The 114661-nt window shown below is 67.8% G+C and carries 95 protein-coding genes, 7 pseudogenes and 1 riboswitch (2 of these 103 only partly in view); of the genes and pseudogenes, 56 read left to right on the top strand and 46 right to left on the bottom strand.

Translation table 11 applies throughout. The features are described from left to right. On the bottom strand, positions 1 to 551 hold the 5' portion of the coding sequence (gene cobA, locus CFB89_RS23315; protein ID WP_089470581.1) for a uroporphyrinogen-III C-methyltransferase. 211 nt of this gene lie to the left of the window's left edge; only the first 551 of its 762 coding nucleotides appear in the window; it begins with the start codon at positions 549 to 551; its stop codon lies beyond the left edge, outside the window. A gap of 661 nt (positions 552 to 1212) precedes the next feature. On the opposite strand from cobA, the gene CFB89_RS23305 reads away from it, so the two are divergent. The 7 genes from CFB89_RS23305 to CFB89_RS23270 all read left to right on the top strand — a co-directional run bounded on the left by CFB89_RS23305 (position 1213) and on the right by CFB89_RS23270 (position 14683). Continuing rightward, positions 1213 to 2538: an MFS transporter gene (locus tag CFB89_RS23305; RefSeq protein WP_089469926.1), complete on the top strand. Its 1326-nt coding sequence runs from the start codon at positions 1213 to 1215 to the stop codon at positions 2536 to 2538. A 21-nt stretch (positions 2539 to 2559) separates the two neighbouring features. Then, positions 2560 to 5133 carry a nitrite reductase large subunit NirB gene (nirB, locus tag CFB89_RS23300; RefSeq protein ID WP_089469925.1) on the top strand — a complete coding sequence of 858 codons (2574 nt, stop codon included), beginning with the start codon at positions 2560 to 2562 and terminating at the stop codon, positions 5131 to 5133. Between the two features lie 37 nt (positions 5134 to 5170). Beyond that, complete coding sequence (gene nirD, locus CFB89_RS23295; protein ID WP_089469924.1) at positions 5171 to 5515, top strand: nitrite reductase small subunit NirD; 345 nt, start codon at positions 5171 to 5173, stop codon at positions 5513 to 5515. A 16-nt stretch (positions 5516 to 5531) separates the two neighbouring features. Then, positions 5532 to 9719 carry a bifunctional nitrate reductase/sulfite reductase flavoprotein subunit alpha gene (locus CFB89_RS23290; protein ID WP_089469923.1) on the top strand — a complete coding sequence of 1396 codons (4188 nt, stop codon included), beginning with the start codon at positions 5532 to 5534 and terminating at the stop codon, positions 9717 to 9719. A gap of 207 nt (positions 9720 to 9926) precedes the next feature. Beyond that, positions 9927 to 10361 (top strand): hypothetical protein, encoded by a 435-nt coding sequence (locus CFB89_RS23285; RefSeq protein ID WP_089469922.1) that lies wholly within the window; start codon positions 9927 to 9929, stop codon positions 10359 to 10361. Between the two features lie 450 nt (positions 10362 to 10811). Next, a complete protein-coding gene (mprF, locus tag CFB89_RS23275) occupies positions 10812 to 13406 on the top strand; it encodes a bifunctional lysylphosphatidylglycerol flippase/synthetase MprF (protein WP_089469921.1) in 2595 nt (864 codons plus the stop codon). Next, positions 13403 to 14683, top strand: a complete 1281-nt coding sequence (locus CFB89_RS23270) for a virulence factor family protein (protein WP_089469920.1) — start codon at positions 13403 to 13405, stop codon at positions 14681 to 14683. The genes mprF and CFB89_RS23270 overlap by 4 nt, the downstream gene beginning before the upstream one ends. Before the next feature lie 82 nt (positions 14684 to 14765). Here CFB89_RS23270 and CFB89_RS23265 read toward each other — a convergent pair whose 3' ends face one another. The 5 genes and pseudogenes from CFB89_RS23265 to CFB89_RS35685 form a co-directional block, all read right to left on the bottom strand. After that, positions 14766 to 15203 (bottom strand): DUF934 domain-containing protein, encoded by a 438-nt coding sequence (locus CFB89_RS23265; protein WP_089469919.1) that lies wholly within the window; start codon positions 15201 to 15203, stop codon positions 14766 to 14768. Then, on the bottom strand, positions 15200 to 16984 hold the full coding sequence (locus CFB89_RS23260; protein WP_089470580.1) for a nitrite/sulfite reductase: 1785 nt from the start codon (positions 16982 to 16984) through the stop codon (positions 15200 to 15202). Before CFB89_RS23260 ends, CFB89_RS23265 begins: the two co-directional genes overlap by 4 nt. A gap of 195 nt (positions 16985 to 17179) precedes the next feature. After that, positions 17180 to 17569: a hypothetical protein gene (locus CFB89_RS23255; protein WP_089469918.1), complete on the bottom strand. Its 390-nt coding sequence runs from the start codon at positions 17567 to 17569 to the stop codon at positions 17180 to 17182. A 95-nt stretch (positions 17570 to 17664) separates the two neighbouring features. Then, positions 17665 to 19098, bottom strand: coding sequence for a PLP-dependent aminotransferase family protein (locus CFB89_RS23250; RefSeq protein ID WP_089469917.1), 1434 nt, complete (start codon positions 19096 to 19098; stop codon positions 17665 to 17667). Between the two features lie 128 nt (positions 19099 to 19226). After that, positions 19227 to 19461 (bottom strand): annotated as a pseudogene (locus CFB89_RS35685) (MFS transporter); the annotation flags it as partial. Positions 19462 to 19609: 148 nt separating this feature from the next. Between CFB89_RS35685 and CFB89_RS23240 the strand changes: the two are divergent. Both CFB89_RS23240 and CFB89_RS23235 read left to right on the top strand, forming a co-directional pair. Beyond that, positions 19610 to 20740: a PotD/PotF family extracellular solute-binding protein gene (locus CFB89_RS23240; protein ID WP_089469916.1), complete on the top strand. Its 1131-nt coding sequence runs from the start codon at positions 19610 to 19612 to the stop codon at positions 20738 to 20740. Next, on the top strand, positions 20737 to 22509 hold the full coding sequence (locus tag CFB89_RS23235; protein WP_089469915.1) for a GGDEF domain-containing protein: 1773 nt from the start codon (positions 20737 to 20739) through the stop codon (positions 22507 to 22509). Before CFB89_RS23240 ends, CFB89_RS23235 begins: the two co-directional genes overlap by 4 nt. A gap of 84 nt (positions 22510 to 22593) precedes the next feature. On the opposite strand, the gene CFB89_RS23230 is transcribed toward CFB89_RS23235, so the two are convergent. Together CFB89_RS23230 and CFB89_RS23225 are read right to left on the bottom strand one after the other, a co-directional pair. Beyond that, the gene (locus CFB89_RS23230; protein WP_089469914.1) at positions 22594 to 22896 is read right to left on the bottom strand and encodes a DUF4148 domain-containing protein; all 303 of its coding nucleotides are present in this window, start codon (positions 22894 to 22896) and stop codon (positions 22594 to 22596) included. A gap of 292 nt (positions 22897 to 23188) precedes the next feature. Then, complete coding sequence (locus tag CFB89_RS23225) at positions 23189 to 23446, bottom strand: hypothetical protein (protein WP_006478949.1); 258 nt, start codon at positions 23444 to 23446, stop codon at positions 23189 to 23191. A 466-nt stretch (positions 23447 to 23912) separates the two neighbouring features. Here CFB89_RS23225 and CFB89_RS23220 point away from each other — a divergent pair, with 466 nt between their 5' ends. Continuing rightward, on the top strand, positions 23913 to 24809 hold the full coding sequence (locus CFB89_RS23220; RefSeq protein WP_089469913.1) for a LysR family transcriptional regulator: 897 nt from the start codon (positions 23913 to 23915) through the stop codon (positions 24807 to 24809). Positions 24810 to 24927: 118 nt separating this feature from the next. After that, positions 24928 to 25560: a LysE family translocator gene (locus tag CFB89_RS23215; protein WP_089469912.1), complete on the top strand. Its 633-nt coding sequence runs from the start codon at positions 24928 to 24930 to the stop codon at positions 25558 to 25560. Between the two features lie 70 nt (positions 25561 to 25630). Here the strand turns inward: CFB89_RS23215 and yddG are convergent, their stop codons facing one another. The 3 genes from yddG to CFB89_RS23200 form a co-directional block, all read right to left on the bottom strand. Then, on the bottom strand, positions 25631 to 26575 hold the full coding sequence (gene yddG, locus CFB89_RS23210) for an aromatic amino acid DMT transporter YddG (protein WP_144030152.1): 945 nt from the start codon (positions 26573 to 26575) through the stop codon (positions 25631 to 25633). A 184-nt stretch (positions 26576 to 26759) separates the two neighbouring features. After that, positions 26760 to 27041 (bottom strand): hypothetical protein, encoded by a 282-nt coding sequence (locus tag CFB89_RS23205; protein ID WP_256979747.1) that lies wholly within the window; start codon positions 27039 to 27041, stop codon positions 26760 to 26762. Between the two features lie 106 nt (positions 27042 to 27147). After that, a complete protein-coding gene (locus tag CFB89_RS23200; protein ID WP_089469909.1) occupies positions 27148 to 28833 on the bottom strand; it encodes a metallophosphoesterase family protein in 1686 nt (561 codons plus the stop codon). Between the two features lie 320 nt (positions 28834 to 29153). On the opposite strand from CFB89_RS23200, the gene CFB89_RS23190 reads away from it, so the two are divergent. The 7 genes from CFB89_RS23190 to CFB89_RS23160 all read left to right on the top strand — a co-directional run bounded on the left by CFB89_RS23190 (position 29154) and on the right by CFB89_RS23160 (position 34448). Then, positions 29154 to 29453: a YXWGXW repeat-containing protein gene (locus CFB89_RS23190; protein ID WP_089469907.1), complete on the top strand. Its 300-nt coding sequence runs from the start codon at positions 29154 to 29156 to the stop codon at positions 29451 to 29453. 226 nt (positions 29454 to 29679) lie between these two features. Further along, on the top strand, positions 29680 to 30474 hold the full coding sequence (locus CFB89_RS23185) for an RNA polymerase sigma factor (RefSeq protein WP_089469906.1): 795 nt from the start codon (positions 29680 to 29682) through the stop codon (positions 30472 to 30474). Next, the gene (locus CFB89_RS23180) at positions 30471 to 30887 is read left to right on the top strand and encodes a hypothetical protein (RefSeq protein ID WP_089469905.1); all 417 of its coding nucleotides are present in this window, start codon (positions 30471 to 30473) and stop codon (positions 30885 to 30887) included. Before CFB89_RS23185 ends, CFB89_RS23180 begins: the two co-directional genes overlap by 4 nt. Then, on the top strand, positions 30884 to 31387 hold the full coding sequence (locus CFB89_RS23175) for a periplasmic heavy metal sensor (protein ID WP_089469904.1): 504 nt from the start codon (positions 30884 to 30886) through the stop codon (positions 31385 to 31387). The genes CFB89_RS23180 and CFB89_RS23175 overlap by 4 nt, the downstream gene beginning before the upstream one ends. Positions 31388 to 31618: 231 nt before the next feature. Next, a complete protein-coding gene (locus CFB89_RS23170) occupies positions 31619 to 33013 on the top strand; it encodes a DUF1800 family protein (RefSeq protein ID WP_089469903.1) in 1395 nt (464 codons plus the stop codon). Positions 33014 to 33015: 2 nt separating this feature from the next. Continuing rightward, on the top strand, positions 33016 to 34173 hold the full coding sequence (locus CFB89_RS23165) for a DUF1501 domain-containing protein (protein WP_089469902.1): 1158 nt from the start codon (positions 33016 to 33018) through the stop codon (positions 34171 to 34173). A gap of 56 nt (positions 34174 to 34229) precedes the next feature. After that, a complete protein-coding gene (locus CFB89_RS23160; protein ID WP_089469901.1) occupies positions 34230 to 34448 on the top strand; it encodes a YXWGXW repeat-containing protein in 219 nt (72 codons plus the stop codon). Positions 34449 to 34629: 181 nt separating this feature from the next. On the opposite strand, the gene CFB89_RS23155 is transcribed toward CFB89_RS23160, so the two are convergent. Then, the gene (locus CFB89_RS23155; protein WP_089470579.1) at positions 34630 to 35823 is read right to left on the bottom strand and encodes a tyrosine-type recombinase/integrase; all 1194 of its coding nucleotides are present in this window, start codon (positions 35821 to 35823) and stop codon (positions 34630 to 34632) included. 295 nt (positions 35824 to 36118) lie between these two features. Between CFB89_RS23155 and CFB89_RS23150 the strand changes: the two genes are divergently transcribed. Then, positions 36119 to 36499 (top strand): DUF4377 domain-containing protein, encoded by a 381-nt coding sequence (locus CFB89_RS23150; protein ID WP_089469900.1) that lies wholly within the window; start codon positions 36119 to 36121, stop codon positions 36497 to 36499. 9 nt (positions 36500 to 36508) lie between these two features. On the opposite strand, the gene CFB89_RS23145 is transcribed toward CFB89_RS23150, so the two are convergent. Both CFB89_RS23145 and CFB89_RS23140 read right to left on the bottom strand, forming a co-directional pair. Next, entirely contained in the window at positions 36509 to 37897 is a 1389-nt protein-coding gene (locus tag CFB89_RS23145) for a DHA2 family efflux MFS transporter permease subunit (RefSeq protein WP_089469899.1), read from the bottom strand. 91 nt (positions 37898 to 37988) lie between these two features. Further along, the gene (locus CFB89_RS23140) at positions 37989 to 39266 is read right to left on the bottom strand and encodes an acyltransferase (RefSeq protein ID WP_256979746.1); all 1278 of its coding nucleotides are present in this window, start codon (positions 39264 to 39266) and stop codon (positions 37989 to 37991) included. A 509-nt stretch (positions 39267 to 39775) separates the two neighbouring features. Between CFB89_RS23140 and CFB89_RS23135 the strand changes: the two genes are divergently transcribed. Next, positions 39776 to 40012, top strand: a complete 237-nt coding sequence (locus tag CFB89_RS23135) for a DNA-binding protein (RefSeq protein ID WP_089470578.1) — start codon at positions 39776 to 39778, stop codon at positions 40010 to 40012. Then, a complete protein-coding gene (locus CFB89_RS23130) occupies positions 39999 to 40415 on the top strand; it encodes a type II toxin-antitoxin system VapC family toxin (protein WP_179233516.1) in 417 nt (138 codons plus the stop codon). Before CFB89_RS23135 ends, CFB89_RS23130 begins: the two co-directional genes overlap by 14 nt. Positions 40416 to 40699: 284 nt before the next feature. Here the strand turns inward: CFB89_RS23130 and CFB89_RS23125 are convergent, their stop codons facing one another. Beyond that, on the bottom strand, positions 40700 to 41740 hold the full coding sequence (locus CFB89_RS23125) for an acyltransferase (RefSeq protein WP_089469897.1): 1041 nt from the start codon (positions 41738 to 41740) through the stop codon (positions 40700 to 40702). A 186-nt stretch (positions 41741 to 41926) separates the two neighbouring features. Here CFB89_RS23125 and CFB89_RS35475 point away from each other — a divergent pair. From CFB89_RS35475 to infA, 3 genes and pseudogenes are all read left to right on the top strand, one after another. Then, positions 41927 to 42243, top strand: a pseudogene (locus CFB89_RS35475) (VapC toxin family PIN domain ribonuclease); the annotation flags it as partial. A gap of 296 nt (positions 42244 to 42539) precedes the next feature. Then, a complete protein-coding gene (locus tag CFB89_RS23115) occupies positions 42540 to 42743 on the top strand; it encodes a cold-shock protein (protein ID WP_006483056.1) in 204 nt (67 codons plus the stop codon). Positions 42744 to 43208: 465 nt separating this feature from the next. Further along, positions 43209 to 43472: a translation initiation factor IF-1 gene (gene infA, locus CFB89_RS23105; RefSeq protein WP_006483034.1), complete on the top strand. Its 264-nt coding sequence runs from the start codon at positions 43209 to 43211 to the stop codon at positions 43470 to 43472. Positions 43473 to 43641: 169 nt separating this feature from the next. Here infA and CFB89_RS23100 read toward each other — a convergent pair whose 3' ends face one another. Further along, on the bottom strand, positions 43642 to 44448 hold the full coding sequence (locus CFB89_RS23100; RefSeq protein ID WP_089469895.1) for an alpha/beta fold hydrolase: 807 nt from the start codon (positions 44446 to 44448) through the stop codon (positions 43642 to 43644). A 286-nt stretch (positions 44449 to 44734) separates the two neighbouring features. Between CFB89_RS23100 and CFB89_RS23095 the strand changes: the two genes are divergently transcribed. Together CFB89_RS23095 and CFB89_RS23090 are read left to right on the top strand one after the other, a co-directional pair. Next, entirely contained in the window at positions 44735 to 46000 is a 1266-nt protein-coding gene (locus CFB89_RS23095; RefSeq protein ID WP_089469894.1) for an alkaline phosphatase family protein, read from the top strand. After that, positions 45997 to 46245, top strand: coding sequence for a hypothetical protein (locus CFB89_RS23090; protein WP_089469893.1), 249 nt, complete (start codon positions 45997 to 45999; stop codon positions 46243 to 46245). Before CFB89_RS23095 ends, CFB89_RS23090 begins: the two co-directional genes overlap by 4 nt. A gap of 72 nt (positions 46246 to 46317) precedes the next feature. On the opposite strand, the pseudogene CFB89_RS23085 reads toward CFB89_RS23090, so the two are convergent. Further along, positions 46318 to 46683, bottom strand: a pseudogene (locus CFB89_RS23085) (MFS transporter); the annotation flags it as partial. A gap of 446 nt (positions 46684 to 47129) precedes the next feature. On the opposite strand from CFB89_RS23085, the gene CFB89_RS23075 reads away from it, so the two are divergent. The 6 genes from CFB89_RS23075 (at position 47130) to CFB89_RS23045 (ending at position 51181) form a co-directional block, all read left to right on the top strand. Next, positions 47130 to 47378, top strand: a complete 249-nt coding sequence (locus tag CFB89_RS23075) for a hypothetical protein (RefSeq protein ID WP_089469891.1) — start codon at positions 47130 to 47132, stop codon at positions 47376 to 47378. Between the two features lie 221 nt (positions 47379 to 47599). Then, complete coding sequence (locus tag CFB89_RS23070; protein WP_089469890.1) at positions 47600 to 47899, top strand: hypothetical protein; 300 nt, start codon at positions 47600 to 47602, stop codon at positions 47897 to 47899. A gap of 168 nt (positions 47900 to 48067) precedes the next feature. After that, entirely contained in the window at positions 48068 to 48712 is a 645-nt protein-coding gene (locus CFB89_RS23065) for a DUF1326 domain-containing protein (RefSeq protein ID WP_089469889.1), read from the top strand. Next, on the top strand, positions 48709 to 49500 hold the full coding sequence (locus CFB89_RS23060; RefSeq protein ID WP_089469888.1) for a DUF2182 domain-containing protein: 792 nt from the start codon (positions 48709 to 48711) through the stop codon (positions 49498 to 49500). The genes CFB89_RS23065 and CFB89_RS23060 overlap by 4 nt, the downstream gene beginning before the upstream one ends. A 53-nt stretch (positions 49501 to 49553) precedes the next feature. Continuing rightward, the gene (locus CFB89_RS23055; protein WP_089469887.1) at positions 49554 to 49901 is read left to right on the top strand and encodes a copper-binding protein; all 348 of its coding nucleotides are present in this window, start codon (positions 49554 to 49556) and stop codon (positions 49899 to 49901) included. A 233-nt stretch (positions 49902 to 50134) separates the two neighbouring features. Further along, positions 50135 to 51181 carry a collagen-like triple helix repeat-containing protein gene (locus CFB89_RS23045; protein ID WP_179233514.1) on the top strand — a complete coding sequence of 349 codons (1047 nt, stop codon included), beginning with the start codon at positions 50135 to 50137 and terminating at the stop codon, positions 51179 to 51181. A 110-nt stretch (positions 51182 to 51291) separates the two neighbouring features. Here the strand turns inward: CFB89_RS23045 and CFB89_RS23040 are convergent, their stop codons facing one another. Further along, positions 51292 to 51753, bottom strand: a complete 462-nt coding sequence (locus CFB89_RS23040; protein ID WP_089469884.1) for an Lrp/AsnC family transcriptional regulator — start codon at positions 51751 to 51753, stop codon at positions 51292 to 51294. A 116-nt stretch (positions 51754 to 51869) separates the two neighbouring features. On the opposite strand from CFB89_RS23040, the gene CFB89_RS23035 reads away from it, so the two are divergent. Further along, positions 51870 to 52502: a LysE family translocator gene (locus tag CFB89_RS23035; protein WP_089469883.1), complete on the top strand. Its 633-nt coding sequence runs from the start codon at positions 51870 to 51872 to the stop codon at positions 52500 to 52502. On the opposite strand, the gene CFB89_RS23030 is transcribed toward CFB89_RS23035, so the two are convergent. The 7 genes from CFB89_RS23030 to CFB89_RS23000 all read right to left on the bottom strand — a co-directional run bounded on the left by CFB89_RS23030 (position 52499) and on the right by CFB89_RS23000 (position 59382). Continuing rightward, complete coding sequence (locus CFB89_RS23030; protein ID WP_089469882.1) at positions 52499 to 52918, bottom strand: DUF6331 family protein; 420 nt, start codon at positions 52916 to 52918, stop codon at positions 52499 to 52501. The genes CFB89_RS23035 and CFB89_RS23030 overlap by 4 nt on opposite strands. Positions 52919 to 52925: 7 nt before the next feature. Next, on the bottom strand, positions 52926 to 53927 hold the full coding sequence (locus CFB89_RS23025; RefSeq protein WP_089469881.1) for an alpha/beta hydrolase: 1002 nt from the start codon (positions 53925 to 53927) through the stop codon (positions 52926 to 52928). Between the two features lie 22 nt (positions 53928 to 53949). Next, complete coding sequence (locus CFB89_RS23020; RefSeq protein ID WP_256979745.1) at positions 53950 to 54501, bottom strand: TetR/AcrR family transcriptional regulator; 552 nt, start codon at positions 54499 to 54501, stop codon at positions 53950 to 53952. Between the two features lie 127 nt (positions 54502 to 54628). After that, entirely contained in the window at positions 54629 to 56557 is a 1929-nt protein-coding gene (locus CFB89_RS23015; RefSeq protein WP_089469879.1) for a TonB-dependent receptor domain-containing protein, read from the bottom strand. A gap of 216 nt (positions 56558 to 56773) precedes the next feature. Then, positions 56774 to 56967: riboswitch (cobalamin riboswitch) on the bottom strand. Between the two features lie 231 nt (positions 56968 to 57198). Continuing rightward, positions 57199 to 58173, bottom strand: coding sequence for a threo-3-hydroxy-L-aspartate ammonia-lyase (locus CFB89_RS23010; RefSeq protein WP_089469878.1), 975 nt, complete (start codon positions 58171 to 58173; stop codon positions 57199 to 57201). A 52-nt stretch (positions 58174 to 58225) separates the two neighbouring features. Then, positions 58226 to 58864, bottom strand: coding sequence for a transcriptional regulator (locus CFB89_RS23005; protein WP_089469877.1), 639 nt, complete (start codon positions 58862 to 58864; stop codon positions 58226 to 58228). Then, positions 58861 to 59382, bottom strand: a complete 522-nt coding sequence (locus tag CFB89_RS23000; protein ID WP_089469876.1) for a YbaK/prolyl-tRNA synthetase associated domain-containing protein — start codon at positions 59380 to 59382, stop codon at positions 58861 to 58863. Before CFB89_RS23000 ends, CFB89_RS23005 begins: the two co-directional genes overlap by 4 nt. A 404-nt stretch (positions 59383 to 59786) precedes the next feature. Between CFB89_RS23000 and CFB89_RS22995 the strand changes: the two genes are divergently transcribed. Further along, positions 59787 to 61373, top strand: a complete 1587-nt coding sequence (locus tag CFB89_RS22995; protein ID WP_069617879.1) for an isocitrate lyase — start codon at positions 59787 to 59789, stop codon at positions 61371 to 61373. Here CFB89_RS22995 and CFB89_RS34445 read toward each other — a convergent pair. Next, positions 61298 to 61564 carry a hypothetical protein gene (locus CFB89_RS34445; protein WP_144030151.1) on the bottom strand — a complete coding sequence of 89 codons (267 nt, stop codon included), beginning with the start codon at positions 61562 to 61564 and terminating at the stop codon, positions 61298 to 61300. The two genes, CFB89_RS22995 and CFB89_RS34445, sit on opposite strands and share 76 nt — an antisense overlap. A 617-nt stretch (positions 61565 to 62181) precedes the next feature. Here CFB89_RS34445 and CFB89_RS22985 point away from each other — a divergent pair. After that, positions 62182 to 64047, top strand: coding sequence for a phosphoenolpyruvate carboxykinase (GTP) (locus CFB89_RS22985; RefSeq protein ID WP_089469875.1), 1866 nt, complete (start codon positions 62182 to 62184; stop codon positions 64045 to 64047). A 211-nt stretch (positions 64048 to 64258) separates the two neighbouring features. Here CFB89_RS22985 and CFB89_RS22980 read toward each other — a convergent pair whose 3' ends face one another. From CFB89_RS22980 to CFB89_RS22965, 4 genes are all read right to left on the bottom strand, one after another. Further along, positions 64259 to 65923, bottom strand: coding sequence for an acid phosphatase (locus CFB89_RS22980; protein ID WP_089469874.1), 1665 nt, complete (start codon positions 65921 to 65923; stop codon positions 64259 to 64261). A gap of 534 nt (positions 65924 to 66457) precedes the next feature. Further along, on the bottom strand, positions 66458 to 67864 hold the full coding sequence (gene otsA / locus CFB89_RS22975; protein ID WP_089469873.1) for an alpha,alpha-trehalose-phosphate synthase (UDP-forming): 1407 nt from the start codon (positions 67862 to 67864) through the stop codon (positions 66458 to 66460). 401 nt (positions 67865 to 68265) lie between these two features. Then, positions 68266 to 69885, bottom strand: a complete 1620-nt coding sequence (locus tag CFB89_RS22970; protein WP_089469872.1) for a methyl-accepting chemotaxis protein — start codon at positions 69883 to 69885, stop codon at positions 68266 to 68268. Between the two features lie 460 nt (positions 69886 to 70345). Next, positions 70346 to 72430: a TonB-dependent receptor gene (locus CFB89_RS22965; protein WP_089469871.1), complete on the bottom strand. Its 2085-nt coding sequence runs from the start codon at positions 72428 to 72430 to the stop codon at positions 70346 to 70348. 429 nt (positions 72431 to 72859) lie between these two features. On the opposite strand from CFB89_RS22965, the gene adhP reads away from it, so the two are divergent. Further along, entirely contained in the window at positions 72860 to 73888 is a 1029-nt protein-coding gene (adhP, locus tag CFB89_RS22960) for an alcohol dehydrogenase AdhP (protein WP_089469870.1), read from the top strand. Between the two features lie 70 nt (positions 73889 to 73958). Here adhP and CFB89_RS22955 read toward each other — a convergent pair whose 3' ends face one another. The 3 genes from CFB89_RS22955 to CFB89_RS22945 form a co-directional block, all read right to left on the bottom strand. After that, a complete protein-coding gene (locus CFB89_RS22955) occupies positions 73959 to 75404 on the bottom strand; it encodes a sialidase family protein (RefSeq protein WP_089469869.1) in 1446 nt (481 codons plus the stop codon). A 453-nt stretch (positions 75405 to 75857) separates the two neighbouring features. After that, positions 75858 to 76289 (bottom strand): MarR family winged helix-turn-helix transcriptional regulator, encoded by a 432-nt coding sequence (locus CFB89_RS22950; RefSeq protein WP_089469868.1) that lies wholly within the window; start codon positions 76287 to 76289, stop codon positions 75858 to 75860. Then, complete coding sequence (locus tag CFB89_RS22945) at positions 76286 to 77203, bottom strand: serine aminopeptidase domain-containing protein (RefSeq protein WP_089469867.1); 918 nt, start codon at positions 77201 to 77203, stop codon at positions 76286 to 76288. Before CFB89_RS22945 ends, CFB89_RS22950 begins: the two co-directional genes overlap by 4 nt. A 309-nt stretch (positions 77204 to 77512) precedes the next feature. Between CFB89_RS22945 and CFB89_RS35680 the strand changes: the two are divergent. Together CFB89_RS35680 and CFB89_RS22935 are read left to right on the top strand one after the other, a co-directional pair. Continuing rightward, positions 77513 to 78237: pseudogene (locus tag CFB89_RS35680) on the top strand (hypothetical protein); the annotation flags it as partial. 148 nt (positions 78238 to 78385) lie between these two features. After that, complete coding sequence (locus CFB89_RS22935) at positions 78386 to 78946, top strand: hypothetical protein (RefSeq protein ID WP_089469866.1); 561 nt, start codon at positions 78386 to 78388, stop codon at positions 78944 to 78946. Positions 78947 to 78994: 48 nt separating this feature from the next. On the opposite strand, the pseudogene CFB89_RS22930 reads toward CFB89_RS22935, so the two are convergent. From CFB89_RS22930 to CFB89_RS22925, 3 genes and pseudogenes are all read right to left on the bottom strand, one after another. Then, a pseudogene (locus CFB89_RS22930) lies at positions 78995 to 79170 on the bottom strand (ABC transporter substrate-binding protein); the annotation flags it as partial. Further along, positions 79171 to 79242: pseudogene (locus CFB89_RS35675) on the bottom strand (GNAT family N-acetyltransferase); the annotation flags it as partial. A gap of 186 nt (positions 79243 to 79428) precedes the next feature. Continuing rightward, positions 79429 to 80352, bottom strand: coding sequence for a recombination-associated protein RdgC (locus CFB89_RS22925; protein ID WP_089469865.1), 924 nt, complete (start codon positions 80350 to 80352; stop codon positions 79429 to 79431). 178 nt (positions 80353 to 80530) lie between these two features. On the opposite strand from CFB89_RS22925, the gene CFB89_RS22920 reads away from it, so the two are divergent. Then, positions 80531 to 81598, top strand: coding sequence for a hypothetical protein (locus tag CFB89_RS22920; RefSeq protein ID WP_373559875.1), 1068 nt, complete (start codon positions 80531 to 80533; stop codon positions 81596 to 81598). 59 nt (positions 81599 to 81657) lie between these two features. On the opposite strand, the gene CFB89_RS22915 is transcribed toward CFB89_RS22920, so the two are convergent. Beyond that, the gene (locus CFB89_RS22915) at positions 81658 to 82689 is read right to left on the bottom strand and encodes a succinylglutamate desuccinylase/aspartoacylase family protein (RefSeq protein ID WP_089469863.1); all 1032 of its coding nucleotides are present in this window, start codon (positions 82687 to 82689) and stop codon (positions 81658 to 81660) included. Between the two features lie 595 nt (positions 82690 to 83284). Between CFB89_RS22915 and CFB89_RS22910 the strand changes: the two genes are divergently transcribed. Continuing rightward, a complete protein-coding gene (locus CFB89_RS22910) occupies positions 83285 to 84688 on the top strand; it encodes an OFA family MFS transporter (protein WP_089469862.1) in 1404 nt (467 codons plus the stop codon). Positions 84689 to 84706: 18 nt separating this feature from the next. Beyond that, entirely contained in the window at positions 84707 to 84838 is a 132-nt protein-coding gene (locus CFB89_RS22905) for an oxalate:formate antiporter (protein ID WP_089469861.1), read from the top strand. A gap of 272 nt (positions 84839 to 85110) precedes the next feature. Here CFB89_RS22905 and CFB89_RS22900 read toward each other — a convergent pair whose 3' ends face one another. From CFB89_RS22900 to CFB89_RS22890, 3 genes and pseudogenes are all read right to left on the bottom strand, one after another. After that, on the bottom strand, positions 85111 to 85386 hold the full coding sequence (locus tag CFB89_RS22900) for a hypothetical protein (protein ID WP_089469860.1): 276 nt from the start codon (positions 85384 to 85386) through the stop codon (positions 85111 to 85113). A gap of 252 nt (positions 85387 to 85638) precedes the next feature. After that, positions 85639 to 87195, bottom strand: coding sequence for a sensor domain-containing diguanylate cyclase (locus CFB89_RS22895; protein WP_089469859.1), 1557 nt, complete (start codon positions 87193 to 87195; stop codon positions 85639 to 85641). Positions 87196 to 87230: 35 nt separating this feature from the next. Beyond that, positions 87231 to 87638, bottom strand: a pseudogene (locus CFB89_RS22890) (RNA-guided endonuclease TnpB family protein); the annotation flags it as partial. A gap of 430 nt (positions 87639 to 88068) precedes the next feature. Between CFB89_RS22890 and CFB89_RS22880 the strand changes: the two are divergent. Genes CFB89_RS22880 through CFB89_RS22870 form a run of 3 tightly spaced genes read left to right on the top strand, consistent with a single transcriptional unit; the run spans position 88069 to position 92893 of the window. Further along, positions 88069 to 90945, top strand: a complete 2877-nt coding sequence (locus CFB89_RS22880; RefSeq protein ID WP_089469858.1) for a xanthine dehydrogenase family protein molybdopterin-binding subunit — start codon at positions 88069 to 88071, stop codon at positions 90943 to 90945. Then, a complete protein-coding gene (locus tag CFB89_RS22875) occupies positions 90942 to 91637 on the top strand; it encodes a (2Fe-2S)-binding protein (protein ID WP_089469857.1) in 696 nt (231 codons plus the stop codon). The genes CFB89_RS22880 and CFB89_RS22875 overlap by 4 nt, the downstream gene beginning before the upstream one ends. Continuing rightward, a complete protein-coding gene (locus CFB89_RS22870) occupies positions 91634 to 92893 on the top strand; it encodes a cytochrome c (protein ID WP_089469856.1) in 1260 nt (419 codons plus the stop codon). Before CFB89_RS22875 ends, CFB89_RS22870 begins: the two co-directional genes overlap by 4 nt. Positions 92894 to 93279: 386 nt before the next feature. On the opposite strand, the gene pal is transcribed toward CFB89_RS22870, so the two are convergent. The 6 genes from pal to CFB89_RS22835 all read right to left on the bottom strand — a co-directional run bounded on the left by pal (position 93280) and on the right by CFB89_RS22835 (position 99912). Next, positions 93280 to 93771: a peptidoglycan-associated lipoprotein Pal gene (gene pal / locus CFB89_RS22865; protein WP_089469855.1), complete on the bottom strand. Its 492-nt coding sequence runs from the start codon at positions 93769 to 93771 to the stop codon at positions 93280 to 93282. Positions 93772 to 94181: 410 nt separating this feature from the next. Next, positions 94182 to 95393 (bottom strand): porin, encoded by a 1212-nt coding sequence (locus tag CFB89_RS22855; RefSeq protein ID WP_089469854.1) that lies wholly within the window; start codon positions 95391 to 95393, stop codon positions 94182 to 94184. A 181-nt stretch (positions 95394 to 95574) separates the two neighbouring features. After that, a complete protein-coding gene (locus CFB89_RS22850; RefSeq protein ID WP_179233513.1) occupies positions 95575 to 96180 on the bottom strand; it encodes a GNAT family N-acetyltransferase in 606 nt (201 codons plus the stop codon). Between the two features lie 26 nt (positions 96181 to 96206). Continuing rightward, positions 96207 to 97634, bottom strand: a complete 1428-nt coding sequence (locus tag CFB89_RS22845; protein WP_089469852.1) for a helix-turn-helix transcriptional regulator — start codon at positions 97632 to 97634, stop codon at positions 96207 to 96209. A gap of 120 nt (positions 97635 to 97754) precedes the next feature. After that, positions 97755 to 98939, bottom strand: a complete 1185-nt coding sequence (locus CFB89_RS22840) for a cytochrome P450 (RefSeq protein WP_089469851.1) — start codon at positions 98937 to 98939, stop codon at positions 97755 to 97757. A 16-nt stretch (positions 98940 to 98955) separates the two neighbouring features. Beyond that, complete coding sequence (locus CFB89_RS22835) at positions 98956 to 99912, bottom strand: hypothetical protein (protein ID WP_089469850.1); 957 nt, start codon at positions 99910 to 99912, stop codon at positions 98956 to 98958. A gap of 292 nt (positions 99913 to 100204) precedes the next feature. On the opposite strand from CFB89_RS22835, the gene CFB89_RS22825 reads away from it, so the two are divergent. The 12 genes from CFB89_RS22825 to CFB89_RS22770 form a co-directional block, all read left to right on the top strand. Beyond that, a complete protein-coding gene (locus CFB89_RS22825; protein ID WP_089469848.1) occupies positions 100205 to 100690 on the top strand; it encodes a lytic transglycosylase domain-containing protein in 486 nt (161 codons plus the stop codon). After that, positions 100687 to 101292 carry an adenylyl-sulfate kinase gene (gene cysC / locus CFB89_RS22820; RefSeq protein WP_089469847.1) on the top strand — a complete coding sequence of 202 codons (606 nt, stop codon included), beginning with the start codon at positions 100687 to 100689 and terminating at the stop codon, positions 101290 to 101292. Before CFB89_RS22825 ends, cysC begins: the two co-directional genes overlap by 4 nt. Positions 101293 to 101330: 38 nt before the next feature. Further along, positions 101331 to 102707: a DUF4915 domain-containing protein gene (locus CFB89_RS22815; RefSeq protein ID WP_089469846.1), complete on the top strand. Its 1377-nt coding sequence runs from the start codon at positions 101331 to 101333 to the stop codon at positions 102705 to 102707. Between the two features lie 310 nt (positions 102708 to 103017). Further along, positions 103018 to 104448, top strand: a complete 1431-nt coding sequence (locus tag CFB89_RS22810) for a hypothetical protein (protein ID WP_144030150.1) — start codon at positions 103018 to 103020, stop codon at positions 104446 to 104448. A gap of 164 nt (positions 104449 to 104612) precedes the next feature. Beyond that, the gene (locus tag CFB89_RS22805; RefSeq protein ID WP_089469844.1) at positions 104613 to 107030 is read left to right on the top strand and encodes an FAD-dependent oxidoreductase; all 2418 of its coding nucleotides are present in this window, start codon (positions 104613 to 104615) and stop codon (positions 107028 to 107030) included. A gap of 272 nt (positions 107031 to 107302) precedes the next feature. Next, the gene (locus CFB89_RS22800; protein ID WP_089469843.1) at positions 107303 to 108202 is read left to right on the top strand and encodes a nitrilase family protein; all 900 of its coding nucleotides are present in this window, start codon (positions 107303 to 107305) and stop codon (positions 108200 to 108202) included. 79 nt (positions 108203 to 108281) lie between these two features. Then, the gene (locus CFB89_RS22795; protein WP_089469842.1) at positions 108282 to 109436 is read left to right on the top strand and encodes a substrate-binding protein; all 1155 of its coding nucleotides are present in this window, start codon (positions 108282 to 108284) and stop codon (positions 109434 to 109436) included. Between the two features lie 72 nt (positions 109437 to 109508). Next, a complete protein-coding gene (locus CFB89_RS22790; RefSeq protein WP_089469841.1) occupies positions 109509 to 110342 on the top strand; it encodes a branched-chain amino acid ABC transporter permease in 834 nt (277 codons plus the stop codon). Further along, positions 110335 to 112185, top strand: coding sequence for an ATP-binding cassette domain-containing protein (locus CFB89_RS22785; protein WP_089469840.1), 1851 nt, complete (start codon positions 110335 to 110337; stop codon positions 112183 to 112185). The genes CFB89_RS22790 and CFB89_RS22785 overlap by 8 nt, the downstream gene beginning before the upstream one ends. Continuing rightward, entirely contained in the window at positions 112182 to 112889 is a 708-nt protein-coding gene (locus CFB89_RS22780) for an ABC transporter ATP-binding protein (protein ID WP_089469839.1), read from the top strand. The genes CFB89_RS22785 and CFB89_RS22780 overlap by 4 nt, the downstream gene beginning before the upstream one ends. A gap of 24 nt (positions 112890 to 112913) precedes the next feature. Then, positions 112914 to 114197 carry an amidase gene (locus CFB89_RS22775; protein WP_089469838.1) on the top strand — a complete coding sequence of 428 codons (1284 nt, stop codon included), beginning with the start codon at positions 112914 to 112916 and terminating at the stop codon, positions 114195 to 114197. A gap of 46 nt (positions 114198 to 114243) precedes the next feature. Further along, a protein-coding gene (locus CFB89_RS22770; RefSeq protein ID WP_089469837.1) for a transporter substrate-binding domain-containing protein crosses the window boundary here: on the top strand, positions 114244 to 114661 show its 5' portion. 758 nt of this gene lie beyond the right edge of the window; the window shows 418 of its 1176 coding nt (coding positions 1-418); the start codon lies at positions 114244 to 114246; the stop codon falls past the right edge of the window.

Here is a 114661-nt window from a genome sequence, read left to right as displayed (position 1 = left end):
GCGGCGAGCAGGCCCGCCGCGATGCGGTCGACGCGGCTCATCCCCATGTAGATCGCGAGCGTGGTGCCGGTCGCCGCGAGCCGTGCCCAGTCGGGTTCGCCATGGTCCTGGCGGTGCGCGGTGACGAACGTGACGCCCTGGCAGTGCTCGCGGTGCGTGAGCGAGATGCCGAGGCTCGCGGCGGCGGCGAATCCCGACGAGATGCCGTTGACGATCTCGACCGGAATCGCGGCCGCGCGCAGCGTCGCGAGTTCTTCGCCGGCGCGCCCGAACAGCAGCGCGTCGCCGCCTTTCACGCGCACCACGTGTGCGCCGCGCAGCGCGTAGCGGCGCATCAGCTTCTCGATGAACGCCTGCGGCGTGGAGCGGCAGCCGCCGCGCTTGCCGACGCGGATCACGCGCGCCTGCGGCGCGAGTTCGACGATGCCGGGCGCGACGAGATCGTCGAGCAGCAGCACGTCGGCGGCGGCCAGCGCCTTCACCGCCTTCAGCGTGAGGAGATCGGGGTCGCCGGGGCCGGCGCCCAGCAGCGTGACTTTGCCTGTCGTCATTGTCGTAATCCTGTGCCGCATCGCATCGCTGCGGCGGTCTGATGTCGCGTTGTTGCTCGGCGGCGGCGGGCGGTCGAAACGCACCGGCATCCGGCCGTGCCGTGCACGGGGGGGACGCCGTTGTCCTGTCGGGCCCGCCTTGAAGGGCGGGCAGGGTTTTGCGGGGACTGCCCACCGGCGCCGTTGCCGGTGATGCATGCCGTTCAGCAATATCCGGGCCAACCGGCGCGACGCGCGGCCCGTCGTGTGCCGCGACGCACCGCGCGATGGCCGCGAGCGTGCCTGTGCTCGCCATGCGCGAGCAGTCGCGATGCCGCATCGGCGTGCATCGTGCGCCGCCCGCGCGCACCGCGATGTCGCACGGCGACAGTGCTGCAGCGCACCACATCTGTGCCTCGGTGCATCGCGACGGAGAGCGCGCAGCGCACCGCGGCGACGTGCCCGATGCCCGGCGCGCCTTGTACGGTGGGGCTCGCGGCGCGATTGACGCCCACATGGCACGTCGCTTGCGTTAGCTCGTTCGGGCGGATCAATGGCGATCCGTCCGCAGTACCGAATACCGAAGCGCCCGGCAACGGGCTTCATGGGCAACGGCGTCCTACGCATCGGGTCTCGACGAGACCCGGTGCGCAGGACGCCGTTTTTCGTTTGGGCGGACGACATGACCGACAAAGCTACCCGTATCGATCTCTTCAGCCTCCGCACCGCGCCGATGCGCGCGTTCCATCTGACGTGGATGGCGTTCTTCGTATGCTTCTTCGCGTGGTTCGCGTGCGCGCCGCTGATGCCGCTGATCGCGCGCGAATTCCATCTGACGGCGGCGCAAGTCGCGAACATCAACATCGCCGCGGTGGCCGCGACGATCGCCGTGCGGCTGCTGGTCGGTCCGCTGTGCGACCGCTTCGGCCCGCGCCGCGTCTATGCCGGGCTGCTGCTGCTCGGCGCGATCCCCGTGTTCGCGGTGTCGTTTACGCACGACTACCTGTGGTTCCTGATCTGCCGCCTCGGCATCGGCGCGATCGGCGCGGGCTTCGTGATCACGCAGTACCACACGTCGGTGATGTTCGCGCCGAACGTGGTCGGCACCGCGAATGCGACGACGGCCGGCTGGGGCAATGCCGGCGCGGGCGCGACGCAGGCGCTGATGCCGCTGCTCGTCGCCGCCGGCCTGATGCTCGGCTTCGGCGAGGATTCCTCGTGGCGCATCGCGCTGGTCGTGCCGGGCGTGGCGATGCTCGTGATGGCGTGGGCGTACTGGCGCTTCACGCAGGACTGCCCGCAAGGCGATTTCGTCGCGCTGCGCCAGCAGGGCGTGACGGTCGACAGCGGCAAGAAGGGCGGCTGGGCGAGCTTCTTCGCGGCCTGCGGCAACTACCGCGTGTGGATGCTGTTCGTCACGTACGGCGCATGCTTCGGCGTCGAGGTGTTCATCCACAACATCGCCGCGCTGTACTACGTCGATCACTTCAAGCTGTCGCTGAAGGACGCCGGCTTCGCGGTCGGGATGTTCGGGCTGCTCGCGCTGTTCGCCCGCGCGCTCGGCGGCTGGCTGTCCGACAAGATCGCCGCGCGGCGCAGCCTCGACGTGCGCGCGGCGCTGCTGTGCGCGCTGATCATCGGCGAAGGGCTCGGGCTGATCTGGTTCTCGCATGCGCAAGGCATCGGCGTCGCGCTCGTCGCGATGCTGACCTTCGGCCTCTTCACGCACATGGCGTGCGGCGCGACGTATGCGCTCGTGCCGTTCATCGACCGCAAGGCGCTCGGCGGCGTCGCGGGGATCGTCGGCGCGGGCGGCAACGTCGGCGCGGTCGCCGCGGCTTTCCTGCTGAAGGGTGTCGGCGACGTGCAGCACACGCTGAGCCTGCTCGGCCTTGTCGTGACCGCAACCGCGTTGTGCGCGATGGCCGTGCGCTTCAGCGAAGAACACAAGGCGCGCGAAGCGGAGCTGCGCGATCGCGCACTGGCCGCCGCCGGCGCCGCGAACTGATCGACCGAAGGAACCGTCACCATGAAACTCATCGTCATCGGCCACGGCATGGTCGGCCACAAGCTCCTCGAATGCGTCGCGGCGCAAGCCGGCGCGGCCGGCGCGCCGCAGGTCACGGTGCTCGGCGAGGAGCCGCGCCCGGCCTACGATCGCGTGCATCTGTCGGAATTTTTCGCGGGCAAGTCGGCGGACGACCTGTCGCTCGTCGAACCCGGCTTCTTCGAGCGCCATCCGCAATTCGACCTGCGCCTGAACGCGCCGGTCGCATCGATCGACCGCGCCGCGCACACGGTCACGCTCGCGTCGGGCGAAACGCTCGCATACGACAAGCTGGTGCTCGCCACCGGCTCGCGTCCGTTCGTGCCGCCGGTGCCGGGCCGCGATCGCGCGGGCTGCTTCGTGTACCGGACGATCGAGGATCTCGAAGCGATGCAGGCGTGCGGCGCGCACGCGAAGCGCGGCGTCGTGATCGGCGGCGGGCTGCTCGGCCTCGAATGCGCGAAGGCGTTGCGCGACATGGGGCTCGACACGCACGTGGTCGAATTCGCGCCGCGCCTGATGGCCGTGCAGGTCGACGACGGCGGCGGCCGGATGCTGCGCGCGAAGATCGAGGCGCTCGGCGTGACCGTGCATACCGGCAAGAACACGCTCGAGATCGTCGACGGCGACGAAGGCGCGCACCGGATGGCGTTCGCCGACGGCTCGCATCTCGACACCGACATGATCGTGTTCTCGGCCGGCATCCGGCCGCGGGACGAACTGGCCCGCGCGTGCGGGCTCGAGATCGGCCCGCGCGGCGGCGTCGCGATCGACGACGCGTGCCGCACGAGCGACGCCGACATCTACGCGATCGGCGAATGCGCGGCCTGGAACGGCATGGTGTACGGCCTCGTCGCGCCCGGCTACGACATGGCGCGCGTGGTCGCGAAACAACTCGCGGGCGACGCCGACGAAGCGGCGGACGCCGCGTTCGCCGGCGCCGACATGAGCACCAAGCTGAAGCTGATGGGCGTCGACGTCGCGAGCATCGGCGACGCGCACGGCACGACGGCCGGCAGCCGCACCTACCAGTACGCGGACGAGCGCCGCCAGGTCTACAAGAAGCTCGTGGTGTCCGACTGCGGCAAGTTCCTGCACGGCGCGGTGATGGTCGGCGATGCGGCCGAATACGGCACGCTGCTGCAGATGATGCTGAACCGGATCGAGCTGCCCGAGTCGCCGGAATTCCTGATCCTGCCGTCGTCGGACGGCGCGGCGAAACCGGCGATCGGCGTCGATGCGCTGCCGGAAGACGCGCAGATCTGCTCGTGCAACAACGTGTCGAAGTCGCAGATCTGCGCGGCGGTGGCCGACGGCGCGACGAGCCTCGGCGCACTGAAGACCTGCACGGGCGCCGGCACGTCGTGCGGCGGCTGCGTGCCGCTCGTCACGCAGATCATGAAGGCCGAGATGAAGAAGCAGGGCCTCGCGGTCAACAATCATCTGTGCGAGCACTTCCCGTATTCGCGCCAGGAGCTGTTCCACCTGATCCGCGTCGAGCGCATCACGACGTTCGACGCACTGCTGCACAAGCACGGCCGCGGGCTCGGCTGCGACGTGTGCAAGCCGGCCGTCGCGGGCATCCTCGCGTCGTGCTTCAACGAGTTCGTGCTGAAGAAGGAGCACGCGGGCCTGCAGGATTCGAACGACTATTACCTTGCGAACATCCAGCGCGACGGCACGTATTCGGTGGTGCCGCGCATGCCGGGCGGCGAAGTCACGCCGGAAGGGCTGATCGCGGTCGGCCAGGTCGCGAAAAAATACGGCCTGTACACGAAGATCACCGGCGGCCAGCGCGTCGACCTGTTCGGCGCGCGCGTCGAGCAACTGCCGTCGATCTGGGAGGAGCTGATCGCCGCCGGTTTCGAATCGGGGCACGCGTACGGCAAGGCGCTGCGCACTGTGAAGTCGTGCGTCGGCTCGACGTGGTGCCGCTACGGCGTCGACGATTCGGTCGGCCTCGCGATCGCCCTGGAGAATCGCTACAAGGGGCTGCGCGCGCCGCACAAGATCAAGTTCGGCGTGTCCGGCTGCACACGCGAGTGCGCGGAAGCGCAGGGCAAGGACGTCGGCATCATCGCGACCGAGAAGGGCTGGAACCTGTACGTGTGCGGCAACGGCGGGATGAAGCCGCGCCACGCGGAACTGCTCGCGTCCGATCTCGATCGCGACACGCTGATCCGCTACATCGACCGCTTCCTGATGTTCTACGTGCGCACGGCCGACCGGCTGCAGCGCACCAGCGTGTGGCGCGACAACCTCGAAGGCGGCCTCGACTACCTGGTCGACGTCGTCGTGCACGACAAGCTCGCGATCGCGGCCGAGCTCGAGGCCGACATGCAGCACGTGGTCGACACCTACGAGTGCGAATGGAAGCGCGCCGTCACCGATCCCGACACGCGCAAGCGCTTCCGCCACTTCGTGAACAGCGACGCGCCGGACACGACCATCGAATTCGTCGAGACGCGCGGCCAGATCCGGCCCGCGACGCCCGGCGAGCGCACGGGCGGCAAGCCCGTGGCGATTCCGGTCGTCGCCGAACCCGCGACCGTTTGACCCCGACCGACACCCGCATCTTTTAAAGGAGCCCATCATGAACGATCGTCTTCCGCTGTTCTGGACCCGCGTGTGCCCGCTCGACGACATCGTGCCGAACACCGGCGTGTGTGCGCTCGTCAACGGCGAGCAGGTCGCGGTGTTTCACGTCGCGCACGCCGACGGCGGCGTGTTCGCGATCGACAACGTCGATCCCGTGTCGCAGGCCGCCGTGATGTCGCGCGGGCTGATCGGCAGCCTCGGCGAGCGCGTCGTCGTTGCATCGCCGTTGTACAAGCAGCACTTCGACCTGCGCACCGGCGAATGCCTGGAAGCGCCCGAGCAGTCGGTGAGCGCGTATCCGTCGCGGGTCGAGGACGGCTTCGTATGGATCGCAGCCTGAACGCCCCGGAGCACGCATGACCGCCACCCCCGTCAAGAGCGTGTGCCCGTACTGCGGCGTCGGCTGCGGGATGGTGTTGCACGTCGAGGACGGCGAAGTCGTCAAGGTGTCCGGCGACGCCGACCATCCGACCAACTTCGGGCGGCTGTGCACGAAGGGTTCGTCCGCGCACGTCGCGCTGCGCCGCTCGGGGCGGCTCGACCGTGCGTTCGTGCGGCGCGCCCGCGAGGACGACCTCGTGCCGCTGCCGGCGCGCGACGCGATCGCCGAGACCGCGCGGCGGCTGCGCGCGGTGCTCGATACGCACGGGCCCGATGCGCTGTCGTTCTACGTGTCGGGGCAGATGTCGATCGAGGCGCAATACCTCGTCAACAAGCTCGCGAAGGGCTTCGTCGGCACCAACAACATCGAGTCGAACTCGCGCCTGTGCATGGCGAGCGCGAGCACCGGCTACAAGCAGTCGCTCGGCGCGGACGGGCCGCCCGGGTCGTACCAGGATTTCGATCGCGCGAACCTGTTCTTCGTGATCGGCGCGAACATGGCCGACTGTCATCCGATCCTGTTCCTGCGGATGATGGATCGCGTGAAGGCCGGCGCGAAGCTGATCGTCGTCGATCCGCGCCGCACCGGCACCGCCGACAAGGCCGACCTGTTCCTGCAGATTCGGCCGGGCACCGATCTCGCGCTGACCAACGGGCTGCTGCACCTGCTGCACGCGAACGGGCGCACCGATGCCGCGTTCATCGATACGTACACCGAAGGCTGGGACGCGATGCCCGCGTTCCTTGCCGACTACACGCCCGAGCGCGTCGCGGAGATCACGGGGCTGGCCGAAGCCGACCTCCGCACGGCCGCGCAATGGATCGGCGACGCACAGGAATGGATGAGCTGCTGGACGATGGGGCTCAACCAGAGCACGCACGGCGTATGGAACACCAACGCGATCTGCAATCTGCATCTCGCGACCGGCGCGATCTGCCGCCCGGGCAGCGGGCCGTTCTCGCTGACCGGCCAGCCGAACGCGATGGGCGGACGCGAGATGGGCTACATGGGGCCGGGGTTGCCGGGCCAGCGCTCGGTGGCATCCGACGACGATCGCCGCTTCGTCGAGAACCTGTGGCGCGTGCCGGCCGGCACGCTGCGCAAGGACACCGGCAACGGCACGGTCGACCTGTTCGAGCGGATGGCGGCCGGGGACATCAAGGCGTGCTGGATCGTCTGCACGAACCCGGTCGCGACCGTGCCGAACCGGCGCAACGTGATCGCCGGGCTGCAAGCCGCGGAACTCGTGATCGCGCAGGACGCATTCCTCGACACCGAGACCAACCGCTACGCGGACATCCTGCTGCCCGGCGCGCTGTGGGCCGAGGGCGACGGCGTGATGATCAATTCCGAGCGCAACATGACGCTGATGCGCGCGGCGGTCGCGCCGCCCGGCGATGCGCTGCCCGACTGGCGCATCATCGCGGAAGTCGCGCGCGCGATGGGTTTCGGCGATGCATTCGACTATGCGTCGGCGGCCGACGTGTTCGACGAGATCGTGCGTTTCTCGAATCCGGCGACCGGCTACGACCTGCGCGGCGCGAGCCACGCGGCGCTGCGCGACGGGCCCGTGCAATGGCCGGTCGCGCCGGGCGCCGCGCGCGAGCGGCACCCGATCCGCTACCTGAACGACGGCGTGAGCCAGCCGCCGCGCACGGCAGCCGACGGCGGCGACGCGCCGCGCATCGCGTTCCCGACGCCGTCGGGCAAGGCGCGCTTTTTCGCGCGGCCGCACGTCGATCCGGCCGAGCTGCCCGACGACACGTTCCCGATCGTGCTGAACACCGGGCGGCTGCAGCATCAGTGGCACACGATGACGAAGACGGGCAAGGTCGCGATGCTGAACAAGCTCAACCCGCGCCCGTTCGTCGAGCTGCACCCGGACGATGCGAGCGCGCTCGGCATCGCCGCGAAGGACAGCGTCGAGATTCGTTCGGCGCGCGGCCGCGCGGTGTTGCCGGCCGTCGTGACGGACCGCGTGCGGCGCGGCAACTGCTTCGCGCCGATGCACTGGAACGACGTGTACGGCGACGACCTGTGCATCAACGCGGTGACGAACGACGCGATCGACGCGGAATCGCAGCAACCCGAACTGAAATACTGCGCGGTCGCGCTCACGCGCGTCGAAGCCGATGCATTCGCGCACGCCGACGACGACACCGCGCAACCCGATGCAGGCGCCGACGATGCGCGGCCCGCGCCGGCGACGGTGCAGGCCACTGCTTCACAGGAACCCGACATGGCAGACATCGACACTTTCGCGGCCGCGCTGGGCGTCGCCGATTTCGCGCCGCCGCCGCTGACCGACACCGAGCGGCTGTACGTGGCCGGCCTCGTCAGCGGGCTGAAGGCGAGCGCCGGCCGTCGCGACGGCGGCGTGCCCGTGCTGCCGGCCGGCGCGCCGTTGACGCCGCCCGTGCGGTTCTGGCTCGACGGCATGCTCGCGGGGCTGTTCAGCCGCTCGCTGCCCGCGCACGCCGCCGAGCGTGCCGCGCCGGCGCTGCCGGCCGACGCCGCCGCGGCCGGCGGCGTGCGCATCGTGCGCCCGCGCCCGAAGGTCACGTTGTTGTGGGCGTCGCAGACCGGCAACATCGAATCGTTGACCGAGGATTACGCGACGAAGCTGATGAACGCGGGCTTCGAGATCCGCACCGCGTGCATGTCCGACTATCCGGTTGCATCGCTGGCCGGTGCGCAATACGTGCTGCTGATGACGAGCACGTTCGGCGACGGCGATGCACCCGACAACGGCAGCGAGTTCTGGGACGCGTTGCAGGCCGGCAGCGCCGCACGCCTCGACGGCGTGCATTTCGCGGTGCTCGCGTTCGGCGACCGCAACTACGACCAGTTCTGCGGCCACGGCCGCCGGCTCGACGCGCGGCTCGCGGAGCTCGGCGCGGCGCGCCTCTGTGCGCGCGTCGATTGCGACGTCGAATTCCAGCACGATGCCGATCAGTGGCTCGAGCGCGTCGTCGCGCGGATCAAGGAGGCCGATGCCGCGCTGCACGCGGTGCCGTCCGGCGGGATGAGCCCGTCGGGGCTGCTGCCGACGAAAGCGCATCCGGCGCCGTCGAAGCTCGTCGCGAACCTGCGGCTGAACCGGCCGGGCGCCGCGAAGGACACGCGCTACGTATCGCTGTCGACCCAGGACGCGAACCTCGAATACGAAACCGGCGACGCGCTCGGCGTGTGGCCGACCAACTGTCCGGAGCTGGTCGACGAGCTGCTGTCCGTCACCGCGCTGAAGGCCGATGCGCCCGTGTCGGTGCCGGGCGTCGGCGATATCCGGCTCGGCGACGCGCTCGCGCGCCACTTCGACATCACGCGCCCGCATCCGGACACGCTGGCCTTCATCGCGTCGCGCAGCGCGAACGGCGCGCTGAAGTCGCTGCTCGGCGACGATCGCAAGGCCGACCTCAAGCAATGGTTGTGGGGGCAACAACTGGCGGACGTGCTGCACGAATACCCGGTCGAGCTGTCGGGCGCGGAGCTGGTCGGCATGCTCAAGCGCCTGCAGCCGCGCCTCTATTCGATCGCGTCGAGCCCGAGCGCGCACGCGGGCGAGATTCACCTGACCGTGTCGGCCGTGCGTTATCACAACGGGCGGCGCGCGCGCAAAGGCGTCGCGTCGACGTTCCTCGCCGATCGCGCGGACGACGGCCGCGTGCCCGTGTTCGTGCAGAAGTCCGCGCATTTCCGGCCGCCGGTGAACGGCGACGTGCCGATCGTGATGGTCGGCCCGGGCACCGGCGTCGCGCCGTTCCGCGGCTTCCTGCACGAGCGGCAGGCGCGCGGCGCGCGCGGGCGCAACTGGCTGTTCTTCGGCGAGCAGCACGCGCAGACCGACTTCTACTACGGCGACGAACTGAGCGCGATGCGCGACAGCGGGTTCCTCACGCGGCTCGATCTCGCGTTCTCGCGCGATCAGGCCGACAAGGTCTACGTGCAGGACCGGATGCGCGAGCAGGGCGCCGAGCTGTTCGCATGGCTGGAGGAAGGCGCGCACTTCTACGTGTGCGGCGACGCCGCGCGCATGGCGAAGGACGTCGATACGGCGCTGAAGGCGGTCGTCGCCGAGCACGGCGGCATGTCGGACGAAGCCGCGAACGACTACGTCGCGCGGCTTTCGAAGGCGCGGCGGTACATGCGCGACGTGTATTGAGCGTGCGAGCGGCGCACGGTTGTCCGCCAGTTTCGCTGGCAGGTCGACTGCAGGCGCTCCCGTGCGTGCGCCTGCTGGGCGCGCATGAACGCTTCGAGCGGAAACGCCAGCCGCTCGGGCGCGTCGGAACCGCATCGGCCGCTCGCTGCAGCAATGGGTCCGGCGGCGCATGATGTCGGCTCCCCAACGAAGCCATGGAGTCGCGTGATGACCGTCTTCCCGCATTTTCCGATTCGAACGTTCGCGATTGCCGCCGCGTTGGCGGTCGCCGCGGTTTCCAGCGCACCGGCGATCGGCCAGACGTCGACGGCGCCGGCAGGTTCGGCCGCTGCGACGCCCGACAACGCGGTGCTGCTGACCGTATTCCTGAAGCACGACCAGTCGCGCCCGCTTGCCGAGCTGAATGCGCAACTCGCGAAGCAGGGGTTCTACAAGGCGTTTCCGCCGCCGGGCGTCGAGGTGGTGAGCTGGACCGTGACGATGGGAATCGGGCAGATCGTCGTGCTGCGGCTGCCGGCGTCGCGGTTGCGCGAGGTCAACCGCGTGCTCGAGGATACGGCCTGGGGCGCGTACCGGACGGAGTTCTACCCGACCTATGACTACAAGGCGATCGGGTTGGGGGAGCATGAGCGCGCGAAGTGACGCGCGGCAGCGAATTTCCATACGCGTGGTGCGCCGGGAGAGGCGCACCGAATCGACCCGCCGCCATTCCGAAACGTGCCGGGCCGTCGCGTTTCCGTCCTCGCCGGCCGGGCTCGGCGCGGCAGATTCCTCCCAAATGCATCGCAAGTCATTCATCTGATGAAAAAACCACCGCGGTTCCCGGTATGATGCGCACCTTGCGCGTGTCCGCCGCACGCATTTTGATGCGAGGTGGGCACGCGACCGGCCACGGACGCGCGGCAAACGTGCCACAAAACCGCACAATGCCCGTGTGAAAGATTTTGTAATATAAGTTCCTTATACTCGTAAGTTCTGATCCCGGCGCCCCAGCCTTCCCGATGGCCGGCCGCCCGAGGAGAACAACGAGATTTTTGTCGCCGCCCGGCCAATCCGCGCCGCGACACGCTATGCACCACCACTGAACACGTTATGTCTTCCCGCCACCCTGGTTCGCCCGGCCGTGCCGAGGCGGTGATCGCCCGTGCCCGGGCGCTGATCCGCCATGAGCGCGTGCTGTCGCCGCTGCTCGCGCTCGGCATCGGCCTGCTGCTGATCGTGGTTTTCCAGCATCTGTCGGAATCCGTCGACTACCGGTCGGTGATCCGCCAATTGCGTTACATGTCCGCCGGCGAATGGGGCGCGTCGCTGGCCGCGACGGCCCTCAGCTATCTCGCGCTCGTCGCCCGCGATGCGGTCGGCCTGCGCTATGTCGCGGCCAAGGTGCCGCGCGTCGCGCTGTGGATCGGCGCGATTGCCGGTTCCGCGCTCGGCAACGCGACCGGCTTCGGCGCGTTGACGGGCGGGGCGGTGCGCGCTCGCGTGTACGGCGTGTCGGGCGTCACGCCCGCCCAGATCGGCCGGATGACGGTGTTCACGAGCGGCACGCTGGCGCTCGCGATGGTGTTGATGACCGCGGTCGGCATGGTCTGCGTGCCGGAGGCGCTCGCCGCGATGTTGCACGTCGCGCCCGGCGTGCTCACGTGGACGGGCGCGGCACTGCTCGTCGCGCTCGCGGCGCTGGTCGTGCTGTGCGGCAATACCGCGCGCCCGGTCGTCACGCGTTTCAAATGGCTGTCGTTCGACGTGCCGGCGCGGCGCGATCTCGTCGCGCAGGTCTTCTATGCGGTGCTCGACGTCGTCGCCGCGGGCCTGACGCTGTGGGTATTGCTGCCGGCGGCGCCGGTCGGCTTCCCGACCTTCATCACCGTCTACGCGGCCGCCTTGCTGCTCGGGATGATCGGCCATACGCCGGGCGGGATCGGCGTGTTCGAAGCGGCGATGGTTTTCACGCTCGGTCGCGAAGTGCCCGCGCACGCGATGGTCGCCGCGCTGATCGCGTATCGCGCGATCTACTTCGGCGTGCCGCTCGTGCTGTCGGCCGGCCTGCTGGCCGGCTTCGAGGGCCGCGCGCTGCGGCGCCGGCTCGTGACGCGGCAGGCCGTGCGCGTGTCGCAACTGGCGCCGGTGTTCCTGAGCCTCGTGACGTTCGCGGTCGGCGGGATGCTGGTGATCTCGAGCGCGACGCCCGCGTTCTGGCATCGCATCGCGATCCTGCGCCACATCGTGCCGCTGTGGGTGCTCGAAGGTTCGCAGGTGATCTGCAGCGTGCTCGGCGTCGCGCTGCTGTTCGTCGCGCGCGGGCTGCTGCGCCGGCTCGACGGCGCGTGGTGGATGACGTTCGCCTTGACGCTCGCGAGCCTCGCGCTGTCGCTGGCCAAGGGCCTCGCGTTCGTCGAGGCAGGCGTGCTCGGCACGCTGCTCGTGCTGCTGCTCGTCAGCCGCCGCCGGTTCAACCGTCATTCGTCGCTGCTCGCCGAGCGCTTCACCGTCAGCTGGTTCGTGTCGGTGGCGATGGTGCTGATGCTGGCCGTGTGGGTGCTGTTCTTCGCGTTCCGCGACGTGCCTTATACGCGCGATCTGTGGTCGCATTTCTCGTTCGATGCGCGCGCGCCGCGTGCGCTGCGCGCGACGCTCGCCGCCGGCGTGTTCGTCGCGCTGTTCGCGCTGTGGCAATTGCTGCGCCCGGCGCCCGGGCGTTTCGTGAAGCCCGCCGAGCAGGACCTGATCGACGCGGAGCAGATCATCCGCGCGCAGGAATGCAGCGACGCGGGCCTCGCGCTGATGGGCGACAAGTCGTTCCTGTTTTCCGAATCGCGCCGCGCGTTCCTGATGTACGCGAAGAACGGCCGCACGTGGGCCGCGCTGCACGACCCGGTCGGCCCGCGTGAAGAGTGGCCGGCGCTGATCAGCAAGTTCATCGCGCTCGCGCACGCGCACAGCGGCCGCGCCGCGTTCTACCAGGTGCGCGCGAATGCGTTGCCGCTGTATCTCGACGCGGGGCTCACGCTGATGAAGCTGGGCGAGGAAGCGCACATCGCGCTCGACCAGTTCGACCTGAAGGGATCGAACCGTTCGCACCTGCGCTACGCGCTGCGCCGCGGCGACAAGGATGCGTTGACGGTCGAGGTCATCGCGCCGGGCGACGTGCAGGCCGCGCTGCCGGCGTTGCGCGACATCTCCGACGGCTGGCTCGACAGCCGCGATGCGCGCGAGAAGAGTTTCTCGGTGGCTGCGTTCCACGACGGCTATCTGTCGACGCAGTCGGTGATGCTGGTGCGGCAGGCCGACAAGCCGATCGCGTTCGTCACGTTCATGACGACCGACCTCAACACCGAGGCGACGGTCGGCGTGATGCGCCATCTGCCGGACGCGTCGCCGTACGCGATGGAGTATCTGTTTACGCAGCTCGCGCTGCATCTGAAGAAAGCGGGGTTCCGCAAGCTGAGCCTGGGCATCGCGCCGTTCTCGGGGATGGGCGCGGCGAAGATGCCGTCGCCGTTCCACCGGCTCGGCCTGATGGTCTGGCGCTTCGGCGGCCGCTTCTACAACTTCCGCGGCTTGCGCGCTTTCAAGAGCAAGTTCGAACCGCACTGGGAGCCGCGTTATCTCGCGGCCTCGGGCTCGGTCGGCGTGTTCGTCACGCTCGCGGATCTGTCATTGCTGGCTGGAGGTCGGCGTTCATGATGTCGAAGAAGGGAATCGCGCGGGCGGTAGCCGCCTGCGCGGGAATGATGCTGGCCGGCGCCGCGTGCGCCGCGCAGCCGGCCACGGTGAAAGCCGAAACCGTATCGGGCGGCCGCTATGGGCCCGTGACCGTGACCAAGCCGAGCGGGCCGCTGCGCGGTTTCGTCGTGCTGTTCTCGCGCGAGGCCGGCTGGCATGCCGCCGATCAGCAGGCGGCCGACGCGCTCGCGAAAGCCGGTGCGATGACGGTCGGCGTCGATTCCGGGCGTTACGCGGCGAATCTCGCCGCGAAGCAGGAGGCCTGCCACCACCTCGACGGCGACGCCGAGGCGGTCAGCCATCAGCTCGAACGTCTTGCGCAGTCGTCGCGCTATTTCACGCCGATCGTCGCGGGTGTGGGCCAGGGCGGCGCGATCGCGAAGCAGATCCTGTCGATGGCGCCGGAGAACACGATCGCCGGCGTCGTCGCGGTCGGCCCGGCCACGAAGCTCGATCCGCGCTTCAAGCCGTGCCCGCCCGACCCGACGATCGTGCGCCGCGCGATGCCGGGTTTCGTCGAAACGGCTGCCGCGGGCGACACCGAGAAGCTCGTCTCGCTCGTCACGTCGCACTTGCGCGACACCAGCAGCAGCGACGAGCTCGACGTGTCGGACCTGCCGCTCGTCGAGCTGCCGGCCAAGGGCGGCAGCGACCGGCTCGCGATCGTGATCTCGGGCGACGGCGGCTGGCGCGATCTCGACAAGACGATCGCCGAAGCGCTGCAGCGCGACGGCGTATCGGTGGTCGGCATCGACGCGCTGCGTTACTTCTGGAGCGAGAAGCCGCCCGCGCAGGTGAGCCGCGATCTGGCCCGCGTGATGCGCACCTACATGGCGCGCTGGCATGCGAGCCGCGTGGCGCTGGTCGGCTACTCGTTCGGCGCCGACGTGATGCCGTTCGCGTACAACCGGCTGCCGGCCGACCTGCGCGACAAGGTCGCGGTGATGTCGCTGCTCGGCTTCGCGCCGTCGGCCGATTTCCAGATCCGCGTGACGGGCTGGCTCGGCATGCCCGCGAGCGACAGTGCGCTGAAGGTCGCGCCGGAAATCGCGAAGGTGCCGCCGTCGCTCGTGCAGTGCTTCTATGGCGCGGAAGAGAAGGAAACGATGTGCCCGGCGCTCGCGAACACGGGCGCCGACGTGATCAGGACGCAGGGAGATCACCACTTCGGCCGCGATTACATCGCGTTGGAGAAGAAGATCCTCGGCGGGTTCGGCAAGCCGGCGGCGGCGCGCTGAACGCCGGTGGCGCCCGCGTGACGGCGGGCGCCGGCCGGTTTGCTTCCGGTTCATCGTACGGGCGGCCAGCGAGCCGCCCGTTTCATTTTCCGGGCTGCGCTGCCGCGTCCTGCGGCGGCATGGTCGTTCTCGCATCGCGCTGATAGAAGCCCGGAAACCGGTCGAGCTGCCGCCGTGCGGCCGCGAGATCGGTGTCGTCGCCGAGCACCGCGCTCGAAAATCCCGTGCGTTCCATCAACAGCAACTGGTCGACCAGGACGTCGCCGGTCGCGCGCAAGTCGCCGGCGAAGCCGTAGCGCTTGCGCAGCAGGTAGGCCTGGCTGTAGGCGCGGCCGTCGGTGAACGACGGAAACTGCAGGTCGATGCGCTCGGCCTGCGCGATGCGCGCGGCGAGCGGCGGCAGTTCCTCGTCGTTGCCGATCGTCAGCGTCGTCGTGCCGTGCCGCTCGGTGTCGTCGGCATGTTCGGCCGGCGTCAGCAGCCGGATGCGTTCGTTTGCGTTCGCGGTCTCGTGGTTCATGCGGGTTCTTCCTGATGACGCGCGGCGTTCGCGGCGGCCTTGAACGGCTCCGCGCCGACGCGGCGCACCGTGTCGATGAATCGTTCGCAGCGGCCGTTCGCGTCGATGCGCACGTCGAGATACGCATGGACGAGCGCGTCGACGACATCGACGATTTCGTCCGCCGAAAACGACGGGCCGATCACCTTGCCCGGCCGCGCGGGGCCGCTCGCGATCGAGCCGTCCGACCCGCCGAGCGTGACCTGGTACCACTCCGCGCCGTCCTTGTCGACGCCGAGGATGCCGAGGTGGCCGCTGTGATGATGGCCGCACGAGTTGATGCAGCCGCTGATGTGCAGGTCGATGTCGCCGATGTCGTGCAGCAGGTCGAGATCGTCGAAGCGCTCGGCGATCGCGTCGGCGACCGGAATCGAGCGGGCGTTCGCGAGCGCGCAGAAATCGCCGCCCGGGCACGCGATCATGTCGGTCAGCAGCCCGACGTTCGCGCTCGCGAGGCCGATCGCGCGCGCGTTTTCCCACAGCAGGAACAGGTCGTCGACGTGTACCCACGGCAGCACGACGTTCTGCGTGTGCGTGACGCGCGCCTCGCCGGCCGAGAAGCGGTCGGCGAGATCGGCGAGCGCATCGAGCTGGTCCGGCGATGCGTCGCCGGGCGCCTGCAGGCGGCGCTTGAACGACAGCGTGACGATGCGCAGCGCCGGGTCGCGATGATCGGCGACATTGCGGGCGAGCCAGCGGGCGAACGCCGGATGACGGCTCGCCTGCGCGGACAAGCGTGCGTTCGCGTCCGCGAGGTCGAGCGTGCGCGGTTTCAACCGCGGCGGGACGAACGACGCGGCGACGCGATCGAATTCGGCCTGCGGGATCGTGTGCGGGCCGCCGTCGTGGACGACGATCTGGCGGAACTCCTCCTCGACGTCGTCGATGTAGCGCTGCCCTTCGGTCTTCACGAGGATCTTGATCCGCGCCTTGTACTTGTTGTCGCGCCGCCCGTAGCGGTTGTACACGCGGACGATCGCCTCGATGTAGTTCATCACGTGCTGCCACGGCAGGAATGCGCGCAGCAGCGTCGCGATCGTCGGCGTGCGGCCCATCCCGCCGCCCACGCTCACGCGAAAGCCGAGTGCGCCAGCTTCGTCGCGCACGAGCTTCAGCCCGACGTCGTGCCAGTCGGTCGCCGCGCGGTCTGCGGTCGCGCCCGTGAGCGCGATCTTGAACTTGCGCGGCAGGAACGCGAATTCGGGGTGCAGCGTCGTCCACTGGCGCATCACTTCGGCGAACGGGCGCGGATCGGCGATCTCGTCCGGCGCGACGCCCGCGCGTTCGTCGCACGAAATGTTGCGGATGCAGTTGCCGCTCGTCTGGATGCCGTGCATGTCCACGGTCGCGAGCAGGTCCATCACGTCGGCGGCCTTCGCAAGCGGAATCCAGTTGAATTGGACATTGGTGCGCGTCGTGAAGTGCGCGGTGCGGGTCGGCAGGCGCAACGTGCCGAGCAACGCCTGCGCGTCGCACGCGGCGCGATAGGTGGGGTCGTCGGGGACGTCGTAGTCGCGCGCGATCCGCGCGAGCATGCGAAGCTGCGCGCTCGACAGCTCGCCGTACGGCACCGCGACGCGCAGCATCGGCGCGTGGCGCTGCACGTACCAGCCGTTCTGCAGGCGCAGCGGCCGGAACGCGTCCTCGCCGAGGGTGCCTTGCTGCCAGCGTTCCAGCTGGTCGCGGAACTGGGCGGCGCGGCTGTGCACGAGCGCCCGGTCGAAATCGGTATATCGATACATGACGTGATACGCGAGAGGCGCCACGGCGAACGGCGCGCGGCGCGGAAGGACGTTGCGACGGATGTCAGGCAACGGGAGACAGCGTAGGGAACGCGATGCGGCGGGACAAGCAGCAGATCGGAACGAAAAAGGCGTAGCAGATGACCGGCGGGGTGCCGGTGCGGGCCGGGCATGCGCGCATGCCCGTGCGCGCGGTCACGCGTCGACGACGAGCGTCGGATCGAGCGCGCGGATGCGCTGGTCGATGAAGTAGCCGCCGCCTTCCTGGTAGCGCAGGAACAGGCGGCCGCACGCGCGACAGCGGCTGACGGTGCAGCGGTTGTACGGGAAATGGCGCGGCGCGATCGGCGCGTCGTCCGACGCGTAGCGCGTGCCGGCCGGATGATATTCCGAGTAGGTCGGCTCGGGTTCGCCCGGCGGGATGAGCGTGGCCACTTCGATCAGTTGGGTGTCCGGCAGCGACAGCGGCAGGGTCGTCCAGCCGGCGAGCGAGGTCTTCGTGCACGTGCACGACTGCGGGATGTGTGCCGCTTCGGCCGTCAGTTTCAGCAGCGCGTCGTGATCGAGGTAAGGCAATTGGCTCATGGGCAATCGGGAAAGGGCGGCGGGACCTGCAATGTAACCCGCGTACGGATCGGCTGCATGGCCGTGACGCGGCCGGCGCAGCGCGCCTTGCGCGATCAGCCTGCCTTGCGGACCGCCGGCTGCGCGATCAGTTCGCCGAGCACGCGGATCGCGCGCTCGATGTCGCGGCTCCACGGATGGCCGAAGTTCACGCGCACGCAGCGCTCGAAGCCGTGCGCGGCCGAAAACAGCGGGCCCGGCGCGAAGCTGATGCCGCGTGCGATCGCCTCGCGATGCAGCGCCATCGCGTCGATCGCATCGGGAAACGCGAGCCACAGGAAATAGCCGCCGTCGGGCCGCACCCATTCGACGCCGGCCGGCAGCCAGCGCCGCAGCGCGTCGTCCATTCGGTCGAGCTGCGTGTGCAGCGCGCCGCGCAGCTTGCGCAGGTGCCGGTCGTAGCCGCCGTGTTCGAGATAGTTCGCGATGCCGGCCTGCGCGGGAATGCTGGCCGACAGCGTCGTCATCAGCTTGAGCCGCTGCACCTTCTCCGCGAACCGGCCCGCGGCGGCCCAGCCGATCCGGTAGCCGGGCGCGAGCGTTTTCGAGAACGAACTGCAGTGCATCACGAGGCCGTGGCGGTCGAACGCGCGCGCGGGCAGCGGATAGTCGGGGCCGAAATGCAGTTCGCCGTACACGTCGTCCTCGATCAGCGGCACGTTGCGCGCCGCGAGCAATTCGACGAGCGCGCGCTTTTTTTCGGCGGTCAGCGTCACGCCGGTCGGATTCTGGAAATTGGTCATGAACCAGCACGCGCGAATGTCGTGCCGGTCGAGCGCATTCGCGAGCGCATCGAGATCGAGGCCCGTGCGCGGATCGACGGGAATCTCGACCGCGCGCAAATCGAGCCGCTCGATTGCCTGCAGCGCGGCATAGAAGCCCGGTGCTTCGACGGCGACGACGTCGCCGGGCCGCGTCACCGCCATCAGGCACAGGTTCAGTGCCTCGAGTGCGCCGTTCGTGACGACGATTTCGTCGATCGGCTGCGAGATGCCGGTCGCGAGATAGCGCCGCGCGATCTGCTGGCGCAGCGCCTCGTTGCCGGGCGGCAGGTCGACGACCGTGCTCCACGGGCTCACGAGCCGCGTGGCCTGCGCGAGCGACTTCGCCAGGCGCGGCAGCGGAAACAGCTGCGGCGCCGGGAACGCGGAGCCGAGCGGCACGATGCCGGGTTGCGTGGCCGCATCGAGCACGGAGAACACGAGGCTGCTGATGTCGACCTTGCGCGTGGCGCCGGCGCGGCTCGCGCGGCGTTGCGTCGCCGGGCTCGCGGCCGGCTGGGCGCCCGGTGCGACGTAGTAGCCCGAGCGTTCGCGCGCACGGATCAGCCCCCACTGTTCGAGCAGGTAGTACGCGCGAAACACCGTCGACTGGCTCACGCCATGTTGCGCGATGATCTGCCGCAGCGACGGCAGGCGCGTGCCGACGGCAAGGTTGCCGTTGCGGATGTCGTCGGCGATCGTATGGGCGAGGGTTTCGTAGCGTTTCATCGGCGTGGGCGGAGCGCGTCGTCGCCGGCGCGGGCGAAGCGGCGCCGCGCCGGCGGGCGGCGCTCATTGTCCGATGCGCGGCCCGAAAAGGAAAGGCGCGGGTGTTGCGGCCGCGCCGTCCCGCTGCGTCAGGCCGCGTTCGGCTCGACGATCGGCCCGCTGCCGCCGTGCGGCGACGGCTACGGCACGGCGCACCTTGCCGACCACGCGCACGCACGGCACGCCGCCCGCGGCGAACGGCGCCACGAACGAGCCTGTCGTGATCGACGGCATCACGCCGGTGAAGGTCGTGAAGAAGATGTCCGCGAGATGGCCCGCGAAGTTCTGGATCCCGCCGCGCGATGCGACGTGCGCGTGCGTCGGCGTGCCCCCGACGCGGGCCCGGTAATTGGGGTGCGTTCGGCCGCGAGGCCCGCGAATATGCGCGATGTGCGGCTTGTTCCGATTGCGTGCCCCTGCGTTTTATGGTCTCGTTGCGGGATATCGCATCGACTCAAAAAAGGACAGTCGGATGCAGGCGGGCGAGTCACGCGGGGTCCGGTTGATCAGGGGAATCGGCGCAAGTGCGCGCGCCCGCGGCGCCGTGCGCATGCTGCTCGTCATATCGATGCTGGGCGGGCTCGCCTCCGTTTTGCCGGCCTTCGCCGCCTCTCCCGAAACCGTCAACGACAACGTGCTGCGCGTGCTGGCCTGGCCCGGCTACGCGGATAGCGACATCGTCAGCGCATTCGAGACGCAGTTTCATGTGCGCGTCGAAGTGACGCTGGTCGATTCCGACGAAGCGCTGTGGACGCGGATGCACAGCGCGTCGCCGCCGCCGTACGACGTGCTGGCCGCGAACACGGCCGAGATCCAGCGCTATGCGCATGAACGCCTGCTCGCCCCGATCGACCTGTCGCGCATCCCGAACCGGCGGCGGCAATTGCCGAATTTCCAGCAACTCGCGACGATCGGCGGCCTCGTGCAGGACGGCGCGTTCTATGCGATTCCGTTCACGTATTCGTCGATGGGGCTGATCTACGACCGCAAGCAGGTGCCGGCCGCGCCGCGCTCGATGCGCGAATTGTGGAATCCGCGCTATCGCGGCAAGGTGCTCGACTTCAACAGCGCGCAGCACAATTTCTCGTTCACGGCGCTGGCGCTCGGCTATCCCGATCCGTTCCGCCTGTCGCCCGCGCAAACGCTTGCCGTGGCCCGCAAGCTGATCGACCTGCGCCGCAACCTGCTGACGTACTACACGCTGCCCGAGGAAGCGACCGCGCTGTTCGTCCAGCATCGGGCGGCGCTGATGTTCGGCAACTACGGCACGCAGCAGGTCGAGCAATTGCGTCGCGCCGGCGCCGACGTCGGCTACGTGATCCCGGACGAAGGCGCGCTCGCCTGGCTCGATTGCTGGGCCGTCACGCGCGGCGCGCGACGGCCCGAGCTTGCATTCGCGTGGATCAACTACATGCTCGAACCGGCGATCGGCACGCTGCTGACCGAGCGTCAGGGGCTGGCGAACACCCTTGAGCCGTCGCGCGGCCTGGATACCGGGCGCCGGCATCTCGTGTGGCTTCAGCCGGTGGAGGACATCGCGCGCCGCGAGTCGCTGTGGAGCCGCATCGTGTCGGGCGATCGGCCGGAGCGGTTCGCCAAATGATCCGGCTCGGGCTCACGTCGAAGCTGTCGGTGCTGTTCGCGTGCATCGGCGTGATCGCGTCCGGCACGACCGGCTACTACGCGTATCGGGCCAACCGCGCGATGCTGGCGCAGGAGGCGCAGCACAGTCTGCTGATGTCGACGCAACTGCTCGGGCAGCGCTTCACCAACGCGCTCGCCGACGTTGCCGACGACGCGCTCGTGCTCGCGCAGTTGCCGTCGTCCGCGGCCGTCGCGGGCGGCGACAATCCGGACAACACGCGACGCATGCGGCTCGAGCAGGTGTATTACAGCTTCATGAGAAATCATGCGGAATACTTGCAGATCCGCCTGATCGCGAGCGGGCACTTCGGGATCGAACGCATTCGCGTCGATCGCGATGCGCGCGGCATCGTCGTGCTGCCCGAAAGCGCGTTTCAGGAGAAAGGGCAGTTTTCCTACGTATTCGACACGCTCGCGACGGCGCCCGGTCATATCTACCTGTCACCGATCGTGATCAATCACGAGACGGGATCGCATGCGGCGGAAGGGCTGCCGATCCTGCGCGTCGGGACGCCGGTGGTCGACGCGTCGGGCCAGACGGTTGGCGCGCTCGTCGTCGACGTCGAACTCTCTCGGGTGTTCGCCCGGATCGAGCGCGATCTGCCGGACGACTATGCGGTCTATCTCGCGAACCAGTGGGGCGATTTTCTCGTCCATCCCGATCCGGAACAGACATTCGGTTTCGATCGCGGCCGGCGCGTGCTGATGCAGGACCGTTTTGCCGTCACGCGCGCGCTGTTCGACAGCAGGCGTACGAACGTGACGTTCAACGGGCTCGCGCAGCCCGATCAGGCGCCGGGCCAGATGTTCGCGTTCGTGCGTACGCCGTTCGGGCACGACGAGGGCAGCCGCTTCGTCGTGCTCGGGATGGCCCGCCCGCTGGCCGACGTACTCGCGCCGGACGGCATGCTGGGAGAACGGATCGTCAGGATGGTGCTCGTGTCGAGCGTGCTGGCGGTGATTCTCGCGATCCTGTTCGCGCGTGCGATCACGCGGCCGTTGCAGGCGCTCGCGCGCGCGGCGACGCACGTGTTCGACGATTCGGCCACCGAACGGCTGCCGGTCGCGCGGGCCGACGAGATCGGCGTGCTCGCGCGTTGTTTCGACAGCATGCGCGTCGAGATCCGCTCGCAGATGGCGATGCTGCGCGCGAAGCAGCAGGAGCTCACGCATCTCGCCGGTCATGACCCGCTGACCGGCCTGCCGAACCGCCTGCTGTTCATGGAGCATCTCGATGCGGCGATCCGCCATGCGGCCGCGGTGCGCGAGGGGCTGGCGGTGATGTTCGTCGATCTCGACCGCTTCAAGCAGATCAACGACCAGCACGGGCACTCGGCCGGCGACCGCACGCTCGTCGCGGTCGCGAAGCGGCTGAGCCAGGTGCTGCGCGGCGACGACATGGCTGCACGGCTCGGCGGCGACGAATTCGTCGTGCTGATTTCCGACGTGGGTTCGCCGGCCGTGATCGGCGATGTCGCGACGCGCATCCAGATCGTGATGGCCGAGGAGCTGGAGTTCGACGAAGGGCGCATGGCTGTCGGCGCGAGCATCGGCGTCAGCGAATTTCCCGCGGATGGCGCATCGGCCGAGGAGCTGCTCGTCAAGGCCGACGCGGCGATGTACGCGGCGAAGGCATCCGCGCAGTACGTGTGCGTACGCTATCAGGACCTGGTCCGCGGCGGCGCGCCGGACGAGACCGGCCGCCCCGCGTCTGGCGGCAACCGCTGACGGCGCGGCGAAACGCGACGAGCCCGTCGCGGGACGGGCTCGTCTTGCATGCGGGCTGCACGCGCGAGGCGCGCAGCGGCACGCTTAGTGGCCGAAGTAGACCGAGTCGCGCGGGCTGTGTGCTGCCCGGCCGACCGGTGCGCCGCCCTCGACGGTCGCGGCCGGTTGCGCACCGAAGCCGCTGTTGTCGATGCCGTGCACGCGGGCTTGCGCGGCCTCGATGTCGGCCGGGTAGTGCGGGCTCGCCTGGCTGGGCTTGTAGCCGGCCTGTTCGAGCTGGACCAGTTCGTTGCGCACTTGGGCGCGGGTCACGGTGCTTTGCGCGAATGCGCCGAACGACGCGGACAGGGCAACGGCTGCAACGACTGCGGAAACGAGCGATTTCATGATGACCTCCGATGTTTATTGGCTTTCCGCGTTCGACACCATGTCGTCAGCGGTTGAATACATCGTAGGCGTCGGCTCACCTAGGGTAAACGTGAGTTTGAGCGAAAGATCGTTGCGTTACGGGTAATAATGCGGAGGCAAATACGATCCGTCCCCATGCTGTATTGCCGGGATGGCGGGCAATGGCGGAAGAGTATGGGAGCATCGCGCGCGGGCGGCGGCAAGCCCCGCCGGCGAACGACGACGGGGCGAATACCCCGCGCAGGGATTACAGGGCTACAACGCTGGCGAATCAAACCCCGTCGTCGTCGATTTCCTTGCGCTCGCGGCGTTCCTCGTTGCCACGCCGCGCGCGCAGGCGCTGGCGCGACAGGACGGCGATCACCTGCTGGGTCGGCGCGCCGGACGGCAGTTCGTTGCGGATGCGGTCGGGCACCATCGGCAGGCCCGCGCGCTGCCGGCGCAGCGCCTTCGCGATTGCGCGGCGGCATTCGTCGCCGTGGCAATCCCATTCATCGCGGATTCTCTGACAGTAACGGCATTGTTCCATCCGAATAGTCTAACGCGTCTTCTGGAATGGAGCAGGGCATGGCGCCGGACGGGCGACGCGCCGGCCGACGGCGCCAGGTATGGGCGATGGCGGACTGAATCGGACTGCGAATCGAGCGAAGCGGAACCGTTCTCCGACACCACGGTTTCCCGTCCTTGTCCATACGGATTCCGTGCACGCGGACGGGGCCGCCGCGCGTCATCGGAGCGACCAGATACCCCAGATCGCGATCAACAGGCCGAGGCCCAATCCACAGCCCAGCAACACATAGGTTTCCATTTCGAGCCTCTAAAGACATTGTCCGCCGTAGCGCTACGCCGGTCTGCGAATACTACGCGTCGCAGCTTTCAGAACCCATGCGCAATCCCGCTCGCGCCCGATGCATGACCGCCGAACCGGTTCAATATAATTCAAGGGAATTGACCGCCTCATGCGCGGCGTACATATCCCCGAACGAGGAAATCCGATGACGCTTGCCCAGTTGCAGGCCCTGGCCGCCGTGGTCGAACTCGGCTCGCTGACCGCCGCGGCAGACCGGCTCAGCCGCAGCCAATCCGCGATCAGTCACGCGCTGACGGAGCTGGAGGACATCACGCAGGTCAAGCTGCTCTGGCGCGACCGGCAGCCGGTCGTCCTGACGGCGGCCGGCGAACGCCTGTGGCCGTATGTCCAGAGCGTGGTGCGCGAAGCGCAACTGCTGCGCCAGCAGTTCAGCCTGTCGCGCGGCAAGCTCGAGGGGAGGCTGGTGGTCGCATCGCTGCCGAGCGTGTCCCTGGCGTTCGTCGTTCCCGCGCTCGAGGCGTTGAAGGAGATGCACCCGGGCGTCTCGGCGGTGCTGCTCGAAGGCACGGACGGTGAAGTCGAAGCGTGGATCGACGACGGGACGGCCGACGTCGGCGTGGTGGCCGGCACCAAGACATTCGCGCACAACCTGCCGCTGCTCGACGAGGATTTCGTCGCGGTCGTGGCGGACGACCTGTTCGCGGGCCGCAAGAGCGTGTCGGCCAGGCAACTGGCCGCGGCGCCGTTCATTTTCTCGAAGGCGGGGTGCGGGCCCGTGATCGCGGATTACTTCGCACGCGGCGGCGTGCCGCTTCGCGCCGCGTTCAACGTCGTCGAGATGCGCACGATCCTGTCGATGGCGGAGGCCGGCATGGGCGTGTCGATCGTGCCGCGCATCACGCTGACGTACACGCCGTTCGGCGGGCGCGTGCTGGCGCTGTCGCCACGGCTGCATCGCTCCGTGCGATTGGCGTGGAATACCGCCGGCAATGCGGTTGCCGATGAGTTCGTGCGGCTCGTCGACGCGCGACGCGCGAAGGCGGAAAAGACGGCCCGGACGCGCGCGAAAAAGGGCAAATAGCGACCGGCAGACACGATGCACCGCGCTCATTAACCACTTGCAACTTATTCATGCCGACGATGGCCGAGATGCAATACATTGTTCGGACCTCGTTGTCATTGCCCTGAAGGAGCGTGCCATGCCGGCCTTGGCTACCCTGTTTGCGTTCGGACTCGTGTCGCTCGGCATGGCGCTGACGCCCGGACCGAACATGATCTATCTGGTTTCGCGCTCGATCTGCCAGGGCCGCCGCGCGGGCCTTGTGTCGCTCGGCGGTGTCGCGCTGGGATTCGTGTTCTACATGGTGTGCGCGGCAGTGGGCATCACCGCGCTGCTGCTGACCGTGCCGTATGCGTACGATGCGCTGCGCGTGGCCGGCGCGGTGTATCTGGCGTACCTCGCGTGGCAGGCGCTGAAGCCGGGCGGGCGCTCCGCGTTCCAGGTCCGGCAGTTGCCGCACGACAGCCGCGTCAGATTGTTCGCGATGGGCTTCGTCACGAATCTCGCGAACCCGAAGATCGCGGTGATGTATCTGTCGTTGCTGCCGCAGTTCATCGAGCCGGGGCACGGCAGCGTGCTCGTGCAATCGCTGGCGCTCGGCTGCGTGCAGATCGCGGTGAGCGTCGGCGTCAACGCGCTGATCGCATGCGCGGCCGGTTCGATCGCGGGTTTTCTCGCGGGGCGGCCGCTCTGGGCCGCGGTTCAGCGCGGGTTGATGGGGACGGTGCTGGCCGGGCTGGCCGTGCGGATCGCGCTGGAATCGCGCAGCTAGCGCGCGTCGGTCGGCGGTTCCGAGAAGCGTCGGCAGCGATCCGGCCTTGCGCCGACGGCATCTGGCATCGTCATCCGTGGCAATTGCCCTTCGCTTCCTTGACGATCGGCACGGGCTCGGTCTTGTCACGATGCCGTCCGCGCGTCGCGAGCCAGCACAGGATCGAGCCGCCGCACACCATCGACACGCCTTGCCAGAATGCCGCCGACAGCGGCGCGCGCAGCAGCGTGGCGGCGAGTGCGGCGGCGAGCACCGGCGTGAAGTACGATGCGCCGACGATGACCGTCACGTTGCCGTGCATGATGCCGGTGTTCCAGGCCGCATAGCCGAAGCCGAGTGCCGACGCCGCCAGCACGAGATACGCGAGCGCGCGCCAACTGAACGTCATGCCGCCGCCGCCTTCGATCGCGAACTTGATCCAGAGCACCACGGCAACCAGCATGAAGAACGGCGTCACGCCATTCTTGCCGTCGGCGATGCGCGCGGTCACCGTGCAGTAGCCGGCCCAGATCAGCGCGCCGAAGAACGCCAGGCCGTAGCTCAGCGGATTGTCCGCGACGTTGCGCAGCATGCCGGCCGGGTCGAGCCCCCGGTCGCCGCCGAGCACTCGCCAGATGCCGAGCATCGACAGCAGCACGCCGGGTACGACCAGCCGGTTCGCGCGCTGCTTGTTGAACACGATGGCCGCGACGAGCGTCAGGCTCGGCCACAGATAGTTGACCATCGCGACTTCGATCGCTTGTCGAGCGTCGCTCGCATAGCCGATCGACAACGCCAGGCACAGCTCGTACGACACGAACAGCAGCCCGCCCCACAGCAGGTAGTTTTTCGGGAATCGGCTCAGGTCGGGGAAGCCGATCGAAAACAGCAGAAGCACGGACGCCACCGTATAGATCAGCGCCGCGCCGCCGGTCGCGCCGAGGCTTTCGCTGACTCCGCGCACGAGCGCGACCACCGACGCCCACAACAGCACCGCGCAGAGTCCGGCGAGCGTTGCGTTGTTCTTGCGTTTCATGCTTGCTGCCTGTTTCAACATGCTGATTCGATTTCGAATGATTCGGAGCGGCTCGCGCGTGCCGTCATCGCGAGCGGCGATACAAGGCGGAGATTTCGCCGGAAGCGCGCATTTTACGGGGGCGCAGCGGTCGCGGCGATTCAGCCGGACCGACGTGTCCGATCGATTCGGTCGCGCGAGCCGATCACGCGCCGTCGATACGCCACGGTGCGCGGATTTCCGACAGCCCGCGTCCGATCGCGTCGAGCCTCGCGTTTCGGGTCGGGCCCAGCGTCGTGACAAGGAGAAAACCGGCTGCCTCGATCGACAGATCGATCAGCGGCCAGCCGCCGGCTGCATCGCGAATTCCAAGTCGTCGTTCGCGTGGATCGACGTCGATGTCGCCATGCGCTTGCCGCAGCATATTCGCGATGGCGTCGAATGCGTCGGCCGTGGGGGGCGTGTGAATGCGGTATTCGAAACTCATCTGCATGGGCCGGAGTGCGACGCGGGCAGTCCAACCCGCGCCGCCCCTTCCGTCCGTCGACGGCCGCGCATCGGACGCCCGCCGCAGCGGGCGCCCGATGCGTCGATCACCGCTCGCGCCGCTTCTTGCTGAGCTCGATCGTCTCGAACAGCTCGTATTGCGCGGTCGGGTGCTGGTCGGCGCCCGGCGCGTGGTAGTAGCGCATCGTGATCGTCGTATGACCGCCCGGCTTGCCCGGATCGTGATCGAACACCGCGATCCCGTAGCCGGTGCCCGTATCGCGGCGCGCGGACCAGATCGCATCCTCGAGCGCATCGGCCGGCTGGCGCACGAACGTGTTCGGCGCTGTGCCCGGCACCGGCCGGTTCGGCTTCGTGAACACCTTCGCCTGCGCAAAGCCGGTCGACGGGTTTTCGCCGTACACGTCGAGCGGCGCGCTGGTGCCGCCGCCGCCGAGGATCAGGTGGATCGTGCCGTGGCTCGTGTCGAACGTCGTGCGGTCCGGGTCGTTCGAGCCGACCGGGCGCGGCTGCAGCGTTTCGACCACCTCGCCGGTTTTCGCATCGACGCCCGCGCGGTGATTGCAACCGCGCACCGGGTAGCTGCGCTCGTAGTCGTGATCGTGGCCGCACAGCACGAGGTCGACGCCGTAACGGTCGAACAGCGGCAGCCACGCTTCGCGAATGCCCTTGTCCGACCCATTGCCCGTCTTCGACGAACTGAGCGCGTCCTGGTGCATCTGCACGACGATCCAGTCGATGTCGTCGTCATGCGCGGCATGACGCAGCGTGCGTTCGAGCCAGCGCGTCTGCTCGCCGTTGCTGTAGCCGCGCACGTAGAACGACGTGCCGGGCTCGATCGGCGGGCGGCCGGTGCTCGCGGCCGGCACGAGCGGCGCCGGACCGCCGACGAACGCGGCGGCATCCTGGTAGACGACGTCGTCGGCGTCGAGCGACACGAACAGCACGGAGCTCACGCGGAAGCTGTACCAGCGGCCCGGGAAGCGCGTGCCGTTTTCCGGCAGCGTATAGCGTGCGAGGTACGAGTCGAGCCCTTGCGGGCCGTTGTTGAATTCGATCTCGTGATTGCCGGGGCAGGGCATCCACGGACGATTCGCGGCCGACGTCTGGTTGTTGTTGCCGAAATCGCGCCACACCTCGGGCTGGTGCGCGGGGTTCAGGTTCGCGTAGCAGAGGTCGCCGTTCAGCAGGTGAAACAGCGGCTGGAACTGCTCGACGGCCTGCACCGCGAAGCGGCTCTGCGGCGACGACAGCACCCACGCGCCGTTCGGCGTCGCGAGATCGCCGTAGCTCGTGAAACGGAACGGCGCCCGGCCGCGCGGCGCGGTCGAAAAATTCGCCGAGAACGGCTGTGCGGCGTTGCTGTCGTTGTCGGCCGTGATCTCGTAGCGGTAGCGCGTATCGGGCTTCAGCCCGTGCACGCGGGCGTGATACGCGAACACGGTCTCGCCGTTCAGGCCGTCGGTGTACAGGCGCTGGACGCCGTGCACGGTGCGCGCGGGCTCGCCGTCGGCGACGATGCGCGCGCGCGGATTGACGGCTGGGGCGAGCGACACCCACGAGATCACGACTTCGGACGTCGGGTCGTTGCCCCACGTCAGGTGAACCTGTTCGGGCGTGCCGTCCGCATTCGACGCGGCGGCGCGGGCGGCCGCGAGCCCGCCGGCGGCGGTCGCGAGGCCGGAGACGCCCGCGAGTTTCAGGAAGCCGCGACGCGACACGGAGGCGGCCGGCTCGTTCGGCTGATCGGGGGAAGTGTCCTGGTTCGACATGATCGGTGTGTTCGTTGATGGGGCGCGAGAGGGGAACCGCGCGGCCATGCGCGGGCACGGCCGGGGCGTGGGCCGGAAACGAGCGGGATCCCGGTCGCATGCATTGTTGAAGGGCAGTTTTGCCGCGTTGTGACAGTTCCGCAACCGTGCGCGCGCGGCGGCCGATACGTACGATCGCGCGTCACGCACCTTCGGTCGGCATCGGCGCCGGGCGGCCTCCCGAAAAATTATTCGCCGATGTCGCGACGGATTTCTCCGGCCCGCGCCGTTTAACGCATGAACGATCGCTTCCGGTCGATGCCGTTATTTCGGAGTCTTTCATGAAACTTTCTATTCCATTGCGATGGGCTGCCGGTTGCCTGGCGGCGCTCGCGACCTCCGCCGCATTCGCGCAGGCCGTCATCGTCGCGCCTTACGCACCGCCGCCGCCGCGCGTCGAAGTGATGCCGGCGCCCCGTGCGGGCTACGTCTGGGATCAGGGCCACTGGCATTGGCGGCACGGCCGATACGTGTGGATTCCGGGCCACTGGCGTGTCGTGCGGGTCGGTTACCACTGGGTGCCCGGACACTGGTCCGCGCGCGGGCCTGCCTGGCGCTGGGTGCCGGGCCACTGGGCGTGACGTGCACGCCGCCGCGCGTCGAAGCGATGCCGCGCAGCGGATTCTTCATGCAACATCATGAGCCGAAGCGATGCCCGTTCGAACCATCGTGATACTGGCGGCCGCAGCCATCGTGCTGGCCGGCTGCGTCGTGGTGCCGGCCCGTCCGGTGTATTACCGGCCCGCGCCGGTCGTCGTATATTGAGCGCGCCGGCCGACGGCCGCGCGGCCGGCAGACAGGATCGACATGCGGCGCGAACCGGATATCGATGAAACCGGCACGGCCGATACCGTGTGCGACGCCGGGCGCGACGCGCGCGGCGATGCCGGACCATCGGAACCGTCGGCATGGCGCCGTCCGGCGACGGCCCGACGCATGCAAGGAGAGCACGACGATGAGCTTCAGCCGGGCGGCGGGTCCCTCTGCCGCGACAGGGCGGCGCCCGCGCGCCGTGCGACGGAGCAGGCGGCGTTGAACGATCGCGGCGACCGCGATCCGGACGCGGAACTCGTCGCGCGCGTCGGCGCGCGCGATGCATCGGCGGTACGCGTGCTCGTCGCGCGCAAGCTGCCGCGGCTGCTCGCATTGGCGACGCGCATGCTCGGCGACCGGAACGAAGCCGAGGACGTCGCGCAGGAGACGTTCTTGCGAATCTGGAACCAGGCGCCGCGCTGGCGCGAAGGCGAGGCCCGCTTCGACACGTGGCTGCATCGCGTCGTGCTGAACCTGTGCTACGACCGGTTGCGCGGCCGCCGCGAGGAGCCCGTCGATACGCTGCCCGACGTGCCCGACACGCAGCCGGAGCCGGCCATGCATGCGGAACTGCGTTCGCGCGACGCGCGCGTGCGGCAGGCGCTGGCCGCGTTGCCGCCGAGGCAGCGGGAAGCGCTGGTGCTCCAGTACTATCAGGAAATGTCGAACGTGGAAGCGGCCAACCTGATGGGCATTACCGTCGATGCGCTGGAAAGCCTGCTCGCCCGTGCGCGGCGCAACCTGCGCGCGCAACTGGCCGGCGACCCACCTAGCGAGGACAAGCGATGACACCCGAACGATTTCGTACCATCGTCGCCGCGTACGGCTCGGATGCGCGGCGCTGGCCGCAAGCCGAACGCGCGGCGGCCGAAGCGTGGGCGCACGCGCATCCGCGCGACGCGCTGGAAGCGCTCGACGAGGCCGCCGAGCTCGATGCATGGCTGATGCAGGACACGGTCGCGCCGCCCGCGCCGGCGCTGGTCGAACGTATCGTCGCGACGGCGCCGCCGCAACGCGCGCGCCGCCGCGGCCGCGTGTGGTGGTCGGGCGCCGCGTTCGCCGGCGTCGGGCTGGCCGGCGCGCTCGCCGGTGCGGTGGTCGTGTCGATGCTGATGCTCGGCAGCGCGCCGATCGCGCAACACGAACCGGGCTACCTGACGACCACGTTCGGCGGCCCGAGCATCGACGGAGCCGACGAATGACCGAACGCGGCTGGAAATTCACCCTCGTCGGCTCGGTCGTGCTGAACGTGTTCATGCTCGGCGCAATCGGCGGCGGCGCGTATCAATGGTTCTCGACCCATCGCGACCTGCATGCGGCCGGCGCACCCGCATCGCGCACCGCGCTGCGTTTCGCCGCGGACGAATTGCCCGATGCGCGGCAGCGCGAGTTCGCCGCCGCGTTAAAGGCGGCGCGCAAGAGCGGCCGCGATTTCGCGCGGGAAGGGCGCGACGGCCGGATTACCGTGCTCGATCTGCTCGCCGCGCCGCAACTCGATCGCGCGGCGATCGATGCGGCGCTCGACCGCACGCGCGCGGCCGACACCGCGATGCGGGCGCAGGTCGAGCGCAGCGTCGTCGATTTCGCGGCGACGCTGACGCCCGACGAGCGCATGAAGTTCGTCGACGGGTTGCAGCACAGCGGGAACTGGCGTCTGCCGCCGAGGCTGCAGAAGAAGCCGGACGCATCGGCGAGCCAGTAAATCGAGTAAACCGCGCGAGCGGCGCGCGATCCGCGTGTTGCTCGCGCGTCATGCGTGCACCGGTTCCGATGAATCGCGCGGTCGTTATCCATTGACCATGCAAGCCGCCGCGCTGCGAGACTTTCGCCCGGCATTTCCCCCATCACAAACACAAAAAATATTTCCCTGCCTGCGACGGATTTCCCGGTGTGCTTGCGTTGAACGTGGGTACGCACCGCAAGAGAGCCCGTCATGGACCACCCGAACGACGCCACGCCGGCCGCGATCGCGCTGAACCGCTTCGGTCTCGGCGCGCGGGCCGACGAAGCACCCGAAGCCGACCCGAAGGCCGGCTTGCTCGCCCAGTTCGAACGCTACGACGCGCGGCCCGCGGCCTGGGCCAGCGAGCCGGACGCGATCACGCTCGCCACGCGCTTCGCGAGCACCCGCAACGCGATGACGAGCGACGACCCGGCCGCGAAGCGCGCGACCGAGCAGTCGATTCGCCGCGACGGCTACGACGCGTATCGCAGTGCCGTCGCCGCGCGCATGAACAGCGCGCTGAACACGCCCGCGCCGTTCGTCGAGCGTCTCGTGCATTTCTGGGCAAACCATTTCGCGGTGTCGGTCGACAAGGGGCAGGTGGCCGCGTATGCGGGCGCGTTCGAGCGCGATGCGATCCGCCCGCACGTCCTCGGCCGTTTCGAGGACATGCTCGTCGCCGTCGAGCAGCATCCCGCGATGCAGCTGTTCCTCGATCAGGCGCGCTCGGTCGGCCCCGACAGTCCGGCCGCGCTGCGCGCGCAGGCACGCAATCCGTCGGCAAGGCGCGGCCTCAACGAGAATCTCGCCCGCGAAATCATGGAACTGCATACGCTCGGCGTGCGCACCGGTTACACGCAAGCCGACGTGACGGAATTCGCGCGTGCGCTGACCGGCTGGAGCATCGCCGGCGGCCGCGGGCCGCAACCGGGCGATGCGGCGCCCGGCGCATTCGTGTTTCGCCCGAATCTGCACGAACCGGGCGTGCGTACGGTGATCGGCCGCACCTACGATCAACCGGGCGAAGCGCAGGCGCGCGCGGTCCTGCACGACCTCGCGCGGTCGGAGGCGACGGGCCGACACATCGCGTTCCAGCTCGCCCGTCATTTCGTCGCCGATACGCCGCCGCCCGCGCTGACCGACCGGCTCGCCCGCGCATTCGATGCGAGCGGCGGCGACCTGCCGACCGTCTATCGTGCGCTGGTCGACGCGCCCGACGCGTGGTCGCCGGTCAACCGCAAGTTCAAAACACCGTGGGAGTGGGCCGTATCGTCGCTGCGCGGGCTCGGCTGGCGCGACACCGGTGATCTCAAGGCCGCGCCGCTGCTCGCGCAGCTCGGCCAGCCGGTGTGGCGGCCGGGCTCGCCGGCCGGCTACGACGACGTCGCCGCGAGCTGGGCGGCGCCCGACGCGCTCGTGCGCCGCGTCGAGATCGCGCAGCGCCTCGCCGCGCGGACGGGCGACCGGCTCGACCCGCGCACGCTCGGCAACACGCTGCTCGCCGGTTCGATGAGCGCGCCGACCGCGACCGCGCTCGCGCGCGCGGAAAGCGCGACGACGTCGCTCGCGCTGCTGCTCGTGTCGCCCGATTTCCAACGGAGATGACCATGGCACTGTCCCGCCGACAATTCCTCAGCGTGGCCGCCGCCGGCGCGGGCGCGATCCTCGTCGCGCCGCGGATCGTATTCGCGAACGTCGAGACCGACCGGCGCTTCGTGTTCGTGATCCAGCGCGGCGCGGCCGATGGCCTGAACATCGTCGTTCCGTATGCGGAGCCCGCGTATGCGTCGCTGCGCGGCCCGCTCGCGATCGACACGGCGGCCGCGACGCGACTCGACGGCACGTTCGCGCTGCATCCATCGCTCGCGCGGACCGCGCAGTTGTACCGCGACGGTCAGGCGCTGTTCGTCCATGCGATTGCGTCGCCGTATCGCGACCGCTCGCATTTCGACGGCCAGAACGTGCTCGAAACGGGCGGCCGGGCGCCGTACCAGGTGAAGGACGGCTGGCTGAACCGGCTGGCCGCGCTGCTGCCGGCGACGCGCGACAACGCGATCGCATTCGCGCCGACCGTGCCGCTCGCGCTGCGCGGCACGGTGCAGGCGGCGTCGTATGCGCCGTCCGGCTTGCCGGCCGCGCCGGACGATCTGCTCACGCGCGTGTCGTCGCTCTACGAAGCCGACGCGCAACTCGGCCCGTTATGGCGATCCGCGATGGAAGCGCGCGGCCTCGCCGGCGACGCGCATGCACGGCAGGACCCGGCGGGCGTCGGCAAGCTCGCCGCAACGTTTCTCGCGCGCGACGACGGCCCGCGGATCGCGATGATCGAGACGGGCGGCTGGGACACCCATAGCGCGCAGAACGCGCGGCTCGCGAATCAGTTGAAGGCGCTCGACACGATGCTCGCCGCGCTGCACGACGGCCTTGGACCTGCGTGGCAGCAGACCACGGTGCTGGTCGCGACCGAGTTCGGCCGCACGGCCGCGGTGAACGGCACGGGCGGCACCGATCACGGGCAGGCGTCGGTCGCGATGCTGGCGGGCGGCGCGGTTGCCGGCGGGCGCGTGATCGCCGACTGGCCGGGGCTGCGACCGGGCGACCTGTACGAAGGGCGCGACCTGAAGCCGACCGCGTCGCTCGACGCGCTGATCGCGGGCGCGGCCGCCGACAGCCTGCGGCTCGATCCGCGCCGTACCGCGTCCGCGTTGTTTGCGGAAAGCGGCGCGACACGGCCGATGAACGGCCTGATTCGCGGGGTCGCGTGACGCGGCGCATGCCGTGCTCGGCCCGATCGACCCATGACACAACAGGGAGAATCACAATGAAGATCCAATCCGTTTCGCTGGCCGTGCTGGTGAGTGCGAGTGCCGTGCTGATGTCCGCCTGTGTGGTCGAGCCCGTGCGGCCGCCGCAGCCTGCGCCCGTCGTCGAGGTGGCGCCGCCGCCGCCCGCGCCCGGCTATCGCTGGGCGAAGGGGCATTACCGGTGGGCCGGCAATCACTGGGCGTGGGTGCCGGGGCATTGGGTGGCAGTGTACTGATCGTGCGCGACGTGCCGCGCGGTGCGGATGCCGGGAAGCGTATTGAACGGCGACGCGCGTTGGCCTAAGCTTGCGGATCCCGGCGACGGGCATCCGGCGACATGCGATCGTGCGAAGTGCCGCGGCAACGGCGGCCTCGGCGGGCTCGATCTCGTTCGGTGAGCGCCGCCGCGAGGCGCACCTACCATCCGATCCGGTGCTTCTCTTCCGTCTCGCGATGGCGCCAGTCGTCGTCCGCGTGAAGATACTGGCTCGTCGTCGTGAGCGACACATGACCGAGATTGTCGCGCACGAGCCGCAGGTCGACGCGGCCGTCGGCCATGTGCGAGCCCGCGCTGTGACGCAGCCAGTGCGCGGACGCCTGTTCGAGCACGCGCGCCGGCTGCTCGCCGGCCTCGCCGTTCGCGCGCAGCCGGTCGGCCGCGTGCCGGAACACCTGCTTCACGATCCGGTGCAGCGCCGCGCGCGTGAGCGGCTTGCGTGCCTGGCTGACCGGCAGCACGAGCGGCGTGGTTTCGCCGTCGCGCGGTAGCGCGGGCAGGCCGTGCGCACGCCGGTAGCGCGACAGCTCGGCCATCATTTCGTCGGTGGCCGGCACGAGCCGCTGCCGGCCGCCTTTGCCCGTCACGTCGAGCCACCAGCGCTCGCGCCCGGTCGCGTCGCGCCGGCAGAAGAATTGCCCCATCGTCGTATCGGCCGCTTCGGTGATGCGCAGCCCGCCGAGATACAGCAGCGTGAAGAGCCACCGCGCGCGATCCGCATGGAAGCATGCGCGGGCATCGTCGCGCGGCATCGCGGCGATCGCATCCTTCACCGATTGCCACAGCGGCTGCCCGAGATGGCGCGTGACGCGCGGCGCGGGCCGGCGTTGCCGCTGTCGCGACAACGCGAGCGGGTTGCCGGCCAGATAGCCGGCCTGCACGAGCCACGAGAACATCACGTTCAGGATCACCAGCGCCTGCCGCTGGCTGGCTGCCGACAGCGGCCCGTAGAACGGCCGCCAGCGCGGATCGTCGCGCGGATGCTTGCGGCCGCCGTTCGCGCACCATAGCTCGGCCGGCGCGGGGGCGAGCAGGAATTGCCGGTAGACGACGAGATCCTCGTGCGTGAGCGACGACAGCGGCTTGCCGCACGCGATCACCGCCCACAGCAGCAGGCGCTCGGCTTCCTTGCGGTAGTTCTGGAACGTGGTCGGCGTATCGACGAAGCGCGCGAGCCACGCGCGCACGGCGTCGAGATCGTTGGTCGCGGCGATCTGCGGATGCGCGCTGCCCGAGCGATTGGTGCCTGTGCGTCCGTCGAGCGCGGCCGGCACGGTCAGCGTATCGATCGGCAGCGGCCGGAGTGCCGTGTCGGGCGAAGCGGATGAGGTCATGCGAAGGAAACGCGCTGCGCGCATCGCGCGGGCGTGGCCGGGCGGACGAACGCAGCACGCGAAGGCGTATCGGAAGCGCCGATGGTACACGATCGCCATACGATGAAGCCGTCGTCGACGGCGATCGCCTGGCCGGTGACGAAGCGCGCGGCGGAACCGGAGCACGGTGACGTATCGGCTTGCACGCGACATCCGATCAACGCCGGTCGTCGAGCGCGGTCCGTAAGGTGTTTGTGAACCTTCTCGCCGGGCGGTTCGTCTAATTGGCCCTTCCACGCTCGCAGACGCATACCCGATGATTCACACGATCCGAACGTGGCTCGGCGAGGCCGTCATTGCCGGCAGCACGCTCGTCGCCGGATGCCGGACCGACGCCGCGGCACCCGCGCCGAGTGCCGCGCGCCCGGCCGACGGGAGGCCCGTGACGAAGACCGTCTATGTCGCGCCGCGGTCCGCGCGCTGCACGGGCGTCGCGCCGATGGAGTGCCTGCAGGTTCGTGGCAGCGCGAGTGAGCCGTGGAGCCTGTGGTACGCGGGAATCGAAGGGTTCGCCTACCAGCCCGGCTACCTGTACACGCTCGAAGTCGACGAATACCGCGCCGCGCGCCCGCCGGCCGACGGTTCGTCGATCCGCTGGGTGCTCAAGCGCGTCGTCGAGCGCCGCCAGGTGAACTGACGGCCACGATCACGTGGACGGGCGCGCCGCCGCACCGGCCGGCGGCGCGGCCGTATCGATCCGCCGGAACACGACCGACGACAGCAGCGTCACCGCGCCCATGCACGCGAACGACAGCATGAACCCGTGCGCCATCGAGCCGCGATAGGCGGCGAACAGGTTGACGAGCCCGCCGCCGATCGACACGCCCAGCCCCATCGCCAGCATCTGCATCATCGTGAACAGGCTGTTGCCGCTGCCGGCATCGGCATGCGACAACCCCTTGAGCGTCACGCCGTTCATCGCGGCGAACTGCATCGAATTCGCCGCGCCGAACACGATCAGCAGCACACCTTCCAGCACCGGCGCGGGCCGCGCCGACACCAGCGCGAACCCCGCGATCGCGCAGCCGACGATCCCCGTATTCACGACCAGAAACGCCGCATAGCCGAAGCGCTTCACGAGCGGCGCGATCCAGCGTTTCGCGACGACGCCCGCGATCGCGGCCGGCAGCATCATCAGCCCCGATTGCAGCGGCGTATAGCCGAGCTGCACCTGCATCAGCAGCGGCAGCAGGAACGGCACCGAACTCGTGCCGATCCGGCACAGCAGGTTGCCGAGCAGCCCCGAGCCGAAGTTCGGCTCGCGAAACAGCCCGAGCCGGAACAGCGGCTGCGTGCGGCGCCGCGCATGGGGCAGGTACGCGAGCGCGCTTGCCAGCCCGAGCCCCGCGAGCCCCGCCGCCCACGCGGCGCGGTGCGCGGACATCGGCGGATCGATCGCGAGCGACAGCGCGATCATCGCGGCCGACAGCAGCGCACACCCGACGAAGTCGAACGGCGGCGGCTGCGTCGCCTGGTCGTGCGGCAGGTAGCGTTGTACCGCGATGAAACCGATCACGCCGACCGGCACGTTGACGATGAACACCCAGTGCCACGAAATCGCCTGCGTGAGCCAGCCGCCGAGCGTCGGCCCGACGATCGGGCCGAGCTGGCCGGCGATCGACACGAACGCGATCGCCGCGACGTACTGCTCGCCCGGCACGCGGCGCAGCACGGCGAGCCGCCCGATCGGCAGCAGCATCGAGCCGCCGATGCCCTGCACGGCGCGCGCGACGACGAGCTGGCCGAGCGTGTGCGACGCCGCGCAGCCGATCGACGCGAGCACGAACACGAGGATCGCGACCGAGAATACGCGGCGCGTGCCGAACCGGTCGGCGAGCCAGCCGGAGGCTGGCGTGAGCATCGCCATCGTCAGCGTGTAGACGACCACGACGGGCTGCATCGCGAGCGGCGACGCATGCAGGCTTTGTGCGATGGACGGCAGCGCGGTGTTGACGATCGTCGTATCGAGCGACTGCATGAAGAACGCAGCGGCGACGATCCAGAGCAGCACGGAATGTGTGGGTTCCCGGGACATGGCGAAATCGATGGTACGAGAGACGGGCGCCGGTGCACGGTCGCGCGGCGCCCGCCGGACTTCAAGCGCTCGATGGTACCGATTCCGCCGGTCATCGGGAAGCGGTATCGCCGACCGCATCGAGGGCATGTTCGTCGCCGGGGGGACGCTGCTCGACGCGGCACGCGCGCGTTCGCCCGTCCGAGCCGCGTGCCGGGCGCGCATCGTGGCGCTTGGCGATGAACGGATGCTCGACGTAGCGGTAAGTCAGCAGCGAACACAAGACGGCAACCAGCGCGCATGCGAGCGCGAGCGCCCAGATGCCGGAATCGCCGGCCGAATCGATCGGGAAAACGAACTTGTTGAACGCATGAACGATCATGTACACGATCACCATGTGGATCATGTAGATGCTGAAACTGGCGGTGCCGAGCAGCGCGAGCGGCCGGGTTTCGAGCAGCCCGTAGAACGTGTTTCCGCTGGCGATGCAGAGAAACACCGGAAGCAGCGGCAGCGCGCCTTCGATCGAATAGCGTTCGGCGGGGGACGGCGACATCGCGAGGATCAGCAGCGCGACGGTCGCCGCCTGTTTCGTGGCGAGCCGCGCGCGGATCGCGGGGTGGCGCGACATCTCGTAGGCCACCGCGCCAAGCGCGAACAGCAGCGCCATGCCGCCGGGCGGCCCGAACAACGCCGCGCAGGCCGTGACGATCGCGAGCGCGAGCAGCTTGCGCCACGCACGTGTGGCGACGAACCATGCGAGAAACGGGACGGCGACGTAGAACCGCCATTCGTAGGCGAGGGTCCACCAGACGCCGCTCAGATACGGCGTCCGCTCCGCTCCGTTGATCGGGAACGCGCCGAACCAGCCGAGCGAAACGGTCTTGAGCAGGTCGGCCAGCAACTGCGCCGGTGCGCCGACGGCGTTGCGGGGAAACCAGTAAAGCGTGCAGATGACGATGACGGCCGCGTAAAACAGATAGAGCGGCGCGAGGCGTCGCACGCGTCCGACGAAGAAGGTCCGCACGTCGAGCGCGCCTCGGCACGCGCGTTCCCAGAACAGCAGGCCGGTGACCATGAAGAACATCGCGACGGGAATCGTCCCGAGATTGCGCAGGAAATCGGTGCCGGCGCCCCAGACACCGGTCGACAGCAACGCCTGATTGCACGCGAAGTGATGGAAGACCACGGAGACGGCCAGCAGGCCGCGGAAACCGTCGAGATTGCGATAGCGCATCGACAGCGACTTGTCGACGGCCGACCGGTAGAACGGTACGTGCCGCGCGACGAGCCACGCGATGATCGCCACGGCCGCAACGCATGCCGGGAAGTAGAGTTGGTCGGGTGTCGGGGAGAACAGGGTTTTCAGAGAGGGCGTAACAAAGTCCACTGAAGAGCGTCTCGTGTCTTGGATCGGGATGTCAGGCACGGATGGTCGGATGGTCCGCGTCGATGCAAGGTCTTCTGCGCGCTTCGCACGGCTTTCGATCGCCGGTCTTGTGATCCGATGGTATCAAACGATCACGTGCGGCGCGGGCGATGTGGCGGCCCGTTGTGCAACACGATGTTTCAGGGCGAATCGAGGCGGCGCCCGTATTCGCGGTGCTTGTCACCCGCTGGGCTCGCCCCGCAAATTTCGTTCCTCGTGGGCCGGACCTTCGCCGTCGTCATTGGCGCTCGATTGGCCATTCGGCCGGCTTCCCCATCGGGCCGCTCCGGCTTACCTTGGGCGACAGCAGTTCGACGCGTCGGGCCAGCGGTGGAAGAGGGCGGATTCGTGCCGTCCGCTGTTGCTGGTGCACGCCGACCCGAGGTCCGTCCGGTCATGAAAGTGATAGCAATGCTTGCAATTTACCTTCATGGCGCTATCATTGATAGCAAATCTGGATGGAGGTACTCATGGCAAATCTTCTGGTGCGTAACGTGGATGACACTATCGTTCAAAGCCTGCGCGAGCAGGCGGCGGCCAATGGCAGGAGCGCCGAGGCCGAACATCGAGCCATTCTGGCCGAAGCGCTCGGCCGGCCGAAGCGGCAGACGTTTGCGCAAGTGCTGATGAGCATGCCCGAGGTGGGCGAAGACGCGGATTTCCAACGTGTTCAGGATTCAGGCGAGGTCAGGCGTGTTTTTGATTGATACGAACGTCATCAGCGAAATCAGGAAGGGCAAGCGAACCAACCGCGGCGTGCGGGCGTTCTTCAGGCAGGCCGAAGCCGAAGCGAGTCCGCTTTATCTGTCCGTCGTGACGGTGGCCGAGTTGCGGCGCGGTGTCGACCTGATCCGCCATCGCGGCGATCACAGCCAGGCGTCGGCGCTCGAGGCCTGGATGGCGATGATCCTGTCCGGCTATGCGTCGAACATCCTGCCGGTCGATATCGAGACCAGCCAGATGTGGGGGCATTTGCGCGTGCCCGATCCGACGCACGAACTCGACAAGCTGATCGCGGCCACTGCGCTGATCAACGATCTGACGGTCGTCACGCGCAACGTCGACGATTTCGCTCGCACCGGCGTACGGTTACTGAATCCGTTCGATTAGCGTCGTGGTGGCAGTCGTCGTGCGAAGCCAGGGCGGGCGGAGGTCGGCACGCAGGCCAGCGCCTCGACGCTGGTTCCCGCGACCGGCCTAACCCGGCGGCGACATTTCACACTCAGAGCCTTTCAGCGCTCGTCTTCTCGTCCCGACGGACGATGTAAGGCCGTCACCCCCGGCCAGAATCCTGCACGAACAGCGGATACTGAATCAGGAGCACGCCGGCATGATTGATGTCCGTGCGTGGGGTTATGTCGTCGTCGACGCGACGCGCGTCGATGCGTGGCGCGCTATGCGGAAGACGTTTGCACACCTTTTCTCCGAAAGCCGGCGAATCCGCTTTTCAGAGCGAGTGCCGGCTTTTCTACGAGGAACCATGAAGCTGCGGCGAGTGGGGTTACGATGGCGGCGGTGAAAAGAGATAGCTTGGTCGGGCTAATGCCGATTCCGAAGTGCCACACCAGAATCTGCTGCACTAGGAACGCGTAGATATAAACGCCGTACGAAATGTCGAAGCGGTTCAGGAAGGCTAGCCTAGGCAGGCGTTCCGCCGCGAAAATAACAACGAACGGCAGCAGCAGATTGAAGGCATACGCCCTGATCTTCCAGTTTGGACTGGCCGCGAACAGATAGAAGGGTAGCAGGACCAGCAAGACCGAAGCCGCCCATAGGATCCAGCTGCGCGGCAAAGTTACAGTCGCGAGAAACGCTCCTCCCCAGAAAAACACGCCAAGGCGAGAAAGCTGGAAGGTGTTCATGCCGATCAGGTAGTTCCCTTGCCAGAGCAAATCACCCATCAGCGCCACGTAACAGCCGATCAGCATCAACAATAGCCCCTTCCAATTCAACGCCCCCGCCCACGATATGCCAAGTAGCATCAGATAACACGTTACCTCGAGCGATAACGTCCAGAGAGATCCATTGATGACAGCAACCGGATTCGTCACGAAGAATTGATGAAGCGTCGGGACGAGTCGATATAGAGAAAGGTTCGTCAGGTATTTTAGCCAGCCGGCAGACCACCCATGCGTCATGATCGGGCCGACGACGAAGATCGTAAGCAGTACGAGCACAAACAACCCTGGGAATATTCGCAGAGCTCGGTTGCGCAAGTAGACGAACGGGTTCGAATTGCGCTGCAACGATTTGCAGACGAGGTACCCGCTGACCGCGAAGAACGAGCTTACTCCGAACTCGCTGAACTGCGGGAAGCCGTGGGCTTCAAGCCAGTCATGGGGGAGGCCAAGCACGACGTAGCTGTGAGTGATGATGACCGCGTAGGCTGAGAGCAAGCGCAGAGCGGTGAATGCGTTCTGGTTATTGGGTGCCATGTAAGACTCCTATTTCTCCGGCGCGGTGTTGGCAGAAGTACGGGACATCTCTCGTCAGCGCCATATGGGAGGCGCTTGATTTACCGGCATGCAGCTACGCAGTTTGCAAGGGTATTCTTCTACAAAAAAACCGCATCTAACCAATTGAAATAAAAGAAAGTAGGGGCGGGTCATCCCGCCTATCCGATAGATACGCGCGTCATCAGCGAAATCAGGAAGGGCAAGCGAACCAACCTCGGCGTGCGGAGGACATTCTTCAGGCCGAAGCCGAAGCGAGCCCGCTTTATCCGTCCGTGGTCGCGGTGGCCGAGCTGCGGCGCGGTGTCGATCTGATTCGTCATCGCGACGATCACAGCCAGGCATCGGCATTCGAGGCCTGGATGGCGATGATCCTGTCCGGCTATGCGGAGAACATCCTGTCGGTCGATATCGGGCCCAGCCAGATGTTCGGACATTTGCGCGCCCGATCCGACGCACGAACTCACAAGCTGATCGCGGCCACCCCTGATCAACGATCAGCCCCCTATTTCCACCGCTCATCTTCTCGTCCCGACAGGCGATGTAGCCCCATGAGCGGCCGGCATCCTGGCCAGCGCCCGACGGCCCGCGCTTGTGCGCCGCATCAAAATAACTTGACGAAACGGTCACTACCGCGTAGTGTCCGAGACCGAAGTCATCAAGAAGTCCGATTGCTCATCATTGGCCGTACACCGTGCGGCAGTCGTTGGTCTCTCCCTCTTTGATTCTTTCTGTGCCCGTCGCGGGCGCATGTTCAATTATTTGTATTAAGGAAGTATTTGTGGATACCGGTACCGTCAAGTGGTTCAACGAAACCAAGGGCTTTGGTTTCATTTCCCCGGACAACGGCGGCGACGATCTGTTCGCCCATTTCTCGGAAATTCGCGGCACGGGCTTCAAGACCCTGGCCGAAGGCCAGAAGGTCAGCTTCGAAGTGAAGCGCGGCCCGAAGGGTCTGCAAGCGTCGAACATCACGCCGCAGTAAGTCGCATCGGCATCGGGCGCCAAGCGGCGGCCGATGCCGGATGGAGTATCGCGCGGGGCGCTGCATGACGGCGGCCCGCGCGTTCCGATGCGCACGACCGATGCATCGCGACATTCACGATGCATCGGTCGTGACGCCTCCCTCATCGCATGCGTGAACCGCATGCGACGCAACGCCCTCGCGAAGCGCACGTCGTTTCGCGAGCGCATCACCGCTTCAACGCATCAACCCGAGCAGACCGCCGCCATGCCGTAGCTGGCGCGGTCCCGACTTGCGCGGCGCTGCTGGCGCCGCAGCCACCGACCGCCCGAACGTCGCAACGCGCCGGGCTCCGATCGCAAGACAGGCCCGAGGCCCGTCTGAACGAACCGATCCCGGCCGCCTGCCGGCCGCCGTCCCGTTTGCGGGCGCGGCGCCGGGCAGTTGCCGCGGCCGCGGTCAATCACCTTGTCTGGAGGAATTGGTTTGGCAAAAGAAGAACTGCTGGAACTGGACGGAATCGTCGACGAAGTGCTGCCGGACAGCAAATACCGTGTCACGCTGGAAAACGGCGTCGTGGTCGGCGCATACGCGTCGGGCCGCATGCGCAAGAACCACATCCGCATTCTCGCGGGCGATCGCGTGACGCTGGAACTGTCGGTGTACGACCTTACCAAGGGCCGCATCAACTTCCGGCACAAGGACGCGAACTCGCCGCGTCCGCCGCGTAGCGGGCAACCGCGCCGCTAAGCAGTAACGATCGGGCGCGCAACACGGCTCCGATCGTCATCCGTCCGGCCCCGTCATGCGGCCGGACACACTGGATGGAGAGCGCGATTTGCGCCGCTCGTCGGCCGCCGTCGGCGTCATTACGCCGCGGCGGCCGAGGTCATCTCCGGCCGCTGTGCGTGTGCAACGCTCAAGTGGCCGCGTCTCGCAGGAAATCTTCTACGATCGTCGCGAAATACGGCGGACATTCCTGCATCGGGTAGTGCCCGCAATTCGGAATTTTTAGCAGCCGTGCGTTCGGGTGCCATGCGAGAAACGTCGCGTGCATCGCCGCTTCGTCGAGCCCTGGGTCCTTGTCGCCGACGATGACCAGATAGCGCGTGTCGAGGCCGCGGATGTCGTCGACGAAATCCGCCCCGGTCAGCATGTCGAGATACGAAAGCCGGCATGCGGGCGCTACGCGTTCGCGATTCTGCCGCAGCTTCACTTCGGCCCAACGCGCCGACAATCCACCCGTCACGAACCGTACGAGCCGGCGCAATGCATCGTCGTCGACGGTCGTGCTCGCGAAGAATGCATGCGCGTCGCCGCTCAGGCGATTGCCGGCCGCCGACACCGGGCATACGGCGATCGCGCTCTTGATGCGTGAGGGAGCATCGGCGGCGATGCGTTGCGTCGCCATGCCCGTCATCGAATGGCCGATGATGTGAAAACGTTGCCAGCCGAGCCGATCGGCGAGCGCGAGGCAGTCGACCGCGATCTCGCCGACGGTGTACGTGCCGCTCATGTGGATCGATCGTCCGTAGCCGCGAAGGTCGACGAATACGTACGTGAAGGCCGTTTCGTCCAGATACGGCAGCAGCGCCGTGTAGTTCGTGTGGTCGCCGAGCCAGTCGTGCAGGACCATCACGCACTCGGGGCCCGTGCCGTATTGAAGGTAGCCCAGGCCGCTGGGCACGCTGGCCGGGCGGGAGGCGAGGGTGTCGATAAGGTTCATTTCAAGTCGTTTCCTTTTGGTCCGGGAACCAAAACGAAACGCCCTCCCGGCGGACCGGGAGGGCGTCTTGAAAGTGGATCGATCGTATCGGGTCGTCCGGCGGAAGTCAACGGCTGGCGCGATGCGTTCGTGATGCACGGCATGTTTCTTTACGCGCCGGCCGGCGCAGCCGTACACTCGTCGGCGATTCGCGGCCCGTGTACGTGGCTTTCGAGCCGTGCAGCTGCTTTCAACGGGCCGACGATCGTACTCGCATGACATTCGTCGCGCGACGCCAGGAGGCGCCATGAGTGCAGACGCAGCCCCCGCATCTTCTTCCGCTCCCGCCGCACCCGCGGCTCAGGATCGCATCCGGCACGTGTTCGTGCTGATGCTCGAGAACCGTTCCTTCGATCACCTGTTCGCGCTGTCGGGCATCGCCGACATCGTCGCCGCGTCGCCGGGCGACAGCAACGCGTACGGCGGCGCGGTCTATCCGTTCGGCGGCGGCGCGCCGGACCAGATGCCGACCGATCCGTGCCATGAATTCACCGACGTGCTCGAACAGCTTTGCGGCGCCGGCGTGCCGTTCGTGAAAGGGCAGCCGTATCCGGGCATCGACAATTCCGGCTTTGTGTCGAACTACGCGACGTCGCATTCCGAGGGCTCGCCGCCGCAAGCCGACAATGCGGGCACGATCATGCAGGGCGCTGATATCCGCACGCAGGCGCCGTCGTTGTATGCACTCGCGAATGCGTTCGTGCTGTGCGACGCGTGGCACGCGTCGATGCCGGGGCCGACCTGGCCGAATCGCTTCTTCCTGCATGGCGCCTCGTCGGCCGGCCTCGACCATTCGCCGACCCGGGAGGAGATGGCCGGATGGGATACGCTCGACGGTTTTCGCTATCCGAAGGGTTCGATTTTCGATGCACTTGGCGGCGACCACTGGCGCATCTACCAGGACCAGTCGGGCGACCCGCTCGGCCACGTGCCGCAGGTCGCATCGCTGAAGGGCATCAGCTTCTTCGACGTCGACGATCTCGCGCATTTCGAAGCCGATCTCGCGGCCGGCTACACCGCGCGCTACACGTTCATCGAGCCCGGCTATGGCGACATCGTGCACGGCACCTACCGGAACGGCAGCTCGCAGCACCCGATGGACGGGCTGGCCGGCGGCGACCGGCTCGCCGCGCGCGTGTACAACGCGATCCGCAATTCGCCGGTGTGGAACAGCAGCCTGTTCGTGATCGTCTACGACGAGCATGGCGGCTTCTACGATTCGGTCAGGCCAGGCGCTGCGCCGCCGCCTAACGATGGCGCGCCGGCCACGTTGAATGCGAGCGGCTTCGGCTTCGACGTGTATGGCGTGCGCGTGCCGGCGATCGTGATTTCACCGTGGGTCGCGGCCGGGCACGTCGATCACACACCGTATGACCACGCGTCGATAGGCGCGACGCTCGAGCGGCTGTTCGGCCTCGCGCCGCTGACCGACCGCGATCGTCTCGCCAACGACCTGCTCGGGCTCGTCACGACGACGTGCCGGACGGATTGTCCACAAAGGATCGGAACATGAGTCCCACCCCGACCCCGGACGCACGCGATGCGCTGCCCGTGCGCGACGGCACGAGCCTGATCGCCTATCTGCATGTCCTGAGGAAAGCCCATGCGGCCCTGGTCGGCCAGGAACAGGCTCACCAGCGCTTCAGCGAGATCGTCACGCGCGGGCAGGCACGGCAGTACATCGAGGAACTGATGCCGGTGCTGTTGAATAAGCGCGCCGAGCATCGGGCGCGTAAGCATGGCGGGAAGCATCGTTGAGCGAAGGGCGAGCACGCAGGTGGCGCGTCATGCCGCCCGCTGCACGCTGACGGCCGACACCGCCGCGCCTGTCAGTTGAACGACCGCGCCGACGCCCGCCAGCGCGCGTGCGGTGATCAGCACCGACACCGGGGCGCGAGTGCGCACAGCAGCGACGCGATGATGAAGACGGCCGTGCCGGCCAAGAAGACGCGGCGGCGGCCGTACAGGTCGGCGGGCAGCCCGCCGGTCAGCAGCACCGCGTACGTGAGGTTGTAGCTGTCGACGACCCATTGCAATGCGCCGACACCGGCATGGAAATAGGCGCAGATCGCGCGTGGCGAGATTGACGACGGCCGTGTCGACTTGGGCCATGAGTACGGCGACGCACAGCGTGAGCAGGGGCGCGCCGCGGCGTTTGACGGTGCGCCCGGCCAGGGGCGGCCGGTCCTTCGGCATGGGCCACGGGCGGGGCGCCTCGGGTGCCGGTCGATCGAGCCCGGACGTTGCCTGCCGACAGCGTGGTGTCAGCAGCCCGGAAACCTCTCGCACGCAAGCGGCATGCCCGCGCGCCGCATGACGTCACGCCGCCTTCGCGGCTCGATTCGGTTCTGCTCGACGCGTATTCCGGATCTGCCTGATCGCAGGATCGTTCGTGTCGCTCGTCACGACTCGCGTATGCCGTGCGTGCGCAGCGATGTCGTGAATTCGCCCGCCGCCGTCGGGATCGACGATCAGTGCAATCGTGTTCTGGGTCGTCATAGTGGCCCGCGTTGCCGTGCGAGATCGATGGGCTTTTACGCGTGCGGCTCAATCGGGTCAATCGGGTCGATACCGGGTCGATTGCGTCGTGCGTCGCCATTGGCTTAAGATCGGTGGGAGACCATCCTATGCCTTCAGCGTCAATGAAAACGAGCATAAGCCTGCGGGTCGCCGTCATCGCGTCGGCCGTTGCCGTGTACAGCATCTACATGCATATCCAGCAGTTGATCAGCGGCTGCATGTGGGTCAGGGGCCATCGGCGCTGCAGTTTCGAAAACAGTGTGAATTTCCAGGGCCTGATGGATCTGGACCTGATGATTACCTGTTGCTGGGTCGCCGCGGCGGTGGTGGGGTGGATTTCCGTTGCGCAGCGCACGAAGAAACCGGGTTAGCCACGTAATGGTCGTGCTGCCCGGGTGAACAGGCACGAAATACCGCTCGACCGGATCGAATCCCGTCAATCCGTGACAACGCGCATTCGCTGACGAGGCGCGGCGGTGCGCTCGATGCATGCGAGTCCGAAACGAACGTCTGATTCCGCTGCCGGCGGACGAGATCATGCCGATCGCCGGGGACAGGCGTTGCATCGCGCGCGGCGCGAGGGGAGGTTCCCGTGCAATTTCCAACAGGATCGGTGGTCGCGCTCAGCTCGGCGGCAGCCACGATGTTCTCGATCGGCATGCTGTTTCTCGGCTACTGGGGATTGCACGAAGCATTGCCCTGGCGGTTCGGCGACTACGTCGTGATCGTTCCCGCGCTGGCCGGTTTCGCGTGCCTCGCCAGCGTGCCGTTTCTCGCGACGTCTCCGATGAAAACGCCCGACGACGAGTCGAGAATGTTCGTCGCGCGACGCGTGTTTCTGTGCGGCGCGGGCGCGGTGTGGTGTGCGATTGTCGTGTCGCTGATTGTGTGAGAACAGCGTGACGGGACGGTTTTCGGAACAACCCGGCGAACCGGTCCCGAAACGTCTGACGTGAGGCCGGAGCCGACGGTTTTCACGCTGTCGTTACCGCTTTGCTTTCCCCGATCGCGTGCACTAGATTCGAAGCGTTGGTCTTCTTTCAGCGCGCGAGGTGGATCCATGACGCCGTGGGAAATTCAGGGAACCGAAATGATCAGCTGCAATTGCTCATACGGTTGCCCTTGTCAGTTCAATGCGCTGCCGACCAACGGTAACTGCGAAGCGATGGGGGCGATTTCGATCGACCGCGGCCACTACGGCGACGTGGTGCTCGATGGCGTCAGGATCGCGGTGGTGTTTCAGTGGCCGGGCGCGGTTCACGAAGGCAAGGGCAAGTGCCAGCCGATCGTCGACGAGCGCGCGAGTCCGGCGCAGCGCGAGGCCGTGCTGAAGATCATGACCGGTCAGGATACCGATCCATTTGCGACGATGTTCTCGGTGTATGCGTCGACGCTTGAACACGCGTTCGATCCGATCTTCACGGCGATCGATTTCGACGTCGATGTCGACGCCCGGCGCGGCCGGATTCACGTGGACGGTGTGTTCGATGCCACCGGCGAACCGATCCGCAATCCGGTGACGGGCGACGAGCACCGTGTGCGAATCGACCTGCCGCACGGTTTCGAATACGAGCTGGCCGAGATCGGTTCGGGAACGGGGCGCTCGCAGGGCAACATCACGCTGAATCTCGACGGAACCTATGCGCAATTCGCGCGGCTGCATCTGAACAACCACGGGCTGATCCGGCATCGCGCCGCGGCATGACTCCGTTCGACGTCTGGCTCGCGCGCGAGCGTGCCGTCACGCTGCTCGGCATGGCCGCGCTCGTCGGCCTGTGCTGGTTCTACCTGTGGACGGGCGCGGGAACCGGCATGTCGGCGCTGGAGATGACGACCGTCGCGCTGTTTCCGCATCGGCTGGCGGACGGCATGGGCAGCATGGATCCGTCTCTGCCGACCGTGATCGCGATGTGGTGGGTGATGATGATCGCGATGATGACGCCCGGCGCCGCGCCGCTCGTGATGCTGTACCGGCGCGTGCTGCGGCAGCACGGCAACGGGGCGGCCGGATCGGCGCTGACGTCGGTGGCCCTGCTGGCCGGCTATTTGACGGCATGGCTCGCGTTCTCGATCGGCGCGGCGTTGCTTCAGGCGCTGCTGCAGCCGGCCGGGCTGATCTCCGCGATGATGCTGTGGTCGAAGAGCGCGCTTCTTTCCGCCATCGTGCTGGCGTTGGCCGGGCTTTATCAATTTTCGCCGCTGAAACGCGCGTGTCTGCGGCAATGCCGCGCGCCGGCGGCGTTCCTGGTCGCGCACTGGCGTCCGGGCGTTGCGGGCAGCTTCCTGCTGGGCGCGCGGCACGGCGTGGTTTGCGTGGGCTGCTGCTGGTTGCTGATGGCGCTGCTGTTCGTCGGCGGCGTGATGAATGTCGTGTGGATCGTCGCGTTGTCGCTGTTCGTGTTCGTGGAAAAGGTTCTGCCCGGCGGCGATCGTATCGGCCGCGTGCTCGGCGTCGTGCTGATTGCCTGGGCCGGTGTGACGTTGATCGTGTGAGGCGCGGCACCGGCTGGCTACAGGAACAGGCCGGACACGAAGGGAGGCGCCCGATGAAGATCCGCTTTCGTGCCGTCGCCACGTCGTGCGCGATGGCGGTCGTTGCACTGCCGGCGCTGGCGGGCGGCGACATGTCGGGCATGCATTCAAGCGATGCGGGCACGTCGGCGCAGGATGCGAAACTGACCGATGCCGAAGTCAAGGAAATCGACGCCGGGCGCGGGCGCGTGACACTGAAGCACGGCGCACTCGACAACATCGGGATGCCGCCGATGACGATGGCATTCAAGGCCGGCGACGCGGCGATGATTCCGTCGCTGCATGTGGGCGACAAGGTCCGGGTGCGGGTGGAAAACGTCAACGGCACACCGACGATCGTGAAGCTGGTGAAGCGGCCGTGACGACGATGCGGCGCGTGTACGGGGCGTCGTCGGTTTTTTATCGTGCTACGTAACGCAGGTATCGAAATGCCTGCACGGGCCGGGCGGTACGATCCGCATTCGATGCGCGCTGCCCCGCGGCGCGGGCTGGACGGCCATCGCAAGGCGCTTGTGAAACTGTGAAGGAGGCCGATGGAAATGGCACGGTAGATGCTTGTTGGAGTGATCGCGAGGAATAGCGAACGGGGGCTTGCATGCAAGATCACTTCATCAAGGCGAACGTTGCGCTCGTCGCCATTGCCGCTGCGTGTGCGCTCGCGGCGTGCGGCGGCGGGGACGTTACGGCGCCGATGCCGGCGGGTAACACGATCGGGACGAGTACGAGCGGCGCAAGCGGAACCAGCGGCACAAGCGGAACCAGCGGAACCAGCGGCACACCCGGCACGAACGGCATCATCAGTTCCGCCGGCGCCGTCGTGCTGGCCGCGGGTTCGACGCTCGGCGACGTGACGTTGCCCGGCGTCGGCAAGGCCGCGACGGCCGGGCCGGCCGACACGGTCACCGGCGTCGGCACGCTCATCCGCGATACGACGAACGCGGTGAGCAACGGTATCGGCCAGATCGGCTTCACGCCGGACCCCGTTGGCAGGACGGTCACGGGCCTCGGCACCGTCGTCGGCTCGATCGGCAACCCGGTCAACGGCCTCGGCGAAACGGTGAAGGCGCTCGGCTCCGGCCCGCTGTCGCCCCTCGCGCCGATCACGACGCCCGTCGGAGGCCTGCTCGACACGGCGGCCGGGGGCTTGCAGTCAGGCGGCGCCATGCTCGGCTCGACGCTGTCGTCGGGTCCGGTCCAGCAGGCGACGCAAGCGCTCGGCACCGCGATCACGCCGGTCGTGACGACGGCGGGTCAACTCACGCAGCAGGCCGGCACCGCAACCGGGCTCGGACAGCCGGTCGCGGGCCTGCTCGGACAGCTCGGGGCGGCGATCACGTCGGCCGGATGGCAGGTGACGGCCACGTCGCCGCAGCCGATCGTCGGCGCTGCCGGCAGTCTCGTTCGGGCGGCGGGCAACACGGTGACCAATGCGGGCGGCCTCGTGAACCCGAGCGGCGCGAACGGCGCGGTGCCGGTCGCCGGTCTGGTGACGAGCGTGGTCGGCGGCATTCCGGCGACCGTGCACGACGGCTCCGTGGCCGTTACGAGCGGCGCCGGCTCGCCGCTGGGCGGTCTTTCCAATCCGCTCGCGCCGGTGACGTCGCTGGCGGGTGGCCTGCTCGGCGGCGCGGTCGGCAAATAGCCGGCCCGCGTTGATCGTCATGCGGGAACCTGACTGCATGACCGGGGCGGCCGCCCTCGGTCGTCCCGTTCCCGGCAGGAATCGGCGATGAATCCTGAAACCTCGGCCCGCTACCTGCGCGTGTCGCCCGGCTTCGACGGCGGCCGCGCGAGCCCGCGCGCCGGCAGCGGCGTCGACATCACGATCGACGTGCGCGTTTCGCCGTACAGGTTGACGCGTTCGATCAGCTGTTCGAGATGGGTCATGCTGACGGCGACGAACCGCATCACATACGAATCCGCGCCCGTCACATGATGGCATTCGACGACTTCGGGAATCGTCTCCAGCAGCTTGAGGAACTTCGCCTTCGCCGGTTGCTGCACCGTGATGCCGATCAGCGCGCTCACCGGGTAGCCGGCCGCGGACGGATTGATCCGCGCGGTGTAGCCTTCGACCACGCCGGCTGCTTCAAGGCGCTTCACGCGCTCCGTCACCGCCGGCACCGACAGGTGAACCTGGCGCGCGAGCTCCGTATAGCTGAGGCGTCCGTTGTCCTGCAACAGCGCGAGTATCTTCCAGTCCAGATCGTCCATCGAGGCGGGCGTTTTTAAGGTAGAGCCGCCATTTTTCCTTAAAAACCGCATTCAGCGGGAAGCGGACTTTCCCTACCATGCCTGTTCGAGCCATGGGATGTGGAAAGGAGCAGGCGATGTTGTTCATCAAATCCGTCGTGATGGGGCTGTCGATCGCGGTGCCGGTCGGCCCGATCGGCATGCTGTGCATCCAGCGCAGCCTGAGCCGCGGTTTCCAGGCGGGATTCGCGACGGGCATCGGCGCCGCGTGCGCCGATGCGATTTACGGCCTGCTCGGCGCGCTGGGCGTCGCGGGCATCGTCACCGCGTTCCCGATGCTGACGGTCGGCCTGAAGATCGGCGGCGGCGCGTTTCTCGTGTGGCTCGCGTGGACCATCGCGCGCCAGGCGCCGGCCGCGCCGGCCGGGCAGCGCGAGTTGCTGCGTACGCCCGTCCTGCGCGATTTCCTGACGACGTTCGGCCTCACGCTGTCGAACCCGATGACGATCGTGTCGTTCGTCGGGATCTTCGCGGCGCTCGGCCCGCTGCCGGGCGCGCGGGAAGGCCCGATGTGGGCGACCGTCGCGTGGATGGTGGCCGGCGTGTTCGTCGGCTCGGCCACGTGGTGGCTGTGCCTGAGCAGCGCAACCGCCGCACTGCGCGCAAGGCTGTCGTTCACGTTCATGCACGCGCTGTCGCGCGTGTCGGCGGCCGTCGTCGCGGTATTCGGCGCGATCCAGCTCGTCGCCGGCGTACGTGGCTTGATCTAGGCGCGCGGGGCAGCGCGGGTCGAGCGGATCGCGTCGACCGTCGTCCGGATATGGGCGAGCAACTCGAGCATCACCGTTTTCCGGAGGTACTGGTTGATTCGCATGCTGACGACGATATCGGACGGCAGTGCTTCGATCGCAAGCTGAACCGACCGCAGATCGTCGACGAGCCGTGTCAGCGCATCGGGGGCCCACGCGTGCAGTGCAACAGCGATTTCCTCAGGCCAGAGACCGAACGCGTCGATGCCGCAGCATCCTGCGACGCAGTCGGTTTCCAGCGCGTCGATCAACGGCATGACGGTCGCCAGATGCGGATCGACGTCGATCGCATGCGCGTGGCCGCCGGCCAGATCGCCGCATGCGATCCAGCGATCCGAGCCGATGCCGATGTCGTTCTTGTGTGCTTTTCCGTTCATCGCCGGCTCAGTTCGATACGTGAAAACGCAGGTGCGCGTGCACGAAGCGCGCGATTTCGTGGCTCAGCTCGATATCCTCCGGCGCGCCCATGAACCCGCCATGCGGCATCCCTTCGAATACGTGCAGCTCGGTCGGCACCTGCGCGCGCCGCAACGCGCGATGCAGGCGCACGGCGTTCGACAGGAACAGGTCGCGCGTGCCGCTCTGGATGAAGGTCGGCGGGAAGCCGGCGGCGAAATCGCCGAACAGCGGCGACAGGTACGGATGCGCGAGATCGGCGCCGTTCGCGTAGAGCAGATTGTTGGCCATCAGCGGCGCCGGCAACACAACATCGACAAGGCGGTTGGTCTCGAAGCTGTCGCCGGATTCGGTCAAGTCGGCTTCCGGCGACAGCAGCACGAGCGCGGCCGGCAACGGCAGGCCCTCGTCGCGGGCGCGCAGCACCATCGCCGCGGCGAGATTGCCGCCGGCCGAACGGCCGCCGATGACGACGTTTTCCGGTGCGTGATGTGCCAGCACGTAGGCATAGGCCGCGATGCAGTCGTCGAGCGCGGCCGGGTACGGATGTTCGGGCGGCATCCGGTAGTCGACGCCGTAGCAGCGGATGCCGAGCCGGTCGGCCTGTATTTGCGTGCCGGTACGGCACGCGGCGCCGCCGCCCACGATCAGCCCGCCGCCGTGCAGGTCGATGATTGCGCATGCGCCGGAAGCCGCGGCTTCCGGCGTCGCGACATGCACGTTGGCAGCGCCGACGCGGATCGTCTCGACGCGCGAACGCAAGGCGACGGCAAGCTGCGCGACCGCGGCCGCGTAATGCGCGTCGGCGCCGGCTTTCACGCGCATCCACGCGTCGATGTCGTCCGGGGCCGGCATCACGTGCAACGCGTTCAGCGGCACGCCGTCGTCGCCGGTCAGGCGTTGCAGCGCAGCGCGCGCTTCGTCGCTGATCGAGGTCGGGAAGGGCACGACACGGCTCGGCAGCACGACGCCGTCGGGTTTGTCTTTCATCGCTTGGGCTCCGTTCGGGGCGTCATGCGGGCGAAGGCCAGTGGCGCAGCATCGCGTCGAGCGCATCGAGGCTGCGCGACCACGACGCATCGGCATCCGGCGCGCTGTGCGAGAAGCCGCCGGCGCTTTCGAGCGTCACGTAGCCCATGAAGAAGCCGCCGAGCAGGCGGATCGCATGCGCGTGCTCGGCATCCGGCAGCGCGTAGCCGCGCAGTACCGCCGACGTCATCCTGACGAGCTGCCCGCCCACGCTCGCGGCGGCGCGCTCGGCGCTCACCGGATGACGGGCGGCGGCGAAGCGGCCCGGATGCGCCCGTGCGTAGTCGCGATAGACGTTCGCGAGCGCCGCCAGCGCGTCCTTGCCGGTGCGGCCGGCCAGCGCGTCGGTGGCGCGCTCGGCCAGCTCCTGCAGCGCGAACAGCGCGATGCGGCTCTTGAGATCGTCGAAGCTCGGGATATGGGAATACAGGCTCGCCAGCTTCACGTCGAAATGCCGCGCGAGCGCGGCACCGGTGAGTTGCTCGAAGCCGGTTTCATCGGCGAGCTGCGCGCCGGCTTCGACGAGTTTGTCCACGGTAATGCCGGCACGCGCCATGACGAATGCTATGAAGATTAGTTAAAAACCTAATTCTATTAGCTTTCATCGAGATGTCAATTTCGCGCGCGTGCCGGGTGGTGCGTTGCGCCGATGCGTGGCGCCGTCAGAACGTATAACTGACCTTGCCGAACGCGGTGCGCCCGAGCGTGTTGTAGCCGTACGCGGTCATGTACTGGCGATCGAACAGGTTCGACAGCGACGCCGACACCGTCAGGTGCGAATTGATCCGGTACGACGCGCGCAGGCTCACCGTCAGGTACGACGCCAGATACTGCCGGTTGGCCGGATCGTCGAACGTCGAGCCGCCGTACAGCAGCGACGCGCCCGTGCTCAGCGCATGCAGCTTCAGTTCGTCCCACGTGTGATCGACGTTCAGGCTGACCGTCTGGCGCGGCCGGCGGCTGAGCCACGTCTGGTTCGTTTCGTCCTGCGGATTCAGGATGCCGACCGCGACGCTGACCGGCGTCGAGCGGCCGATCGTTCCCTTGTACGACAGGTCGATGCCGCGAATGTGCGAACGGCCGATGTTCATCGGCGAGAACGTCGCCGGGTTGTACGCGATCAGGTTGTTGACGCGCGTGTCGTAGATCGCCGCGGTGAACGTGCCGTACGCCGTGTTCGCATCGAGCGCGGCCTCGACCGACGTGCTGCGTTCCGGGCTGAGGTTCGGATTGCCGTAGCCCGGGTAGTACAGGTCGTTGAAGGTCGGCAGGCGGAACGCATTGCCGTACGACATGCGCGCCGTATAGACCGGCGTGATCGCCCACGACAGCGCGGCATTGCCGGTGTTCACCGCTTGCCCGGCGATGATCTCGTGTCGGCCGGCGACGAACATCGTCACGCGGTCGAGCGTCGCCGACTGATGCAGCGAGAACGCGGAATCGTTGCGCGTCGGCACGCCGCCGGGAATGTCGACCGGCAGGAATGCCTGCTCGCGCGTGAAGTCGTACGCGAGCTTCGATTCGCCCGACAGCGGCAGGCCGAACAGGTGAAACCCGTGCTCCCGATGGGTCAGCGATGTCGACGTGCTGATCCGCTGCGAATTGATCTGGTCGGTCGCGAGGGCGGGGTTGTCGGCGTAGATGAACTGGCGGTCGTTCGCATAGCCGAACGACTGGTCGAACTGCGTATCGGGCGTGATGTCGAGATGGAACGCGACGCCGGTCGTCAGCTGGTGATCGAGTTCGCGATTGGCGTAGCCGCTGTTGTCGTAGGACAGATCGGAGCGGTGGTACAGCGCGAACGTCGAGATCGACCAGTTGTCGCGCGCGTAGCCGAGCCGCGCGTCGAGATCCTGCGCGTGATACGGATTGCGGCCGTCTTCGTGGCCGTAGAAGAACGGCCGCGTCGCATCGATGCCGGCCGTGTTGTAGTCGTGCAGCCCAAGCGAATAGGTGAGCCCGCCGAGCGCGGCCAGCGGCCCGGTCGACGGCACCGTGCCCGACGTGCGGAACTGCGTGTCGAACGTCTTGTTCGAGCCGCCGCCGAACGACACGGTGGTCCGGTTCGGCTGGTTGGCGGCGCGGCGCGTGAAGAGTTGCACGACGCCGCCCATCGCGTTGTTGCCGAATGACGCGGCGGCCGGGCCGGAGATCACCTCGACGCGCTCGAACGCTTCGGTCGGCAGGTCCGCCCACGGCGCGATGCCGGTGGTCGGCGAGCCGATCCGGATGCCGTCGATGAACACGGCGACCTGGCTCGCCGACGAACCGCGGATGCTGACCGACGCGGACGAGCCCGGCCCGCCGTTCTGCGTGACGGTCACGCCCGGCAGCGTCGCGAGCGCCTGCGTGATGCTCGGGTCGGCGGGTGACAGCCGGTCGAGATCCTCGCGCGTGAGCACCTGCGTCGACGCGTAACGGCGGTCGAACGATTCGGGCAGGTGCCGCGTGTCGGTCACGCTGATCGTCGGCAGGTCGGCGCCTTCCGCAGGCCCGGCGGGCTGCGCGAGCGTCGTGTCGCCGGCGGCATGGGCGAGCGGGGAAAGCAGCGCGGTGGCGGCGGACGTGGCGAGCAGGTGACGAACGTTCATGAGGCGGCGGAACAAAGTGTGTGACGTGTACGGCGATCGCGGGCGGAGAGCGGGCAGGTTGGGGGTGCCGACGGCGCGTCGGTGCGACGCTTCCGGTGGGGAAGCGGATTCGGGAACGATGGACATCTGACGGATCCTGAGGTCGGGTCGTCCATGCAACGGGCGACCGCCGGGGGCGGTGCCAGGCGCATCGGGACACCCCGCCCGGTGCGGCTGCGTGGACCTCGGGTCGATGGCAGGTCTCCTGGCTCGCGGGTCGTCATCCGTGCAGGCCTTCCCGGTTTCCCAGTGGCATGCGGTGGCACGGATTCGCCGCTCACAGTTGCGGGGGCAGCCGCAGATTCGGGGCGTTGCCCCTGCTGCGTTCCCTTTTGATCCCGTCTCCGGGAACCATCAGCGCGCAAGGGTAATGGCGTGCGCTCGGGCACGTCAATCGTCCGGCCGCGCGCGGATGCGAAAAAACGTCATTGCCCGGCGGCGGCTTTCCAAATCCTTTCGTTCGAGGTGGGCGGGCAGCGTTTCATATCTGAGGAAACGGCCGGATTCACACGCATGCCGCCGCGCCGGAACTAGCCGCCGTCGTTTCGTCGCTCTGAGGGCCAGCGGCGGGCGCGTGCCGTTATCGATGCGCGCCGCGCCGCTCAGGCCGGCGCCGACACCAGCGCGCAGAAGTTCTCGAGATCGACGTTGCCGCCGCTGATCACCACGCCAACGCGCTTGCCCTGCAGCGCATCCTTCATCCGGCGCACGGCGGCGAACGACAGGCAGCCGGTCGGCTCGACGACGATCTTCATGCGCGTGGCGAAGAAGCGCATGCAGTCGACGAGTTCCGCGTCCGTCGCGGTGAGGATGTCGTCGACGTCGCGGCGCAGGATCGGGAACGTCAGGTGGCCGAGGTGCTGTGTCTGCGCGCCGTCGGCGATCGTGCGCGGCGTGTCGATATGCACGATCGTGCCGGACCGGAACGATTGCTGCGCATCGTTGCCGGCTTCGGGCTCGACGCCGTACAGCTTCGCATGCGGCGAGAGCGCACGCGTGGCGAGCGCGGTGCCCGACAGCAGCCCGCCGCCGCCGAGCGGCGTGAACACCGCGTCGAGCGGGCCGACTTCGTCGAACAGTTCCTTGGCCGCGGTGCCCTGGCCGGCGATCACGTCCGGGTGGTCGTAGGGCGGCACCAGCGTGAGCCCGTGCTTCTCCGCGAGATCGCGCCCAATCTGCTCGCGATCCTCGGTGTAGCGGTCGTAGGTCACGACGTTGCCGCCGTAGCCGCGCGTCGCGGCCATCTTCGCGGCCGGCGCGTCCTGCGGCATCACGATCGTCGCGGGAATGCCGAGGATGCGCGCCGACAGCGCGATTGCCTGCGCATGGTTGCCCGACGAGAACGCGACGACGCCGTGGCGTCGCTGTTGCGCGTTGAAGCGCGACAGCGCGTTGAACGCGCCGCGGAACTTGAAGGCGCCCATGCGCTGCAGGTTCTCGCACTTGAAGAACACCTGCGCGCCGAGCGCGTCGTCGATCGTCCGCGACGTCATCACCGGCGTGCGGTGCGCGTGGCCTTCGAGCCGGGCCGCGGCGGCGGCGATGTCGTCGTACGTGGGGAGAGCGGAAGCGTTCATGGTTGCTCGAGGATGGAAAAAGTCGGTCGACGGGAATGCGGGGCGCGCCGGGTCACTTCGCGTCGTTGTAGACGGTGGCGCGCGACACGCCGAGATGCTGCGACACGATCTCCATCGCGCGGCGCACCTCGAGGAAGCCATCGGCCTTCAGCGTCTGCATCAGCTCGCGGCGCTGGTCGGTCTTCAGCTCGCGCGGCGTCGTCGCGAGGCGCGTCGCGAAGGTGTCGATGCGTTGCCGGATCGCGTCCGCGCCGGCCGGGTCGAGCGTTTCGACGACGGCTTCGCCGTCCGTGCGGCAGAACTGGTTCAGCATGCCCTGGAAGCCGCGGAACAGCGTGACGTCGGCATTCATGCACAGCGCGGCCACATAGCGCCCGGTCGAATCCTTGATGCCGATCGACGTGCTTTTCGCGGTGCGGCCGTCGGCGAAGCGGTTCGGGTAGTTCGCGAGCACCTGCGGAAAATCGTCGTCGGCGATGCGGGCGAGGCCGAGCTCGGTCGCGGGATCGCCCACCGCGCGCCCCGACAGATTGTTGTGGATCGCGAGGATCGCGTGCTCCGGCGTGCGCAGGTCGTGCACGACAACCTCGGTGAACGGCGCGAACATCTCGCCGAGCCCTTCGGCGATGCGCTGCACCTGTTCGATCAGCGATGCCTGCTCCGACAGCAGCGGTTTGCGGTTTGTACTCATGCGGGGTCCTGGGGGGCTTGTGGGTCCGTCGTTTCCGGCCGCGTGATGTCGGCCAGCAGCGGGCGCGCGATCCGGACGTAGTCGGCCGCGTCGAGCACGACCGAGCGATCGAGGCGGCCCGCGTTGAACGCGATTTCGGCGTTGCGCTCGACCAGCGCGGGATCGACGACGAGCGTCACGTTCGTATCGAACACGAACGGCGGCACCGCGCCCATCACGCAGCGCGTGACGGCGGCCGCGACGTCGGGCGACGCGAGCGTCGCCTTGCGCCGGCCGACCGCATCGGCGACCTTGCGGAAGTCGATTTTCAGATGGCCGGGGATCACCGCGAGCGCGGCGGGGTCGCCGCCACCCTTGAACGTGCAGAGCATCGCCTTCGCGCCCTGTTCGGGGCGGGTGCCGCGCAGCGCGGCGATCGCATCGGATTTGCCTTCCGCCGGATGCTCGAGCACGCGAAAACGCGCGCCGGACGTCGTCAGCAGTTCGCACAGCGTGTCGAAAACGGGAGAGTCGTTCATGTCGCTCCGGGCAGGCGGGCCGATGCGTCGAGGCAGTCGGGTCAAATAATCGTCCAATTATAGACGTTTTGTCATTGGCCTGACAAAGAGCGCCGGACGTCGTGGCGTCAGTGTGCTCGAATCGCGCCGATTCTTCAGCAGCCGAAAGGCCGTTTCATATGGCGGGATTCAGGCCGGATTCCCGCCGCCGCGTTTTACCGCCGCTTGAAACCGTGTTTTGCATCGCAAAAACGACCAACTATCTCATTGAAAAATAACGGAAATTTATATCTTATGTCTTATATAAGACCTGGCCGAAAACGCGCCGGACAGGATTACTATTGAGTCCATGCAGTTCGCTTCGTCACACGCGGCGGGCACGCTGAACCCTTTACTCAAATGCGCTTCGTTCCCAGGAGATAGACATGTCCCAATATCAAGACGACATCAAGGCAGTGGCTGGCTTGAAGGAAAACCACGGTAGCGCGTGGAATGCCATCAGCCCCGAGTATGCGGCCCGCATGCGTGCCCAGAACAAGTTCAAGACCGGCCTGGACATCGCGAAGTACACCGCGAAGATCATGCGCGCCGACATGGCCGCGTACGATGCCGATCCGTCCAAGTACACGCAGTCGCTGGGTTGCTGGCACGGCTTCATCGGCCAGCAGAAGATGATCTCCATCAAGAAGCACTTCAACAGCACCGAACGCCGCTACCTGTACCTGTCCGGCTGGATGGTCGCCGCGCTGCGCTCGGAATTCGGCCCGCTGCCGGACCAGTCGATGCACGAGAAGACCTCGGTCAGCGCGCTGATCCGCGAGCTGTACACGTTCCTGCGCCAGGCCGACGCCCGTGAGCTGGGCGGCCTGTTCCGCGAGCTCGATGCCGCGAAGGACCCGGCCGCGAAGGCCGCGATCCAGCAAAAGATCGACAACCACGTCACGCACGTCGTGCCGATCATCGCGGACATCGATGCCGGCTTCGGCAACGCGGAGGCGACCTACCTGCTGGCCAAGCAGTTCATCGAAGCGGGCGCGTGCTGCATCCAGATCGAAAACCAGGTGTCGGACGAGAAGCAGTGCGGCCACCAGGACGGCAAGGTCACGGTGCCGCACGAGGATTTCCTCGCGAAGATCCGTGCGATCCGCTATGCGTTCCTGGAGCTGGGCGTGGACGACGGCATCATCGTCGCGCGTACCGATTCGCTGGGCGCGGGCCTGACCAAGCAGATCGCCGTGACCAACACGCCGGGCGACCTGGGCGATCAATACAACGCGTTCCTCGATTGCGAAGAACTGTCGGCCGACCAGTTGGGCAACGGTGACGTCGTCATCAAGCGCGACGGCAAGCTGCTGCGTCCGAAGCGCCTGCCGAGCAACCTGTTCCAGTTCCGCGCCGGCACGGGCGAGGCGCGTTGCGTGCTCGACTGCATCACGTCGCTGCAAAACGGCGCCGACCTGCTGTGGATCGAAACCGAAAAACCGCATATCGCGCAGATCGGCGGCATGGTCAGCGAGATCCGCAAGGTGATCCCGAACGCGAAGCTGGTGTACAACAACAGCCCGTCGTTCAACTGGACGCTGAACTTCCGCCAGCAGGCCTACGATGCGATGAAAGCCGAAGGCAAGGACGTGTCGGCTTACGACCGTGCGCAGTTGATGAGCGTCGAATACGACGAAACCGAACTGGCCAAGCTCGCCGACGAGAAGATCCGCACGTTCCAGGCAGATGCATCGCGTGAAGCAGGCATCTTCCACCACCTGATCACGCTGCCGACGTACCACACGGCTGCGCTGTCGACCGACAACCTGGCGAAGGAATACTTCGGCGACCAAGGCATGCTCGGTTACGTGGCCGGCGTGCAGCGCAAGGAAATCCGTCAGGGCATCGCGTGCGTGAAGCACCAGAACATGTCGGGTTCGGACATCGGCGACGATCACAAGGAATACTTCAGCGGCGAAGCGGCGCTGAAGGCGGCGGGCAAGGACAACACGATGAACCAGTTCTCGTAACCCGTCATTCCGCGGTAGAAAGCCAACTCGTCACGGGTTGGCTTTTTTCGTTCGACGCGCGAAGCGTGTGATCCGCGCGCGGCTGTTGCGACAAACTGGCTCGTCGGCAGCACGTCGATCGTGTCGAATCGATGCGGCGCGCGCAGCGGGTCCGACATCTCGGCCGCGTTGCGCGGGAATTTTTCGCTCACCGCAACCGTATCGACGTGCGCGCACGGACCGCTCACCGCCGGCGCGATGGCAGCGTGCGCGTATTACCCCGGATTGCCGCGCGCACCGTTTTGAGCAGCGACGTGAAGCGGGTATTCGAACAGGATGTTTGTGTACGCAACCTAATTCAGGGTTTGCCTGAGTAGCGAAAACGCCAATTCGCACGACGTGGGTTCGCGTTGTTCGTACGCACGAGCGGCAGTTGAAATTGCCGTTCGTGCGAAACCCTTGCGGGGCGGTCGTCACGCTTGTTTCGTCCCCAAAGCGGGCGTGCCGCGGCCGTAAAAAGCACCTGCCTGCAACACGCATGCCGGCACGCCGTCACAGTTGTTTCTTGTTGCAACGCAACGCCCCGTCAATAACGGCGATGGTATGCTGGCCGGCATGGAGTTGTATGGCAGGTTGCTTGCATGGCGAAACTCGTGTTCGCACTTTCTGACGAGACTTCATCTTCTCTCGCCCGCATCGCGGCATCGACGCGCGCGCCGCTCGCGCGTCCCGTCCTGCGCGCCGCATCTTCCTGCGCTCCGCACGCATTCCCCATCTCGCGGGCTCGCCCCGCATCCCCATCCCCGCCCAATAATCTGGAGACGTCCCCATGTTGCAGAACACTTTGGCCGAAGCGACACATGGCCCGCTGATCGCTCCGCCGGCCTTCGTCAAACATCGCAAGCTGATCGACTGGGTATCGCGCATCGCGGCGCTCACGGAGCCCGAGCGCATCGTGTGGTGTGACGGGTCGCAGGAGGAATACGACGCGCTGTGCCAGGCGATGGTCGACCAGGGCACGCTCACGCGCCTGAACCCGGCGAAGCGCCCGAACTCGTATCTCGCGCAATCCGATCCGTCGGACGTCGCGCGCGTCGAGGATCGCACGTTCATCTGCGCGGCGTCGCGCGACGACGTCGGCCCGACCAACAACTGGATCGAGCCCGCGGAAATGCGCGAGACGCTCAACGGGCTGTTCCGCGGCTCGATGCGCGGTCGCACGCTGTACGTCGTGCCGTTCTCGATGGGCCCGCTCGGCTCGCCGATCGCGCACGTCGGCGTCGAGTTGTCCGACAGCCCATACGTCGCGGTGAACATGCGGATCATGACGCGCATGGGGCGCGACGTGTACGACGTGCTCGGCGAGGACGGCGATTTCGTGCCGTGCGTGCACAGCGTCGGCCATCCGCTCGAAGCCGGCCAGCAGGACGTGCCGTGGCCGTGCAACCCGGTCAAGTACATCGTGCATTTTCCGGAAACGCGCGAGATCTGGAGCTTCGGCTCGGGCTACGGCGGCAACGCGCTGCTCGGCAAGAAGTGCTTCGCACTGCGCATTGCATCGACGATGGGGCGCGATCAGGGCTGGCTCGCGGAACACATGCTGATCCTCGGCGTGACGTCGCCGGCCGGCAAGAAGTATCACGTCGCGGCCGCATTCCCGTCCGCGTGCGGCAAGACCAACTTCGCGATGCTGATCCCGCCGCAGGGCTTCGACGGCTGGAAGGTCACGACGATCGGCGACGACATCGCGTGGCTGAAGCCCGGCCGCGACGGCCGCCTCTATGCGATCAATCCGGAGGCCGGGTTCTTCGGCGTGGCGCCGGGCACGGGCGTGAAGACCAACCCGAACGCGATCGCCACGCTGAAGGAAAACGTGATCTTCACGAACGTCGCGCTGACGGAAGACGGCGACGTGTGGTGGGAAGGGCTGACCGACACGCCGCCTGCGAAGCTGACGGACTGGCAGGGCAATCCGTGGACGCCCGAGATTGGCAAGGAGACCGGCCGCAAGGCCGCGCATCCGAATTCGCGCTTCACCGCGCCGGCCGCGCAGTGCCCGTCGATCGACGACGACTGGGAAAACCCGGCCGGCGTGCCGATCGACGCGTTCATCTTCGGTGGCCGCCGCTCGACCACGGTGCCGCTCGTGACCGAAGCGCGCGACTGGGTCGAAGGCGTGTACATGGCCGCGACGATGGGCTCCGAGACGACCGCGGCCGCCGTCGGCCAGCAGGGCGTCGTGCGCCGCGATCCGTTCGCGATGCTGCCGTTCTGCGGCTACAACGTCAGCGATTATTTCGCGCACTGGCTCAAAATCGGCGAGCAACTCGAAGCCGCCGGCGCGACGCTGCCGAAGATCTATTGCGTGAACTGGTTCCGCAAGGATGCGAACGGCAAATTCGTGTGGCCGGGCTTCGGCGAGAACATGCGCGTGCTGAAGTGGATGCTCGATCGTCTCGAAGGCACGGGCGGTGGCGGCGAGCATGCGTTCGGCGTGTCGCCTGCGTATGAGGACCTGCACTGGGACGGCCTCGATTTCACGCGCGATCAGTTCGATGCGGTGACGTCGATGAACGCCGGCGAATGGCGCGAGGAGCTGAAGCTGCATGCGGCGCTGTTCGATACGTTGAAGCTGCGCTTGCCCGCCGAAATGACCGACACGATGAAGAAGATCGAGCAGCGTCTCGGCGGCTGACGGTACGCCGCGTCATCGTCCGTGATGTCCCGCCGCCGGCATGTCTTGCTGGCGGCGGGATGTGTCGTTTGGACGCCGCGCGTGCCCGCTATGGGCGCAGCGGGTGCTGCAATGCGTCGCGCCGCGTAGCCTCGCCGGCCTGAAACGAACGACGCCCCGGGCCATTCATCGCATGGCCCGGGGCGTTGTCCTTTTCCGCGATCGGCGGATGTCAGCCGAGATCGAGCGCGTTCGTCAAATCGCCCGGCGGCGTCGCGCCGCGCGCGGCGAACGCGTTGTTGCGCAGCACCACACCGTCCAGCGGCGCGAGCCCGTGCACGCGACTGATGAAGCGCAGGATCGAGTTCGTGTCGTACAGCGTGTGATCGACGAAGCCCTTTTTCGCGAACGGCGAGATCACGAGCGCCGGGATCCGCGAGCCGGGGCCCCAGCGATCGCCGACCGGCGGCGCGACGTGATCCCACCAGCCGCCGTTCTCGTCGTGCGTCATCACGATCACGGTGTTTTCCCATTGCGGCCCGCGCCGGATATGGTCGATCACGGTCGCGATGTGACGGTCGCCCGATTCGATGTCCGCATAGCCCGCATGCATGTTCAGGTTGCCCTGCGGCTTGTAGAACGTGACGGCCGGCAGGCGGCCCGCGTCGATGTCGGCGATGAAGTGATTGGTCGACGGCTCGTCGCCGAGCCCCGCATCGCGCAGGTGCTTGCGGCGCGCTTCGGTGCCCGGCGCGTAGTTCACGAAGTAGTTGAACGGCTGGTGGTGGTACTGGAAATCGGGCACCGTGCCCGTGTCTCGATGCTCGATCGCGTACTGCCACGCGCCGCTGTACCACGCCCAGTCGACGTTCTTTTCCGACAGGCGGTCGCCGATCGTCGCGTAGCCCTGCGGCGGCATCACGCGATGGTCGGCCGGATCCGCATACGCGGCGTTGCCCGGATCGGGCGGCGGCACGTAGCTCGGCTGGTACGGCGGCGCCATCGTGTTCACGCCGTAGCCGTCCGGCGTGAGCGGGCCGTCGACCGCGAATTTCGGTGGGCCGTCGAGCGCGGACGCGGGCGAATCGTCGGCGAGCTTCAGGCGCGTGCCGGCCGGATCGTCGCCTTCGACCTTCGACAGCAGTTTCGCCGCATGCGGATGCTTGTGCGCGTCCGGATAGAGCGGCGGCTGCGCGGAAATCAGGAACATGTGGTTCATCCACGAACCGCCGAAGGCCGCCATGAAGAAGTTGTCGCACAGCGTGTATTGCCGCGCGAGATTCCACAGTCGCAACGTGTCGGCCGAATTGCGGTAATGGCCCATCACGAGGCCGCCCGAATCGGCCCAGGCGGCGAACTGGTTGTTGCGGCCGCCCGCGATCTGCATCTGGTTCTGGTAGAAGCGATGCCACAGGTCGCGCGTGATCACGCCGTTCGGCAGCGGCTTGCCTTGCGCGTCCGAAATCCGGAACGGCGCATTCGGCAGCTTGTCGATGTCGCGCTCGGCGATCGCGTAGCGCTTGCCGTTCACTTCCTGCGCCTGCGGCACGAGCCCGCCCCAGATCTTCGGCAGTACCGGCAGCGGCGTCTTGCCGTCGCGATCGAGCTGCTGCGCGTGTTCGGGCCGCACTTCGCTCAGTGGATGACGCACACCCGGGAAATCGCCGTACAGGTTCGCGAAGCTGCGGTTTTCCGCATAGATCACGACGATGTGGCGCACGCGCGCGCGCAACGCTTCGTCGATGCGCAGGTCGGCCGCCGAACGCGGCGCGTTGCCCGCGGTGGTTTCGCAGCCGGTGAGCGCGACACCGGCGCCGAGCGCGGCGAGGCCGCCGAGCACACGGCGGCGGTCGGGATCGGCGGGAAGGTCGTCGGGGCGATCGGGGGTGTCGTTCACGTCGTGGGTTCCTCGAATGGGCGGGTGGCGTTGTCGTTCGATGCGCGCCGGCGCCGCGCGGGCTGCCGCGACGCGGGACGGGATGAGACGGCCGGCCTCGCGCGGCGGTGCGAGGCAGCTGTCACAAAAATGTCATGCACGCGACTATAACGCGGCAAGGGGGCGGATGAAAACCGTTCGTCGGACGATTCGATGCTTGCGCGGCGAGCGATGCGAGACGCCCGCGGGCGAACTAGACTGGAATCGAGGGCGGTGCCACCGCGACCTCGTCGGGCGACGACGCCGGTGCGCGCGGCGCCGCGATCGAAACGGAGCCGGCGTCCACCGTCGAGCGCGATTTCGTCGCGTGCGGCCGGTCGCCCGAATCGGATCGCTGAAGCCGCCGCGTGGGCCGGCGACCTGCGCGCGCCGATATCCCGACGCCGCACGCCTTCTTTACGGTTTTCCCGCCACGGCGTCGCCATGCGCGGCGCGCACGAACCAGTCGAACGACATCGTGCTCGAACGCACGACGATGGGGGGCGTGAGCGCGCGTCAGGATTCAGTCGCGGCCGCGACTTCGGCCGCTTCGGTGAGCGCTTCGAGAAAACGCGTGCGCCACCAGTGCACGTCGGTCTTGCGCATGATCGCCATCAGCGCGGCGTGACGCTGCCGGCGCTCTTCGAGCGGCATCGTGAGCGCGCGCTGGATCGCCTGCGCGGTGCCTTGCGTGTCGTACGGATTGACGAGCAGCGCGGACTTCAATTGCTCGGCGGCGCCCGCGAAACGCGACAGCACGAGCACCCCGGGGTCGGCCGCGTCCTGCGCGGCGAGAAACTCTTTCGCGACGAGATTCATCCCGTCGCGCAGCGGCGTGACGAGGGCAACGCGGCTCGCGCGGTAGAGGCCCGGCAGGCGCTTGCGCGCGACGGTGCGGTGAATGTAGCGCATCGGCATCCATTCGAGCTCGCCGTAGTCGCCGTTGATCGCGCCGCACAGGCTGTCCATCTCGCGCCGCAGATCGTCGTATGCGCCGAGATCCTCGCGGCTCGGCGCGGCGATCTGGATCAGCGTCGCACGGTCGCGGTTCTCCGGATACTGTTCGAGCAACTCGCGGAACGCATGCACGCGCTGCGGCAGCCCTTTCGTGTAATCGAGCCGGTCGACCCCGACCAGCAGTTGGCGGCGCGAATATTCGTCGCGCATGCGTTCGAACATGTCGAGGCCGTCGCGATCGCGCGCGAGCGCCTCGAATTCGTCGACGTTGATGCCGATCGGGAACGCGCCGGCCGACAACGTGCGGCCGAACGCGCGCAGCCGGCCGTCCGGCAGCCGCGCGGCACCGGCTTCGGCTTCGACGTAATGCTCGAAGTGGAGCAGATCCGATTCGGTCTGGAAGCCCACGAGGTCGTACGCGAACAGCGAACGCATCAGCCATTCGTGTTCCGGGATCGCGGCCATGATCGGCGGCGGCGGCATCGGGATGTGCAGGAAGAAGCCGATCGGATTCGTGCAGCCCATCGCGCGCAGCTCGGCCGCGAGCGGAATCAGCTGATAGTCGTGAACCCAGATGACGTCGTCGGGGCGCAGCAGCGTGCGCAGCTTGCGCGCGAACAACTGGTTCACGCGCCGGTAGCCGTCGGCGAAAAGCCGGTCGAACTGCGCGAGATCGAGCCGGTAGTGAAACACCGGCCACAGCACGTTGTTCGAATAGCCGAGATAGTAAGCGTCGTAGTCCTGCGGGTCGAGATCGACCGTCGCGAGTTGAATGCCGCCGACGTTCTGGATCTGCACGTCGTCGCCATGCGTGGGGCGATCGTCGCCGCCGCGTAGCTTGCCGCTCCAGCCGAACCAGACGCCGCCGGTTTCCTGCAGGCTGTCCTTCACGGCGACGGCGAGCCCGCCGGCCGCGGCTTTACGGGGATCTGCGATGCGATTGGATACGACGACGAGTCGGCTCACCAGCTCTCCTGACGATTGTTGGGGAAGGGTCGTGCGGCCGGGGCGCGAGAGGCATACGCCGCCATCGGCGCGCGCTGCGCGATACGACGGGGCCGCATGGCGATCGGACGGGAGTCAGGGCATGCGATTCGCCGTCCGGTCGAAAAGTGCTTTTTTAGGATACTCGTCATTCGTGCGTTTTAAAAGTCTGTGTCGACGAATGGCGCGGCCGAGCACGCGGGCCGATATCCATCACGGCGGTGCGGCAACGGGTGATGTCAGAGCGGGACCGAAAATTGCGGCACGCGACGAACGCCGTGTGCGCAAGGGCGGGCGGCGAGCGGCCGAATCGCGGGGAATCGTGCTGACGAGGGGGATGCGTCAGCACGATATGCGCATCCTCGTTTCCGTCGCGTAGGCCGTTACGCGGCAGCCGGTTGCCAGTGACGCGGGTCGGCTTCCCCCGCATGCGTGCCCGCCGACGCCCCATGTACGCCGGACGGCATCCGGAACGCGGCGACCGTTTCGGCCAACTCGCGGCCCTGCGCCTCGAGCGACTTGGATGCGGCCGCCGCCTGCTCGACGAGCGCCGCGTTCTGTTGCGTCGTCTCGTCCATTTGCGTGATCGTCAGGTTCACCTGGTCGATGCCGCGGCTCTGCTCGGCCGACGCGGCCGCGATCTCGCCCATGATGTCAGTCACGCGCGCGACGGCTTGCGTGACGTCGAACATCGTCTTGCCGGCTTCGCCCGCGAGCGCCGAGCCGTCGCGGATCGTCTGCACCGATGCGGAGATCAGTTCCTTGATTTCCTTGGCCGCCGTCGACGAGCGCTGCGCGAGATTGCGCACCTCGCTCGCGACGACCGCGAAGCCGCGGCCCTGTTCGCCCGCGCGAGCGGCTTCGACCGCCGCGTTGAGCGCGAGGATGTTGGTCTGGAACGCGATGCCTTCGATGATGCCCGTGATGTCGGCGATCTTCGACGAGCTGTCGCCGATCTCCGTCATCGTGTCGACCACGCGGCCGACCACCGAGCTGCCGCGCTGCGCGACGTCCGACGCATTCGCGGCGAGCGTGCTCGCCTGTTGCGCGTTTTCCGCGTTCAGGCGCACCGTCGACGTGAATTCCTCCATCGTCGCCGCGGTTTCCTGCAGCGACGCAGCCTGTTCCTCGGTGCGCTGGCTCAGGTCGAGGTTGCCCGATGCGATTTCGCCCACCGCATGTGCGATGCTGTTCGACGAGTCGCGCACGCGGCCGACGATGCCGATCAGCCGCTCGTTCATCGTCCGCAGCGCGTCGAGCAGGTCGCGCGTTTCGTCGTTGCCGCGTACCTCGATGCGGCTGCCGAGATCGCCGTTCGCCACCGTGCGCGCGACGTCCACGGCCGAGCCGATCGGCGCCGTGATCTTGCGCGTCAGCCACAGGCCGCCGCCGGCCGCGATCGCGACGGCGATCAGGCAGATGCCGGCCAGCAGGTTGCGCTCCACCGTGTAGCGATCCGCGAATGCCTGCGCGATCTCGATCTCGCGTTCGTGCGTATAGGTCGCATAGGCGTCGGTCGCACGCACCAGTTGCGCGAGCAACGGGCGGCAATTGTCGTCGATGTCGGCGATCGCGTCGTCCTTCTTGCCGGCCTGCGCGAGCCCGACGATGCGCAGCGCAACGGGCCCGTAGCCGGCCTCGATGCGCACGATGTCGGCCACCAGTTCGCGTGCGCGATCGGAGGTGTCGGCCGCGTTCGCCATGCGTTCCTTGAGCTTCGCGAGACGGTCCTGCACGTCCTTGTGCGCCTGGTTCACCTCGGCCAGTTCGGCTTCGATGTCGGACGGCCGGGTGACGAGCACGAGGTTGCGCGCGGCGATCGCGCGCCGGTCGACCGCGGTGCGGATTTGCGCGGACAGGTTCGCCCGCGCGTTGATGCCGTTTATGTAGCGTGAAAACTCGGTGTTCGTATCGGACAGCGCCTTGAGGGCCACGCCCGACACAATCACGACGACCGCGGCGAGCAGGCCGAAGCCGCCAAGGAGTTTTGTTTTGATGCTCATTCTGGCGATTTTCACGTTGTGCCCCTGCGCGTGTGGTTGGCAATTTGGAATTTATCGTTCGACCAGATACGGGCTCGTGCCGGCTTTAACGGGTAGTCGGAATGATTCTTTACCCTTCAAAAACCCTGATGTTCGTTTTTTTACTGAAGCGGGCTTTCCGGATAGGCATTATTGATCCAGATCAATAAGTTGCATGCATCCGTAATTCACTCGTTTATGCATGAAATTTGAAATTGTTTTTGCTGGCGAAATAAAAACCACCCCCTTTAATACAGTCATCTGGGAGTTGTGTTTTGATTTATGGATAACCGGCGGAATTTCGGGGGATTGAGTCCGGAAACCGGTATCGAGAACCGGCGTGCGCCGCCCGACGGGCGCAATGAAGGAATGAACGGCCCCCGGCGTGCCATGTCGGCACGCCGGATGGAGCCCGCGGCGGGCGCCGCGAGCCATGTGAGGGTCAGAACGTGGTGTGCAATCCGGCCATCACGCTGCGGCCGCCGGCCGGTGCGAAGCCGCGCACCACCGACGTCGAGTAGCGGATCTCCTGGTTCGTCAGGTTGTCGCCGCGCAGGTACGCGAGCCAGTGCGTGGGGCCGACGCGGAACTTGTACGTCAGCATCACGCCGAGCGACGTGTAGCCGTCGGTCGAGAAATCGTCGTCGGGCACGCGATGCTGCGACCACGCGTGCGTGACCTGCGCCCGCGCACCGAACGGGCCGTAACCGTAGTCGGCCGCGAGCGTCGCGCGCAGCGGCGCGATGCGCGGCAGCGGCTGGCCCGTGTCGACGTTGCGCGCGTGCGTGTAGTCGGCGGTCAGTTCGAGATCGACCGTGTGGCCGCGCCGTGCGAATGCGCGCCACTTGCCGTCCAGCTCGATGCCGTAGAACTCGGCGCGCACGCCGCGATAGATCGCCTCGTTCAGCGAGCCGTCGGTGCCCGGCGCGACCGGTTCGCCGTCGTCGTCCACCACGCGGCCGGTGTTGTACTCGGTCAGGTAGTTCGAGAAGCGGTTGTAGAACACGCCGATGCTGCCGCGGTTCGGCCCGCTCGCATAGCGCAGCGACAGGTCGGTCGACACGGCTTTTTCCTTCGACGCGTTCGGGTTGCCGATCAGGAACTGGCCGGTCGCATCGTGCGGGCCGTTCGAATACAGCTCGTAGAAGGTCGGTGCGCGTTCGGTGTACGCGACGTTCGCCGCGACCGACCAAACCGGCGTCAGCGAGAACAGCGCGCCGGCCGACAGGCTGCCCGCATTGAAGTCGCGCGGCTGCGCACCCGCGAATTTCTCGACGCCGGCCGGATCGGGATCGACCTTCACGTGCTCGAAGCGGCCGCCGAGGCTCAGCTTCAGCGCGGGAACGACCTGCCATTCCTCGAGGCCGAACAGCGCGACGCTGTTGGTGCGCGTGGACGGCACGAGCATTTCGTCACCGAGGGCCGAGAACGTGTTCTGGCCGAACTGCACGCCGATCGCGCCTTCGAATGGCCCGATCTTGCGATGGCGCGCCTCGATGCGCGCCTCGTAGCCGCGGTTGCGGAAGGTGGTCGCCGTCTCGCCATTGTCGACTTCCTTGTGGCGGTAGTCGGTGTACGCGAAATCGAACTTCAGCTTCGTGAACGGCCCGCTCAGGTTGCGTACCTCGGACGCGAACGCGAGGCGTTCCTGGCGCATCCGCAGCCGCACGTCGCTTTCCGCGACGGAGCCGTAGTTCGATTCGTAGCCGCTGTACGAGAGGCCGGCGAAGCCGTCCGCCCACGTGTACGACGCGCCGACCGCGCCGCCGTGCACGCGCCCGTCGCTGTTCGGCACGTTGCCTTCCGGTTGCGGCGTGTCGGGGCCGTCGATCGCGCGTTGCTGGCTGCTGCGCGCGTAGCCGGGAATCCGCAGCTTGCTCGTTTCGCGGTCGAACGCATCGACGTGGAACGCGAAGCGGCCGTTGCCGCCTTCGACTTGCGCGGCCCCCGCGCGCACCGAATTCGCGCCGCCATAGCGCGCGTCGAGCGCGCCGGTCACGCCTTCGATCGCCTCGCGCGGAATCCGGTTGTCGATCGTGTTGACCACGCCGCCCACCGCGTTGCCGCCGTACAGCAGCGCGGCCGGGCCGCGCACGATCTCGACGCGCTCGATCGACAGCGGATCCTCGGGCACCGCATGGTCGTACGACAGCGACGACGCGTCGTAGGCCGCGACGCCGTTCTGCAGCAGCCGGATCCGGTCGCCGTCCATCCCGCGGATGATCGGACGGCCGACCATCGGCCCGTAGGTGGTGGTCGACACGCCGGGCAGCCCGTTGAGCGTTTCGCCGAGCGAATCGGCCTGGCGGCGCGTCAGCGCATCGCCCGAAAGCTGGACGGTCGGCGCGATCAGTTCGGTGTCGCCGAGCGGGTTCGCGGTCACGAAAATCGGCGCGAGCGGCGCGGCGGCCGGCGTGGGTGTGCCGGACGCGGCGGGCGCATCGGCCTGCGCATGAGCCGCGGCGGCGAACAGGATCAACGACAGGGACGAGAGCGGGCGAAGCGGTAAGCGAGGAAGGTCGCGCATGGTCGGTGAATCGGTTGGAATCGGATCGGATAACGAGCGAGGCGGGTCACCGCTGGATACGATATATTGTTGCGCCTGTGACGCGCAATGACCCGTTGGAACATCGCTCGGCGAGGCCCGGCCACCTGGGTTCGGACGGCGTCAGGCGGACGAGCACGCGAAATGATATGTTATATCATTTCAAATTCCAAGCCGAATGGCGGGATTCCGTCGGCTTTCTGTCGGATCGGTGAAATGGTCGCGTGGGCGGCGAAGCGGCGTGCGTGCGCCGGGTCGGGCTTTCGCGCCGCACGACGCCGCACGACGCCGCTCGTGGCGAAGCCATGTCGGCCGTTGCATCCGATCCGTTCCGATGCGTTGACGCGTATCAACGTGCGCCGATGCCGAAACCGGATACTGGGTCGCTCATCGACCAGACAGGAGCAACGCATGACCCAGACCATGAAAGCGGCCGTGGTACACGCGTTCGGCGAGCCGTTGCGCATCGAGGAAGTCCCGATCCCCGCACCGGGGCCGGGCCAGATTCTCGTCAACATCAAGGCGTCGGGCGTCTGCCATACCGATCTGCACGCGGCCGACGGCGACTGGCCCGTCAAGCCGTCGCTGCCGTTCATCCCGGGCCACGAAGGCGTCGGGATCGTCGCGGCGGTCGGCGCGGGCGTCACCCACGTGCGCGAGGGCGATCGCGTCGGCGTGCCGTGGCTCTACACGGCTTGCGGCCATTGCGAGTACTGCAGCACGGGCTGGGAAACGCTGTGCCATGGCCAGCAGAACACCGGCTATTCGGTGAACGGCAGCTACGCGGAATACGTGCTGGCCGATCCAGATTACGTCGGCCAGTTGCCCGCGCAGGTGGCGTTCGACGAGATCGCGCCGATCCTGTGCGCGGGCGTCACGGTCTACAAGGGCATTCGCGTCACCGACACGCGGCCGGGCCAGTGGCTCGCGATCTCCGGCATCGGCGGTCTCGGGCACGTGGCCGTGCAATATGCGCGTGCGATGGGCCTGCACGTCGCCGCCATCGACATCTCGCCCGACAAGCTCGCGCTGGCGCGGCAGCTGGGCGCGCACCTGACGATCGATGCGTCGGTCGACGACCCGGCGAAGGTGCTTCAGAAGGAAATCGGCGGCGCGCATGGCGTGCTCGTCACGGCCGTGTCGCGCAGCGCGTTCGCGCAGGCGCTCGGGATGGTCCGCCGCGGCGGCACGGTGGCGCTCAACGGCTTGCCGCCGGGCGATTTCCCGTTGCCGATCTTCTCGACCGTGCTGAACGGCATCACCGTACGCGGGTCGATCGTCGGCACGCGGCGCGATCTGCAAGAGTCGCTCGATTTCGCGGCGGAAGGCCTGGTGCGCGCGCACATCCATCGCGACCGGCTCGCCAACATCAACGACGTATTCGCGAAGCTGCGGGAAGGGAAGGTCGACGGCCGCATCGTGCTGACCGACATGCATTGATGCCGTGAACGTGCGCACGCCGCCGCGCGACGCATGGCATCGCGGCGGCGGCGTGACGGTCATCCTCGCATCACGGCGCGAAGAATACGTCGGTGCGGTTCGTCAGGTTGCCCGCGTTGGTCTGGACGAAGAACGGATGGAACGACGATGACGGCAGCACGTCGAGCCCCTGGTAGTCGCCGATGAAGAACCCTTCGGCGTTGGGCGCGAGCTTCATGTCGAACGGGCCGCCGACGCGCCGCTCGTCGGCGAACGTGGCGCCGGCGTCGTGCGAGATCTTGCGCCAGAAGCCGGTCGGCAGCGTCGTCGTGTTGCCGGCCTGCAGGTCGCGGAAGTCGTAGTACGTGACCATGACCGCCCCCGTGTTGTCGACGCGCACCGACGGATTGAACGCGGGGCGCCCGGTCGGCGTGTTCACCTGTTGCGGCGCCCTCCAGGTCGCGCCGCCATCCTTCGACGTCGATAGCGCGATCTCGTCGTACGTGCCGCCGTTGAAGCGGCTGTCCTGCCACGCGACGTAGAGCTGCCCGGATGCCGGGTCGATCGCCGGCTCCGGAATGATGTCGCCGGTGCGCACGGGTTCGCCGGTGTTCGGATCCGTGACGCCGGCCGTCTGCAGCCCCGCGATGATCCGCGGTTTGGTCCACGTCGCGCCGTCGTCGGTCGACTTGACGAACGCGACCTTGCCGGCCGCCTTGTTGAACGGCGGCTGGATCAGGTCGAAGAAATCGTATAGCGTGCCGCTCTTTGGATCGACGACGATCTGGTTGCCGATCGTCTGCTGGCGCGACGGCACGTCGACGATGACCTTCGCGGCGCTCCACGTCTTGCCGCCGTCGGTCGTCTTCGAGAACAGCGTCGGCCCGCGGTACGCCTGCGTGTGCAGGTTCGCGTACGGGTTGCCGTTCGGCAGTTCGAGGCGGTCCCATACCGCATATGCGGTGCCGGCCTTCACCGGGTTGGCCGTCACCGATTCCTTGTCGTTGAAGAACTGCGTCGTCGGCTCGTCGTTCGCGATCAGCACGGCCGGGTTGCTCCACGTCTGCCCGCCGTCGGTCGACACCGACGCGCCGACCGCGTTGGCGTTGTTCGACTGATTGAACGAGATCGACACCGAGTAAGCGGTGCCGTCCGGCCCGAACGAGACCCACGGATCGGACGCACGTTCGTACTTGAGTCCGCCCGGCGCGCAGGCGCTGAACGGCTGCGGCGTGCGCGCCCAGGTTGCGCCCGCATCGAACGTGTAGCCGGCGACGAGCCCGTGGGCGCCGCCGTTCGACCAGCGGTCCTGCTGCCACACGCCGATCATGTTGTTCGGGTTCGCCGGGTTGACCGCGAGCCACGGTTCGACTTCTGCATTCACGTAGTTGGTGCCGGGGCCGCCGACGGTGCACGCGGCGAACGGGCTCGGGCCGGACACGACGACGGGCTCGGCATGCGCGGCGGCAGCGGCGGCCAGCGCCATCGCGGCGGACAGGCGGGTGACAAGCGGATGGGACACGATCATGCGTCGCATGGACGACTCCTCGGTGAGGTGCGAATGCGATGGCGGGGCAAGACGAGACGACGCGAGCCGGGGCGCGGTCAATCGTGCCGCGCACGTCGTGACGTGCCATTCAGCGTGCCGCTTCAGTCATCGCCATCCGCGTGCGCTGGATGCCGCCAGCGCTTCGGTTAAGACTCCTCTTCGTTTTCAATGCTTGTCGGGTGTGTCTGCGATGTCGACCCGACGGGAACGCCAGTGCGGGCATGCGACGAATGTGTCGAAGTGGATTGCAATGTAGGCGATTCGAATGTCGCGCGACAGGCGGTTTTTTGTAACAGGACGTAGCCGGAAAGCGTTGCCGGAAGCCGGTGGCCGGCACGCAAGATTTGCCGTTGCGGCGGCATGAAAGTCGAATCGAAGACGCGAATCGCAATCGCTTGCGATGGAGGCCGGCGCGCGCCGGTCGCGAGCGCGATGCGCTGTTCAGCGCTCCGCCGGAAACCGCTCCTGCAATGCGTGCAGCCAGCGTGCGACGACGTCGAGTTCGTCGTCGGAGAAGCCGTCGCACAGCTTGCCGTTGAGTTCGCGCAGCAGCACACGCGCACGCTTGAGTGCCGCGTGGCCTTCGTCGGTCAGGTACAGCCGCGTTGCGCGGCCGTCGTCCGAATCGGCGTGACGCGTAATCAGGCCGGCCTTCGCCATCCGGTCGGCGAGCCCCGTCATCGCGGAGGGCGCAAGCTGCAATGCGGCGCCGACTTCGCCGATCAGCGCGCCGTCCTGCTTCGCGAGACAGAACAGCGCACCGGCCTGCGCGGCGCTCGCGCGCGTGTCGGCCTCGGCCTTGCGGTCGATCCAGCGCTGCACGCGCCGCTGGCCGATGTTCAACAGGAAAAACAGTCGTCGGTCTTCGCTCAAGCTGGGTTCCCGGCTGCAACGGAAAGGGAGGGACGGCCCGCGGTGCGCGGCGTGTCGAGCGCCTGCGCGAGCCAGTCGGCGACGTCGGGCCACAACACGGCGCCGGGCCGGCTGCGAAAGAAGCCCATGTGCCCGACCGGGCCGCTGCCCGCCGCGCGCGGATCGATCTGACGGCGCTCGACCTTCGCGCGGGTCAGATAGCTTACCAGCAGGCCGATCGCGGCCGGGTTCGCCCACGGATCGTCGTCGAAGCCGAGCGCGAGGATCGGCAACTGCTGCTTCGAGAAGCGTTCGGCCGCGCCGAGCGTCGGATCGTCGAAGAAGTAGTGCGGCAGCGTCGTCCAGTGGCTCCATTCGCGGAACACGCCGGCCGGCAGATCCTCGCCGAGCCCGAGCCGCCTGCCGGGCACGTAGCCGAGCAGCGCGGACGTCAGCGGGCCGAGCACGCGCAGGATCAGCCGCACCTTCAGGCGTTCGGCCGCGTGCGCGATCAGCCGCGTGCTGCCCGCATGCGCGGCGACCAGCACGGCCGCGCGCAGATGCGTCGTCGCGCCGGACAGGCCGATCGCGTGCCCGCCGACGCTGTGGCCGACCGCCAGCAGCGGCAACCCTTCATAGGCGTGCCGCGCCCACGCGGTCGCGGCGCCCACGTCGAGTTCCATCCAGTCGCGCATGCGGGCCCGCAGCGCGCCCAGGCGCGCGGGCCGCGATGCGCCGATGCCGCGATAGTCGTAGGTCAGCGCCGCGAAACCGCGCTCGGTCAGGAACCGCGCGAAGCCCGCGTACAGCCGCTCGGGCACGGCCGTCGCCGGATGGATCAGGACCAGCGCGCGCGGTGTCGCGTCCGGCGACCACAGCGTGCCGTGCAGCACGTAGCCGTCCGCGGCGGAAAACTCGATAGGTTGGGAGGGCATGGTCGTGCTCGCTCGGGCAGTTATTTCGTATGCGAAATATAGTCGGGAATTTATTTCGCGCGCGAAATATCTATCGAGAAATCCTTCGAACTTCACGGGGTGGCGGCCGGCGGCGAGCACCGGGCATGCACCCGTACTTCATAAAATATTTGCATCTTTGCAGAGAAGAAGATTGCATTTGTGTCATGTCGTGGATCGACAGATCTTCACCGGTTCCATCCATCTCGCCGGCGGTTTCGCACGGCGGACAAAACGGACAAAAGGGCGTCGCCGCCGTCGCGCGGCTGCCCGCCAACTTTCCGGAGGATCATGTTGCTGAGCCGAATCGTCACGGCGCTCTTGCTGGCGCTCGCCGCGCAGCCGGGCATCGCCAAGGACACCGTCACGCTGCGCGTCGGTGAACAGAACGACTTCAACACCCAGGCGTCGATGGAAGCGTCCGGCGTGCTGAAGGACCTGCCGTACACGATCGAATGGAAGCACTTCCAGGCCGCCGCGCCGGTGGCCGAAAGCCTGAACGGCAACGCGATCGACCTCGGCTTCCTCGGCGATTCCGCGCTGCGTACCTGATGCCGATCGACGCGGCCAACGCGCTCGCGAACGGCTCGGTCGATGCGGTATCGCGGTGGGAGCTGTTCGTCAGCACGCTCGCGTTGCGGCAGGGCGCGCGGCCCGTGACGACCGCGCAGGGGCTGATGCCGGCGCTGAGCTTCGTCGCCGCGAACGAGCAGGCCGCGTCGCGCAAGCGCGCCGAGATCACCGATTTCCTGCGGCGCGTGGTGGCCGCGCGCCAGTGGGTCGACAGCCATCCGCGCGAGTACGCGGACCTGTGGGCGAAACGCGCGAATCTCGAAGCCGACGTCGCGTATCGCTGGCTCGACAACGCGAAACAGCGCGTGAGCCCGGTTGACGAGACGGCCGCGAAGGATGCGCAGAACACGGCCGACTTCCTGCACAAGTCAGGCGTGATTCCGGCTGCGTACGACACGTCGAAGCTACTCGACCGCTCGTATGCGGGCGCGTTCGCGGCGCCTCCCCGAGTCGGGGCTGAACCGCCGCCGGTTACAATCCGCGAATCGGACCATGGGCCATGGCCGACGAGAGCGGGATCGCGAGGCGCCGCACGGGTAGCGCCGTCTTACGATTCGAAATCAGAAATCGAATAACGAAGCGAAGCAATCGATGCGAAAGATGGCAGGGGTTTTACTGGCATGCGGGGTGCTGGCCGGTTGTGCGAATACCGGGGCGAATCGTGGTGGCGCGTACGATCCGGCAACGGAAGCGCGGATTCGGGTGTATCTGGGCGCCAGTTCCCATTTTTATTTCAACACCACCTGCGAACCGACCGACGACTGGTTTCTCAAGGGGCCGCCCGGCATGGATGTAGCCGTGCCGGGTTTTACGCGTGCACTGGCGGGCAACACGACGATCGGCATGCCGCTGCCGGATGACGCATACAAGTACTACGACGAGTACGTGGTCAAGGCGAACCTGCCGCTCACGATGACGTTTCAGATCGGCGGACAGCGGATCATCGACATGGGCGCGGCGGGCACGACCACCATCAGCCAGCGCGTCGAGCATGTTGCGCGGTCGTTCGTGCCGCAACCCGGTCTCGACTATGAAGTGTTCCCCTACGAAGCGAAATGGGGAATCGAGGCCAAGCTGCGGCAACTGCATGTGAACGGCAAGCAGGTGTCGACGACCGACGTGGACCTGGCTCGCGCGCCGCGCTGCCCGTGACGGACCTCGCCGAAACCTGGCCGGATTGGCGCGCCGCGCTGCCGCGCGTCAGAACGACGGCAACCCCGGCGGATTGGTCTGCGCCCGTGCGATCGCCTCGCTCTGCAATCCCCAGCGCGCGAGCGCCTGCCCGTCGCGGCCGTTGCCGATCAGCGCATTGGCGCGAGCGTCAGCGCGGGCGCGAGCCCGCTGCCGCGACGCGTCGCGATCGCGACATCCGCATTTAGCACGAACGCGCCGTCGGGCGGCGCGAACAGTTCGGCCGGGTAGCGCGCGAATTCGCCGCGCGCCGATAGCGCCTCCCCGCCGGCACGCCGCTCCCATCTGGTTACCGGCTCAACGCGCCATGCCGCTCACGCGACATTCGGCACGTGGCCGTCAGGGGCGCGAGTGCCAGGCCGGAGTCCGCCGCCAGCGTGGCGACGGATGTTCCTCGAATTGTCGCGTCAGCGCGGGGCGACGATCGTCAACGACGACGGCGTTCAGGCTGCCGCCGCCTGAGGAATCGCGTCCTGCCGATCGCCGCCCAGGATCTCGACAAGGCTGGTCAGCATCCGCGCCAATTCACCCGTCATCAGCGTGAAATCCGAATCGAAGCGTTCATCGTCGTTCTGCGCGGTGGGATCCGCCGCCTCCTTGATCACGTCGAGCGGCGTGACGCGCTTGATCGTCAGCGACGGTGTCAGCACGAACGAGATCCGGTCATCCCAGGTCATCGCGAGGCGCATGCACTGTTTGCCGGCTTCGATGTGCCGGCGCATGTCGTTCGCTTCCAGCGCGTGGCCGACGTATCGCACCGTGGCGCCGCCTTCGCCGCTCGAGCGCAGCTCGGCGTCCTGATCGACGGTGAATCCGCCCGGCGCGTCGCCGGACAGCAGCCAGTCCGTCATCGCGGCGACCGGCGAACGCGCCACCTGAACGCCGGCGAGCGGCAACGGGTCGATCGATTTCACGAGCAGGCTGCGAACGTCGTCGGCAAGCGCCTGGGCCGCCGCATCGATGACGAGCCAGCCGTTCGCCGTGTCGATCCACACGCGGGTATCGCGGCGAATGCTGAATGCGCGCGGCAGCAGTTCGTCGGTCACCTGTTCCTTGAGTTCGCGCAATTGCTTCCGGCCGACCTTGAAGCCCTGCTGCTCCTCGACTTCGAGGGCGCGCGCTTTGGTCACCTGATTGACGACCGACGCCGGGAGCAGCTTCTTTTCGGCACGAAACAGCAGCAGCATCTGCCGGTTGTTCGAATACACGAGCGCGCCGTCGTCACGCGGCGACGCCCATCCGGCACGCTGCATCTCGACGCTGCCGCCCGGCTGGAACGCGTGGGGCGCCAGCCATTTTTCCATCTGGTCGGGGGTAACGGCCCAGGGTGCGGGAAGACGATGAAGCTGAAGGTTCTTGAACCACATAGGCGTACGGGCAAAGCGCGTCATTCTAGCTGACGAGGCGGTTAGCGGCCAGTTGCGGACATTTGATGCATCGATCCACGATCGTGGGCAGTCCCGCTATCGGAAAAGAGAGACCATCGACGGCTGCGTCAGGATTGATGACAATGAAAGCCATTCCAACAAGAGGGCAAAAACAATGATGACTTCCGGCGACGGCCTGACCAGCCCGGCGCGGCTCCTGCGACTCGCCTCCTGGGCGATTGCGATCATCTTCGCCGTTTTTCTGAACATGCTCGGCAGTCTCGTGATCCGCGACATGGCGTTCGCCCCGAGGGGCGGTCCGCCGGTCGTCGAGCAATTCGCCGATGCGCCAGCGAAAGCGCGGCTGGACGCGGCACGGCGCCAACTGCAGACGCAGCGCGACGCGCTTGCCGAGAAGGCCGACACGATGGAAGTGGCGCGCGGCCGCGCCGCGAAGGAATACGCGGCCGAGAAGGAAAGCTTCCGCAACTGGCTGGCCACCCGCGCGGTGACAGGGGATGGGGCGAGAGATCCGGACATTCTGGCGAGAACCCGCAAGCTAGATGCGCTCCAGGCCGTGGTGGTCAACTGGCAGCATCAGATCGACGCGATCGGCGACCAGCAACGGGCACTGGCATCGCAGCAGGCTCGAGTCGACACGCAAATCGCCGAAGCGGACGCAGCCGCCGAACGGCGCTTCGACGACGCGACGCGGCGCTACGAGATGCAGGTGTTCGGGCTGCGGCTCGCGCTGACGCTGCCGATCCTGCTCGTCGCGACCTGGCTGTTCATCCGCTACCGGAAGGCGCGCTACTGGCCGTTCGTGTACGGTTTCGGCCTGTTTGCATTGAGCGCGTTTTTCATTGAACTGGTGCCGTACCTGCCGAATTTCGGCGGCTATGTGCGGGTCCTGGTCGGCATCGTGCTGACGGTATTCGCCGGCCTTTACATGATGAAGGCATTTCAGCGCTATGCCGAACGCAAACGGCTCGAGTTGCAGCAGGACCAGGGCGAACGGGCGCGCACGATCGGATACGAAAAAGCCGTCCGGTCGCTCGAGAAAAAGCGCTGCCCGTCATGCGACAAACAATGGAATCTCGGCGGCGACGACTCCACGTTCTGCGTGCATTGCGGATTAAGGCTTTTCAACGTATGCGAATGCGGCGGCCGGAATTTCTTCTTTTTCCCGCATTGCCATCAATGCGGCGTTGCGCAGGGGAGCGAGTCGCCGGCGTCGTCCGGCTGACGGCAGCGTGCAGCATCGGCATCCGCGCACGACGGTCATGAACGCGTCAGTCGGCTGCCTCACTCGATGACGCGCGGCGGCGTCGACAACTCCGCCAGCTGAAACAGGCAATCCCCGCGCTGGACCTGTGCCGGCACGCGCTTGCACACCACCTCGCCATCGCCGTTGAACCGGTGCAGCACCGGTTCGCGCAACGGCGTATCCGGGAAATGCACCCACGCGGCAGGCTGCCCGGCCTTCACCTGATCGCCGAGTTCGACGAGCGGCTCATACAGCCCGCGCTCGTACGCATAGACGAAATGGCGATCGCCGTCGACGCGCATGAAGCGCGTGACGGTCGGCGGCGCGTCCGGCACGAGCACGCCGTGCAACAGCCCGATATAGCCGAGGTAGTGCAGCAGCCCCTGGCGGCCGAGCCGGATCAGCGACGGATCGGCCATGCCGGCGCCGCCGAGTTCGGTCACGATCGAGATCGCGCCTTGCCGGCGCGCGGCCGACGCCGAATGCACGGGATTCGGCGCGTGCAGCAGCGCGTTCTGCAACCCGAACGCGACCAGCAGCCCGTGGAGCTTCTCCGCTTCGTCGGCGTCGAGCGGATCGATCGCGAGCATGTTGCCGCCCTGGTACAGCAGCGAGCTGCCGCCCGAATGCAGGTCGACCAGATACTGCGCGCGCGACAGCAGCGCGTGCTCGATGTAGTGGGCGATCATCTGCGTCGGCGTGCCGGTCGGCTCGCCGGGAAAACTGCGGTTCAGGTTGCCACCGTCGAGCGGCGACACGCGCAGGCCTGCGTCCGCCGCCGGGAAATTCGCCATCGGCAGCAGGATCAACTGCCCGCTGACCATGTCGGCCTCGATCTCGCGCATCAATTGCGACACGATGATCTGGCCTTCGTACTCGTCGCCGTGGTTGCCGGCCATCACGAGCGCGACCGGCCCGTCGCCGTTGCGGATCGACACGATCGGGATCGGCAGCCAGCCGTACGCGGAGCGGTGCACCGAGTGCGGCAGCCGCAGGTAGCCCGCATGCTTGCCTTGCGCGTCGAGATCGATTTCGCAGTGAATGGGATTTCGGGGGGAGGAGGAAGTCATGGCAGCGTCGTTCGATGAACGGAATCTGCCATCTTATAGAGGAAACGAGCGCTGCGCGCCGCGCCGGGCGCGTTCAGTGTCGAACGCCGGCACGTGTCGATCGAAATACGGTTCCCATACCGGGCTGATCCCCATTCATGCGTGCACGCACGCGCGGCGGAGAGTGTGCCGATGGCCGCGATGCACGACACGGGAGCCGCATCCGATGGCCCGTCGCGCCCATCCGTCGCGTGATTTAGAGGACCACATCGGTCGCGGTCACGCGACAAGCGATATCCCGTGAGGCCGCTTGCCGATGCCGCCGCCGCGGCCGGTCGGGCGGCGGCCGGCAGGTATTCAAGCATATCCCGATCCGCGTCGCCCGCCGGGTCATCGCGAATAGGATAAAAAATTGCATATTGAACATGCAGTTTTGATGCACTAAGTTCATCAAGGCCGATGCCAAAAACGGCCGGCGAATTGACCTGGTGCGACGTTCAATATGAACGCATGTTTCATATAAGGCGGCGCCCCCGCCAGCGAGCGGCGACAGCGTCCGGTCGAGACGCCGACATACAAAACGGATCGCACACGATCCCCAACGGAGACACCACTGATGAGCAGCGTTATCGAGCCAGGCGCCCCTGCGGGCGCCGCGCCTTTCTTTTCGAAGGAAGCCACCATCGCGCAACCGGGTTTTTCGCGCTGGATGGTGCCACCCGCGGCGCTGGCCGTGCATCTGTGCATCGGGCAGGCCTACGCGTTCTCCGTATTCAACGGCCCGCTCACGAAAGTGATCGGCGTCACCGACTCCGCGCCCGGCGACTGGTCGCTGACGACGCTTGGCTGGATCTTCTCGCTCGCGATCTTCTTCCTCGGCTTGTCGGCGGCCTTCGCCGGCAAGTGGCTCGAACGGGTCGGCCCGCGTCGCACCATGTTCACGGCGGCATGCTGCTTCGGCGGCGGCTTCCTGATTTCCGCGCTCGGCGTGAAGACGCACCAGATCATGCTGCTGTACATCGGCTACGGCGTGGTCGGCGGCATCGGACTGGGGCTCGGCTATGTGTCGCCGGTCTCGACGCTGATCCGCTGGTTTCCCGATCGCCGCGGGATGGCGACCGGGATGGCGATCATGGGCTTCGGCGGCGGCGCGATGATCGCCGCCCCGCTGTCCGTCGCGCTGATGAATCACTTCAAGAGCGCGACGAGCGTCGGCGTCGCGGAGACGTTCATCGTGCTCGGCATCGCGTACTTCATCTCGATGTCGATCGGCGCGCTCGCGATCCGCGTGCCGCCCGCCGGTTGGAAGCCGGCCGGCTGGACGCCGCCCGCGGTGACGAAGAACAAGATGATCACGTCGAATCACGTGCACATCGACGAAGCGCTGAAGACGCCGCAGTTCTATCTGATCTGGCTCGTGCTGTTCCTCAACGTGACCGCCGGGATCGGCATCATCGGGCAGGCGTCGGTGATGATTCAGGAAAGTTTCAAGGGGGCGGTGAGCGCGGCTGCCGCGGCCGGCTTCGTCGGGCTGCTGTCGTTGTTCAACATGGGCGGGCGCTTCGTTTGGGCGTCGGCGTCGGACTGGGTGGGCCGCAAGAACACGTATTTCATTTTCTTCGCGCTCGGCGCGGTGCTGTATTTCTGCGCGCCGCTGTTTGCGTCGTCGGGGCAGATCGCGTTGTTCGTGCTGACGTTCTGCCTGATTCTGTCGATGTATGGCGGCGGGTTCTCGACGGTGCCGGCGTATCTCGCGGACATGTTCGGGACCGCGTACGTCGGCGGGATTCATGGACGCCTGCTGACCGCGTGGGCCGCGGCGGGTATCGCGGGGCCGGTGCTGGTGAACTACATCCGCGCGTATGAAGTTGCGCACGGCGTCGTGAAGGCCGACGCATACACGATGACGGTTCACATCATGGCGGCGCTGCTCGTGATCGGTTTCGTCTGCAACCTGTTCGTCAAGCACGTGAACGAGCGCCATCACATGACCGATGCGCAGCTCGAAGCCGGCAAATAAATTCTGGAGACGCTCGAAATGAATCAAACCGTGACTGCCGTTCGTCCGACCAACAAGGCGATGCTGGCCGTGTTCTGGCTGTACGTGCTGGTGCCGCTGGCTTGGGGCGTGGTGAATACGTTGACGACGGCGATGAAGTTGTTCGGCTGAAGGGAAGGGCGCGCGGCAGCCGGATGGGGGGCGGCGTCGGGCATCCACGTGCGGTGCGCGCTGGGGTGACCCTGTCGGGATCGGCTGATGATCGATGTCGTTGCATCCAACGCCGGTCGCGATTGCCCGCGTTCTTCTCGACCGGCGAGAGGCCCCGTCAGACGACGCGGATGTTGCAGCGGTGACGCACGCCGGCGCTCAGGCCGGCAGCATTCGCGCATCCGAGTTCGCGCCGATCCCTTGTCGCGACAGGATCGGCGCGTGCAACGGACTCACCGGCCGGATGTTTCAGCTTCGAGACGTCCTTCTTCCCACAGTGCCCAGAAACGGCTGCCGGCGCGATACGGATTCGCCCGCCGCGCGGCGTGATCGGCGACGCCCTGGCGAAACGCGCCGTACAGCGTGAGCGGCGGATTGTCGATGCATGCGGCTTCGTACGCGGCCGGCATCCGGCGGTCGGACACGAGCCGGCGGATCAGCGATGCGCCGTCGATCACCGCCTGTTCGTCGATGATGTCGGTTTGCGCGAGGACGTCGACGGTATTCATGTTGGGCTCCCTGAAACGTTCTTTCCCCATCAAGAAGCAATAAGAATGCCAGCCGGTAAATGCCGCCCTCTGCTTCGATCGTGCGGGCTTCTGCCGTCATCGTGCCGGGTGCCGGCCTGCGATGTTACGGAACACGTCACGTGACATGCGAACGCGCGGCGCCACGTGCGAACCCGCAAAGCGTTTCGGAATTGAATCGTCGGGAAGCGGCGGCAGGCCCGGAAAGGGCGGATGCGCGGCGCGCGCGGCGGCTCAGGTCGCGGCGGCCGGCGCCATGCGGCGGCTGCCGCTGCCGCTCGAGTAGAAGCAGTAGATGCCCTTGCCGGCCGACTTCGCGTCGTACAGCGCGCTGTCGGCCTGCCGGATCAGCTCGTCGGGCGAGCCGTGCCCGTCGTCGAGCGCGATGCCGATGCTGATGCCGATACAGACGGTCTCGCCGATCGACAGTACGTACGGCGCCGAAATCTGCCGGATGATCCGCGCGGCGAGGATCGAGCACGCCTGCATCGTCGTGTCGTCGATCGCGATGACGAATTCGTCGCCGCCGATGCGTGCGGCGAGCTCGCCCGGCGGCAGCGTCTTGCCGAGCCGCTCGGCCACTTGCGTGAGCAGTTCGTCGCCGGCCTGGTGGCCGAAGCGATCGTTGATCGACTTGAAGCCGTCGAGGTCGAGATACATGACGGCGAGCGCGGGGCTCGGCAGTCGCGGCCGGCGCGCGAGCATCCGCTTGAGCGCCGCATGCAGTTCGTGGCGGTTCGGCAACCCCGTCAGCGCATCGTGCCGCGCGAGGTGCCGGATATGCTGTTCGGTCTGGCGGCGCGCGGTGACGTCCTCGACGATGATCACCGCGTTGCCGTCCGGCACGCGGTGGCGCGTCAGTTCGAGCTGGCGGCCGTCGGCGAGCACGATGTCGAGCGGCCCGCACTCGGTGCGGCTCAGCCACGCGTCGCACTGCGCGGCGAGGCCGGCGCCGCCGGGATCGGTCGCGGCATGGGCGCCGAGCGCGGCGACCACGGCCGGCAGCGGCGTATCGAGCATGATCTCGCGCGGCGAGCCGAACAGTTGCGCGGTGCGCCGGTTCGCGACGATCACGCGACTGTCGCCGTCGATCATGCACAGGCCGTGCGGCATGTAGGTGAGGGCCGCGTCGAAGCGCGCGACGAGTTCGGCGTTGCGCTGGCGTGCGGCGATCAGCGCAACGAGCACGCGGTAGTGACGCTGCACGACCGTACGCATCGCCGCCAGGTAGATCGCGAGCGGCGGCAACAGCAGCCACGCGCCCGGCCGATGGGCCAGCAGCGCGCCGACGCCGATCGGCAGCACGCCGAGCGCGACCTGCGTCATCGCGAGCCGCGGCAGCGCCGAGTTGCGCGACGCGATCCCGCCGAACACGCCGCCCGCGACCATCACGGACAGCGTGCCGAGTTCGACGTCGGTGGCCTGCACGCAGCCCATCACGCCGAGGCCGAGCACGAAGCAGGCAACGAGCGACACCGGCGCATAGCGCATCGCCCAGTATTCGGCGCGATCGTCGCCGGCGTTGCGCCGCACCGTGTAGGCCCGTGCGATCGACAGGCGCGCAATGAGCAGGCCGACGTCGGCGACGAGCCATGCGAGGCACCACAGCTGCTGCAGCCGGATCAGCGCGACGGCCGCGACGAAGCCGCTCGCGAGTCCGGACAGCGCCATCGGGCGCACGTCCTCGAACAGCGTCACGAGCATCGACGGACGCAGCGCGGCCGTCACGCGGTGGTTGCCGGAGGGTGGAGTGGCGAGAACGGAGTTCAGGAGAGACGCGCTGACTGCCATGATTGTCGACCTCGACACGATGTCTCGATGGCTGGCGACCCATCCTTGATCTTGCCTTCGGGAAGCGGTCGGCTGTTGAACACGCGGAAGGTGTTGCCGGCAAAACGGAACGCGTCACCTTCGCGCTTCAGGTCACGGCCCTTCAGCGGCACCCAGCCCAGCGATTTCCTGCCGCGATAGCGCAGGTAGGGCCGACGGTGCTGACCGCGCGAGTTCGCATATTGCTCGCACGTCGCGTTAATCGTGCCGGAGTGGATGTCGAGTTCCTTGCTGCTACCGGTCGTCAGCACGTTCAGGTCGAAACCCGTCGGCCACTTCTTGCTCCACTTGAGCGCATGCTTCTGCGTGTCATTGCAGAAGTTCCAGACGTAGTTCACCGCACGGCTCTGCTTGTTGAGCAGTCCGTTGAGCGATTTCACCCGGTAGCGGTAGACAAGGATCATGCCGGCCATTTTAACGGTGGAATGCCGCTGTCAAACAGCGGCGCTCCTTTCCTCCCCGTTCTGAAGGACGGCGTTTCTTGGAGCAACTGATGAAAAAACGGCGGCGGCGCGGGCCGCCCGGCGGCACCGCGCATTGCGTCGTGCGGGTCGTCAGTCCCGGCTGCGAGCGGCTTGCGGATTCGGCGGCGCAAAGGCCGGGTCGTTGCGAACGGAACGATGTACGACGGCATCCGGCCGCATGCAAACCGCCAGCGAATCGCCCTGCGACCACCCGCCGCAGCCCGGCTGAACCCCGTTATAAGAATTCCAATAAGTATTTCATGCGGGAAATACTATAGGCGATATATCTAAAACAATGCCAGAATGCGCGCCGCTCCGAACGCCGCGACACCCGATCGCCGTCCGAGCAGCCTCAGGAGGTTCCCCCCCAATGAAAAACCACGGCCTGTCACGGCGGGGTTTTCTGAAAGCCAGCGTGCTGGCGGGTGTCGCGGTGTATGTCGCGCCCATCGGCAGCCGCGCGTTCGCGGCGCTCTTCGAAGAAAAACTCCTCACACCCGTCAAATGGGATAGCGTCACCGGCATCCCCCAATTCCGCATCGACGGCATCGCGAAGGTCACGGGCTCGAAAGTGTTCGCCCGCGACGTGCGCGCGGCCGACATGCCGCACTGGCCGCAGCAGCAATCGCACGCGCTGATCCTGCGCGTCACGCAGGCCGACCGGACGTACGAAGGCTTCGACCTGTCGCTGCTCGGCGACGAGCTGAAGCCGGACCGCGTGGTCACGGCCGACGATCTCGCACGTGACGGCGTCGCGTTCCCGGCGTTCTACGGCGACGACATGCTGTTGCCGGCCGGCAAGACGCCCGCGTATCTCGGCCATGCGGTCGCGATCCTGATCTATCACGACTTCGCGCGCTTCCGCTTCGCGAAGAACGCGCTGAAGTTCCGCGACGACGTGATCCGCTACGGCGCGGTCACGGGCCCGCTCGAGCGCGATCCGTGGGGCACCTTCCGCTACGTGCGCGTGGGCGGCAAGACGGCCTATGACGACGACGTCTATTCGAGCCTGAAGGACGCGCCGATCTTCCCGAGCATGATGCGCAAGCACCTGCCGGTCTGGCCGGACGGCAAGGAGCACGGCAAGCTCGATGAGCAGGGCATGTTCCTCGCCGGGCAGATCGCCGCCGAACTCGATCATCCGTCGGCCGACTGGCTCGTGTTCGAGCGCGAATACAACACGCAGTCGGTCGATACGGCCGCGCTCGAGCCCGACAACGCGAACTGCTGGTACGACGCCGCGACGCAATCGCTGCATCTCGTCGTGCCGACCCAGTCGCCGCTCGAAGTGTCGGAGAACGCGGCCGCGATGGTCGCGAAATGCCGCTTTCCGGTGAAGAAGCTGTTCGTGCATCCGTGCTACACGGTCGGCTACGGCTCGAAGGATCACTTCAACGTGCCGTTCTACGGCCTCGTCTGCGCGCTGTACGCGGACGGCCGCCCGGTACGGTTCGCGAACGACCGCTACGAGCAGTTCCAGACGTCGCTGAAGCGTCACGCGTTCAAGATGCATTACCGGATCGCGGTCGACCGCAACACGGGCCTGCTGCAGTCGTTCAAGGGCGACTTCGAGGCGAACGGCGGCGGTCGCTCGAACTTCTCGCCGTCGGTGGCGATGGTCGGCGCAACCGCCGCGCAATCGATCTACTACTTCCCGAAGAGCGACCTCGCGGCCGTCGCGATCGCGTCGCGCGCGATCGACGCCGGTTCCGCGCGCGGCTACGGCACGCTGCAGAGCATGGCCGCGACCGAGATGGCGGTCGACGAGATCGCCGCGCAACTGAACCTCGATCCGATCGACTTCCGGCTGCGCAACGCGCTGCGTTCGGGGATGAAGAACACGCAGGGCGCGATTCCCGCCGGCGCGCTGCGTGTCGACGAAGTGCTCGAGCGCGCGAAGCAGCATCCGCTGTGGACGCGTCGTGCCGCGCGCAAGGCCGAATTCGAGGCCGCGCATCCGGGCAAGCGCTACGGCGTCGGCTTCGCGTGCGTGCAGAAGGACTTCGGCACGGGTGCGGAAGCGTCGTTCGCGAAGGTCGAATTCGACGCGCACGGCAAGGTGTCGCTGCAGCATACGGCGGCCGAGATCGGCACCGGGATGTCGACGTCGCAGGCCGTCGCGGTCGCGAAATGGCTCGGCCGTCCGGCGACCGACGTGCGCGTGGCCGTCACCGAATGGCCGGACCTGCCGGTCGAGACGAGCGGCGACCCGTACCTGATGTCGCAGGCCGATCAGGACCGCCTGAGCGCGAACCCGCGCTGGTCGCCCGGCTATGCGTCGCCGTCGAGCGCGACGAACTCCGCGTACTACTTCACGCACAGCACGCGCGAAGCCGCACGTGCGGTGTTCCGCTACGGGCTGTGGCCGGCCGCGATGTCGATCTGGACGCGCGGCCTGGGCGGCGGCCAAGCCGCGCCGTATGCGATCCGCATCGAGGATGCGCGCTGGGTCGACGGCAAGCTGACCGCCGACGGCCTCGAGCCGCTGACGTTCGAGCAGCTCGCGAAGCAGGCGCATGCGCTCGGCCTGCCGACCGGCGCCGTCGTGCACGTGTTCAACCGCTGGCAGTGGACCGACGCCGAATTCGAAGTGGGCGGTGCGGTCGAGCGTCTGCCGATCGACGGGCTGTCGCTGCGCGTCGGCGCGCCGAAGACCGGCGACTACGGCCCGGTGCCGGGCACCGCCGCACCGGCCGGCGCGACCGCGCTGCGCGGCACGCTGCCGCCGACCGCGAACGGCTATCGCGTGCTCGACCGCAAGCGGGTGTTCATCCCGCCGACGAGCCGCAACAACGCGGCCGTCACCTACTACACGGCGGTGGGCACGCTCGTCGAGCTGGCCGTGCACGAAGCGACCGGCAAGGTCGAACTGCTCACGCATCACTCGATCATGGAGTGCGGCAACCAGATTTCGCCGCAGCTCGTGTCGGGCCAGTTGCAGGGCGGTCTCGCGATGGGCATCGGCCATGCGCTGCACGAATACCTGCCGCTCTACGAGGACGGCCCCGGCAACGGCACGTGGAACTTCAACCGTTACCAGCTGCCGCGCGCGTCCGACGTCGCCGTCTGGACGCAAACGGGCGACGTGCTGCCGCCGCTGTCCGAGACCGATCCGCCGAAGGGCGTCGCCGAAGTGGTGATGATTCCCGTCGTCGGCGCGATCGTGAACGGCATCGCGCACGCGATCGGCCATCGTTTCACCGACCTGCCGGTGACCCCGCAAAAGATTCAGGAGGTGCTCGCATGACGACCGCCCAAACCGCGGCTTCGGCCGCGAGCGCCGGCGCGGCCGCGACCGGCGCTTCCGTGCCGAATGCGGCTTCGGCCGCTCCGGCATCCGTACCCGCTGCACCCGCTGCGGCTTCGGCCGCCGTCGAGCGTCCGCTCGTCCGGTTCCAGCAGAAGCCGCTGTCGGTCGACATCAACGGCAAGTCGGTCGGCCCGATGCAGGTGCCCGAAGGGCTGATGATGATCGAGTTCCTGCACGAGTACCTGGGCCTCACCGGTTCGCGGCTCGGCTGCGGACAGGGCATCTGCCACGCGTGCGTCGTGATCGTCGACAAGCCGGACGGCACGAGCGAGGAAATGCGCACCTGCATCACCGGCGCGTACTTCTTCCACGGCCGTTCGATCCGCACGATCGAAGGGCACGCGAAGCGCAACGAAGCCGGCGAAGTGGTCGAGCTGTCGCCGATCCAGCAGAAATTCCTCGAGCACTTCAGCTTCCAGTGCGGCTACTGCACGCCGGGTTTCGTCAACGCGGCGACCGTGCTGATCGAACGCCTGAAGCGCGAGCCGATCGCGAAGTCCGACGTGGAACGCACGATCACCGACGCGCTCGACGCGCACCTGTGCCGCTGCACGGGCTATGTCCGCTACTACGAAGCCGTGAAGGACGTGGTGCTGACGACGCAGGGACTCGTGAAGGAAGCCCCATGACACGCACACTCGCTCATCGTGCCGCGCGGGCGGCGGGCCTGCCCGCGCTCGCGGCGGCCTGCGCGTTGCTGCTCGCCGCCTGCGGCGGCCACGACGCGCCGGCGTCGAGGGCGGCGTCCGGCGCGCCCGGCGCCGACCAGATCGCGCGCGGCCGCTATCTCGTCAAGGCCGCCGACTGCGCGGCGTGCCACACCGCGAAGGACGGCGCGCCGTTCGCCGGCGGCGCGGCGCTCGAATCGCCGTTCGGCACGTTCTACGGCTCGAACATCACGCCCGACAAGGAGCACGGGATCGGCAACTGGAGCGCGGACGATTTCTACGCCGCGCTGCACGACGGCAAGGCGCCGGGCAAGCGCCTGTATCCGTCGATGCCGTACACGTCGTACCGGCAGCTCACGCGCGCCGACGCCGATGCGATGTACGCGTACCTGATGACGGTCAAGCCCGTCGCGCAGGAAAACCGCGCGCACGATCTGAAGTTTCCGTACGACCTGCGCTTCGGCATGGTCTTCTGGGACATGCTGTTCCTGAAGGACAGCCTGCCGGACGCGTCGGCCGGCCAATCCGCCGACTGGCGGCGCGGCCGCTATCTCGCGGGCGCGCTCGGCCACTGCGCGGAATGCCACACGCCGCGCGCGTTCACGGGCCAGCTCGACGGGGCGAAGCCGTTCGCGGGCGCCGCGCTCGGCCGCGTGGCCGCGCCCGACATCACGCCGGCCGGCCTCGCCGCGCGCGGCTGGACGGGGAGCGACCTGCAGACGTTCTTCGGCGTCGGCATCGCGCCGCAAGGCTCGGCGTTCGGCGAGATGTATCCGGTCGTGCACCTGAGCACGCAGTACCTGACGAAGGACGACCTGCGCGGCCTGTCGACCTACCTGCTCGGCGATACGCCGCCCGCGCCGCAACCGGTGAAGCCGGTGTCGGCCGATGCGGCGCAACTGGCGGCTGGTCGCTCGGTGTATCTCGCGGTGTGCGCGGGCTGTCACGGCTTCAACGGCGAAGGCAAGCCGCACGTGGCGGTGCCGATGAACGGCAATTCGACGCTGCGTCAGGCCGACTCGCGCAACCTGCTGGTCGCGATGCTCGACGGCATCGACGAGCAGAAGTTCGCGGGCTTCGAAAACCTGCAGCCGATGCGGGGTTTCGCGAAAACGCTGAGCGACGATGAACTCGCGCAGCTCGCGAACTACCTGCGCGCGACGTGGGGCGGCCAGCCCGCGAGCGTCACGCCGGCCGACGTGAAGGCGATGCGTTGAGCCGTGCCGTGGGGTAGAGCGTCGCGCGCGAGCGGCCGGCTTTCGGTGCTCGCGCGCGATTTCGTCACTCATTTTCGTTGCGGCGGCGTGTCAGTAGCCGCCGCCCCCTCCGCCTCCGCTTCCACTGCCTCCCGCGCCGCCGTACCGGCTCATGCCCGGTCCTTGCGACGTACCGCTGCCCGACGACGTACAGCCCGCCGACAGCACCAGCATCAGCGCCGCGATCAACGCCACAGCCAACGTTGCCGATTTCATTGTGTTCTCCTTGCCGCGCGCAGGCCACAGGAAAGGCGGTTCGCGTGAACCGCGCGTCTGCGCGATGACAAGACGGTTCGGCCGGGCCGCTTATTCCATGCTTTTTGCGTATCGCCGCGGCGGCGCCGGGATCAACGATAGACGAGATCGGCGCGGCGATTCTGCGCCCATGCTTCCTCGTCGTGGCCGAGCGCGACCGGCTTTTCCTTGCCGAGGCTGACGGCCTCGAGTTGCGTGGCCGGCACGCCGAGCGTTTCGAGCGCGCTCGCCACGGCCTGCGAGCGACGCTGGCCGAGCGCGAGGTTGTATTCGGAGGTGCCGCGCTCGTCGGTGTTGCCCTGGATCAGCACGTGTCGCGCGGGATGGCTGCGCAGGTAGTCGGCGTGCGCCTGCAGCAGCGACTGGAATTCGGGCTTCACCGAGTACTGGTCGAAATCGAAGTAGATGCTGCGCTTGGCGAGCGGGCTGTTCGGATTGTTCAGATCGTCGGCCGTTACCGTCGCGACGGTTTCGCTCGACGGGGCCGGCGCCGCGGCGGCGTTTTCGGGCGTTTTCGCCGCGTGATGGCAACCGGCCAGCAGGACGAAAGTTGCCAGGACCGCAATTCGGTTCATTTTGCTCATCGTTCTTCTCCAGCGGTTGACTGCGTTGAAAGCGGGGCGCGTGCCGTTCGCACGCGGCCGTCCGGCCGTCATGGCGCGAAAGGCCCGGCGTCGTTGCCGTGATGCAGGTTCGTAAGCCGGTGGTGCGCCAGATGAAAGAATGTTGCGGCCGGAACGCCGGATCGCGGCGTCGCTGCAAACAGATTAGGAAAAATGTCACAACGTGCCCAGTATCTCCGGATTTTTTGCGCAGACGCGACAGGCGGGAGGCATTCTTGCTGCCGCGGGTGGGGGTATGCGACGCCATTGTGATGACGACGCTGCGCACGGGCGCGGCCTCGTCCGTGCCGGTCATGGCGATCGTGCGACAGGGGAAGCGTGTGCCGCATGCACTCGGTCGCCCGCGCGACGGCGCCGCCCACGCCGCATCGTCAGAACTTGTGCCGCAGCCCCAGCGCGACGACGGCCTGGTTGCTGTTCGCGGAAGGCGTCATGGTCCAGACCGTCGCGTTGAATGCCGGATTGCCGTTGCCGCCGCTCACGCGCTGGTACGTGCCTTCGAGATACGCATCCGTGCGCTTCGACAGCGCATAGTCGGCCTGCGCGACGACCTGGTTCCATTTCGGGCGCGCGTGGCCCGTGCGGGTGTCGAAGCGGCCCATGGTGTACGTGTATGCGGCGGCGACGCTCAGCGCGCGCGTGACGAGGTAGCGTCCGTCGATCGAGAAGTTGTCGAACACCAGCGATTCGCCCTTCAGCGGCGCGATGTTGCCGCCCTGGAGCACGCCCGTCACGCCGTCGGTGGTCGAATGCGACCATGCGGCGCCGACCGAATGCGGCCCGAACGCATAACGGCCGGCCACCGCCCAGATCTGCTGGTTGCCGCCCGTGATCGTCGCCGAGCCGTCGACCGTGCTCAGCGCGCCGTCCGGGTTCGGCGCGTTGCGGTCGCGGCTGATCTTCAGGTAGCCGGCGCCGAGCTTCAGCGGCCCGTTCGCATACGACACGCCCGTGCTCCACACCGCGTTGTTGGAGAACTGGCCTGCCGCGTTCGAGAAACCGACCATCGCGCCGAACCTGAGCCCGCGAACCGTCGGGCTCGTGTATTTCACCGCATTGTTGATGCGCAGGTTGCGGTTCGAATCGTCGTTGTCGTACGGGTGAACCGCGAGGTTGCCGCCCCAGCCGGGGCCGGACGCGCCGAGCGGCGTCACGAAATCGAGGATCAGGTCGTACTGGCGGCCGAAGGTCAGCGCGCCCGCCGTCCGCGAGCTCACGCCGAGCCATGCCTGGCGGCCGAACAGATCGACGCCTTTCTGAGACAGCTTGCCGGTGGTGCCCGAGAAGCCGTTTTCGAGCGTGAAGACCGCGGCCATGCCGCCGCCGAGATCCTCGCGGCCGCTCAGCCCCCAGCGCGACGCATTCAATGCGCCGCTCGTCATCGCGATGCCGCCGCTGCCGGGCGAGCCGGCGCCGCGCGTGCGCTGGTGGGTGGAATAGGTGATCGACGTGTCGATCAGGCCGTACAGCGTCACGCTGCTCTGGGCAAGCGCGACATCCGGCACGAAGCCGCTCAGGCAGGCGGCAATGAGGGTCCCCGCGACGCGTGCGCCGGCATGCTGGTTCGTTTGGCAGGAATGCATAGGCGTTTTGTTGTTGTTGGACCGGCCTGGCGGCTCGGTGGATCGAGCGGCCATTATTGGAGATCGTGCGGCGGTCGATTAAGGCGCCGCACAGGAAAGGTCCTCTGCGGAATCGCTCGGAATCGCGGTGGGTCGACTGGCGGGGAGGCGGCCGGGCAGCGGCGCGATTGCCGCGCCGCGCTCAGGCGTCGACCAGCCGGTGCATCGACGGCGCGGCCGCGCCCGGCTCGCGCGTGATCGCGAAAAGCAGCGCATCGGCGGCGGCCAGCCCCTGGTTGGGGCGCGGCTCCCAGTTCGTGAGCCGGCCTTCGAACCGGAAGCCGAGCCGCGTGAGTGTGCCTGCCGCCGCGCCCTCCGGCGCGCAATACGCGTGAATGCGGCACAGGGCAGGCCGCGTCAGCAGCCAGCGCAAGAGCTTGAGCAGCGCGGCGAGACACGCCCGCCGACGCCGGTGACCGTCGAGCCGGCTGATCACGACACCGATCTCCGCGCGCGGCGGCTCGGGCCGCAATTCGATCGCGGCGAGCAGCGTGCCGCTGGCGGCGTCCTCGAGCGCCCACGTGTAGCGGCATCCGGCGCGCCATGCCGCATCGCAGCCGGCGATGAACGCCTGCGTTTCGGCGACGTTCGCATGGGTGCGCATCGGCAGCCACGCCGTCACGCCGGGATCGCCGAGCAGGACCGCGAACAGGGCCGGCGCATCGTCCGCGCGAAACGGGCGCAGCCGCACGGTGCCGGCCTCGATGACGCGCGGAACCGTGAAGCCGGACGTGGCGGGTTCCGGCATGGGCGAGCAGGGCGCGCACATGGGCGTCAGCGCGCGAGCGTTTCCGACGGCGCTTCGTTGAACAACTGGCGATAGCCGTTCAGCAGCGTCGAGCGATGCTGGACGCCCCAGCGGTTCGCGATGCGCAGCACGCTCGACGTGTGCGCGTCGTCCTCCAGCAGGTCGTGGCGGATATGTTCCATGCGCCGCGTGCGGATCAACTGGCTCGGCGTGTAGCCGAGATTGGCCTTGAATGCGGCCTGCAACGCACGTTCCGTGACGCCGATATGGCTGGCCACTTCGCGCACCGACAGATCCGGCCGCTCGAGATGCTCGACGAGGTAACGATAGGCGCGCCGGTATTTGCCGGGCAGCCGCGCGGCGATGTCGTCGGCGGCGGGCTGCGCGCGTTCGGCGGCCACCGCCGGCACGGCGGCGCTGTCGGCGCGCACGTGGCGCAGCGACTGCAGCGCATAGCGCGCATACATCTGCGCGTAGTCCTGCAGGCGGCCCTGTTGCTGACGGAGTTTCGACTGGCAATAGAGCAGCTCGTTGTACCAGTGCGCGTGCTGGTTGCCCTGGAACGCGCGTTCGCCGAACACGTGGAGCGTGGTTTCGGCCACGTGCGTGAGGCGCCCCGCGAGCGCGGCCAGCGTGACTTCGAGCCGCAATTCGCGGTGGTATTCCGCGAGTCCCGCGCCCTGGCTCCAGCGCAAGTGCGTTTCGATGCGGGCGAGTGCCGATTCGGCGCCGCCCGCGAGCGAGCGCAGATGATTCAGATAATCCGCGTGGCGCGACAGGACGCCGATCGGCGGCGTGTCGTCCGGTTGCGCGGGCAACGTCTCGTCGAAGGCCTTCGAGCGCGTTTCGAGCGCCGCTGAATGCCAGTAGATGTGATCGGCCAACTGCGCACTCGAACGCAGCTTGTACTGATCGACGATGTCGCGGTTCAGCATGTAGGCGACGCGCGTCCAGCGCGCATCCTGCGCGCGGCCCGCCTGTCCGTGCAACGCGGTCAGCAGCGCATGCACGCCGTCCAGGCGGCCGAGCCGGAACAGCACCAGCACCGAGCCGACGAGGCTTTCGAGCCGCTGGCCGGCGCTGGCGTCTTCGTCGTCGCTCACGCGCTGGAAGCATTTGAGCGCCGTCCCGAGATGATTCTGGAACAGGGCCTGCCAGCCGGCGTTGCGCGACAGCGCGGCGCGGGCCGTGCGGTGCTCGCCGCGCACGGCCTTCTGCGCATGCCGGTATGCGTCTTCGGCTTCTTCGTACTGCCCGAGCACCAGCAGCACGTCGGCGTACGTCTGCAGGCTCGCGTAGTCGGCCGGCGCGCCCGGCACGGCCGGCTCGGCGCGCGCCGCCGCGGCCACCGACGCGTCGCGGAACTGGCCGTTCAGCATCATGGCGAACAGCGGCGATTCGGCGTCGACCGACGCGAGGGTCGAAGCCACGGCGAAGTAGATCGATGAGGACATGAGGCGCTCCCGTGATGGATGACACGAACGTGTCGGTGAGCGCATCGTGGCACCGTCGCTTCGCCGCGGCCGGCATTTGTGACGTTCTGTTACTTTCGGCGGCCCGTGCGTCCGCGCCGCTCAGGCGCGGGCCGCGTCGTACACCCGCAGCGAGCGGTAGCCGCGGAACGCCCCTTCCTGCAGACGCGGATGCGCGCCGGGTTCGAGCATGAGGCCGGGCATGCGGGCGAGCAGCGTTTCGAATACGACGGCCAGCTGCATGCGCGCGAGCGCGGCGCCCAGGCAGCCGTGCGAACCGGCGCCGAATACGAGGCCGCCGTGCGCGCGATCGAGACGGATGTCGCTCGGCGCGGCGAACGCGTCGGGATCGCGGTTCGCGGCGGCGGCGACCACGGCGACGACATCGCCTTTCGCCATCCGGAGCCCGTCGAGCTCGACGTCGGCGCGCGCGAAGCGAATCATCACGTGCACGGCCGGTTCGATCCGCATCAGTTCGCGCAGCGCGAGCGGCACGTGCCGCGGCGCCTGCACGAGCGCTTGCCACAGATCGCGGCGCGTTAGCGCCTGCGCGAACGTATTGCCCAGCGACAGCATGGTCGTGCCATAGCCCGCGATGAACGTCAGCAGCACGTTGGCGAGCAACTGACGGCGCGCGAGCGCCGGGCGCGTGCCGCCGGCCTGCAGCACGGCGCACACGGTATCGAGATGCACGTCCAGCTCGTCGACGAAACGCCGTGTCTGGGCGACCGCCAGCGCATGGTCCGCCGGCCCGATCGGCATCGCGCTGATCAGCCGGATCGGCCCCATGGACTGGGCCTGCAGGCGTGGCGCGTGCACGGGGTCGATGCCCAGTAGCCGGCACGCCGCGAGCGCCGGCAGGCGCTGCGCGAGGTGCTCGACGAGGTCGAAGCGCCGCGGATCGGGAACCTGCTCGAGCAGTGCGTCGAGGTCGCTGGCGAGGTGCGTGCGCAACGCCGCCAGGCGCGGCTTCGCGAACAGCGGTGCGAACGTCTTGCGCATGCGTTCGTGCATCGAATCGTCGGCAAACAGCATCGTGTCGAGAAGGCCGGCCTCGTCGCGCACGACGTCGCATTCGACCAGCGGCGAACGGGTCGTCAGCGCCGGGTGGTCGAGCACGGCGCACGCGAGCCGGTAACGACCGACCATCCAGGTGCCGCTGACGTCGCGATAGGCGCCGGGCAGCGCCGGCATCGCGTCGTAGAACGCGTCGCGATCGTCGGCGGCGTCCGTCAGCAGCTCGAAGAGCGTCTTGTGCGCGAGCGTTTCGTCGAAGATGGGCGTCATGATGAGGTCGGTCCGGTCAACGGCGCGTCAGCGAAACGAGCGCGTCGCCCCATTTCTCGAAGATCTGCGCGATCGACTGCACGACGTTGATGATGGTCCGCGCCATCATCGCCATCACGCTGGCTCCGCCTTCGATCACGTTTTCCCACGGCCGCAGCCGCGAGGTCCAGCGGTCGTCGGGCCCGTTCATGCCGGAGCGGCGCGGCTGCCCGGGGCGCTGCATGCCCGGCGTGAAATCGTTCTGAAACGACGGATCCTGCCAGTTGTTCGACGCATCGTACGTGGCGCGATCGGTGAACGCGAACGTACCGGCACGGCTATCGCGATCGCTCGCGTCGAACGTCGTCGACGGGGTGACCGGCCGCGACGGGAATGGTGTATGCCGCGGTTCCGTACGGAAACCGTCGTCGTCCGACAGCAGCGGGACGCGGCCGTCATCGGATGCCGAGGCGCGGCGCTCGGGCGGCACCGCGTGCTCGTGCCGGGACGACATCGGGCTCACAGGACGCGACGGCGTGGGCATCCATGATTCGCCCACGCGGAAATCGCCATCGTCGGGCCGCCACCGCGCATCGTGCGCGTCGTCGTCGTTTGCCGTCGGCCGATGATGATCGAACGGCGCCGGCCGGGGATGCGACGACGTCGCACCGATCGGCCGGCGTCCCGGCGGTGCCGATGCCAGCGGAGCAGGCGAACCGGGCAGCGGCGGCGTCATGTCCGCCGATCGGGACGGTTCGGGACGCGATACCCACGTCGAAGGCGAGCGGTCCGCGCGCGTCGCTTGGCGGACCTCGTCGTTCCATTGCGCAATTCGCGACCGAAGGGGCGGCTGGGGCTCCAGCGCCTGGAATCGCGCACGGTCCAGCCGCGACGACGTGATGTGCCCGTCGGCGCTTTCGGTGTCATGCGCGAGCGCATCGTGGCCGAACTCGGCGGGATGAAGGCTCGGGTCGCGTTCCTCGGTTCTCGGCATGGCGTTCTCCAGACGGTCCAGGTCGCCGGCCGAACGGCGTCGGCGCGGGGATGAAGGTTTTATACCGGGCCGCCTCGGCCGCGCGGCGTGGGGCGCGAAGCGCCACGCGCGGGCGCGAAGCGGGTGCATCGGCCGCGTTCGCCCGCGCCGATGCGTGCCGAAGCGAACGGCGCCAATCCGAAGCGCGGCACCCGCAGCCGCCGCTCGACGCTCGACGTGCCCCGCGATACGTCGCTAAGTTTCGCTTCGACGCGGTCGCTGACCGCCATTCCCGATCGTCTCGAGGTCGACCATGAACCAACGTCATTCGGCGCCGCCACGGCCGCGCCACTGGGTACCGCGCGCCGCGCTGTGCGTGTGGCTCGCCTGCGCCGGCACGGCCGCGCACGCCGATTGTTTCGAATCGGCCGCCGAGTATCACGGTGTCAACCCGATGATCCTGCGGGCCATCGCGAACGTCGAGTCGCGCGGCAATCCGCAGGCCATCCACCGTAACAAGAACGGCACGACCGACATCGGCGAGCTGCAGATCAATTCGATTCACCTGCGCGAGCTGGCCGCCTTCGGGATTCGCGCCAAGGATCTGCTCGACGAATGCGTGAACGTCTACGTGGCCGCGTGGCACCTGCGCAAGCAGATTGCCGCCTACGGCAATACCTGGGACGCGGTCGGCGCCTATCATTCGCGCAGCCCGCGCCTGCGGGACGAATACGCACGGCTCGTGAAGGCGACGCTCGTGAAGTGGGGGGCGATGACGATCGACGGTGCCGCGCAATGAACGCGCGCGCGAGCGGCAGGCTCGACGCGCGGCACGGCGTCGCCGCCGTGCCCGGCCAGCGCGCCGTCACCGTATGGCTGACCGGCCTGAGCGGCGCGGGCAAATCGACGCTGTCCATGCACCTGCGCGCCGCGCTGTCGGCGCGTGGCGTGGTCGCCGCGACGCTCGACGGCGATGTGCTGCGCGGCGGCGCGAGCCGCGATCTCGGTTTCACCCCGTCGGATCGCACGGAAAACGTGCGACGCGCGGCCGAGTTCGCGCGGCTGCTCAACGATCAGGGGCTCGTCGTCATCGCGGCGCTCATCACGCCGTATCGACGCGAACGCGCGCTGGCTCGCGCCATCGTCGGCGCATCGCGTTTCGTCGAGGTGTTCGTCAGCACGCCGCTCGCGATTTGCGAAGCCCGCGATCCGAAAGGGCTGTACCGGCTCGCGCGGGCAGGCGGGCTCGACGGCCTGACCGGCGTCGGTGCGCCGTACGAGCGCCCGACTTCGCCGGCGATGGTCGTCGACACCGGCGGCCGCACGCCGGCGCAGTGCACCGACGACCTGCTGCGCCGCCTGGCCCCGATGATCGTCCGTGCACCGCGACCCGCGCGGTAGCGGCGCATCCGCCTGTTCCTCCACGACCCGATGCCTTCATGACCCAACTGCTATTGAGCTTCTGCTACGCCAAGCCGTCCGGGCACGTGCTCGCGCGCTTCGACGTCGATGCCGACACGTTCGAATGGATCGATCTGGGCGACGTCGCCGCGCAGGTCGTCGGCGCGACCGGGCTGTGCCGCGTCGACGCGAGCTGCTACGCGGCGCTGCAGATCCGCGTGCCCGGCACGGTCGGCACGCTGCTGGCCGAAATCGATGCGTGCGCGCGCATCCGGCGCGTGGCGCGCCTCGCGCCGGTGCTGGATGCGCACTCGCTGCTGGCGTGGCATGGCGAGCTGCTCGTCGTGAGCAGCGGCACCAACCAGGTGTTCGCGATCGACTGGCCGCGCGACGGTGCGCTGCATCTGCGCGTGTTCTTCGAAATCGAGCCCGGCGCGGATACGCTGCACATGAATTCGCTGCAGGCATTCGGCGGACATGTGTATCTGTCGATGTTCGGCTGCAAGCCCGGCGCGTCGTGGCGCGACGCCTGCGATGGGCAGATCCTCGATCTCACCGATGCGGGCCGCGTCGTCAGGCGCGGGCTGCGCCATCCGCACTCGCTGTTCATCGATCGCGGGACCTTGCTGTGCGTGTCGTCGCGCGACGGCAGCCTCGTGCATGTCGCGGGCGCGCCGCGCGGCGCCGACCGGCCGCTCGACGGTTATGTGCGCGGCGCGCTGGCGCATGCCGGGCGATTGTTCGTCGGCACCAGCATGGCGCGCACGCGCAGCAAGAGCCGGGGCGCGGCGTGGCCGTCCGCCGCCGCGCCGGCGCCGCGGGAAGCGGGCACCGGCTGCGGGTTGCACGTGATCGAAGGCGGGCGGCGAGCGCCGCGCTGGATCGACCTGAGCCCGTTCGGCGCCGAGCTGTACGACATCGTCGCGTGGGACGGCGAGCCCGTGCGCGGCGCGCGTGCCGACGCGATGGCGAGCCGCCTGCGCGCGGTCAACGCGGAATTCGGCGAGCTGATCGTCGAGTTGTACCGCACGCGCAGGCACCACGGCATCGTGGGCGACATGGTGCGCTCGATGATCGACGCGGGCGTCGACCCCGGCTTCGCACGCGACGCGCTGTCGACCCTCGCCAACGACGTGCCCGCGCTGCCCGAATGGAGCTATCTGCATGCGCGGCTGCTGCTGGCGGGCGGCGGCGACGCGAACCGGCGCGCGGCGCTGCCGTTCCTGATGAGCGCGCTCGAAGGCGGCTACGACAGCTTCGACGTGCTGAGCCGGCTGGCGGAGATCTACGACGCGCTCGGCGATGCCGTCAACGCCGCCGCGCATGCGCGGCGCGCCCTCGCGACGGCGCCGGTCACGCTCGATACGCCGCTGCGCGACGGGTTGCATACGATCGCGCGCCGGCCCGAGCGCTGAACACGTGGGCCGGCGCGGCGGCGCTTCGCGCGTCGCGCGACGGCTTCGCGCAAGCGGGGTGGCCGCCCGCGCCGAATCCTATTCTCGTATCCGGAACGACCCCATGCCGCGCATGCCGGCCCGCCTGGGCCCGGCATGCGAGCGCCTCCCCGCGGCGCGCACGGCATTCGTCGCGCCGACTGCAAACCGATCTATCAGGATAGCTATGGAACCGTCCACGATTGCACATCATGAAGCGACCGGTGAACTGCCCGAGGAAACCGAACGGACTCGGGAGGATGCGACGACGTCCAGACCGGAGTCGACGTCGATGGCCCATCACACGGCGGGGTTGCCGGCCGCGCGCACTCGCCCGTCCGGCGTTTCCGACCACGAACCCATCACGACCCTGCGCCAACGGCGCATGCAGGTGCCGCGCGACGTCGATGCCGAAGTCGGACACGCGACATGCGAACACAGGCTGGCGGCGCTCGGTGGCCCGGGCGTGCCGGCCGCGCATGTCAGGATCGCGGCCACGACCGCACACGTGCTGTACGGCCCGCATGCCGACCGCATGCCCGACGACGTGCTGCGCAGCCTGCTCGAACGCGCGCCGCTGTACGAACGGCATGGCGTGACGGACGAGAAGGCGCTGCGCGGCTTTCTGAAGCAGTCCATCGCGGAGCGGGCGGCGCCGCTCGTCGGGCGTTCGGGTTACCTCGTCGCACTGTCGCTTGCCGGCACCTACGTGGGCAAGCACGTGCCGTCGCCGGCCACCGGTTTGCCGATCGGTGCGACGGTCATGTTCGCGACGACCAACTCGACCGGCGCGCGCGAAGGCCTCGAGACGCACTACATCCCGCCGCTGGAGGCGACCTCACTGCCGCCTTCCGTGCTGCGCCGCTTCGACTGGTACGCGGAAGAAGCCCTGCCGCCGGGCGTGCGGGCCGAGATGGAGCGTCAACTGGTGCGCGCGATGGTGACGCTCGTGCCCGTATTCCATGCGCTACGGACGGGCGGTTCGCTCGACCTGCAACTGACGGTACTGAACGACGTGTATGCCGACGCCACGACGTTCTTTGGCGCGGAGACGCTCGAAAGCGCGCTGAGCGCCGTGGGCGGCGCGGTGAAGTCGGCGCTCGGCCGGTTGCGGCAATCGGGCGATGCGATGCGGGAAAAAGGCCTCGAGGCGCCGACGCACGGCGAATTGATCGCGCATCAACCGCTCGACCGGCTGGAAGCGAGACTCGTCAACCACAACAAGAGCCTGCTCGAATCGGGCAGCGACGCCGCGCGCGCGATGGGGCAGGGCATCAAGACGCTCTGGACCGAAAAGTTCGGCCGGCTGGTCGGCGTGCCGGCGCACGCGGGTCTTGTCATCGCGACCGCGCTCGTGCTGACCGCGCACCTGATCGAACAGGATCCCGACAACGCCGACCTGCCGAAAGGACGGATCTCGCCGCGCTCGGCGCTGGCGGTGCCCGGCGCGCTGATGATCATGGAGTTCCTGGCGACCGAGGCGTTCGGCACGCTGATCCAGACGTGCGACGCACTGATATCGAGAAGGCCGGCGTTTCTCCATGACGAGGACGACATGTCGTCGCGCATCGAGGAAGTCGACGAACACAGCGGCAGCGAACCCGACAGCGCGCCGGTCGCATCGGGTGCGTTGCCCGCGCCTGCGTCGTCGTCCGCCGACGTGTCGCGCGCACTGCCGCCTGCGGAGTCGCCGCGGCGAACGTCGACGGGCGAGACGTCCTGACGCCGCCGTCGCCGCCCGGCGCATCGCGACCCGCGCGTCTCGGCGCGGTGCGCCGGGACCCGATTCGGGCCGCCACGCAGCCGCATGCGACACGCAGCCGTCGCGGCCCGTTTCACCCCATCGTTGTCTCAATCCCCTTCTGCAACCCGAAAGGAAACGTCGAAATGGAATCGGTCAATCCCAACGTTCACACCGCCGAAAGCGCGGAACACGCCACGCTCGAGCGTCCGGCATCGCCTTCGTCGCCGGTCGGCCCGTCGAGTTCGACGCTGCCCGAAGTCACGGGCGTGACGCGCCGCAGCGCGCTGCCCACGCAGGGCAGCCCGCGCGCGTCGGCCGCCGAACTCGAGGCCGCCGCCAAGCGTTCGCGCACCGAGACGTCCAGTGGCTGGCCGTCGAGCCGCATCGATACGGCGGCCTTCAGCCTGGGCGCCGAATCGTCCAAGAACAGGGCGCGGCCGGCACGCGAGCAACTGTCGTCCGAAGGGCGCGAGATTCCGCCGCTCAAGCCGCAGTCGCTCGGCCACTACTTCTCGCAGGCAGCAGGCAAATGGCCGTCCGCGGACAATCGCGCCAAGCTGCTCGAAGCGATGACGACCAACCTGACCACGCTCTCGACCCTGAGCGCGGCGCCGCAGATCAAGCAGATGCGCCGCGAGCTGACGCTGCACTGGCACGCCCTGTCCGAGCGCGAGAAAAGCGACGTGCTCGACACGGTCGGCGCCGGCAGCAAGCGGCTCGCCGGCAAGCCGAACGTCGCGACGTGGCTCGAACACACGGCCGCCCACATGCCGACCGCGGATGCGGAGCGCCTGCTCGCGGCGTGCGGCACGTCGGCGCGCACGGCCCTCGAAGGGTCGTTCGGGAAGGCGGCCACCGACGAAACGCATCGCGGCGCGGTCCGCGCACGCGATGCCGACATGCGCATGACGTTGCCGCTCGATCACATGTACGACTACAAGGGCTTCTACTGGGACAACGGCCGCAAGGTCGGCACCCTGCCGCCGGACGTCGCGAAAAAGCTCCGGGTGTGCGTGATCGGCGCGGGCCCGGCGGGGATCATGGCGGCCGACAGCCTGAACCGCATCGGCGTGACGTCGACGGTGCTCGAGGCGGAGGATCACATCGGCGGCCGCCTCGCGACGCACCATCGCCAGCTCGACGACGGCACCCAGAGCCCGACCGCCACGCATCCCGGCGGCATGCGTTTTCACACGACGCACGGCAACTTCTACTGGAGCTTCGCGGAGCACTACGAACTCCGGCATATCGATTTCACGAACCCGAGCCAGGTCGGTGCGCTGCTGCTGCTCGAGGAAAGCGTGCGCAAGGCGGAGCCGGGCAAGGAGCCGACCGACCCGGTGCTGAAGCAGGTGAAGTCCGACTTCGACAAGGCGATGGGATCGTTGACGCAGCCGATGCGCGACGCACGGGACGCGGGCGATACGGCGAAATTTCGCGAGTTGTGCGAGGCCGCGAAGAACCGGTTCGATCCGTTCACGTTCAAGGAAGGCGTGGAGCATCTGCTGAAGGAAAACGGCATTCACTGGGACGACAAGCACTGGGAAACCTTCGGCGCGGTCGGCATCGGCGTCGGCGGCTACAAGGGCTACTACAACACGGGTTTCCTGGAGGAAATGCGCTTCCTCGTCGACGAACGGCTCGAAAACCACCAGTTGCTGGTCGATGGCGCCGACGAACCGCTCAAGCGCATGATCGCGGATACCGCGGGGCTGCCGCCCGGCCGCCAGTCGCTCGAGGCTCAGGGCGCGATCCGGTTGAATGCGCCGGCCATGGGCGTCGAAAAGACGACCAACGAAACGACCGGCAAGGACGAGTACCGCGTGTCGTGGAAGGAAAACGGCGAAACGAAGACCGAAACGTACGACGAAGTCTTTTTCGCGGCGAGCCCGAAGGTCGCGACGCAACTGGGCCTGACGAAGCAGGGCGAGGGCAGCCTCGTCTCGGCGGAACTCGCCGTGGCGCTGGACAGCGTCAACATCGTCGGCGCGACCAAGATGACGATGACCGTGCCGGCCGACGAGTTCCATCCGGAGGCATTGCCGAAGAACCTGCAGTCCACCGCGGAGTTCCAGCAACTGTATCTGCACGCCCCCGCGAAGGAAGGTGACAACGCGGTGATCTACCTCAGCTACACGCTCGGCGACAACGCGAAGAAGGTCGAGGGCAAGACGAAGAAAGAGCAGATCGAGAACCTGGTCGGCACGCTGCGTGAATCGGCGAAGCGCGCCGAACCCGAGGACGGCGCCAAGCTGCGCAATCTCGCGGACCTGATCGACAAGCACTGGGAAGCGCGCAGTCATTACACGCACTGGACCGAGGTGCCGACCCAGGGCGGCGCATTCAAGATGGACGCGCCGAACGATCTCGACAATACGCGCACGCTGTACGCCAACACGCTGGAGTCGAGCGGGCTGCATTTCATCAACGAGAAGGTGACGGCCGAGGCCGGCTTCGCGAGCGGTCCGTTCGCCGCGGCGATCAACGCGGTGCAGAGCATGGTGAAGCACTACGAGGGCGCGTTGCCCCCGAACTCGCCGTGGGAGCAGCAGATCCTGTAGTCGTGCGCGTGCGGCCGCGACAGGGCGGCAGGCGTCGCGGCCGCACGCGACAAGTGCGTCGAAAACCGGGGTGGCATGACGCGGCAACGACGCCGGAGGAATCGCTTGACACGTCGAAAATGGCTTCTTATATTCGGCCGGACTGAGGCGCCAAGCTCGACGGCGCCTCCGCGGCAACGTTGCCGCGCCACATATGGACGGCTACGAAGCCCCCGAACTTGCGTCGCACGACGCCGGTCCGGGGGCTTTTTGTTTTTCGGGAGAAAAGACAGATGGCGGAATACGGCCCGGCGAAAGGGGATGCGGCGCACGCGCGTGCATTCACGATCGCCTGCGTGCAGATGGAGCCGCGGATCGGTGCGGCGCAGCACAACCTCACGACCGCGCTCGAGCGAATCGAGACGGCCGCACGCAACGGCGCGGCGCTGATCGTGCTGCCCGAGCTGGCCAACAGCGGCTACGTGTTCGAGGATCGCGACGAGGCGCTGGCGCTCGCGGAGCCCGTGCCCGACGGCCCGACGGCGCAGGCGTTCGAAGCGATCGCGCGGCGCCTGAATGTTCACATAGTGAGCGGCATCGCCGAACGCGATGGCGCGCGGCTCTACAACTCGGCGCTGTTCGCGGGGCCCGGCGGGCATCTCGGCGTGTACCGGAAGCTGCATCTGTGGGACAACGAAAAGCGCTTTTTCGAGCCGGGCGACCGCGGTGTGCCGGTGTTCGACACGCCGCTCGGACGCATCGCGATGGCGATCTGCTACGACGTGTGGTTTCCGGAGACGTTTCGACTGGCCGCGATGCAGGGCGCCGATCTCGTCTGCGTGCCGACCAACTGGGTGCCGATGCCGTCGCAGCCCGACGACCGTCCGGGCATGGCGACCACGTTGACGATGGCCGCCGCGCACAGCAACGGCGTCGCGATCGCGTGCGCGGACCGGGTCGGCATCGAGCGCGGCCAGCCGTTCATCGGCCAGAGCCTGATCGTCGGCGGCGATGGCTGGCCGGTCGCGGGCCCGGCCAGCATCGATCGCGAGGAGATCGTCTACGGGACGATCGACGTGGCCCGCACGCGCGCCGGCCGCGCGCTGAACGCGCACAACCACGTGCTGCGCGACCGGCGCGCGGATATCTACGACCCGATGCTCGGCACCGGCTGGCCGGTGTCGCCGCCATGACCGCGTCAGCCGTTGCGTGCCTCACCCGGCGTCATTCACCGCGATGCGCCGCGATTCACCCCCACTACAAGGAAGCATCATGAGGTCGTTGAACAAGACAATCGCCGCCGCCTTCATCGTCGCGGCATCGATGGCCGCATCGGCGGCCGAGCCGATCCGGATCGGCGTCGCGGTCGGGCTGTCGGGCGCCAACAGCGTCGTCGCGCCGGCCGTCGTGCAGTCGTCGCAACTGGCCGTGGCCGAGATCAACGCGGCGGGCGGCATTCTGGGGCGTCCGGTCGAACTCGTGATCGCCGACGACGGCTCGGGCGCGGTGGGCGCGCAGAAGGCGTACGACACGCTGGTGTTCCAGAAGAACGTCGACGCGATCATCTCGATGGAAACGAGCGCCGCGCGCAACGCGGCCCTGCCGATCGTCGCGCGCGGCAAGAAGCCGTTCATCTATACGTCGTTCTACGAAGGCCGCTCGTGCAGCCCGTGGATGTACGTGAACGGCTGGGTGCCCGAACAGGTGGTCGCGCCGATCGTCGATTACTTCGACAAGCGCCGCGGCGCGAAGACGTTCTACCTCGTCGGCAACGACTACGCGTTCGGCCGCGGCATGCTCGACTTCACGAAGCAGTACATCGAACGGCACGGCGGGAAGGTGATCGGCGAGACCTACCTGCCGATCGACGGCACCGATTGGACGCCGGTGCTCTCGAAGATCCGCGCGGCGAAACCCGATGCGCTGATCAGCGCCACGGCGGGCGGCGCGCCGAACGTCGCGCTCGCGAAGCAGCTCAAGAGCTCGGGCCTCACGCTGCCGTACGGCAACCTCGCGATCGACGAAGGCACGGCCAAGGGCATGGGCGACGTCGCGACCGGCGTGTTCATGACGGCGTCCTACCTCACCGGCATCGATTCGCCGCAGAACCGCAAGTTCATCGCGGCGCTCGACAGCAAGTTCGGCAAGGACGTGAAGACGCCGAACGAATTGTCCGAGCCGCAGTACGAAGCGTTCTTCCTTTACAAGGCGGCGGTCGAGAAGGCGGGGTCGACCGATTCGTCGAAGGTCGTGAAAGCGCTCGGCGAGGTGTCGTTCGACGGGCCGCGCGGAACGGTCGCGATGAACCGCAGCCGCCACGTGCCGCTCGCGATGCGCCTCGGACAGATTCAGCCGGACGGTTCGGTGAAGGTGCTGCAGACGTTCGCCGACGTCGACCCCGGCATGCAGTGCCCGAAGCTCAAGTAGCGCGCACCGCGGCGCACACGGGTTCGCCGGCGGCGAACCTCACCTGAACCAGACCTGAATCGGGAGGCAGACATGGGACTGGCATTGGACATCTGTACGACGGCGGCCGTGCTGTTCATCGTGACCGTCGGCCTGATGGTGATCTTCGGCGTGATGCGGATCGTGAACTTCGCGCACGGCGCGCTGCTCACGCTGGGCGCCTACGCGAGCTTCGTCGTGACGCGGCTGGGGCTCGATCCGTGGGTGAGCGTGCCGCTCGCGATCGCGGTGGGTACGGTGGTCGGCATGGCGGTCGAATGGATCATCGTCCGGCCGCTGTACAAACGGCCGCTCGACGCGATTCTGGCCACCTGGGGGCTCGGCATCGTGATCGGGCAGATCATCGTGATGGTGTTCGGCCGTGAAGTGCAGTTCGTCGAAACGTCGATGAAGGGCGCGGTATCGATCGCGGGCACCGAATACTCGGCCTACCGGCTGGTGCTGGTGCCGATCGCGCTCGGGCTCTGCGCGGGATTGACGCTGCTGCTGTCGGGTACGCGCTTCGGCGTGAAGACGCGGGCCGTCATCATGAACGAAGATCTCGCACGCGGGCTCGGGATTCATTCGGGCCGCATCCGCTTCGTCACGTTCGCCCTCGGCGCGGCGCTCGGCTCGCTCGCCGGCGCGCTGATCACGCCGTTGTCGAGCGTCGATCCCGACATGGGCGTCGGGTGGATCGTCAGCGCGTTCATGCTGGTGATGGTGTCGGGGCATTCGATGACGAGCCTGCTCGTCACGTGCATCGTGTTCGGCGCATGCCAGGTGCTCGTCAGCACGTTCGTCAGCCCGGTGCTGGGCGGGCTGACGATCGCGGTGCTCGCGGCGCTGACGCTGCGCATCCGACCGCGGGGGTTCGCTCATGGCTAAGGTCGACGCCTCGTTCGAGCCGCATCGCGCCGATTCGACGGCGCAGGGCGCGCGTGCACCGCGTGCGCACGCGTGGCGCGGCCTCGCGATCGTGGTCGCCGTGGCGGCCGTGCTGCTGGTCGCCGGTCCGTTCGTGTTCGGTGCGTATTTGCTGAACGTCCTGATCCAGGCGTTCTTCTTTTCGATCGTCGCGGTGACGGTCGACCTGTTGTGGGGCTATACCGGCTACCTGACCTTCGGCCAGTCGGCGTTCTTCGGCATCGGCGCGTACGCGGCCGGGCTCGTGTTCACGCACGGCGGTTTTTCGGCGCCGCACGCGCTGCTCGCGATCGGCGCGGCGCTCGCCGCGACGGCGGCCGTCGCCGCGGTGTTCGGCTGGCTGTCGTTCTATCGCGGCGCGTCGCCGTTCTTCGCGACCGTGATGTCGCTGGTGCTGCCGATCGTGCTGACGCAATCGCTGCTGTCGGGCGGCGAATGGACCGGCTCGAGCTCGGGGCTGACCGGCTTCGAGACCTTCGACCTGTCGCTGGGCCAGTGGTACGGGATCGCCGGTGCCGCGCTGCTGGCCGTCGCGGTGCTGGCCTGGGTGTTCGTGCGCAGCGACGGCGGCCGCCTGCTGGTCGCGATCCGCGACAACGAGGCGCGCTGTGCGTATCTCGGCATCGATACGTCGATCGTCAAGATCGTGCTGCTGGTCGCGACCGCGATGATCGCCGGGCTCGCCGGGTTCGGTTACGGCGCGTTCAGCGGCGTGGTCGCGCCCGAGCTGTCCGGTTTCGTGCTCGGCACGCAACTCGTCGTGTGGGTGGCGCTCGGCGGGCGCGGCACGTTATGGGGCCCCGTGCTCGGTTCGCTGCTGATCAACGTCGCGACGGCCTACCTGAGCGGGAGCATGCCGTTCGCGTGGCAACTCATTCTCGGCGCCGCGTTCGTCGTCGTGATCGTGCTGCTGCCGAAGGGCCTCGTGCCGCTGCTCGCGCGGCCGGTGCGCCGCTTCATCGCGAGCGGACGGCCATTGCCGGTGCTCGTGGAGCGGCCGGTACGCGCACGCGACGCCGCGGCCGGCGCCGCGCCCGCGCTGGACATGCGCGCGGTCGAGCGGCATTTCGGCAGTCTCAAGGTACTGCAGGGCATCGACCTGCAAGCCGGCGGCGGCGAGCTGGTCGGCCTGATCGGCCCGAACGGCGCGGGCAAGACGACGCTGATGCGCTGCATGAGCGACGGCGCCGAGCGCTCGTCGGGCACCGTCGCGCTCGGCGGCACGGAGATCGGCCGGATGCCGCCGGAGCGCTGCGTGCGGCTCGGCCTCGGCCGGAAGTTCCAGAACGCCAACGTGTTCGACAGCCTCACCGTGGCCGAATGCCTGCGCATCGCCGGCACCCTCGTCGAGCGGCCGTCGCTGGTGCGTTCCGCGACGACGCTCGCGCTGCCGCCGTACGCGCTGGAGGTGATCCGGGCGACGCGCCTCGATCGCAAGCTCGATGCCGTCGCGAAGGATCTGTCGCACGGCGAGCAGCAGGCGCTCGAACTGGCGATGGTGCTCGCGCTGGAGCCGCGCATCGTGCTGCTCGACGAGCCGACGGCGGGGCTGACCAAGGTCGAGCGCACGCAGATCGGCAACGTGCTCGCGGCGCTCGCGCACCGGTACGGGCTGTGCTGCCTGCTCGTCGAGCACGACCTGGATTTCGTCGCGGAAGTCGCGACCCGCATCGTCGTGCTGCATCAAGGCAGGATCGTGATGCAGGGCAGCTTCGCCGACGTGGTGGCGTCGGAACTGGTCCGAACCATTTATGCCGGCAGCGCGCAGGGCGGCGCCGCGGCCGTGCGACAGGAGGCGCCATGAGCGGGATTGCGCTCGACGTGAACGCGGTCACGAGCGGCTATCGCGATGCGATCGTGCTGCGCGGCCTGACGATGCGCATCGCCGCCGGCGAGGCGGTGGCGCTGCTCGGCAAGAACGGCATGGGCAAGACGACGCTGCTGAAGACCATCATGGGCTACCTGCCCAAGACGGGCGGCTCGATCCATGCGCACGGCGCGGACATCACGCGGCTGCCGCCGCACCGGATCGCGCGTGCGGGGATCGCCTATGCGCCGCAGGAGCACGCGCTGTTTCACGACCTGAGCGTGCGCGACAACCTGCGGCTCGGGCTGGCGCAGGCATCGACGTTCGACGAACGTTTCGCCGAGATCGAACCGGTGTTTCCGGTATTCGCGAGCCGGCTGAAGCAGTACGCGGGAACGCTGTCCGGCGGCGAGCAGAAAATGCTGCTGGTGGCGCGCGCGCTGATGATGCGGCCGTCGACGATCCTGCTCGACGAAATCACCGAAGGCCTGCAGCCGTCGGTGATCGACCGGCTCGCCGACGTGTTGCTGTGGGAGCGCGAGCGCCGCGGCACGACCTTGCTGCTGATCGAGCAGAACGTGCCGTTCGCGCTGAAGGTCGCCGATCGCTATGCGGTGCTGAAGCAGGGCGCGCTGATCGACGACGGCGATGCGAAGGCGCCGTCGGCTGCCGCGTCGGTCTTCGCGCACCTGCGGGTCTAGGGTCTGCTTACACACGGAACGCACATGCACGAAACCGGTTTTTATCGCCCGCGCTCCGCGCTGCAGATGCTGGCGCGAATCGACGGCGCGCACGCGGAGCGCAGTCGCGCGATGCACGACGCGTTCGCGCGGATCGACGCTGTCGAGGCGTCGGTCCGCGCGCTGACGGCGGTGGTCTCGCGGGAGGCCGCGCTGGCGGCGGCCGGCGCGGCGCACGGGCCGCTGGGCGGCTTGCCCGTCGTCGTCAAGGACATCTTCGACACGCAGGCATTGCCGACCTGCCACGGTTCGCCGATCTATGCGCGGCACCGGCCGGCCGCCGACGCGGCCATCGTCACGATGCTGCGGCGCGCGGGCGGTGTCGTGATCGCGAAGAGCGTGACGAGCGAGTTCGCGTACATGGCGCCGACGGTCACGCGCAATCCGTGCGACCCGGGCCGCACCGCGGGCGGCTCGTCGTCGGGATCGGCGGCGGCGGTCGCCGCGGGCTACGCGCCGTTCGCGATCGGCTCGCAGACGGGCGGCTCGACGATCCGTCCCGCGTCGTTCTGCGGAATCGCCGGCTACAAGCCGACCGTCGCGATGCTGCCGACCGCCGGCATGAAGAGCTTCTCGTGGACGGCCGACACCGTCGGCCTGTTCGCGGCGACGGTGCGCGACGTCGCGTACCTGGGCGCAGCCCTGGCCGCGCGGGACCCGCGAACCGTCGACGCGGCGCCGCTCGAAGGCCCCGTGTTCGGCGTGCCCGAGTCGTGGCCGTGGACGCAGCCGTCCGACAACGCGTGCTCGGTGCTCGACACGGCGATCCGCGCGATCGAGCGGGCGGGCGCCCGCGTGCGCCGTGTGCGCTTCGCGCCATGGATGGCGCGCATGACCGATGCGCACGAGACGATCCAGCGTTACGAGGCATACCGGACGCTGGGTTTCGAGTACGATCGTCATCGCGACGCGTTGACGCCGATGCTCGCGACGTTTCTCGAGCGCGCGTCGCAGGTGGATACGGCGAGCTATCTCGCCGCCTGTGCCGAACTCGCGGCCGCGCGCGACGCACTCGGCGGCTGGTTCGACGGATTGAGCGCGCTGCTGACACCCAGCGCGCCCGACGAGGCGCCGGACGGCCTCGCGTCGACCGGCGATCCGGCATTCAACCGGAACTGGACCCTGCTCGGCGCGCCGTGCGTGAACGTGCCCGGCTTGCGCGGCGCGCGCGGCGCGCCGATCGGCGTGCAGGTGATCGGCCCGCGCGGCGACGACCTGCGCTGCCTCGCGGCGGCGCGGTTCGTCGAGCAGGCGATCTCGGTCGCGTAAGCGGGCGCGTGCCGGCACGATGAGCACGGACACTGGAGGAAACGACATGCAGGCGAAGTCGCAGCAGTCGTCGGGACAGTCGGGCGCGGATGCCGGATGGCGCATCGGCGTGCTGTATTCGCGCACGGGTGTCACGGCGGCGACCGAATCCGAGCACTTTTTCGGCACCGTGCTCGCGATCGAGGAAATCAACGCGGCGGGCGGCGTCGACGGACGCCCGCTCGACCCGGTGGTCTACGATCCGCGCGGCGATCCCGACGAATATCGTCGGCTCGCGTCGCGCCTGATCCAGGACGACGACGTCACGGTCATCTTCGGCTGTTCGACGTCGTCGAGCCGCAAGGCGGTGCTGCCCGTCATCGAGCGCAACAATGCGCTGCTCTGGTATTGCTCGATCTACGAGGGCTTCGAATATTCGCCGAACGTGATCTATACGGGGGCGGTGCCGAACCAGAACAGCATGC

It is taken from the genome of Burkholderia sp. AU16741 (assembly GCF_002223345.1).
GTDB lineage: Bacteria > Pseudomonadota > Gammaproteobacteria > Burkholderiales > Burkholderiaceae > Burkholderia > Burkholderia sola.
The sequence above is the reverse complement of the archived record's forward strand: the minus strand, read 5'-3'. Positions and strand labels throughout refer to the sequence as shown.

Excerpts from the sequence above, each read along its gene's own strand:
- CFB89_RS23305 (WP_089469926.1), top strand. The coding sequence starts at position 1,213 with ATGACCGACAAAGCTACCCGTATCGATCTCTTCAGCCTCCGCACCGCG.
- nirB (WP_089469925.1), top strand. The coding sequence starts at position 2,560 with ATGAAACTCATCGTCATCGGCCACGGCATGGTCGGCCACAAGCTCCTC.
- nirD (WP_089469924.1), top strand. The coding sequence starts at position 5,171 with ATGAACGATCGTCTTCCGCTGTTCTGGACCCGCGTGTGCCCGCTCGAC.
- CFB89_RS23290 (WP_089469923.1), top strand. The coding sequence starts at position 5,532 with ATGACCGCCACCCCCGTCAAGAGCGTGTGCCCGTACTGCGGCGTCGGC.
- CFB89_RS23285 (WP_089469922.1), top strand. The coding sequence starts at position 9,927 with ATGACCGTCTTCCCGCATTTTCCGATTCGAACGTTCGCGATTGCCGCC.
- mprF (WP_089469921.1), top strand. The coding sequence starts at position 10,812 with ATGTCTTCCCGCCACCCTGGTTCGCCCGGCCGTGCCGAGGCGGTGATC.
- CFB89_RS23270 (WP_089469920.1), top strand. The coding sequence starts at position 13,403 with ATGATGTCGAAGAAGGGAATCGCGCGGGCGGTAGCCGCCTGCGCGGGA.
- CFB89_RS23265 (WP_089469919.1), bottom strand. The coding sequence starts at position 15,203 with ATGAACCACGAGACCGCGAACGCAAACGAACGCATCCGGCTGCTGACG.
- CFB89_RS23260 (WP_089470580.1), bottom strand. The coding sequence starts at position 16,984 with ATGTATCGATATACCGATTTCGACCGGGCGCTCGTGCACAGCCGCGCC.
- CFB89_RS23255 (WP_089469918.1), bottom strand. The coding sequence starts at position 17,569 with ATGAGCCAATTGCCTTACCTCGATCACGACGCGCTGCTGAAACTGACG.
- CFB89_RS23250 (WP_089469917.1), bottom strand. The coding sequence starts at position 19,098 with ATGAAACGCTACGAAACCCTCGCCCATACGATCGCCGACGACATCCGC.
- CFB89_RS23240 (WP_089469916.1), top strand. The coding sequence starts at position 19,610 with ATGCAGGCGGGCGAGTCACGCGGGGTCCGGTTGATCAGGGGAATCGGC.
- CFB89_RS23235 (WP_089469915.1), top strand. The coding sequence starts at position 20,737 with ATGATCCGGCTCGGGCTCACGTCGAAGCTGTCGGTGCTGTTCGCGTGC.
- CFB89_RS23230 (WP_089469914.1), bottom strand. The coding sequence starts at position 22,896 with ATGAAATCGCTCGTTTCCGCAGTCGTTGCAGCCGTTGCCCTGTCCGCG.
- CFB89_RS23225 (WP_006478949.1), bottom strand. The coding sequence starts at position 23,446 with ATGGAACAATGCCGTTACTGTCAGAGAATCCGCGATGAATGGGATTGC.
- CFB89_RS23220 (WP_089469913.1), top strand. The coding sequence starts at position 23,913 with ATGACGCTTGCCCAGTTGCAGGCCCTGGCCGCCGTGGTCGAACTCGGC.
- CFB89_RS23215 (WP_089469912.1), top strand. The coding sequence starts at position 24,928 with ATGCCGGCCTTGGCTACCCTGTTTGCGTTCGGACTCGTGTCGCTCGGC.
- yddG (WP_144030152.1), bottom strand. The coding sequence starts at position 26,575 with ATGAAACGCAAGAACAACGCAACGCTCGCCGGACTCTGCGCGGTGCTG.
- CFB89_RS23205 (WP_256979747.1), bottom strand. The coding sequence starts at position 27,041 with ATGAGTTTCGAATACCGCATTCACACGCCCCCCACGGCCGACGCATTC.
- CFB89_RS23200 (WP_089469909.1), bottom strand. The coding sequence starts at position 28,833 with ATGTCGAACCAGGACACTTCCCCCGATCAGCCGAACGAGCCGGCCGCC.
- CFB89_RS23190 (WP_089469907.1), top strand. The coding sequence starts at position 29,154 with ATGAAACTTTCTATTCCATTGCGATGGGCTGCCGGTTGCCTGGCGGCG.
- CFB89_RS23185 (WP_089469906.1), top strand. The coding sequence starts at position 29,680 with ATGCGGCGCGAACCGGATATCGATGAAACCGGCACGGCCGATACCGTG.
- CFB89_RS23180 (WP_089469905.1), top strand. The coding sequence starts at position 30,471 with ATGACACCCGAACGATTTCGTACCATCGTCGCCGCGTACGGCTCGGAT.
- CFB89_RS23175 (WP_089469904.1), top strand. The coding sequence starts at position 30,884 with ATGACCGAACGCGGCTGGAAATTCACCCTCGTCGGCTCGGTCGTGCTG.
- CFB89_RS23170 (WP_089469903.1), top strand. The coding sequence starts at position 31,619 with ATGGACCACCCGAACGACGCCACGCCGGCCGCGATCGCGCTGAACCGC.
- CFB89_RS23165 (WP_089469902.1), top strand. The coding sequence starts at position 33,016 with ATGGCACTGTCCCGCCGACAATTCCTCAGCGTGGCCGCCGCCGGCGCG.
- CFB89_RS23160 (WP_089469901.1), top strand. The coding sequence starts at position 34,230 with ATGAAGATCCAATCCGTTTCGCTGGCCGTGCTGGTGAGTGCGAGTGCC.
- CFB89_RS23155 (WP_089470579.1), bottom strand. The coding sequence starts at position 35,823 with ATGACCTCATCCGCTTCGCCCGACACGGCACTCCGGCCGCTGCCGATC.
- CFB89_RS23150 (WP_089469900.1), top strand. The coding sequence starts at position 36,119 with ATGATTCACACGATCCGAACGTGGCTCGGCGAGGCCGTCATTGCCGGC.
- CFB89_RS23145 (WP_089469899.1), bottom strand. The coding sequence starts at position 37,897 with ATGTCCCGGGAACCCACACATTCCGTGCTGCTCTGGATCGTCGCCGCT.
- CFB89_RS23135 (WP_089470578.1), top strand. The coding sequence starts at position 39,776 with ATGGCAAATCTTCTGGTGCGTAACGTGGATGACACTATCGTTCAAAGC.
- CFB89_RS23125 (WP_089469897.1), bottom strand. The coding sequence starts at position 41,740 with ATGGCACCCAATAACCAGAACGCATTCACCGCTCTGCGCTTGCTCTCA.
- CFB89_RS23100 (WP_089469895.1), bottom strand. The coding sequence starts at position 44,448 with ATGAACCTTATCGACACCCTCGCCTCCCGCCCGGCCAGCGTGCCCAGC.
- CFB89_RS23095 (WP_089469894.1), top strand. The coding sequence starts at position 44,735 with ATGAGTGCAGACGCAGCCCCCGCATCTTCTTCCGCTCCCGCCGCACCC.
- CFB89_RS23090 (WP_089469893.1), top strand. The coding sequence starts at position 45,997 with ATGAGTCCCACCCCGACCCCGGACGCACGCGATGCGCTGCCCGTGCGC.
- CFB89_RS23075 (WP_089469891.1), top strand. The coding sequence starts at position 47,130 with ATGAAAACGAGCATAAGCCTGCGGGTCGCCGTCATCGCGTCGGCCGTT.
- CFB89_RS23065 (WP_089469889.1), top strand. The coding sequence starts at position 48,068 with ATGACGCCGTGGGAAATTCAGGGAACCGAAATGATCAGCTGCAATTGC.
- CFB89_RS23060 (WP_089469888.1), top strand. The coding sequence starts at position 48,709 with ATGACTCCGTTCGACGTCTGGCTCGCGCGCGAGCGTGCCGTCACGCTG.
- CFB89_RS23055 (WP_089469887.1), top strand. The coding sequence starts at position 49,554 with ATGAAGATCCGCTTTCGTGCCGTCGCCACGTCGTGCGCGATGGCGGTC.
- CFB89_RS23045 (WP_179233514.1), top strand. The coding sequence starts at position 50,135 with ATGCAAGATCACTTCATCAAGGCGAACGTTGCGCTCGTCGCCATTGCC.
- CFB89_RS23040 (WP_089469884.1), bottom strand. The coding sequence starts at position 51,753 with ATGGACGATCTGGACTGGAAGATACTCGCGCTGTTGCAGGACAACGGA.
- CFB89_RS23035 (WP_089469883.1), top strand. The coding sequence starts at position 51,870 with ATGTTGTTCATCAAATCCGTCGTGATGGGGCTGTCGATCGCGGTGCCG.
- CFB89_RS23030 (WP_089469882.1), bottom strand. The coding sequence starts at position 52,918 with ATGAACGGAAAAGCACACAAGAACGACATCGGCATCGGCTCGGATCGC.
- CFB89_RS23025 (WP_089469881.1), bottom strand. The coding sequence starts at position 53,927 with ATGAAAGACAAACCCGACGGCGTCGTGCTGCCGAGCCGTGTCGTGCCC.
- CFB89_RS23015 (WP_089469879.1), bottom strand. The coding sequence starts at position 56,557 with ATGAACGTTCGTCACCTGCTCGCCACGTCCGCCGCCACCGCGCTGCTT.
- CFB89_RS23010 (WP_089469878.1), bottom strand. The coding sequence starts at position 58,173 with ATGAACGCTTCCGCTCTCCCCACGTACGACGACATCGCCGCCGCCGCG.
- CFB89_RS23005 (WP_089469877.1), bottom strand. The coding sequence starts at position 58,864 with ATGAGTACAAACCGCAAACCGCTGCTGTCGGAGCAGGCATCGCTGATC.
- CFB89_RS23000 (WP_089469876.1), bottom strand. The coding sequence starts at position 59,382 with ATGAACGACTCTCCCGTTTTCGACACGCTGTGCGAACTGCTGACGACG.
- CFB89_RS22995 (WP_069617879.1), top strand. The coding sequence starts at position 59,787 with ATGTCCCAATATCAAGACGACATCAAGGCAGTGGCTGGCTTGAAGGAA.
- CFB89_RS22985 (WP_089469875.1), top strand. The coding sequence starts at position 62,182 with ATGTTGCAGAACACTTTGGCCGAAGCGACACATGGCCCGCTGATCGCT.
- CFB89_RS22970 (WP_089469872.1), bottom strand. The coding sequence starts at position 69,885 with ATGAGCATCAAAACAAAACTCCTTGGCGGCTTCGGCCTGCTCGCCGCG.
- CFB89_RS22965 (WP_089469871.1), bottom strand. The coding sequence starts at position 72,430 with ATGCGCGACCTTCCTCGCTTACCGCTTCGCCCGCTCTCGTCCCTGTCG.
- adhP (WP_089469870.1), top strand. The coding sequence starts at position 72,860 with ATGACCCAGACCATGAAAGCGGCCGTGGTACACGCGTTCGGCGAGCCG.
- CFB89_RS22955 (WP_089469869.1), bottom strand. The coding sequence starts at position 75,404 with ATGCGACGCATGATCGTGTCCCATCCGCTTGTCACCCGCCTGTCCGCC.
- CFB89_RS22945 (WP_089469867.1), bottom strand. The coding sequence starts at position 77,203 with ATGCCCTCCCAACCTATCGAGTTTTCCGCCGCGGACGGCTACGTGCTG.
- CFB89_RS22935 (WP_089469866.1), top strand. The coding sequence starts at position 78,386 with ATGCGAAAGATGGCAGGGGTTTTACTGGCATGCGGGGTGCTGGCCGGT.
- CFB89_RS22925 (WP_089469865.1), bottom strand. The coding sequence starts at position 80,352 with ATGTGGTTCAAGAACCTTCAGCTTCATCGTCTTCCCGCACCCTGGGCC.
- CFB89_RS22920 (WP_373559875.1), top strand. The coding sequence starts at position 80,531 with ATGACTTCCGGCGACGGCCTGACCAGCCCGGCGCGGCTCCTGCGACTC.
- CFB89_RS22915 (WP_089469863.1), bottom strand. The coding sequence starts at position 82,689 with ATGACTTCCTCCTCCCCCCGAAATCCCATTCACTGCGAAATCGATCTC.
- CFB89_RS22910 (WP_089469862.1), top strand. The coding sequence starts at position 83,285 with ATGAGCAGCGTTATCGAGCCAGGCGCCCCTGCGGGCGCCGCGCCTTTC.
- CFB89_RS22905 (WP_089469861.1), top strand. The coding sequence starts at position 84,707 with ATGAATCAAACCGTGACTGCCGTTCGTCCGACCAACAAGGCGATGCTG.
- CFB89_RS22900 (WP_089469860.1), bottom strand. The coding sequence starts at position 85,386 with ATGAATACCGTCGACGTCCTCGCGCAAACCGACATCATCGACGAACAG.
- CFB89_RS22895 (WP_089469859.1), bottom strand. The coding sequence starts at position 87,195 with ATGGCAGTCAGCGCGTCTCTCCTGAACTCCGTTCTCGCCACTCCACCC.
- CFB89_RS22880 (WP_089469858.1), top strand. The coding sequence starts at position 88,069 with ATGAAAAACCACGGCCTGTCACGGCGGGGTTTTCTGAAAGCCAGCGTG.
- CFB89_RS22875 (WP_089469857.1), top strand. The coding sequence starts at position 90,942 with ATGACGACCGCCCAAACCGCGGCTTCGGCCGCGAGCGCCGGCGCGGCC.
- CFB89_RS22870 (WP_089469856.1), top strand. The coding sequence starts at position 91,634 with ATGACACGCACACTCGCTCATCGTGCCGCGCGGGCGGCGGGCCTGCCC.
- pal (WP_089469855.1), bottom strand. The coding sequence starts at position 93,771 with ATGAGCAAAATGAACCGAATTGCGGTCCTGGCAACTTTCGTCCTGCTG.
- CFB89_RS22855 (WP_089469854.1), bottom strand. The coding sequence starts at position 95,393 with ATGCATTCCTGCCAAACGAACCAGCATGCCGGCGCACGCGTCGCGGGG.
- CFB89_RS22850 (WP_179233513.1), bottom strand. The coding sequence starts at position 96,180 with ATGCCGGAACCCGCCACGTCCGGCTTCACGGTTCCGCGCGTCATCGAG.
- CFB89_RS22845 (WP_089469852.1), bottom strand. The coding sequence starts at position 97,634 with ATGTCCTCATCGATCTACTTCGCCGTGGCTTCGACCCTCGCGTCGGTC.
- CFB89_RS22840 (WP_089469851.1), bottom strand. The coding sequence starts at position 98,939 with ATGACGCCCATCTTCGACGAAACGCTCGCGCACAAGACGCTCTTCGAG.
- CFB89_RS22835 (WP_089469850.1), bottom strand. The coding sequence starts at position 99,912 with ATGCCGAGAACCGAGGAACGCGACCCGAGCCTTCATCCCGCCGAGTTC.
- CFB89_RS22825 (WP_089469848.1), top strand. The coding sequence starts at position 100,205 with ATGAACCAACGTCATTCGGCGCCGCCACGGCCGCGCCACTGGGTACCG.
- cysC (WP_089469847.1), top strand. The coding sequence starts at position 100,687 with ATGAACGCGCGCGCGAGCGGCAGGCTCGACGCGCGGCACGGCGTCGCC.
- CFB89_RS22815 (WP_089469846.1), top strand. The coding sequence starts at position 101,331 with ATGACCCAACTGCTATTGAGCTTCTGCTACGCCAAGCCGTCCGGGCAC.
- CFB89_RS22810 (WP_144030150.1), top strand. The coding sequence starts at position 103,018 with ATGGCCCATCACACGGCGGGGTTGCCGGCCGCGCGCACTCGCCCGTCC.
- CFB89_RS22805 (WP_089469844.1), top strand. The coding sequence starts at position 104,613 with ATGGAATCGGTCAATCCCAACGTTCACACCGCCGAAAGCGCGGAACAC.
- CFB89_RS22800 (WP_089469843.1), top strand. The coding sequence starts at position 107,303 with ATGGCGGAATACGGCCCGGCGAAAGGGGATGCGGCGCACGCGCGTGCA.
- CFB89_RS22795 (WP_089469842.1), top strand. The coding sequence starts at position 108,282 with ATGAGGTCGTTGAACAAGACAATCGCCGCCGCCTTCATCGTCGCGGCA.
- CFB89_RS22790 (WP_089469841.1), top strand. The coding sequence starts at position 109,509 with ATGGGACTGGCATTGGACATCTGTACGACGGCGGCCGTGCTGTTCATC.
- CFB89_RS22785 (WP_089469840.1), top strand. The coding sequence starts at position 110,335 with ATGGCTAAGGTCGACGCCTCGTTCGAGCCGCATCGCGCCGATTCGACG.
- CFB89_RS22780 (WP_089469839.1), top strand. The coding sequence starts at position 112,182 with ATGAGCGGGATTGCGCTCGACGTGAACGCGGTCACGAGCGGCTATCGC.
- CFB89_RS22775 (WP_089469838.1), top strand. The coding sequence starts at position 112,914 with ATGCACGAAACCGGTTTTTATCGCCCGCGCTCCGCGCTGCAGATGCTG.